At 43.3% G+C, this 115343-nt stretch carries 108 protein-coding genes and 1 other annotated feature (1 of these 109 running past the window's edge); of the genes, 73 read left to right on the forward strand and 35 right to left on the reverse strand.

Going from position 1 to position 115343, the window contains the following annotated elements:
* Positions 1 to 412: 412 nt before the first annotated feature.
* Positions 413 to 1153, forward strand: coding sequence for an alpha/beta hydrolase (locus ACIQXR_RS17165; protein WP_402874653.1), 741 nt, complete (start codon positions 413 to 415; stop codon positions 1151 to 1153).
* A gap of 66 nt (positions 1154 to 1219) precedes the next feature.
* On the opposite strand, the gene ACIQXR_RS17170 is transcribed toward ACIQXR_RS17165, so the two are convergent.
* The 4 genes from ACIQXR_RS17170 to ACIQXR_RS17185 form a co-directional block, all read right to left on the reverse strand.
* Positions 1220 to 1921, reverse strand: a complete 702-nt coding sequence (locus ACIQXR_RS17170) for a DUF421 domain-containing protein (protein ID WP_402874656.1) — start codon at positions 1919 to 1921, stop codon at positions 1220 to 1222.
* Positions 1922 to 2025: 104 nt separating this feature from the next.
* Entirely contained in the window at positions 2026 to 2178 is a 153-nt protein-coding gene (locus ACIQXR_RS17175) for an anti-repressor SinI family protein (protein ID WP_402874659.1), read from the reverse strand.
* Positions 2179 to 2548: 370 nt separating this feature from the next.
* Positions 2549 to 3688, reverse strand: a complete 1140-nt coding sequence (locus ACIQXR_RS17180; protein WP_402874662.1) for a CAP domain-containing protein — start codon at positions 3686 to 3688, stop codon at positions 2549 to 2551.
* A gap of 40 nt (positions 3689 to 3728) precedes the next feature.
* Positions 3729 to 4025 carry a hypothetical protein gene (locus ACIQXR_RS17185; protein ID WP_402874664.1) on the reverse strand — a complete coding sequence of 99 codons (297 nt, stop codon included), beginning with the start codon at positions 4023 to 4025 and terminating at the stop codon, positions 3729 to 3731.
* A gap of 268 nt (positions 4026 to 4293) precedes the next feature.
* Between ACIQXR_RS17185 and ACIQXR_RS17190 the strand changes: the two genes are divergently transcribed.
* Positions 4294 to 5136 (forward strand): aldo/keto reductase, encoded by an 843-nt coding sequence (locus tag ACIQXR_RS17190; RefSeq protein WP_402874666.1) that lies wholly within the window; start codon positions 4294 to 4296, stop codon positions 5134 to 5136.
* A gap of 46 nt (positions 5137 to 5182) precedes the next feature.
* On the opposite strand, the gene ACIQXR_RS17195 is transcribed toward ACIQXR_RS17190, so the two are convergent.
* Positions 5183 to 5623 carry a MarR family winged helix-turn-helix transcriptional regulator gene (locus ACIQXR_RS17195; RefSeq protein WP_402874668.1) on the reverse strand — a complete coding sequence of 147 codons (441 nt, stop codon included), beginning with the start codon at positions 5621 to 5623 and terminating at the stop codon, positions 5183 to 5185.
* A 188-nt stretch (positions 5624 to 5811) separates the two neighbouring features.
* Here ACIQXR_RS17195 and ACIQXR_RS17200 point away from each other — a divergent pair, with 188 nt between their 5' ends.
* The 9 genes from ACIQXR_RS17200 (at position 5812) to ACIQXR_RS17240 (ending at position 15097) form a co-directional block, all read left to right on the forward strand.
* Complete coding sequence (locus ACIQXR_RS17200) at positions 5812 to 6840, forward strand: NADH:flavin oxidoreductase/NADH oxidase (RefSeq protein ID WP_402874671.1); 1029 nt, start codon at positions 5812 to 5814, stop codon at positions 6838 to 6840.
* Positions 6841 to 6976: 136 nt separating this feature from the next.
* Positions 6977 to 7675, forward strand: coding sequence for a CPBP family intramembrane glutamic endopeptidase (locus ACIQXR_RS17205; RefSeq protein ID WP_402874673.1), 699 nt, complete (start codon positions 6977 to 6979; stop codon positions 7673 to 7675).
* Positions 7676 to 7927: 252 nt separating this feature from the next.
* Positions 7928 to 10438 (forward strand): PEP/pyruvate-binding domain-containing protein, encoded by a 2511-nt coding sequence (locus ACIQXR_RS17210; RefSeq protein WP_402874676.1) that lies wholly within the window; start codon positions 7928 to 7930, stop codon positions 10436 to 10438.
* 36 nt (positions 10439 to 10474) lie between these two features.
* Positions 10475 to 11797 (forward strand): MFS transporter, encoded by a 1323-nt coding sequence (locus ACIQXR_RS17215; protein WP_402874679.1) that lies wholly within the window; start codon positions 10475 to 10477, stop codon positions 11795 to 11797.
* Positions 11798 to 12151: 354 nt separating this feature from the next.
* Positions 12152 to 12463 (forward strand): rhodanese-like domain-containing protein, encoded by a 312-nt coding sequence (locus tag ACIQXR_RS17220; protein WP_402874682.1) that lies wholly within the window; start codon positions 12152 to 12154, stop codon positions 12461 to 12463.
* A gap of 240 nt (positions 12464 to 12703) precedes the next feature.
* The gene (locus tag ACIQXR_RS17225; protein WP_402874685.1) at positions 12704 to 13771 is read left to right on the forward strand and encodes a tartrate dehydrogenase; all 1068 of its coding nucleotides are present in this window, start codon (positions 12704 to 12706) and stop codon (positions 13769 to 13771) included.
* Positions 13772 to 13848: 77 nt separating this feature from the next.
* Positions 13849 to 14034, forward strand: coding sequence for a sporulation protein Cse60 (locus tag ACIQXR_RS17230; RefSeq protein ID WP_402874688.1), 186 nt, complete (start codon positions 13849 to 13851; stop codon positions 14032 to 14034).
* Positions 14035 to 14177: 143 nt separating this feature from the next.
* The gene (locus ACIQXR_RS17235; protein ID WP_402874691.1) at positions 14178 to 14738 is read left to right on the forward strand and encodes an MEDS domain-containing protein; all 561 of its coding nucleotides are present in this window, start codon (positions 14178 to 14180) and stop codon (positions 14736 to 14738) included.
* Between the two features lie 20 nt (positions 14739 to 14758).
* Entirely contained in the window at positions 14759 to 15097 is a 339-nt protein-coding gene (locus tag ACIQXR_RS17240; protein ID WP_402874693.1) for an MGMT family protein, read from the forward strand.
* A 159-nt stretch (positions 15098 to 15256) separates the two neighbouring features.
* Here the strand turns inward: ACIQXR_RS17240 and ACIQXR_RS17245 are convergent, their stop codons facing one another.
* Positions 15257 to 16522: a BaiN/RdsA family NAD(P)/FAD-dependent oxidoreductase gene (locus ACIQXR_RS17245; protein ID WP_402874696.1), complete on the reverse strand. Its 1266-nt coding sequence runs from the start codon at positions 16520 to 16522 to the stop codon at positions 15257 to 15259.
* 205 nt (positions 16523 to 16727) lie between these two features.
* On the opposite strand from ACIQXR_RS17245, the gene ACIQXR_RS17250 reads away from it, so the two are divergent.
* Together ACIQXR_RS17250 and ACIQXR_RS17255 are read left to right on the forward strand one after the other, a co-directional pair.
* Entirely contained in the window at positions 16728 to 18329 is a 1602-nt protein-coding gene (locus tag ACIQXR_RS17250) for a putative polysaccharide biosynthesis protein (RefSeq protein WP_402874699.1), read from the forward strand.
* 124 nt (positions 18330 to 18453) lie between these two features.
* The gene (locus ACIQXR_RS17255; RefSeq protein WP_402874702.1) at positions 18454 to 19176 is read left to right on the forward strand and encodes a pseudouridine synthase; all 723 of its coding nucleotides are present in this window, start codon (positions 18454 to 18456) and stop codon (positions 19174 to 19176) included.
* An 81-nt stretch (positions 19177 to 19257) separates the two neighbouring features.
* On the opposite strand, the gene ACIQXR_RS17260 is transcribed toward ACIQXR_RS17255, so the two are convergent.
* Entirely contained in the window at positions 19258 to 19479 is a 222-nt protein-coding gene (locus ACIQXR_RS17260) for a DeoR family transcriptional regulator (RefSeq protein WP_402874705.1), read from the reverse strand.
* 522 nt (positions 19480 to 20001) lie between these two features.
* Between ACIQXR_RS17260 and ACIQXR_RS17265 the strand changes: the two genes are divergently transcribed.
* The gene (locus ACIQXR_RS17265; protein WP_402874708.1) at positions 20002 to 20352 is read left to right on the forward strand and encodes a hypothetical protein; all 351 of its coding nucleotides are present in this window, start codon (positions 20002 to 20004) and stop codon (positions 20350 to 20352) included.
* A gap of 58 nt (positions 20353 to 20410) precedes the next feature.
* Here ACIQXR_RS17265 and guaC read toward each other — a convergent pair whose 3' ends face one another.
* A complete protein-coding gene (guaC, locus tag ACIQXR_RS17270) occupies positions 20411 to 21394 on the reverse strand; it encodes a GMP reductase (protein WP_402874711.1) in 984 nt (327 codons plus the stop codon).
* A gap of 321 nt (positions 21395 to 21715) precedes the next feature.
* On the opposite strand from guaC, the gene ACIQXR_RS17275 reads away from it, so the two are divergent.
* Positions 21716 to 22768, forward strand: coding sequence for an NAD(P)/FAD-dependent oxidoreductase (locus ACIQXR_RS17275; protein ID WP_402874714.1), 1053 nt, complete (start codon positions 21716 to 21718; stop codon positions 22766 to 22768).
* A 51-nt stretch (positions 22769 to 22819) separates the two neighbouring features.
* On the opposite strand, the gene ACIQXR_RS17280 is transcribed toward ACIQXR_RS17275, so the two are convergent.
* The 4 genes from ACIQXR_RS17280 to ACIQXR_RS17295 all read right to left on the reverse strand — a co-directional run bounded on the left by ACIQXR_RS17280 (position 22820) and on the right by ACIQXR_RS17295 (position 27309).
* Positions 22820 to 24766: an FtsX-like permease family protein gene (locus ACIQXR_RS17280; protein ID WP_402874716.1), complete on the reverse strand. Its 1947-nt coding sequence runs from the start codon at positions 24764 to 24766 to the stop codon at positions 22820 to 22822.
* Positions 24756 to 25517 carry an ABC transporter ATP-binding protein gene (locus ACIQXR_RS17285; protein ID WP_402874719.1) on the reverse strand — a complete coding sequence of 254 codons (762 nt, stop codon included), beginning with the start codon at positions 25515 to 25517 and terminating at the stop codon, positions 24756 to 24758. The genes ACIQXR_RS17280 and ACIQXR_RS17285 overlap by 11 nt, the downstream gene beginning before the upstream one ends.
* Before the next feature lie 101 nt (positions 25518 to 25618).
* Positions 25619 to 26623, reverse strand: coding sequence for a sensor histidine kinase (locus tag ACIQXR_RS17290; protein ID WP_402874721.1), 1005 nt, complete (start codon positions 26621 to 26623; stop codon positions 25619 to 25621).
* Positions 26620 to 27309, reverse strand: coding sequence for a response regulator transcription factor (locus ACIQXR_RS17295; RefSeq protein WP_402874724.1), 690 nt, complete (start codon positions 27307 to 27309; stop codon positions 26620 to 26622). Before ACIQXR_RS17295 ends, ACIQXR_RS17290 begins: the two co-directional genes overlap by 4 nt.
* Positions 27310 to 27744: 435 nt before the next feature.
* Between ACIQXR_RS17295 and codB the strand changes: the two genes are divergently transcribed.
* Positions 27745 to 29004 (forward strand): cytosine permease, encoded by a 1260-nt coding sequence (gene codB / locus ACIQXR_RS17300; protein WP_402874726.1) that lies wholly within the window; start codon positions 27745 to 27747, stop codon positions 29002 to 29004.
* Positions 28994 to 30274: a cytosine deaminase gene (locus tag ACIQXR_RS17305; RefSeq protein ID WP_402874730.1), complete on the forward strand. Its 1281-nt coding sequence runs from the start codon at positions 28994 to 28996 to the stop codon at positions 30272 to 30274. The genes codB and ACIQXR_RS17305 overlap by 11 nt, the downstream gene beginning before the upstream one ends.
* 178 nt (positions 30275 to 30452) lie before the next feature.
* Here ACIQXR_RS17305 and bcaP read toward each other — a convergent pair whose 3' ends face one another.
* Both bcaP and ACIQXR_RS17315 read right to left on the reverse strand, forming a co-directional pair.
* A complete protein-coding gene (gene bcaP / locus ACIQXR_RS17310; RefSeq protein WP_402874732.1) occupies positions 30453 to 31841 on the reverse strand; it encodes a branched-chain amino acid transporter BcaP in 1389 nt (462 codons plus the stop codon).
* Between the two features lie 268 nt (positions 31842 to 32109).
* Positions 32110 to 33513, reverse strand: a complete 1404-nt coding sequence (locus ACIQXR_RS17315; RefSeq protein WP_402957822.1) for a tetratricopeptide repeat protein — start codon at positions 33511 to 33513, stop codon at positions 32110 to 32112.
* Between the two features lie 238 nt (positions 33514 to 33751).
* Between ACIQXR_RS17315 and ACIQXR_RS17320 the strand changes: the two genes are divergently transcribed.
* The 5 genes from ACIQXR_RS17320 (at position 33752) to ACIQXR_RS17340 (ending at position 36837) form a co-directional block, all read left to right on the forward strand.
* Positions 33752 to 33943, forward strand: a complete 192-nt coding sequence (locus ACIQXR_RS17320; RefSeq protein WP_402874739.1) for a hypothetical protein — start codon at positions 33752 to 33754, stop codon at positions 33941 to 33943.
* A gap of 236 nt (positions 33944 to 34179) precedes the next feature.
* The gene (locus tag ACIQXR_RS17325; protein ID WP_402874741.1) at positions 34180 to 34506 is read left to right on the forward strand and encodes a hypothetical protein; all 327 of its coding nucleotides are present in this window, start codon (positions 34180 to 34182) and stop codon (positions 34504 to 34506) included.
* A gap of 196 nt (positions 34507 to 34702) precedes the next feature.
* Positions 34703 to 35308 carry a hypothetical protein gene (locus ACIQXR_RS17330; RefSeq protein WP_402986693.1) on the forward strand — a complete coding sequence of 202 codons (606 nt, stop codon included), beginning with the start codon at positions 34703 to 34705 and terminating at the stop codon, positions 35306 to 35308.
* A 114-nt stretch (positions 35309 to 35422) separates the two neighbouring features.
* A complete protein-coding gene (locus tag ACIQXR_RS17335; RefSeq protein ID WP_403080498.1) occupies positions 35423 to 35755 on the forward strand; it encodes a zinc ribbon domain-containing protein YjdM in 333 nt (110 codons plus the stop codon).
* 116 nt (positions 35756 to 35871) lie between these two features.
* Positions 35872 to 36837 carry a nucleoside hydrolase gene (locus ACIQXR_RS17340; RefSeq protein ID WP_402957819.1) on the forward strand — a complete coding sequence of 322 codons (966 nt, stop codon included), beginning with the start codon at positions 35872 to 35874 and terminating at the stop codon, positions 36835 to 36837.
* A gap of 76 nt (positions 36838 to 36913) precedes the next feature.
* On the opposite strand, the gene ACIQXR_RS17345 is transcribed toward ACIQXR_RS17340, so the two are convergent.
* Both ACIQXR_RS17345 and ACIQXR_RS17350 read right to left on the reverse strand, forming a co-directional pair.
* Positions 36914 to 37417, reverse strand: coding sequence for a DinB family protein (locus ACIQXR_RS17345; RefSeq protein ID WP_403080500.1), 504 nt, complete (start codon positions 37415 to 37417; stop codon positions 36914 to 36916).
* A gap of 209 nt (positions 37418 to 37626) precedes the next feature.
* On the reverse strand, positions 37627 to 39093 hold the full coding sequence (locus tag ACIQXR_RS17350) for an NAD(P)-binding domain-containing protein (protein WP_403080501.1): 1467 nt from the start codon (positions 39091 to 39093) through the stop codon (positions 37627 to 37629).
* A 301-nt stretch (positions 39094 to 39394) separates the two neighbouring features.
* Here ACIQXR_RS17350 and ACIQXR_RS17355 point away from each other — a divergent pair, with 301 nt between their 5' ends.
* From ACIQXR_RS17355 to ACIQXR_RS17370, 4 genes are all read left to right on the forward strand, one after another.
* Positions 39395 to 40459, forward strand: coding sequence for an ABC transporter ATP-binding protein (locus ACIQXR_RS17355; protein WP_403080503.1), 1065 nt, complete (start codon positions 39395 to 39397; stop codon positions 40457 to 40459).
* 294 nt (positions 40460 to 40753) lie between these two features.
* Complete coding sequence (locus tag ACIQXR_RS17360) at positions 40754 to 42277, forward strand: phytoene desaturase family protein (protein ID WP_402957813.1); 1524 nt, start codon at positions 40754 to 40756, stop codon at positions 42275 to 42277.
* Positions 42277 to 43737, forward strand: coding sequence for a phytoene desaturase family protein (locus tag ACIQXR_RS17365; RefSeq protein WP_403080504.1), 1461 nt, complete (start codon positions 42277 to 42279; stop codon positions 43735 to 43737). Before ACIQXR_RS17360 ends, ACIQXR_RS17365 begins: the two co-directional genes overlap by 1 nt.
* Positions 43730 to 44563, forward strand: coding sequence for a phytoene/squalene synthase family protein (locus ACIQXR_RS17370; protein WP_402874761.1), 834 nt, complete (start codon positions 43730 to 43732; stop codon positions 44561 to 44563). The genes ACIQXR_RS17365 and ACIQXR_RS17370 overlap by 8 nt, the downstream gene beginning before the upstream one ends.
* A 383-nt stretch (positions 44564 to 44946) precedes the next feature.
* Here the strand turns inward: ACIQXR_RS17370 and ACIQXR_RS17375 are convergent, their stop codons facing one another.
* Genes ACIQXR_RS17375 through ACIQXR_RS17390 form a run of 4 tightly spaced genes read right to left on the reverse strand, consistent with a single transcriptional unit; the run spans position 44947 to position 48950 of the window.
* Entirely contained in the window at positions 44947 to 46422 is a 1476-nt protein-coding gene (locus ACIQXR_RS17375; protein WP_403080506.1) for a phytoene desaturase family protein, read from the reverse strand.
* Positions 46419 to 47522 carry a glycosyltransferase family 2 protein gene (locus ACIQXR_RS17380; protein WP_402874769.1) on the reverse strand — a complete coding sequence of 368 codons (1104 nt, stop codon included), beginning with the start codon at positions 47520 to 47522 and terminating at the stop codon, positions 46419 to 46421. Before ACIQXR_RS17380 ends, ACIQXR_RS17375 begins: the two co-directional genes overlap by 4 nt.
* 13 nt (positions 47523 to 47535) lie before the next feature.
* The gene (locus ACIQXR_RS17385) at positions 47536 to 48198 is read right to left on the reverse strand and encodes a lysophospholipid acyltransferase family protein (protein ID WP_402874772.1); all 663 of its coding nucleotides are present in this window, start codon (positions 48196 to 48198) and stop codon (positions 47536 to 47538) included.
* Complete coding sequence (locus tag ACIQXR_RS17390; protein WP_402874774.1) at positions 48195 to 48950, reverse strand: carotenoid biosynthesis protein; 756 nt, start codon at positions 48948 to 48950, stop codon at positions 48195 to 48197. Before ACIQXR_RS17390 ends, ACIQXR_RS17385 begins: the two co-directional genes overlap by 4 nt.
* Positions 48951 to 49224: 274 nt before the next feature.
* On the opposite strand from ACIQXR_RS17390, the gene ACIQXR_RS17395 reads away from it, so the two are divergent.
* Positions 49225 to 49662: a ferritin-like domain-containing protein gene (locus ACIQXR_RS17395; protein WP_402874776.1), complete on the forward strand. Its 438-nt coding sequence runs from the start codon at positions 49225 to 49227 to the stop codon at positions 49660 to 49662.
* Positions 49663 to 49699: 37 nt separating this feature from the next.
* Here ACIQXR_RS17395 and ACIQXR_RS17400 read toward each other — a convergent pair whose 3' ends face one another.
* Positions 49700 to 50590 carry a DMT family transporter gene (locus tag ACIQXR_RS17400; protein ID WP_402874778.1) on the reverse strand — a complete coding sequence of 297 codons (891 nt, stop codon included), beginning with the start codon at positions 50588 to 50590 and terminating at the stop codon, positions 49700 to 49702.
* A gap of 151 nt (positions 50591 to 50741) precedes the next feature.
* Here ACIQXR_RS17400 and ACIQXR_RS17405 point away from each other — a divergent pair, with 151 nt between their 5' ends.
* From ACIQXR_RS17405 to lepB, 6 genes are all read left to right on the forward strand, one after another.
* Complete coding sequence (locus tag ACIQXR_RS17405; protein WP_402874780.1) at positions 50742 to 51191, forward strand: RrF2 family transcriptional regulator; 450 nt, start codon at positions 50742 to 50744, stop codon at positions 51189 to 51191.
* Between the two features lie 75 nt (positions 51192 to 51266).
* On the forward strand, positions 51267 to 51971 hold the full coding sequence (locus ACIQXR_RS17410) for a DsbA family oxidoreductase (protein WP_402874783.1): 705 nt from the start codon (positions 51267 to 51269) through the stop codon (positions 51969 to 51971).
* A 158-nt stretch (positions 51972 to 52129) separates the two neighbouring features.
* A complete protein-coding gene (locus ACIQXR_RS17415; RefSeq protein ID WP_402874786.1) occupies positions 52130 to 52933 on the forward strand; it encodes a uroporphyrinogen-III synthase in 804 nt (267 codons plus the stop codon).
* 79 nt (positions 52934 to 53012) lie between these two features.
* Positions 53013 to 53189 (forward strand): DUF4083 domain-containing protein, encoded by a 177-nt coding sequence (locus tag ACIQXR_RS17420; RefSeq protein WP_402874789.1) that lies wholly within the window; start codon positions 53013 to 53015, stop codon positions 53187 to 53189.
* Positions 53190 to 53278: 89 nt separating this feature from the next.
* Complete coding sequence (locus ACIQXR_RS17425) at positions 53279 to 53701, forward strand: DUF4064 domain-containing protein (protein WP_402874792.1); 423 nt, start codon at positions 53279 to 53281, stop codon at positions 53699 to 53701.
* A 268-nt stretch (positions 53702 to 53969) separates the two neighbouring features.
* The gene (lepB, locus tag ACIQXR_RS17430; protein WP_402874795.1) at positions 53970 to 54554 is read left to right on the forward strand and encodes a signal peptidase I; all 585 of its coding nucleotides are present in this window, start codon (positions 53970 to 53972) and stop codon (positions 54552 to 54554) included.
* A gap of 34 nt (positions 54555 to 54588) precedes the next feature.
* Here lepB and ACIQXR_RS17435 read toward each other — a convergent pair whose 3' ends face one another.
* Complete coding sequence (locus ACIQXR_RS17435) at positions 54589 to 55263, reverse strand: VOC family protein (RefSeq protein WP_402874799.1); 675 nt, start codon at positions 55261 to 55263, stop codon at positions 54589 to 54591.
* A 219-nt stretch (positions 55264 to 55482) separates the two neighbouring features.
* On the opposite strand from ACIQXR_RS17435, the gene ACIQXR_RS17440 reads away from it, so the two are divergent.
* The 7 genes from ACIQXR_RS17440 to ACIQXR_RS17470 all read left to right on the forward strand — a co-directional run bounded on the left by ACIQXR_RS17440 (position 55483) and on the right by ACIQXR_RS17470 (position 63398).
* Positions 55483 to 55968, forward strand: coding sequence for a DedA family protein (locus ACIQXR_RS17440; RefSeq protein WP_402874802.1), 486 nt, complete (start codon positions 55483 to 55485; stop codon positions 55966 to 55968).
* A gap of 229 nt (positions 55969 to 56197) precedes the next feature.
* Positions 56198 to 57610, forward strand: a complete 1413-nt coding sequence (gene pepV / locus ACIQXR_RS17445; RefSeq protein WP_402874805.1) for a dipeptidase PepV — start codon at positions 56198 to 56200, stop codon at positions 57608 to 57610.
* A 22-nt stretch (positions 57611 to 57632) separates the two neighbouring features.
* On the forward strand, positions 57633 to 58487 hold the full coding sequence (dat, locus tag ACIQXR_RS17450; protein WP_402874807.1) for a D-amino-acid transaminase: 855 nt from the start codon (positions 57633 to 57635) through the stop codon (positions 58485 to 58487).
* A gap of 209 nt (positions 58488 to 58696) precedes the next feature.
* Complete coding sequence (locus tag ACIQXR_RS17455; RefSeq protein WP_402874810.1) at positions 58697 to 59929, forward strand: Nramp family divalent metal transporter; 1233 nt, start codon at positions 58697 to 58699, stop codon at positions 59927 to 59929.
* Between the two features lie 263 nt (positions 59930 to 60192).
* Positions 60193 to 60747: an RNA 2',3'-cyclic phosphodiesterase gene (thpR, locus tag ACIQXR_RS17460; protein WP_402874813.1), complete on the forward strand. Its 555-nt coding sequence runs from the start codon at positions 60193 to 60195 to the stop codon at positions 60745 to 60747.
* Positions 60748 to 60771: 24 nt separating this feature from the next.
* The gene (locus tag ACIQXR_RS17465; protein WP_402874816.1) at positions 60772 to 61758 is read left to right on the forward strand and encodes an NERD domain-containing protein; all 987 of its coding nucleotides are present in this window, start codon (positions 60772 to 60774) and stop codon (positions 61756 to 61758) included.
* 857 nt (positions 61759 to 62615) lie between these two features.
* A complete protein-coding gene (locus tag ACIQXR_RS17470; RefSeq protein ID WP_402874818.1) occupies positions 62616 to 63398 on the forward strand; it encodes a phosphotransferase in 783 nt (260 codons plus the stop codon).
* On the opposite strand, the gene ACIQXR_RS17475 is transcribed toward ACIQXR_RS17470, so the two are convergent.
* Positions 63395 to 63673, reverse strand: coding sequence for a YtzH-like family protein (locus ACIQXR_RS17475; RefSeq protein WP_402874821.1), 279 nt, complete (start codon positions 63671 to 63673; stop codon positions 63395 to 63397). The genes ACIQXR_RS17470 and ACIQXR_RS17475 overlap by 4 nt on opposite strands.
* 246 nt (positions 63674 to 63919) lie before the next feature.
* Here ACIQXR_RS17475 and trmB point away from each other — a divergent pair, with 246 nt between their 5' ends.
* Positions 63920 to 64558 carry a tRNA (guanosine(46)-N7)-methyltransferase TrmB gene (gene trmB / locus ACIQXR_RS17480; RefSeq protein ID WP_402874824.1) on the forward strand — a complete coding sequence of 213 codons (639 nt, stop codon included), beginning with the start codon at positions 63920 to 63922 and terminating at the stop codon, positions 64556 to 64558.
* 51 nt (positions 64559 to 64609) lie between these two features.
* Here the strand turns inward: trmB and ACIQXR_RS17485 are convergent, their stop codons facing one another.
* On the reverse strand, positions 64610 to 66724 hold the full coding sequence (locus ACIQXR_RS17485) for a sigma 54-interacting transcriptional regulator (protein WP_402874827.1): 2115 nt from the start codon (positions 66722 to 66724) through the stop codon (positions 64610 to 64612).
* A gap of 296 nt (positions 66725 to 67020) precedes the next feature.
* Between ACIQXR_RS17485 and ACIQXR_RS17490 the strand changes: the two genes are divergently transcribed.
* From ACIQXR_RS17490 to ACIQXR_RS17545, 12 genes are all read left to right on the forward strand, one after another.
* The gene (locus ACIQXR_RS17490; RefSeq protein ID WP_402874830.1) at positions 67021 to 67809 is read left to right on the forward strand and encodes an enoyl-CoA hydratase/isomerase family protein; all 789 of its coding nucleotides are present in this window, start codon (positions 67021 to 67023) and stop codon (positions 67807 to 67809) included.
* 22 nt (positions 67810 to 67831) lie between these two features.
* Positions 67832 to 68041, forward strand: a complete 210-nt coding sequence (locus tag ACIQXR_RS17495; RefSeq protein ID WP_402874831.1) for an acetyl-CoA carboxylase biotin carboxyl carrier protein subunit — start codon at positions 67832 to 67834, stop codon at positions 68039 to 68041.
* Positions 68042 to 68064: 23 nt separating this feature from the next.
* Positions 68065 to 69453 carry an acyclic terpene utilization AtuA family protein gene (locus ACIQXR_RS17500; RefSeq protein ID WP_402874832.1) on the forward strand — a complete coding sequence of 463 codons (1389 nt, stop codon included), beginning with the start codon at positions 68065 to 68067 and terminating at the stop codon, positions 69451 to 69453.
* Entirely contained in the window at positions 69434 to 69787 is a 354-nt protein-coding gene (locus tag ACIQXR_RS17505; protein WP_402874835.1) for an AtuA-related protein, read from the forward strand. Before ACIQXR_RS17500 ends, ACIQXR_RS17505 begins: the two co-directional genes overlap by 20 nt.
* Before the next feature lie 4 nt (positions 69788 to 69791).
* Positions 69792 to 70967, forward strand: a complete 1176-nt coding sequence (locus tag ACIQXR_RS17510) for an acyl-CoA dehydrogenase family protein (protein WP_402874838.1) — start codon at positions 69792 to 69794, stop codon at positions 70965 to 70967.
* A complete protein-coding gene (locus ACIQXR_RS17515; RefSeq protein ID WP_402874840.1) occupies positions 70964 to 72121 on the forward strand; it encodes an acyl-CoA dehydrogenase family protein in 1158 nt (385 codons plus the stop codon). Before ACIQXR_RS17510 ends, ACIQXR_RS17515 begins: the two co-directional genes overlap by 4 nt.
* A gap of 55 nt (positions 72122 to 72176) precedes the next feature.
* Complete coding sequence (gene menE / locus ACIQXR_RS17520; protein ID WP_402874842.1) at positions 72177 to 73712, forward strand: o-succinylbenzoate--CoA ligase; 1536 nt, start codon at positions 72177 to 72179, stop codon at positions 73710 to 73712.
* 2 nt (positions 73713 to 73714) lie between these two features.
* A complete protein-coding gene (locus tag ACIQXR_RS17525) occupies positions 73715 to 74164 on the forward strand; it encodes a MaoC/PaaZ C-terminal domain-containing protein (RefSeq protein WP_402874844.1) in 450 nt (149 codons plus the stop codon).
* Positions 74158 to 74949, forward strand: a complete 792-nt coding sequence (locus ACIQXR_RS17530) for an enoyl-CoA hydratase/isomerase family protein (protein WP_402874968.1) — start codon at positions 74158 to 74160, stop codon at positions 74947 to 74949. Before ACIQXR_RS17525 ends, ACIQXR_RS17530 begins: the two co-directional genes overlap by 7 nt.
* Positions 74950 to 75008: 59 nt before the next feature.
* Positions 75009 to 76586 (forward strand): acyl-CoA carboxylase subunit beta, encoded by a 1578-nt coding sequence (locus ACIQXR_RS17535; RefSeq protein WP_402874847.1) that lies wholly within the window; start codon positions 75009 to 75011, stop codon positions 76584 to 76586.
* 67 nt (positions 76587 to 76653) lie between these two features.
* Complete coding sequence (locus tag ACIQXR_RS17540; protein ID WP_402874850.1) at positions 76654 to 78210, forward strand: AMP-binding protein; 1557 nt, start codon at positions 76654 to 76656, stop codon at positions 78208 to 78210.
* A gap of 103 nt (positions 78211 to 78313) precedes the next feature.
* Positions 78314 to 79159 carry a YtnP family quorum-quenching lactonase gene (locus ACIQXR_RS17545; RefSeq protein WP_402874853.1) on the forward strand — a complete coding sequence of 282 codons (846 nt, stop codon included), beginning with the start codon at positions 78314 to 78316 and terminating at the stop codon, positions 79157 to 79159.
* Between the two features lie 43 nt (positions 79160 to 79202).
* Here the strand turns inward: ACIQXR_RS17545 and ACIQXR_RS17550 are convergent, their stop codons facing one another.
* The gene (locus ACIQXR_RS17550; RefSeq protein WP_402874856.1) at positions 79203 to 79520 is read right to left on the reverse strand and encodes a PepSY domain-containing protein; all 318 of its coding nucleotides are present in this window, start codon (positions 79518 to 79520) and stop codon (positions 79203 to 79205) included.
* Between the two features lie 178 nt (positions 79521 to 79698).
* Here ACIQXR_RS17550 and ACIQXR_RS17555 point away from each other — a divergent pair, with 178 nt between their 5' ends.
* The 3 genes from ACIQXR_RS17555 to ACIQXR_RS17565 all read left to right on the forward strand — a co-directional run bounded on the left by ACIQXR_RS17555 (position 79699) and on the right by ACIQXR_RS17565 (position 82299).
* Positions 79699 to 80772: a M42 family metallopeptidase gene (locus tag ACIQXR_RS17555; RefSeq protein ID WP_402874859.1), complete on the forward strand. Its 1074-nt coding sequence runs from the start codon at positions 79699 to 79701 to the stop codon at positions 80770 to 80772.
* 68 nt (positions 80773 to 80840) lie between these two features.
* Positions 80841 to 81350, forward strand: a complete 510-nt coding sequence (locus ACIQXR_RS17560; protein ID WP_402874861.1) for a DUF84 family protein — start codon at positions 80841 to 80843, stop codon at positions 81348 to 81350.
* An 85-nt stretch (positions 81351 to 81435) separates the two neighbouring features.
* Complete coding sequence (locus ACIQXR_RS17565; protein ID WP_402874864.1) at positions 81436 to 82299, forward strand: AraC family transcriptional regulator; 864 nt, start codon at positions 81436 to 81438, stop codon at positions 82297 to 82299.
* An 86-nt stretch (positions 82300 to 82385) separates the two neighbouring features.
* Here the strand turns inward: ACIQXR_RS17565 and ACIQXR_RS17570 are convergent, their stop codons facing one another.
* Positions 82386 to 82835: a YtoQ family protein gene (locus ACIQXR_RS17570; RefSeq protein WP_402874867.1), complete on the reverse strand. Its 450-nt coding sequence runs from the start codon at positions 82833 to 82835 to the stop codon at positions 82386 to 82388.
* Between the two features lie 129 nt (positions 82836 to 82964).
* Between ACIQXR_RS17570 and ACIQXR_RS17575 the strand changes: the two genes are divergently transcribed.
* From ACIQXR_RS17575 to murC, 5 genes are all read left to right on the forward strand, one after another.
* Positions 82965 to 83474 carry a hypothetical protein gene (locus tag ACIQXR_RS17575; protein ID WP_402874870.1) on the forward strand — a complete coding sequence of 170 codons (510 nt, stop codon included), beginning with the start codon at positions 82965 to 82967 and terminating at the stop codon, positions 83472 to 83474.
* A 139-nt stretch (positions 83475 to 83613) separates the two neighbouring features.
* Entirely contained in the window at positions 83614 to 83925 is a 312-nt protein-coding gene (locus ACIQXR_RS17580) for a thioredoxin family protein (RefSeq protein ID WP_402874874.1), read from the forward strand.
* 56 nt (positions 83926 to 83981) lie between these two features.
* Complete coding sequence (locus ACIQXR_RS17585) at positions 83982 to 84782, forward strand: DUF1444 domain-containing protein (protein ID WP_402874971.1); 801 nt, start codon at positions 83982 to 83984, stop codon at positions 84780 to 84782.
* Between the two features lie 380 nt (positions 84783 to 85162).
* Entirely contained in the window at positions 85163 to 87982 is a 2820-nt protein-coding gene (locus ACIQXR_RS17590; protein WP_402874877.1) for a DNA translocase FtsK, read from the forward strand.
* A gap of 280 nt (positions 87983 to 88262) precedes the next feature.
* Positions 88263 to 89567 (forward strand): UDP-N-acetylmuramate--L-alanine ligase, encoded by a 1305-nt coding sequence (gene murC, locus ACIQXR_RS17595; protein WP_402874880.1) that lies wholly within the window; start codon positions 88263 to 88265, stop codon positions 89565 to 89567.
* 69 nt (positions 89568 to 89636) lie between these two features.
* On the opposite strand, the gene ACIQXR_RS17600 is transcribed toward murC, so the two are convergent.
* Positions 89637 to 90749 (reverse strand): aminopeptidase, encoded by a 1113-nt coding sequence (locus ACIQXR_RS17600; protein WP_402874883.1) that lies wholly within the window; start codon positions 90747 to 90749, stop codon positions 89637 to 89639.
* A gap of 224 nt (positions 90750 to 90973) precedes the next feature.
* On the opposite strand from ACIQXR_RS17600, the gene ACIQXR_RS17605 reads away from it, so the two are divergent.
* The 3 genes from ACIQXR_RS17605 to ytxJ all read left to right on the forward strand — a co-directional run bounded on the left by ACIQXR_RS17605 (position 90974) and on the right by ytxJ (position 92556).
* Entirely contained in the window at positions 90974 to 91483 is a 510-nt protein-coding gene (locus tag ACIQXR_RS17605) for a DUF948 domain-containing protein (RefSeq protein ID WP_402874888.1), read from the forward strand.
* Positions 91484 to 91530: 47 nt separating this feature from the next.
* A complete protein-coding gene (locus tag ACIQXR_RS17610; RefSeq protein WP_402874890.1) occupies positions 91531 to 92112 on the forward strand; it encodes a YtxH domain-containing protein in 582 nt (193 codons plus the stop codon).
* Positions 92113 to 92229: 117 nt separating this feature from the next.
* Positions 92230 to 92556, forward strand: coding sequence for a bacillithiol system redox-active protein YtxJ (ytxJ, locus tag ACIQXR_RS17615; protein WP_402874895.1), 327 nt, complete (start codon positions 92230 to 92232; stop codon positions 92554 to 92556).
* A 69-nt stretch (positions 92557 to 92625) separates the two neighbouring features.
* Here the strand turns inward: ytxJ and ACIQXR_RS17620 are convergent, their stop codons facing one another.
* Positions 92626 to 94767, reverse strand: coding sequence for a cell division protein FtsA (locus tag ACIQXR_RS17620; protein WP_402874898.1), 2142 nt, complete (start codon positions 94765 to 94767; stop codon positions 92626 to 92628).
* Between the two features lie 244 nt (positions 94768 to 95011).
* Here ACIQXR_RS17620 and ACIQXR_RS17625 point away from each other — a divergent pair, with 244 nt between their 5' ends.
* On the forward strand, positions 95012 to 96088 hold the full coding sequence (locus tag ACIQXR_RS17625; RefSeq protein ID WP_402874901.1) for a bifunctional 3-deoxy-7-phosphoheptulonate synthase/chorismate mutase: 1077 nt from the start codon (positions 95012 to 95014) through the stop codon (positions 96086 to 96088).
* A gap of 342 nt (positions 96089 to 96430) precedes the next feature.
* The gene (ccpA, locus tag ACIQXR_RS17630) at positions 96431 to 97432 is read left to right on the forward strand and encodes a catabolite control protein A (protein WP_402874904.1); all 1002 of its coding nucleotides are present in this window, start codon (positions 96431 to 96433) and stop codon (positions 97430 to 97432) included.
* Positions 97433 to 97524: 92 nt separating this feature from the next.
* Here ccpA and ACIQXR_RS17635 read toward each other — a convergent pair whose 3' ends face one another.
* Genes ACIQXR_RS17635 through ACIQXR_RS17645 form a run of 3 tightly spaced genes read right to left on the reverse strand, consistent with a single transcriptional unit; the run spans position 97525 to position 100007 of the window.
* On the reverse strand, positions 97525 to 98703 hold the full coding sequence (locus tag ACIQXR_RS17635; protein WP_402874974.1) for an acetoin utilization protein AcuC: 1179 nt from the start codon (positions 98701 to 98703) through the stop codon (positions 97525 to 97527).
* Positions 98696 to 99346 (reverse strand): acetoin utilization AcuB family protein, encoded by a 651-nt coding sequence (locus ACIQXR_RS17640; protein ID WP_402874907.1) that lies wholly within the window; start codon positions 99344 to 99346, stop codon positions 98696 to 98698. Before ACIQXR_RS17640 ends, ACIQXR_RS17635 begins: the two co-directional genes overlap by 8 nt.
* Positions 99347 to 99374: 28 nt before the next feature.
* A complete protein-coding gene (locus ACIQXR_RS17645; RefSeq protein WP_402874910.1) occupies positions 99375 to 100007 on the reverse strand; it encodes a GNAT family N-acetyltransferase in 633 nt (210 codons plus the stop codon).
* A 322-nt stretch (positions 100008 to 100329) separates the two neighbouring features.
* Here ACIQXR_RS17645 and acsA point away from each other — a divergent pair, with 322 nt between their 5' ends.
* Positions 100330 to 102048, forward strand: a complete 1719-nt coding sequence (acsA, locus tag ACIQXR_RS17650; protein ID WP_402874913.1) for an acetate--CoA ligase — start codon at positions 100330 to 100332, stop codon at positions 102046 to 102048.
* 88 nt (positions 102049 to 102136) lie between these two features.
* Here the strand turns inward: acsA and ACIQXR_RS17655 are convergent, their stop codons facing one another.
* Complete coding sequence (locus ACIQXR_RS17655) at positions 102137 to 105025, reverse strand: transglycosylase domain-containing protein (protein WP_402874916.1); 2889 nt, start codon at positions 105023 to 105025, stop codon at positions 102137 to 102139.
* 140 nt (positions 105026 to 105165) lie between these two features.
* Positions 105166 to 105384: a binding site (T-box leader), on the forward strand.
* Between the two features lie 72 nt (positions 105385 to 105456).
* Here ACIQXR_RS17655 and tyrS point away from each other — a divergent pair.
* On the forward strand, positions 105457 to 106713 hold the full coding sequence (gene tyrS, locus ACIQXR_RS17660; RefSeq protein ID WP_402874919.1) for a tyrosine--tRNA ligase: 1257 nt from the start codon (positions 105457 to 105459) through the stop codon (positions 106711 to 106713).
* A gap of 93 nt (positions 106714 to 106806) precedes the next feature.
* On the opposite strand, the gene rpsD is transcribed toward tyrS, so the two are convergent.
* A complete protein-coding gene (gene rpsD, locus ACIQXR_RS17665; protein WP_402874922.1) occupies positions 106807 to 107409 on the reverse strand; it encodes a 30S ribosomal protein S4 in 603 nt (200 codons plus the stop codon).
* Positions 107410 to 107890: 481 nt separating this feature from the next.
* Between rpsD and ACIQXR_RS17670 the strand changes: the two genes are divergently transcribed.
* Positions 107891 to 109765 carry a sensor domain-containing diguanylate cyclase gene (locus ACIQXR_RS17670; protein WP_402874925.1) on the forward strand — a complete coding sequence of 625 codons (1875 nt, stop codon included), beginning with the start codon at positions 107891 to 107893 and terminating at the stop codon, positions 109763 to 109765.
* 43 nt (positions 109766 to 109808) lie between these two features.
* Here the strand turns inward: ACIQXR_RS17670 and ACIQXR_RS17675 are convergent, their stop codons facing one another.
* Positions 109809 to 110288, reverse strand: a complete 480-nt coding sequence (locus ACIQXR_RS17675; RefSeq protein ID WP_402874928.1) for a GAF domain-containing protein — start codon at positions 110286 to 110288, stop codon at positions 109809 to 109811.
* 151 nt (positions 110289 to 110439) lie between these two features.
* Here ACIQXR_RS17675 and refZ point away from each other — a divergent pair, with 151 nt between their 5' ends.
* Positions 110440 to 111096 (forward strand): forespore capture DNA-binding protein RefZ, encoded by a 657-nt coding sequence (refZ, locus tag ACIQXR_RS17680; RefSeq protein WP_402874931.1) that lies wholly within the window; start codon positions 110440 to 110442, stop codon positions 111094 to 111096.
* Here refZ and hisJ read toward each other — a convergent pair.
* Positions 111089 to 111901: a histidinol-phosphatase HisJ gene (hisJ, locus tag ACIQXR_RS17685; protein WP_402874934.1), complete on the reverse strand. Its 813-nt coding sequence runs from the start codon at positions 111899 to 111901 to the stop codon at positions 111089 to 111091. The genes refZ and hisJ overlap by 8 nt on opposite strands.
* Before the next feature lie 168 nt (positions 111902 to 112069).
* Between hisJ and ezrA the strand changes: the two genes are divergently transcribed.
* The 3 genes from ezrA to thiI form a co-directional block, all read left to right on the forward strand.
* Positions 112070 to 113773, forward strand: a complete 1704-nt coding sequence (ezrA, locus tag ACIQXR_RS17690) for a septation ring formation regulator EzrA (protein ID WP_402874937.1) — start codon at positions 112070 to 112072, stop codon at positions 113771 to 113773.
* Between the two features lie 320 nt (positions 113774 to 114093).
* Complete coding sequence (locus ACIQXR_RS17695) at positions 114094 to 115242, forward strand: cysteine desulfurase family protein (protein ID WP_402874940.1); 1149 nt, start codon at positions 114094 to 114096, stop codon at positions 115240 to 115242.
* Positions 115239 to 115343 carry the 5' end (the start) of a tRNA uracil 4-sulfurtransferase ThiI gene (thiI, locus tag ACIQXR_RS17700; RefSeq protein ID WP_402874942.1) on the forward strand. The gene runs 1107 nt beyond the window's last position, so 105 of the gene's 1212 nt are visible here — the first part of the coding sequence; the start codon lies at positions 115239 to 115241; the stop codon falls past the right edge of the window. Before ACIQXR_RS17695 ends, thiI begins: the two co-directional genes overlap by 4 nt.

Here is a 115343-nt window from a genome sequence, read left to right on the forward strand (position 1 = left end):
TCAGTAAATTATTATAGAAATAGAAAAACAGGTGGAGAAAAACAACTCGTTTTTCTCCACCTGTTTTATTTTAGGGACTTATTAGACAGCCCCTTCTTTTTTTATAGAAAATTAGATGCCTGTCCTATTCGAATCACTGCGAAGAGTCAAACAAGGTTATCGATAATAAGATTACGTACCTTTTTATTAACAGGATGTACCTCGAAATATAAGGTACACCATTGCTAAACTAAAAAAAGGAAAATTTAGATTGCTTAATAAAACCAGTCATAGTAAAATGTCCTTCGGGCCGCATCACTTGTCCTAAGTAAGGCATAGGTACTATAATCGGGGTAATGATGATTATTTTAAATAGTTAATGATTTTATCAGAAATTTCAATATATACAACTTGAGGAAAAGGAGCAGATAGTATGAAAGTCATTGCACCTGAGTCATTCACATACAAAGGTGGAGATAGAGCAGTCCTCTTACTTCACGGATTTACTGGAAGCACAGCAGATATGAAGAAGTTGGGTCGTTATCTCAATGACCGCGACTATACCTGCCACGCACCTCTATATAAAGGTCATGGATTGCCAGCTGAGGAACTCATCCATACAGGTCCAAAGGAATGGTGGAAAAACGTAGTGGATGGGTACCGTTTCCTTAAAGAAGAAGGGTACGAGGATATCGCCGTTGTCGGGATTTCCCTCGGTGGGGTCTTTTCTTTAAAAGTGGGAACGGAATTTCCTGTGAAAGGGGTCGTTTCCATGTGTGCCCCGATGCAAGGGAGAGACGTGAGTCGATTACATAATCGTATGATCAGTTATGCCAGGGCCTACAAAAAATTCGAAGGCAAAGACGCAGACCAAATCGATGCAGAAATAAAACGGTTAGAAAAAGAGCCTATGCACTCGTTGAAAGATGTTTTGCATGTCATAGAAGATACAAGCGAAAACTTAGATTTGATTACGGCACCGACTCTTGTTCAACAGGGCCGGTTGGACGATTCCGACTATACGGAAAGTGCACCCATGATCTTCAATGATGTCGATACGCAACATAGGCAATTGATATGGTATGAGCAATCAGGGCATATCATCACATTGGGGAAAGAGCGGGAGCAAGTTTATGAAGATGTGCATCGTTTTTTAAATAACTTGATTTGGTAAAGTGGGAAGGCCGCCAGTTAAATTTGGTGGCCTTTTCTTAAATTAAAATCTTCTGTCTGATGAAATTCAGCTGTATAAGAACACTTTCACGTTCCCGTTAGTATCGATAGTTGCCAATAAAATATCGGCTATGTCCGCATTGTACATGGTTACTTTCCTTTTCAGCCATCCTTCATCCTTACCCACTCGGTTTAATTCGTGAAAATCAATCTTTCCCTCCTTAATAATGGTTATAGGAAAAGAAAATGGCTTTGTGGTCAACTTTATATCACCAGGGGTCACTGATTGGTATTGGGGAAGTAAGAAGAACGAAATAGTCCCATCAGGTTCCCAAAATGCCAAAGCAACTTTTTGAATTTCTTCAATTTTTGCCTTTCTTAATTCGGATAAAATAATATCGATAGAAATTCGTGCTTTGACTAAGTTTTTATGGATGACTTGTCCGTTTTCTATAAGAGGCAAAGGAGGGCTTTCAAAAAAATTCCGGAGTCTGCCCCAATGAAGACTCACAAATACACTGATTATATATAAAATAACTAGTACGACAGACGTGATCATCGGTCCCTTTAAGCCTAACTGTTCATCAGATAATGGGTGGGCAAGAATATTTCCAATGATCAGTGCCATTAAAAAATCAATCAACCTTAACTGAGAAATGGCCCGGCGCCCCATCAATTTAACCGCAAAGAGTAAAAAAAAGAATGATATGATGGCTCTCAAAATCCACTGAAGGGTAGTAAGTGTTTCTTGGCTGTAGAAAAAATCCATCTAAGCTCACGTCCTTGGTTTTTGTTATCTAAGAATTAGTATGAGCGTTTGAATGATTTAGATGTAAAAATGAAAAAAAAGTGGACTCCTGGAAGTCCACTTTTTTAACGAATTTTTTGGGCAGGCTCGTCACTTGAGTTCTTCTCGATGAATTTCTTGACCTGTTCTATCGTTAGGCCAATTCTTTTGGCTTCCAATATAAGTGCCAGCCATATTTTGTCGAGTTGCTCCTGTTTCAATCTGTTCCCGGATTCCATGATCACCCTCCCAATCTACCTCTTGGATTTTTTATTCACTCAGAACAGCGCTAGTTAGAGAGTAAAATGACTTCTTGGGTTTTGGTGCTGTTCGTATTTTTAATTTCTTCTATGTGACTTTCCGGATGGTTTTTGTCAGGGCGCCCTATTCATAGGCTTTTCGAAAATGGGGTCTTTGTTCGTGAGTGTGATTACTCATTTTCTTATGTAGTGATGTGGCTGCTATCCTGATTATTTTCCATGTTATTACTCTTATGTATTATCTTACAGTGATAAAGTAGGAGTCAAGTTAAAATACAGAATTAACAGAATATTAAAGAAAATAAAAAAAGCCGATCAGGCTTTTCCTGATTACGGCATGTAAAGTGGCTTATCTTTTTAAATAGTTTTCTGTGTAATAGGGCTTTTCATCTTCCTCAAACGCGACGCCCACTCCGAGTGAAGAAAAGTCTTTTTGTAATTTATTTTCCCTGTGACCGATGGAATTCATTAAGCCTTCGTGGGCGAAGATACTGCTGTTCTGACCAGCGGCAAGGTTCTCCCCGGCCATGCGGAAAGTGATTTTGTCACTTTCCATCCGATCGAAGGGAGATTCCCCATCAAGATTAGTATGGTTAAAGTATTGGTTGACGGCCATGTCTTTACTGTGATCTTGGGCTGTCAATTTCACTTGCTTATCCCATGACAGGACGGAAAGATCATGATTGACCCTTGAGGCATTGGTCAAGTCGAATAATTGATATTCAAAGCCCTTTTTAAGCTCCGGGCTGGAGGGGGCAAAATAGGTGCTTTTTTGCTGTTCAAGACCTGCACTGATGATTTGGATCGATGTGACTGTATTATCCTCGTGTTTATCATAAAAAATCGTGACGAAGCTGTTATCCATCTTGAACGTATCATATTCTCCATTGCTTTGAATCTGGTAATATACATTTCCTTTAAGCAGTTTTGTTATCGGTTTCCCTAATTTTTCCGTCACCGTTTCTTTGGGTGTACTTCGTTTGATTCCTTGCTTGGATGAAATCAAATCCTGGTTTGTATAGAGACCGACGACTCTATTCTTGCTGTCGTAGGCCACCATGAAGAAATTTTGATAATTTTCATGATAGGCAAACCACTCTACTCCATATTCGTTCAGGGAATGGCGTTTGGCCTCACCTGCCTGCTTTTCGACGGATTCCTTTGTGTCGCCAAGCTCGATATTACGGACCGAAAAGGAGGATTCAGCAGGGGCCTTCAAGTCAGGTTTATCCACCTTTTTCGTTTCGGTTTGTTCCTCATCTCTTGCTTGATCGACTGTATCCGTCAATTTGCCGATCAACTGGTTGACTCCGGTATTCAGTTTTTCAATGGCATTTGATACTTCAGGTTTGGTTAAGAGGGAGCGAACATCCGTAGCAAAAGATCCGATTCCCGCCTTTAATCCCGACTCCTGAATGTCTTTTCCATACCCATACCAAAATCCGCCGAGAAGAAGAAAGAGAATCAATAGATTAATCACACTCCGCACATCGTTCACCCCAACTCACATATAATTACGTTCCCAATGATTAGCTCATAAACTGTAATAGGGGAGGTAAAGATAACAATATGATGGAGAATAAGAAAAGGACCTGGGTAACCCTTTTTGGCAGCTTTTCTTTTTTCCCTTTGTACCACCCACTGAATTGTAACTTGTTTCTATATAAAACAAACAATAATATAAGTATGGCCACAGAACCGAAGTAGCTATACTGATTATAATCTATTCCGAAACTCTGATACACATTCTCTAACAGAACGGAACACAATGCCCCGATAATACCGAATAATAAAAGAATCCGGATTAACTCAAATAGTACTCTCATGTTTTCCTCCTATTAATCATTTCCTAATGTTCCCCCGCTGTATATAGTTTTCTACGCGGGACATAAGGGTTCCTTCCTTTGTCAATCTTCAGTTTCTCGCTCAACACACTTTCTTTCAAGCACAGTAAATCACCATACGCCTTATCCTTTAAAGTACATTACTGTATTTTACTACTAAAATATATCATAATGGATGGTGGGGTGGACGATGCCTCAAAAGCAGTAGACATTTCTTATAGTGGATAATAAAAATTGGAGGTTTCTGATTATGGTCAATAGTTTACAAGCAACAACAACATTACATAATGGCGTCGAGATGCCTTGGTTCGGTTTAGGTGTATTTAAAGTGGAGGAAGGTCCAGAGTTAGTGAATGCAGTCAAAGTAGCCATTAAACACGGGTATCGTAGCATTGATACTGCAGCCATTTATGCGAATGAAGAGGGAGTAGGGCAAGGAATCCGCGAAGGTCTAGAGGTAGCGGGCATTGCAAGGGAGGATTTGTTTGTAACGTCAAAAGTTTGGAATTCCGAACTAGGCTATGAATCGACACTCGCTGCTTACGAAACTAGCTTAAAGAAGCTAGGTTTGGATTATCTTGATCTTTACTTGATTCATTGGCCAGTCGAAGGGAAATATAAAGAAGCTTGGAGAGCAATGGAGACTCTTTATAAAGAAGGAAAGGTAAAAGCGATCGGGGTAAGTAATTTCCAAATCCACCATCTGAAGGATTTATTGAATGAGGCAGAAGTGAAGCCAATGGTCAATCAAGTTGAATGTCATCCGCGCTTAACTCAAAGGGACGTGCTGGCATTTTGCCGACAAGAAGGCATTCAATTGGAAGCTTGGTCTCCATTAATGCAAGGTGAATTATTAGATAATAAGGACCTTCAAGAGATTGCATCCAAGTATGGAAAATCCGTGGCCCAGGTCATCTTACGTTGGGATTTACAAAATGGAATCGTGACGATTCCAAAGTCGACAAAAGAGCATCGAATCGTGGAGAACTCCTCGGTATTTGATTTTGAACTAACGGAAGAAGATATGGCGCGAATGAATGAAATGAATCAGAATCATCGGGTCGGACCAGATCCTGACAACTTCGATTTTTAAGGAAAGGCAGAGATAGACGAGCTTGCAGTCTATCTCTTTTTTCCATTCAATCGTCCTTACTCGATGATTGACCATTCATGAAAAAAGCAAGGGCTGTACCCATGTCACTGTTGGATAATGATGTGTTAAGCGTTTCGTTAACCGTTTCCAACATTTCGCGAAGGCGCTGCTCCCCCTTATCCGTGATGAGGGCACATACGCCACGTCGGTCATCTTCATATCCGAGCCGTTTTATTACCCCGCAACTTTTGTTTTCCATCCTGACGGAAAGCCTGGACATGGCACTTTGGCTTAACCCGACAAGCCGCTGCAATTCTAAAAGCCTCAATTTTTTTTCAGGTGCCTGAGATAAGTACAATAAAACGTAAAACTCATTCAAAGGCATTTGGTGCTTTTCCTGCAAGGCTCTATCAAGGTCATTGGAGAGCTCGGCATGTATATGTGTAAAGGATAACCAAGTATTTATAAGGGATTGTTCATGGGACATATCTTTTTGCCTCCCTCTGTTTACCTATTTTACATGTACCATTCGTTAAATTAAATGTACCAATAGGATGGATCAATGACAATAGCCGATTTGAGCATCGGTCGATTTGAATTAGTTGACACTACTTTTTGTGCATGATATAAATGCATGTGCATGCATTATAATACTTTGAGAAGGAGTTAGATACTATGAAAGATTTATTTTCCCCTTATTCTATAAAAAATCTCGATCTTAAAAATAGAGTCGTCATGCCACCTATGTGTCAGTATTCAGTCATGGCTGAAGATGGCGTACCGACAAGCTGGCACCAACATCATTATGTAAGCAGAGCGATTGGCGGCACAGGTTTGATCATCGTGGAAATGACCGATGTGGAACCGGATGGCCGGATTTCCAATCGCGACCTTGGTCTATGGTCTGACGATCAAGTTGGGGCTTTCACTAAGATTGTCGATGAAGTGCATCAATATGGAGCAAAAATCGGCATCCAAATCGCCCATGCAGGACGCAAAGCCGAAGATGCAGAGACACCTGTTGCCCCATCGGCGATTGCCTTTGATGAAACGTATAATACGCCGAGAGCCTTGGAAACGGAAGAAGTGAAGGGAATGGTCGAGAAGTTCCGTCTATCTGTCAGAAGAGCGGTACAAGCTGGATTCGACGTCATTGAGTTGCATGGTGCACATGGCTATTTAATTCACCAATTCACCTCTCCACTTACGAATAAGCGGGAAGACGAATACGGGAAAGACCTGACCAAGTTCGGAGTGGAAGTCATTAAAGCGGCGAAAAGTGAAATGCCTGCCGATATGCCTTTGATCATGCGCATCTCTGCTAAAGAGTATGTGGATGGAGGATATGGAATTGAAGAGAGCATCGAGTTTTCGAAAGTCTTTAAAGAAGCGGGAGTGGATATGTTCCATGTCAGCTCCGGTGGAGAAGGACCGATTGGCGCTGATGGAAGACCGGGCACGCATGCCAATTATCAAACGCCATTAGCGAGAGAAATCAAAAAAGCGCTGGACGTCCCAGTAATTGCTGTAGGCCGATTGGAAGACCCGATCCTTGCCAACTCGATCATTGGTAACGAAGAAGCCGACTTGGTGGCAGTGGGAAGAGGGATGCTCCGTCATCCTTACTGGACATTAGAGGCTTCTAAAACGCTGAATAAACAGATTGAACTTCCAAAGCAATATCAACGAGCATTCAAACATTAAAAGTATGGACCGGTGGCCGCAGCATTTGCTTGCGGTCATTTTTTTGTATGACGCCAAAATTGGTCATTTTTGTAGAAAGTGCTTGCAGGTAACGTTACGTAACCTTTTAAACTGAAGATAACGTTTAGAGGGGGGAATGGTCTTGCATACATATTTTGAAAGTAGAGCATGGTCCTGGAGGGAACTTGTTTCCATCCTTGTACTTGTTTTAGTCCTGGTACCGTTTTTTATCGAGTTTTTATTGGCGAATTTCTTATTGGAATTATTTCAAGACGATTTATATTCCGGAACATTGGTCGGTTTCATCATGTCAATCATCTTTATGCTGGCCGTCTATTCACTTGCTTTACATCCGAAACGCCTAAGATGGAATGAAGTGGGGTTACGTAAGTTTCAGAGAAGCTATTGGAGGAATATCATCGGCTGGTCATTTGTATTGATTGTGGTCAGCATCCTGATTCTCATCGTAATGGATATAGTGGGGATCGGCTATGAAAATAGCAAAACGGAAAGTGTTCAGGCCCATTTGACCCCCATCCATTTCGTTCTCGGTTTCGTGTCGGCGGCAATCATTTCACCTATTTACGAAGAAATCTTATATCGGGGTTTTTTTTATAGGTGGCTAAGGAGTAAATACGGCTTGAAGGCTGGATTATTTCTCAGTTCCTTCATCTTCATGATCGTTCATATTCCAAACTATAATGTCTTGCCGGTCACTTTTATATCCGGTCTCCTCTTTGCTTGGACTTATGAAAAAACCAAATCAGTCGTTCCCGGCATGATCATCCACGGCACATTCAATGCCATTGCCCTGATCCTTACCGCATTTGGTTGAGAAATGGTAAAAAGAAGTGCTGTGCTCACAAGTGGTTGGAAAAATAAAGAGACTTTCAATGGAAGTCCCTATTTTTTATTTTGATTACATTTTACCAATTGTTGTGATTTGGCAAATTTTCATGTGAAATGTAAAGCATTTTCCTTTATTGTTAAAAATGGATTCAAAACCAATGCATGGGTTTTCCTACCTGTTCATTGGTTTTGTTCGTGTCGTTATTTATGGGTTATGGATGAAAGGGGAAAAGCGTACATGTTTACAGCTAGATTCAATCATGCAACCGAGTGTAATGAAATGGTAGGAGGAAAAGCGCTAAATCTAATCAAAATGTCGAAATTGGGCATGCCTGTACCTGATGGATTCGTCATCACAAGTGAGGCCTTTTCACACTTCCTCGAAAAGAATCAATTAGATATAAAGAGTGAATCCATCCAAACGGAGGTTATGGATGCGGGCATCCCGGATGATTTAGTAAGGGACGTATTGAATGATTTCTGGGAATTGAGGAAACATTATCCTGCCGTGGCTGTTCGTTCTTCTTCTGGTGCGGAAGATTTGGAAGGGGCCTCCTTTGCGGGTCAATATGAAACCTATTTGAATGTAAAAACGGAAGAGGATTTCTTAGGTAAAGTAAAATCATGCTGGGCATCTTGCTTTGAGAACAGGGTACAGCAATATACCGAGAATATTTTTGAAGGGTCAGATAGCATTTCAATGGGGATTGTCGTTCAAGGTCAAATCTATTCAGATATTTCAGGGGTGATTTTCAGTCAAGATCCTGTTACATATAACCCGGAGTGTATCTTGATCAATGCCAGTTATGGATTGGGTGAGGCCGTCGTATCGGGCTTGGTCACACCGGATACCTATTTGGTCAGTCGAGATGGTACGAAAATGGAAAGAACCAAGGGCAGTAAAGAAATGAAAATCATTTCCGACTCCTCTGGAACAATGGAAGTGGCGACGGACCGGACTGAACGGAATACCTATTGCTTATCAGATAAGCTGATTCATACATTAATAGAAATGACCTTGAAAGTGGAAAACTATTATAACCATCCTGTAGATTTGGAGTTCGGCATTCATGACCAACAAGTCTACCTTTTACAAGCAAGGCCGATTACGACTGAAGTAAAGAAAAAGGAATCCGTGCCAGAAGCCAGGAAAGGTTACCTGTTGGAACGGAAAGACGAGGATGAATTCTGGTTTTTGCTTGATACGTTTTTCCCGAATCCAATCTCGCCATTGTTCACTTCCATCGTCACCCAGCCTTTTTATGAAGGCATGGCCATGGCCGTTGATGCATTGAAGGAACCTACGGGGTATACCAATATGAAAGCTCAGAACGGATACTATTATGGGAAACAGACTTTCTTTGAAACCGACCCAAACCAATTGTTAGCAGAACAAGAGAAACTAATGGAGGAAATGTATCCGCGAATGAGGGATCGGATGTATGAAATCATCTATGATAAATTGATTCCCATCTATCGGTATTTAGATGGGGAAAGGGCTCAAGCATTTACGGTCGACAAAGTGAAAAAGGGATTAGTAGAGTTAGAGGCCTTTTATAAGGATGTGTATTTCTGGCACTTCATGATTGTCTTCCCGAGCAATCATATCAACAGGAAATTGGAGAGCATTTATCAAAAGGCAACGGGAGATGCACCTTTACATGAACTCTATCAATCTTTGGCTGGCGTCATGAATAAGTCACTGGAATCCGACCATTTGCTTTGGGAGTTATCATTGAAAGTAAAAGCGGAACCTTCTTTGATGAAGGTGTTCGTGGAATCGGAAGAAGGAAGCCTGTTGCAGAACCTCAACACCGTCGGCAGGGGCAAGGACTTTCTGAACCGTGTAGAGAGCTTCGTCAGCGTGTACGGATACCGTTCCACCAAGTCACATGATTTTATAGAAGATACATGGATTGAGAACCATGAGCATGTGTTACAAATCATCAAGAACTTAATACTGAATGATCATGATTTTGACAAAGAATTCGAGTCGGCTGTCACGGCCAGAAAACAGATGTATCAAAAGATCATCAACGGAATCAAGGATCCCAACGATCTGGAAGCATTTGAAGAACAGTATAAATTGGCTTTGGATGCGGCTGTTATCACGGATGATCATCACTTTTATATCGATGCCATGTTTGACGCGAAGGCCCGGTTATATTTATTGAAAGTGAGTGAGCTTCTAGTGCAGCAGCAAGTGCTGGACGATAAGGAAGATATCTGGTTTGTATATAAAGATGAAATCCTCGCTGCACTGGATGAACCTCACTCCTTGATGGAAGTCGTGAAGGAACGAAAGAAACAATATGAGATTCAAGGTAAAATAAAAGCTCCTTCTTATTTTGGGAAACCGTCGGAAGAAGAGCGGAACTTCGTGGAAATGGTATTCGGCTCACTCGAAGAAGATAAGGAGAATACGGGGAATGTGATGAAAGGCATCGCGGCTTCCGGAGGTATTAGCGAAGGCCGGGTCCGAGTGATCTCCAGTATGCAGGAAGCATCCAAGTTTCAAAAGGGGGATATATTGGTCTGTAAAAACACGACTCCCGTCTGGACGACTTTCTTCCAGGATGCAGAAGCGATCGTTACGGATACAGGGGGCATGCTATCTCATTCCGCAATTATTGCAAGGGAGTATCAGATTCCCGCCGTTTTAGGAACGAAAGTGGGAACGGAACGATTACATGATGGGGATTGGGTCATTGTCGACGGCAATACAGGAACCGTTACGATGATTGGCTAATTACCCTTTTGGATAGAGAATGTAAGAGGTGAAAGTATGAGTAAACAAAAAGAATTCCTGATGATAGCACTAACATTGATGGGGGCGTTCCTCGTGCCCATCAATTCAACGATGATATCCATTGCGCTCGGTTCCATATCGGGATTTTATGGATTGGATATACATAGTACGACCTGGGTGGTTACGATTTATCTGATTGTCATGGCCGTCACTCAGCCGATTGCCGGAAAATTGGGTGATATTTATGGAAACCGCAAGATCTATATAGTCGGTGCAGCCCTATTTCTTGTGGCTTCCATAGGATGCGCACTGGCTCCAAATATGATCATGCTTGTCGTCTTTCGATCTCTTCAAGCGATCGGTGGAGGATTGCTGATACCGAATGTGGTCGCCTTGATTCGACATACGGTGTCACGTGAACGTTTATCTAGCGTCATGGGACTATTCGGGATGGGGATGGGTCTGGGCGCAGCTGTCGGTCCTCTCGTAGGATCGTTGTTAATCGCGGTACTTAGTTGGAAAGCGATCTTTTGGGTCAATGTCCCCTTTTTAGTCGGTGCCCTTGCTGGCGGTATGTTCCTCATACCTAAGCTTGAGAAAAAGTCATCCAATAAACCGTTGGACGTACTCGGTTCCATCTATTTGGCCATATCAATAACCTTATTAATATCGTTGACGCATACAAACTCGACAAGGGTGTCTATCATTCTTGCAATCGTGAGCCTTTTATTCATTGTGCTATTCGTGAAGCGCGAGCGTTCCGTTCCGTCGCCGATCATCGATTTCCAATTGTTTAAGAGTCCTATCTTTGCGAATGCCAACATATCGGTCTTGCTAAACAATTTCATCATGTATGCAATCTTGCTTGTCATGCCGTTGATCATGACGACAAAAATGAACATGTCAACATCCATGAGCGGAATCATGCTATCCCTGTTCTCGATTTCCATGGCACTCAGCAATATGATGGGTGGGCAACTAAACCGAAAATTCGTATCGGCAAAAGTCATCTTCTTTTCTTTCGCCGTAACGGTGGTAACGAATTTCTTATTATTTTTCGTGATTTCCTCCCAGTCTTTTATCTACTTGGCCATTACACTCGTGTTAAATGGGTTGGCTATAGGGTTGGGACTGACTAGTATGCAGGTTGCCTCGCTTGAAGCGGTGGATGAGTCAGTCTCCGGTTCTGCTTCAGGCATCTTCTCGACGTTCCGATATTTCGGAAGCATCGCCTCTTCCACGCTCATAGGGATTGTTGCGAGTTATTCCATCCTATTTGGCATTCTAATGATAGCAGCCTTGGTAGGTGCACTTTTGGCCAGGATGGTGTACAGGAATAAAGCAGTAAGTACGGTATAAAGATCATGTGTTACGGACTTCCACATTTTCCAATTACCTGTATGATTAAGGTTGAAACCTTTATATCAATGAAGGGGGAGTCCGTATCGTTTTGAATAAAAAAAGTATATGGTATTAGCTGGTGTTTTAATATTTTTCTTGATATGTCGATGCTTTTTGCCCGTACATATTTTACACATCGAGAATTCATGGAGGCTGCCAATAAGTGTTATGATAATAATGGTATGCCAGAGGTAGAGAGAAATACTTTTTCGAATGATTGGTCTGTTATATGCCATCCATAATAGTCATGTTTTCCTGAAAGTTTTGTTATAATATACAAGACAAATTAAACGATAACTTGGGGTGCTTATAATGGAACAAATTAAAATTTTTACACCAGAAGAAATTGAAGCAAAGGTTGAGGCAGGAGAAGCGATTGAGCTTGTCGATGTCCGTGAAGACGAAGAAGTGCAAGAAGGCATGATCGAAGGAGCGAAGCACATTCGTATGAATGATATCCCTGCCAACCTTGACTACTTCGATAAGGATAAAGAATATATCTTCATCTGTCGTTCAGGACGCCGCAGTGAGAATGTATGCCATTACCTTCAGGAGCAAGGCTATAAAGTGGCAAACATGGATGGCGGAATGATGCATTGGACAGGGGAAGTCATCGTTAAGTGATGGGGTTTTTCAAGAAGCCTTGTTACTTTTGCAAACGGAAGACGAAAGACGTCACGACCTATCTGAACGAAGATCGAAAAAAGATACATGTTTGTGCACAGTGTAAGGGGTATGCGGAAAGACGTGCATATTTCCGAGCTAAATGAGTGGGGCCCTTCTTTCGGAGGGCTCTTTTTTCTGGGGATATGTTAAAATAAGGATGTTTAAGTCAGAATATATAGACAAAGGGGAATCTGTCAAGTGCATGTACATAAAGTAGCGGTCATCTCGGGAGATGGAATTGGTCCTGAAGTAATTGATGAAGGTATAAAAGTATTGAATAAAGTAGCTGAATTAGCGGGCGACTTTTCGTTTGAATTCACCTATTTTCCATGGGGGTGCGAATATTATCTGGAGCATGGGAAGATGCTTCCTGATGATGGGCTGGAACGGTTGAAGGAATTCGAGGCCGTCTATCTTGGGGCAGTCGGTTATCCTGGTGTTCCAGATCATATTTCCTTACGGGAACTGTTATTGAAAATAAGGAAGCAATTCGATCAATACGTGAATGTCCGTCCCATTAAGTTGCTGAAGGGTGCGCCTTGTCCATTGAAGGATGTGACCCACGACCAAATCGATATGGTGGTCATCCGCGAAAACAGCGAGGGAGAATATGCCGGTGCAGGGGATTGGCTATTTAAAGGAAAGCCAGAGGAAGTGGTGTTACAGACAGGTGTCTTTTCCCGTAAAGGTACGGAACGGATTATCCGTTACGCCTATGAATTGGCACGGAAGTCGGGAAGAACGCTAACGAGCATCAGTAAAGCGAATGCCTTGAATTATTCGATGGTTTTTTGGGATGAGGTGTTCGAGGAAATTGGACAGGAATATCCGGAAGTGGAAACGCATTCTTACCTGGTTGATGCGGCGAGCATGTTCTTTGTCAAACAGCCTGAAAGGTTTCAAATCGTCGTCACCTCCAATTTGTTCGGTGACATCATCACCGATTTAGGAGCCGCCATTGCTGGAGGGATGGGGCTGGCTGCCGGGGCCAATTTAAATCCTGAACGAGCGTATCCGTCCATGTTCGAACCCATCCATGGTTCTGCACCGGATATAGCGCAGCGAGGCATCGCCAATCCGCTTGCCGCCATTTGGTCTGCGAGCCAGATGCTTGATTTCTTCGGTCATGAAGATTGGGGCAAGAAGGTACTGGGTGTCATTGAACAAGTGATGGTCGATAAAAAGGTGCTCACTCCTGATATGGGAGGAAATAGTTCTACTGAAGAAGTCGGCAATGAAGCGGTGGCTTTACTATCGGATTTATAAGTAACACGTATAATCCATGAATAAAATGGGCACCCTGCTCAATAACCATCAAACGTTAAAAAGGCAGGGGAAAGCCAATGATTCAAGTGAAGTTGTTTGATTATGAGCATGAAAAGGATTTGGAAGAGGAGATGAATGACTTTCTCGTCGATATCCGTGATAGTCAAATCGTCGATATTAAATACAATGTCGCCACGACCGGTGAAGAGGAACATGAACAGATTTATTGTTTTAGTGCGATGATCATTTATAAAAAAAGGTGAAATCCGACCCATATGACTTGGTGTCGGTTTTTTTTACATGTAAAAAACAGGCCATACTGTTCAAGGAATTTGTCTTCTGTGAAGAGAATAGGTAAAGTTAGACGTAATACAGTGTGATGGTGTATTAAAAGGGGAGATCCATTTTGGATAACAATATGAAGCAACTCATGAAAGAACTAAAGAAATCAAACGGAGGCCATGTGTTCTACTGTTTCGATGAACTGGAGACTTATATTCATAACGAAACCCTATTCATTATTTCCGGTGTTGAACAGGGAAACGATATACTGGTCGTCGAAAATGATCGGATCTTTCCTTTCGTATATAAGAAATTACAAGGACAATTAAATGACGAACAGCTGAAGAAAGTGCACCATATCAATAATTTTGATTTTTACTGCTTTGAAGGAGACTTTCATCCTAACACGATGGTCGAGTATTTTTTAAGGAATGTGGAGGGATACATGGCGAATGATGTTTCCCTGCAAACCTGGGGCCACGTTGAATGGGGGGGAAGTGAGGAAGTCGTGTTCGAGAGCATTAGCGAATATGAAAAGGGCGTCAATCAAATCATTGCAAAAAAGGGCATGGTTTCTGTTTGTGCCTATGATGAATGTAGGCTGACCCCGACACTGAAATCCATGTTAATGAAGCACCATGGCGTGTTCATGACGGATGAAACGTGCACAATCATAGCTAACTAAACCAGGCAGAGGTGAGATAGTTGGAGCGCTTTACTGAAGAGGTAATCGGTATCATACAACATATTCCCCCTGGGGAAGTCATGACGTATGGGCAAATCGGCCAACTGGCTGGACACCCGCGCGGTGCAAGGCAAGTCGTCCGCATTCTTCATTCAAGCAGCAAGAAATATAACCTTCCTTGGCATCGGGTGATCAATGCGAAGGGTGAAATTGGCTTGAAACAGGAAGGGCTGGCTTCCCAACAAATCTTCTTACTAGAGAGTGAAGGAATCCACATCACGGAACATGGCAAGGTCGACCTTGAGGTGTACCGCCATCACCCTGAGGAAGCCGAGGGATGGAATATGGATCGTGGTTGAAAAAACGCAAATCGTGGTTGAATTAAGGGTAGGCGTGGTCGAATAAATCGGCGTTGTGGTTGAATAATGGCCATTTGTGGTTGAATTCCTATCAAGGACAAATCATAGCTACACAAAAGAGGCTGATCCCGTAACGAACGGGATCAGCCTCTTTACATTCTATGAACGAGCATATAATGCAGCATTCATGCCGGCAAGTCGACCGGTCACTAATGCAGAAGTGATGTTATAGCCACCCGTGTATCCGTGGATGTCCAAAATCTCGCCACAGAAATACAGCCCGTCCATTAGTTTGGAGGCCATTTCCTTAGGTTGGATTTCTTTGACGGATACACCGCCACCCGTTACGAAGGCCTTTTCAATCGACTGGGTTCCATGGACACCGAATTGGAAGTCCTTACATAGTTCGGCGAAGCGGCGGATTTTTTCATTGGAGATCGTCGCACCTTGTTCTTGAAGGTCGATTCCGCTCCGTTCCAGCAAGAAGTGGAGATACCGTTCCGGTACAAGTCCTTTTAACGTGTTTTTAATTGCCTTTTTCGGTTCGGACTTGATTTCCTTTGCGATATCTTGGAAGACTTCTTCTTTGTTCCGATCCGGAAGGGCATCGATTTTCATCGTCACTTCAGCGAGGTTCCACTTTTTCATTGCCTTGACGACGAATTGGCTGCACCGAAGAACGGCTGGTCCGGATACTCCAAAGTGCGTAAAGAGCATGTCCATTTTATGCGTAATCAACGTTTTGCCTTTTGGGTTCAGTACGCTTAATGAAACATCTCGAAGTGCGAGCCCTTGTAGCGTCTTTTCTTTAATGAATGTTTCATTACTTAGGACCGGGACTTCCGTCGGGAACAGCTCGGTGATTGTATGTCCGGCCTTACGTGCCCAAGCATAGCCGTCACCGGTTGAGCCTGTTTGCGGGACTGATTTCCCCCCGACGGCAATCACGACCGCATCCGTTTCGAAGATTTGACCATCTTTCAAGCGAACGCCGCTCGTTTTCCCATTATCATAGAGAACCTCAGCGACAGGGGAATTCTTATAGATCTTCACCTTCAAATCGGCCAGGCGCGTCAATAGGGCATCGACAACGCTTTGTGCTTTATCGTTGACCGGGAACATCCTTCCATGATCTTCTTCCTTTAGGGCCACGCCTAACTTTTCGAAGAACTGTATGATGTCTTCATTGTTGAATTCAGAAAACGCACTATATAAAAATCGCCCGTTTCCAGGGATATGCTGAATGATTTCATCGATGGAGAGCCTGTTCGTCACGTTGCAGCGCCCGCCACCTGATATCGCTAGTTTCCTGCCTAATTTCTCGCCTTTATCCACTAATAATACGTGGGCACCTTTTTCGCCAGCTGCAATGGCTGCCATCAATCCGGAAGGGCCACCGCCAATTACTATTACATCATATTTCAAAATGATCACGCCTTTATTTTTTTCAGTCTCTTCATTATATAGCAAGACCCTGTCAGAATGCGAACTACAATAAAAAGGAATGATTTGTTTGTATAAAATCCGTGAAAACGATAAACTTGAGTGTAGTTTTCTATAGAAAAAATCCTTTATTATGTTAAGATAAAGAGCGTGTGAAACGTAACTGAAAGAGGCAGGAAGGGATAAAATGTCGTCTAAGTTTTTAAAAGGGGCTTTTATATTAACCCTGGGAGCGATTATTTCCAAGGTTCTTGGTTTATTTTACGTCATCCCATTTGAACATATGGTTGGAAATAAAGGGGCCACACTCTATCAATATGGATATGTTCCCTATACGATATTCATTAGTTTCGCCACGGCTGGCATGCCGCTTGCCGTTTCTAAATTTATATCGAAGTATAATGCGCTCGAGGAATATGCAGTGGGGGAGAAGCTATTCAAATCGAGCTTGAAGTTAATGATGATCACCGGGTTCCTCGCCTTTGTGGTGCTTTTTACAATGGCACCGGTTTTCACTACCATGCTTGGCGTCGATAAGGATAGCGTGAGTGATATCACCTCTGTCATACGGGCGATCAGCTTCGCTTTGATCCTCGTGCCGTTCATGAGCATCATCCGCGGGTACTTCCAAGGGCATGAAGCCATGGAGCCAACGGCGATTTCGCAGGTCGTCGAACAAATCGTCCGAATCGTATTTCTACTGGCCGGTGTGTATATTGTCCTGCATGTCCTTGACGGTGAATTGGTGAGAGCCATCCAGATCGCAACATTTGCGGCGACTGTCGGAGCACTCGGCGGTTTAGTCGTTTTGTTTTGGTATTGGAAGAAACAAAAACCGTATTTGGACAGCTTGAAGGAGAGAGACCGGGGGACGATGTCCATCTCTTTGATCCAGATTTATAAAGAGATTTTCTTATCATCGATTCCATTCATCTTTGTCGGGATCGCGATGCCTCTGTTCCAATTCGCGGACTTGATGACCTTCAACAGGGCAATGTCTTCGATTGGCTTACTGCATGTGGCCGAGGAGGCACTAGGGGTTCTCAACGTATATGCCCAAAAGCTTGTCGTGATTCCGATGACACTTGCTACCGGATTTTCGATGGCGTTATTGCCAACGGTGACGAAAGCTTTTGTAAGCGAGGATCAAACCGAGTTCACCCGCCAGCTTGATCAGGCTTTTCAAATCTTATTATTCATAACCATTCCGGCGGTCGTTGGGATGTCGGTGCTTGCTGATCCGATTTATAGTGCCTTTTACAGTCATGATTTGCTTGGGATTAGTGTGCTTAAGGCTTATGCGCCCGTGTCGGTTCTATTTGCGCTCTTTTCGATTTCTGCTGCTGTATTACAAGGTATCAATCAGCAAAAATACACGGTGCTCAGTTTGCTAGTCGGATTTTTGGTGAAGTTGAGCTTGAACATTCCGATGATCAAATTATTTGAAACGGAAGGTTCCGTATATGCGACGGCACTGGGCTATCTGGCCGCAGTCCTATTGAATTTGTACGTCATCTCCTACTTTACGGGCTATCGTTACAGCCTTACGATAAGAAGGACCGTCTTGATGGCGACTTTTTCCGCGATAATGGGACTTGCCGTTTGGGGTCTGCACAGCTTGTTATCCCTTTGGTTAACTTCTGAAGGCCGATTCCAGGCAATCTTGATTTCCGCCGTATGTGCGATTTTTGGGGCACTGATCTACGCGGCGCTCTCCTTGAAGAGCAAACTTGCCCATCGCCTATTCGGTACGAGAATTGATAGGTTGAAGAAGAAGTTGGGATTATAAAAAGATTGTGTTTTAAATGTAAGAAAAAGGGTAATGTTATATTATCCCCTGATTTAAATATATTGGCCTTGCCTGTCATGAAAATGGGCAAGGCTTTTTACTGAAAAGGCTTTAGGAGGAAACAATGAGAATTGATAAGATTTTATCCAATATTGGGTACGGAAGCAGGAAAGAAGTGAAGAAGCTCCTGAAGTCCGGAGCCGTGAAGGTCAACGACCGGATATTGAAGGACGCGAAGGAACAGGTGGACCCTGATGTTGAAATCGTAACAGTTCATGACGAACGGGTTGAATATAGAGAATTCATTTACCTAATGATGAATAAGCCTCCGGGCGTATTGTCGGCAACGGAAGACAAACACCAAGAGACGGTCATCGACATCCTTGAGCCGGAGGACGCGGTCTTTGAACCATTCCCGGTCGGCAGATTGGATAAAGATACAGAGGGGCTATTGTTGATCACGAATGACGGCAAGCTTGCACACCAGCTGCTATCCCCGAAGAAACATGTGCCGAAAACATATTTTGCGGTCATTGATGGTGAAGTCACGGAACGGGATATTGAAGCATTCCGTAACGGTGTCACCCTGGACGATGGGTATGAAACGAAACCAGGCGAATTGAACATTTTAAAATCGGGCCTGACTTCTGATATCGAGTTGACGATAATGGAAGGGAAGTTCCATCAAGTGAAGCGGATGTTTGAATCTGTCGGAAAGAAAGTCGTATATCTGAAGCGTCTTTCGATGGGAAGCCTGCAACTAGACGAGGATCTTGAACTTGGGGAATACCGGGAGTTAACGGCAGAAGAACTTGAACAGCTGAAGGCAGGTCAGCCTGCTGAATAAATAACAAAAAATGAGGCGGACTAGTAGTCCGCCTCAAATTACTTTTTACATATCGATTTTGTTCGGGTGGTCATTCTTTTTTTAAGATGACATCTTCACTTTTTTGCTTGTTGTTGTCCAAACACCACGGCTTGGGCTTTGAACAAGGTCATTGTACTCTAGGACATTTAAATCGCGTTGCACTGTTCGAGGAGTGATGCCAAATTCTTCTACAAGCTCTTGAGTAGAAACCGTACCGTTGTTACTAATGAACATATAAACGGATTTAATACGGGTTAACATGCGATTTGTTGAAGGTTTCAAACAAAATCACTCCTATTCTTTTCATTGTTATTCTGAACAAATGAAAACAACCGATATGTCGGACAGCATTTCAGCTGCCACTATGTACGTACTATACCCACCCTTTAACTCCTCGGAAACATTAAGAAAAAACAAGATGCCATATGCTTTATTTTACCCCTATACATATCTAAATTCCATACCAAATTTTAGAATTAACTAAATATTACATCTATTATATAGTTTTTTTAACCAAAATATTCATTTAAATTCAAAAATAAATGAATTTCAGGGTAGAATGAAAGCATGCCTTTATTTTGTCAAAAATTCCAAGGAATATTCATGGGTAAGGGAAAAATTCACTCCACTTCTAAACGATCATGTCCTTTTGTGAAGATAACCTTTCATCGGCAACCAACATATACTATGATATTTACAGTACCATTATCATAGAGTATGAGATGAACTTGATGGTTTGTAAGGAAGTACACTTCAAGATGATTCTTTTAGAATTGAAATATAACCATATACGAGGTAGAGCATATGAACGAAAGATTAATGGAGTTTCTATTGCGGGACGAAGTGTCCAGACTTACGGGCATGAAGCGGCAAGTATATGAATTTATCGTGTATGAAGAAGATTACCTGGCTTCAAAAGCGGAAACGGTCGATCAATTTATGAGATTATTAGTAAAGCATTCTCCGCCGCGACTCGCGGCCCGACATTTTAACATGCCTTATGAAGAAATCATTCGGTTCATGTGTGAGATCGAAGAAGAGCTGAATGCCCGGTTAGAAGAAAGATGTAAAAAAGTGAAATGGATGGATTTTACGGAAAAGAGCCAGCGAACGCTTGATGATCATGATAAGAAGTTGTATCTATTTGTGAATTGAATAAGAAAAACGGTGCAACGCCTTAACGCTGCACCGTTTTTTGTATGGGGTTGAATGATCAATAAACTTTATCACCATTAAAAATTGAATTTTTCACGATGACATAATCTACAGTTCGAATCGCTTCTAATTTCGTTCCACCAGCATAAGAAATGGAGGATTGAAGATCTTGTTCCATTTCTTTTAATGTGTCTTTTAACGCACCTTTGTGCTCGACAAACATTTTCTTGCCTTCTACATTCTTCTTTTCACCTTTTTGAAACTCTGAAGCTGAACCAAAGTACTCTTTATAGATCTTTCCATCTTTCTCAACTATTTCGCCTGGAGATTCATCATGGCCAGCGAATAATGAACCAATCATCACCATAGTGGCACCAAATCTAATAGATTTCGCTATATCCCCATGTGTACGAATGCCACCGTCCGCAATAATCGGTTTACTTGCGGCCTTTGCACATAGACGCACGGCTGCTAACTGCCAGCCACCCGTACCAAATCCTGTCTTGATCTTCGTGATGCAAACCTTACCTGGTCCAATTCCAACTTTTGTTGCATCCGCCCCGGCATGTTCCAATTCTCTTACGGCTTCTGGAGTACCGACGTTACCTGCAATTACGAAACTATCAGGTAAGTGATGTTTGATATGTTGGATCATATTGATTACAGCATTGGAATGGCCATGCGCGATATCTATCGTAATGTAGTCCGGTACAATACGCTCTTCAGCCAATTCTTGTATGAACCCATATTCTTCTTCTTTGACTCCGACACTGATGGAAGCGATACACTCACACGCATGCATATCTTGAATAAAAGCTTTGCGCTTTTCTGGTTCAAAACGATGCATGATATAGAAGTACCCATTCTTAGCCAAGGATGTAGCGACTTTCTCATCTATAATGGTCTGCATATTCGCAGGTACCACAGGTAACTTGAAGGTATGTTTGCCTAACTTTACAGTAGTATCACATTCTGAACGACTATTAACTATACATTTAGCGGGAATTAATTGAATATCTTCGTAATCAAACACATTTTCCATTGTTTACACCTCTATATACGAATGTTGTAATATTTTTTTATGAAATTGTTCGCCCATTGGTAATTTACATCATTTTCATCATTAAGTCAAAGCTTTTATTTTTAAATAAATCAAAAAATTATAAAAAGAAGCGGTTCTGCATCCTATGAATCTCCTTATCACGTACAATCTGAGCCAAAGTGCAACAGGTGTAAGCGGCGACCCAAGTAAAAAAGAGAAAAGAACTTTAGTAGAAAAATTTGTAAAAAAGAAGAAAAGAGTGTACATTTAATTTATGAGAATGAGAATCAATTACAATTGGTTTCCGAGGAGTGGTCATGAGTGAAACAGTACGATGTCTATGATGTAACCGTAATTGGGGGAGGGCCTGCTGGCCTTTATTCCGCTTTTTATAGTGGGTTAAGAGAAATGAAGACAAAGATCATTGAATATCAGCCACAATTAGGTGGGAAGATCCATGTATATCCTGAGAAGATGATTTGGGATGTTGGGGGACAGACACCTATTACGGGAGCTAAGTTAATTGATCAACTTGTGGAACAGGGATTAACCTTTAATCCAACGGTAGTATTGAATGAAAAGGTGGAGTCGATCAAGCGGGATGAAGAGGGGATGTTTGTCTTGCTTACGTCTTCCGGCGGCCTGCACTATTCGAAAACGATCATCGTGGCCGTCGGTGGCGGGATATTGAATCCACAAAAGCTGGAAATCGATGGGGCAGAGCGTTATGAAGTGTCCAATCTGAATTACACGGTAAAGTCCTTAGAACGATTCAAGGATAAAACGGTAATCATTTCAGGTGGTGGAAATTCTGCTATCGATTGGGCGAATGAATTGGAGCCTATCGCCAAAAAGGTCTATGTGGCCTATAGAAAAAGTTCGTTGGTGGGTCATGAATCACAGATAAGCCAATTGATGAAAAGTTCTGCAGAATGCCTGTTCAATACGTCCATTACAAAACTGGTCGCTTGTACCAATCATGAAGTCATTGAACGTGTAGAACTAACGAGTCATGAAACAGGGGAGGTTTCCCATTTATCAATCGATGAAGTGATCATCAACCATGGGTATGAGCGTGATGCCTCGCTCCTGGAAAACAGTGAAGTGAAGGTGGATATGGCCGATCATTATTATATTGCAGGCAATGCAACCAGTGAATCCTCAGTAGAAGGGATGTATGCCGCAGGGGATATTCTTCAGTATGATGGGAAAGTGAACTTAATAGCGGGTACCTTCCAGGATGCCGCAAATGCAGTCAATCAAGCGAAACAGTTCATCCAGCCTGATGCGCACAAGGTGGGAATGGTTTCTTCACATAATGAAATATTCAAAAGACGTAATAGGGAAATCGTTCAACAGATGATGACGCGATAATACATGCAGAAAGCTCCAGTCCCCTTATGGGCTGGAGCTTTTTGCGTGTATTTAAAGGGATTCCTTAATCACCTTTTTGTAATGGAAAACGGAAAGGATACCGAAGATCGAGTACAGTATCGTATAGAGGACCATGACAATGATCATGGGTGTCCAGACTTCCGTACCAAAGAAGAACCAGCCGGATTTAACGGCAAAATAGCTATGGAATAACCCAACGACTAGAGGAATCCCAAAGTTGAAGACCTGTTTGGCCTGAATCCCTTTTAACAAATCACCTTGTGTGAACCCAAGTTTTCGTAAAATGGTATAGTTCGCTTTTTCATTTTCGCTCTCATCCATCTGTTTGAAATAAAGGATGCACCCTGATGTGATCAAGAACGTTAATCCTAAAAAGCCGACGATGAACATCGTAAGACCCATGTTTATTTTTATACTTTGCAGTTCTTGGTATTGTGAACCACTATATTCTTTATCCTGGAAGGAAATCGTATCGAAAATCTCATTCGCCTTTTCGATATCACCCTTATTCTTTAAGTCAATCCCATAATAAACGGGAGAATCCAGTTGGAGTTCAGGGTCCAAATCCTTTTTCAGACGGTCAAAAACTGCTTGATCCACAATGGCTACTGGCATTCCGCCATTCGTTAAATAATAGGGAAGGATGGAGTCATCTTCTGGCCCTAAATAGTTTTGGGGAATGCTCATGTTTTTTCCCTTCAATTCGATTTTCCCGGAATCTTTAAGAGATGTTAAACTCTGTAGCGTTGGACTATACCCGCTGAAGATGGTCTCTTTCGGTGTGACATCGATCCTCTTCACCGACCGATCACTGACAATGGCAAGATTCATGATATTCGGGTCAAAGCCCGCTTCTTCTATGGTGCTATCCAGTATATCTTTTATATTGACCTTTGCCCGAATGACCTCTATCTTATTTTCGTTATATCCGATTGATTTTGCTGCCAATGCCTCTTTTAACTTGTTTGAATCCTCGCCATTGGACAGGGAAAAGTCATTAGGTACATAGGCTGTGGCCATTTTCTCCGATGAGTAATAGGAGATATAGGTCAAGGATAATAATCCGATTGCAAGAGCGGAAACGGTCGTGATGATGGTCAGTAAAACGGAATTGGATTTCATCCGGAACATGATGGATGAAAGCGACAGCACTTCATTGATATTCAGGTATCCATTCTTCCTCTTGCGGACAATATTAAAGAGGAAAGACACCGATCCCTTATAAAATAGGTAGGTTCCGATGATGACGGACCCCAGAATGAATAGCATGGCTATTAAAAGGGAATTCGCCTGAGAGAAAGAACCATCAAATAACTTCGTTGAAACATAATAGCCAGCAATGATAAGAATGATTCCAGCTATCCCAAGGATCATTTCAAAAATCGAAACCCTCTTCACTTTTCCTTCCGTGTTCGAAGTCACCCTAAAAAGTGATAAGATGGTCTGTCTTTTGATGAAACCAAAGTTCATCAACATGATGAATAGATAGATGATACTGAATACGATAAGTGTCTGAATGAATGGTTGCATGGTAAAGTGAAGGGCGGCGATCGCCTGGACTCCCGTAAGCTTGAATAATATCATGATGATCAATTTTGAAGCCGCAAACCCTACGAATATCCCCAGGAATACGGAACAGAAATACAGGATTAAATTTTCGACGCTCAGGATGCGGAAAATCCTGTTTTTGGTCATGCCTATTAATTGAAATAAGCCAATTTCCTTGCTGCGACGTTTAATGAAAATGCTATTGGCATATAAAAGAAAGATGGAAACGATGGCAATCAACAGGACGGAGGCTGCTTGAATGGCAGCTCCCCCTTTAATCCCCCCGCTTACTTGATCCATTGACGGATCGTATTGCAAGGTAACAAAAGCATAATAAAGGGAGGCGCTGAAGACCAAAGCGAAAACGTATAGATAATAATTCTTCAGGTTCTTTTTCAGACTGCGAAAGATGAGTTGATTAATGCTCATTATGCACCCCTCCTAGTACACCTTGTGTTTTCATGATATCTCTGAAGAAGGATTGTCTCGTTTCTTCCCCTTTATTCAATTGAGAATAGATCTGTCCATCTTTGATGAAGATGACGCGGCTACAGTAACTGGCTGCCACTGAGTCATGCGTAACCATGATGATGGTGGCATTACGCTTTTTGTTCAATTCGCTCATCTTGTTCAATAAATCGGAAGCGGCTTTTGAATCAAGGGCGCCTGTCGGCTCATCGGCAAAAATGATGCTTGGTTCATGGATGAAGGCCCGTGCCGCAGAGGTACGCTGTTTTTGGCCGCCGGAAATTTCATTCGGATATTTGTCCTTGATTTCATATATGCCAAGTTCATTTGCGAGTGTTTCGAACTTTTGCTCGGCTTCTTTTTTCGGCGTTTTGGTGATCGATAATGGTAATAGAATATTTTCCTTGACCGTCAGAGTGTCCAATAAGTTATAATCCTGGAAGATGAATCCTAGGTGATTCTTACGAAATTCAGCCAGCTTCTTTTCTTTCATGCCGGAAATTTCTTTTCCTTCGATGATGATGGTTCCATTACTGATCTTATCAATCGAGGAAAGGACATTCAGAAGCGTGGTTTTTCCTGAACCGGACGCTCCCATGATACTGACGAATTCCCCTTCGTGTATGTTGATATCCAAGCCTTTCAAGACTTCTTGTTTATTGAATTTATTGCCGTAGCTTTTATGGATCTTTTTCGCTTCTAGTATATTCATTCCAATACACTCCCTTTATTTCGATATCTTCATTATAAAAGCCTTTCCCTTTCTTTTCCTTCGATTGGCCGAACAAAGAACAAAAGCATGTGACATCTTTGTCACATGCTAAGGAATTTAACGAATTGATTTTTTTGCGGGAAAGTCAGGATGAAAGTGGTCCCAATTCCGGGAGTGGACCGGACGGTTATATCGATGAATAAGGAATCCGCCACTTTCTTGGTTAAGTATAACCCCATTCCCGTCGCCCCGTGGTCTTGATGATTGGTCGTTGATGTGAATCCTTTATCAAAAATGCGGGGAAGGTCCCTTGGGTCGATGCCGCGGCCAGCATCCTTCACTTCAAGGATCGTTTGTCCATTGGATTCGTGGCTCTGTATCAAAATATCGGATCCTTCACTATATTTGATGCTATTGTTCAATAGTTGCCGAATAATGAATGCGACCCATTTACTATCGCTTAAGCACTCGGCTTTTTCCAATTGGATATCGAATCCAATCCCTTTTTGCATGCACCAAGATTGTAACGTCTTAATCTCGTCGAAAATAATCCCTTCCAAATCGGTGTTACCGATATATAGATCATTTTCCATGAAGGGTAGCCTCCGTTGATGCAACTGTTGATCAAGCAAAAGGTGGATGCGGAGCCATTCATACGTCATATGGGATTTGAGTTCTTCATCTTGTATGCGATCAATCATTAAACGTAGGGCCGTCAAAGGCGTCTTCACTTCATGAATCCAAGATAATAGTTCGTCCTTTTCCTGCTCCAATGTCCTTTGTCCGTATGAAGCCGTCCGTTTCAGGTATTCGATTTGATTGCTGATGCTACGTTCGATGATCTCTTCAAAAGGGCTTCCCGGTTCCGCTAATTGGCTTACATCCAAATTATCTTCCCGTTCCACTAAACTTCGATAGAATTTCGTTTCCTTGTGGTAGCGGACCACCAAAAAGATGATGAACATGATGAATGATAAAAAGACCATGTAGAGAATGGGGGATAAAGGAATGGCCGAATCAAGATAGGCGACGAATATGATGAATAAGTGAAAGAGGATGTAGAAAGTAATCCAGCTAAACCTTTCCCATATGAATTTCTTAATCATACATGATCCTCTTCGACCGCGATGTAACCTTGTCCCACTTTTGTTTCGATATACTGTCCCAACCCCACCTCATCGAGCCTTTTCCTCAATCGATTTACATTGACCGTCAAGGTATTATCGCTGATAAAGCGCTTATCATTCCATAAACTATTGATTAAATCATCGCGGCTCACTATTTTATTCTTCTGCTCAATCAGCCTTTTTAGGATGAACACTTCATTCTTTGTCAGCTCGATTGTTCCTGTCTCGGTTACAACTGTATTCTTCTCATAATCCAAGGTGGCGCCGCACCAGGTTTTTAGTTCGATCTTTTCTGTATTGTAATTATAGACACGACGAAGCGTCGCTTGTATCTTGGCAATCAGTACATCAAAATGAAAGGGTTTCTGGATGAAATCATCTGCCCCAAACTGCATGGACATCACGATGTCGGTCGGGTGATCGCGTGAAGATAAAAAGAGAATGGGTACGTTCGAGTGGGTGCGAATCATCCTGCACCAATGGAACCCGTCGAATTTTGGCAATTGGATATCGATGAGGACCAAGTCGGGTTTAATGGCAGTGAATTCCTGCATCACCTTACTGAAATCGTTGATTCCATATACATCATAGGACCATTGTGCCAATCTATCTTTAATCTCATTGAATAATGTTGTATCATCTTCAATTAACAATAGTTTAAACAAGTAAGGGTCACCACGCTTTTCATCAATTTAATGAAAGTATATAGTAAATTCATTTAAGGTTCTAGAGGAGAAAGAGATTTAGGGTGGGATCTAGTTACAAAAGGTGACATCCATTTCCTGAAAAAAACACCCATGTTTGAATTTCATCTGAGTCTCTGTATGTAGTCCTTTTTGGTTTGTAAAGGAATCGCATAGAAAATTAGTATTGACTTACCGTCTCTTTTTTGGAATAATGTTAATAATCAAATATTGGTATCTTTAATTCAGTCCCGTGAGGCTGACAAGGACAACGGATTTTTATGATGTGGGAGGCGTCCATGCATTTTTTGCCTGGCTACTACTACTCGTCATAATGCAGAAGAGGTTTATTGTCGGTTGATGACAATAGACCTCTTTTTTCTTTGTGGGTATCAGTTTAAAAATGGAGGAAACGTTATGGGAAAAGTAGATGCAGAGTTTTCATGGCAAGCTGTACCGCAAGGAAATCGTAATAACTTTTGGAAGATTCTATCCATTATGCTGGGGTTCACTTTCTTCTCGGCAAGCATGTGGTCGGGGGGGGAATTGGGAACGGGATTAACATTGGTTCAATTCCTTCTCATCGTATTGGCGGGCAATTGTGTACTGGGCTTGTATACGGGGGCGTTGGCCCATATTGCCGCGAAGACCGGCCTTTCTACACATCTGCTTGCAAAGTATGCCTTTGGTGATAAAGGCTCTTATGTGCCCTCCTTATTGCTGGGGTTAACGCAAGTAGGTTGGTTTGGAGTGGGGGTAGCGATGTTCGCGGTTCCGGTTGAAAAGGCAACAGGGATTAATATCTATCTATTGATTATAAGTTTTGGAGTGATGATGACGATATCTGCCATCTATGGTATTAAGGCACTCGTGCTGTTAGGGTTCGTTGCTGTGCCGGCCATTGCCATTCTGGGTAGCTACTCGGTATTTGAGGCAACCGAAACAATCGGTGGGTTTCAGGGGTTATTAGATTATCAGCCTACTGAAATGATGGGAGTGGGCGCTGCCTTAACCATCTGCATTGGTTCATTCATCAGCGGGGGTACCTTGACGCCAGACTTTGCCCGCTTTGCCAAGACGACCCGGTCAGCCGTTGTCGCAACGGTGATTGCCTTTTTTCTAGGCAATTCACTTATGTTCATATTCGGGGCGATTGGGGCAATGACGTACGGTGTTTCGGATATTTCTGAAGTCATGTTCTTGCAAGAGCTGATTTTGCCGGCAATCATTGTATTGGGACTGAATATTTGGACAACGAATGATAATGCGCTATACGCTTCGGGATTGGGATTTGCCAATGTTACGAAAATTTCCAAGAAGAAACTTGTCGTGGTTAATGGAATCATCGGCACATTGCTAGCAATGTGGCTGTATACTAATTTCGTCGGTTTTTTGAATGTACTAGGAGCAGCAGTCCCGTCCATTGGGGCCATCATTTTAGCAGACTACTTTATCGTGAAACGTAGAAAATATGGAAAATTCGAAGAGTTGTCTTTCAAAAAGGTCAATTGGTTATCCATGATTGCTTGGGCAGGAGGCGTCGCTTTGGCCCAGTTCGCACCTGGCATCGTGCCAATTAATGCTCTAATCGGGACCATCATCCTGTATGTTGCCTTGATGAAATATGTACCTATCAACAAAATACTAAGAAGAGGTGTACAGTCAGATGCTTATTAAACATGCTAAATTAAGAGGAAAAGAAGGTCTTTGGAATATTGTCGTCAGAGAAGGAATGATAGAATCGGTTACGCAGAGCCTTAATGAGAACGTTGAGAATGAGTTGAATCAGCCGATTTATGATGTGGAGGGGTCACTTGTTCTCCCTCCCTTTATTGAACCGCATATCCACCTTGACACGACGTTGACGGCAGGAGAGCCAGAGTGGAACCAAAGTGGGACGTTATTTGAAGGAATCCAGCGGTGGTCCCAACGAAAAGAGTCTTTGACGAATGAAGATGTGAAAACCAGGGCGAAAACGGCTTTAAAATGGCAAATCGCTCAAGGAATCCAGCATGTCCGTACACATATCGATGTGACCGATCCGGAACTTACGGCACTAAAAGCCATGCTCGAAGTAAAAGAAGAAATGTCGGATTTCGTTGATTTGCAGTTAGTGGCTTTTCCACAGGAAGGAATTCTCTCTTATCCGAATGGAACGGGATTACTGGAAGAAGCGCTAAAAATGGGGGCCGATGTTGTAGGGGGCATCCCCCACTTTGAGTTCACTCGCGAATATGGCGTGGAATCGATGAAGATTGCGTTTGATTTAGCGGAAAAATACGATCGCCTCGTGGATATACATTGTGATGAAATCGATGACGAGCAATCACGTTTTGTCGAAGTCGTCGCTAAAGAAGCTTACGAGAGGGGACTAGGTACACGAACGACAGCCAGCCATACGACGGCAATGGGTTCGTATAATGATGCCTATACCTATAAGTTGTTTCGCTTATTGAAGCTTTCGTCCATTAACTTCGTATCCAATCCATTGGTGAATATTCATCTTCAAGGAAGATTCGATACATATCCGAAACGAAGAGGCTTAACACGTGTCAAAGAATTACAGGAGGCAGGACTAAACGTATGCTTTGGTCACGATGACATATTCGACCCATGGTATCCACTAGGAACGGGAAACATGCTGCAAGTGCTGCATATGGGCATTCATGCTTCTCAACTAATGGGTTACGAGCAAATCGTCAATTCCATCGATTTAATTACCGCCAATAGTGCAAAAACCTTGCAAATCGAGGACCACTATGGAATCGAGGCGGGAAAACCTGCCAACTTCATTGTTTTAGCGGCAGAAAATGAATACGAAGCAGTCCGTAAACAGGCCATGGTACGCTATTCCTTCAGAAACGGGAACGTGATAGCCGAAACAAAGCCAAGGGAAACGACCATTAATCTGGGACAAGGTACAGAGAACATTACTTTCAATAAATGATGGAAAAGCTAGGCACACAGGGTGTCTAGTTTTTTTGCGCTTGTAGGCGCTATTCGTAAATTGGTAGAAATTCCATCAATTGCCGTGTGCGAAAGTGCGTAGTTGATTGGTCATGTATGATTCCAAAAATAAATGGCTGCTGCAGATGTGAACGTCCACACTGCAACAGCCATATTTGTTATTTGTTCAAAATACTGTGCTTTTTACCGTAAGTAAAGTAAATGATTATACCGATGATCATCCAAATAAGGCACGCAATCCAGGTGTGTGCGGATAGTTGGGTCATCAGGAATATGCATAAAATAAATGAAATGACTGGAATGGCTGGGAAGAAAGGTACCTTAAATCCATCATTCGGAATGTCTTTGTTTTTGCGTAAGTAAATGACGCCGATTGATACAACAGTGAAGGCTAAAAGAGTTCCCATGTTTACAAGCTCTGTTAACTTATCCAATGGGACGAAGCCTGCACATAAGGCAATGAGAGTCGCAAAAATCCATGTGTTTTTTACTGGTGTTTTACGTTTCGGATGAACTTCGCATAATAATTTTGGTAGTAAGCCGTCACGACCGAATGCGAATACTAGGCGAGTACCACCGTAAAGCATAACAAGGATTACGGTCATCATCCCAACGACGGCACCTATGGAGATAATACCGGCCACCCAATCTTGGTTAACCACTTTCATGGCAAAGCTTACAGGGTCACTTACATTTAACTGTGTGTAAGAAACCATACCCGTCAATACAAGGGATACAGCAACATACAATAAGGTACAGATAAAGAGCGAACCAATAATACCGATTGGCATGTTACGCTGTGGATTTTTAACTTCTTCGGCTGCAGATGATACTGCATCGAAGCCAAGATAGGCGAAAAATACTAAGGCCGCGGCACTTAGAACCCCGCTTGTACCAAATGGGGTGAATGGCTTCCAGTTTGTCGGTTCAACGTAGAATGCGCCGACTATAATAAATAGTAAAATAACGGCCACTTTCACACATACCATAATCGTATTGAATTTTGTCGATTCTTTAATGCCTAATGTCAACAAGGCGGCAATAAGGAAAATGATCAATATAGCTGGCAGGTTAATGTATGTGCCGTTGGCCGGATCAAATGAACCGGATATTTCGTGAGGAAGCAAAATATTAAACCCGGCAAGTAGCGAGCTAAAATAGGATGACCAGCCTGTAGCAACGGCAGCAACAGCTAAGCCGTATTCAAGTAATAGGGACCAGCCGACTAGCCAAGCAATGATCTCCCCAAAGACAATGTAGGAGTATGTGTATGCACTCCCTGTAACTGGAACGGATGAAGAAAATTCAGAGTAGCACATTGCGGCAAATGCACAAACAAAGGCGGCAATGATAAAAGAGAACACAATCCCAGGTCCTGCATGCTGGGCTGCAACGGTACCTGGAAGGATGAAAATTCCTGTACCCACAATGGCACCGACACCGAGTAGGATTAAATCAAACGCTCCTAGTGTCTTTTGTAATTGTACTTTTCCATGATTTTGTAAAAGTTGATTCACGGATTTTTTTCGAAATAAGTTCGTTTTCATTTTAAACACTCAATTCTTTTTTTGAATATCATAAAGATTCTAAACATTAACGGATTAAATGTCAAATAGATTTGTCGATATAGTGCATTTTTTGTCGAATTATGTGTACGTTTTATAAATCTTCAAAGCCTCACATGGATAGTATTCCATATTTCGGATCAATTAAGCGAGCCATATGAAATGAGCTTTATTTCTTAAATAAACTCTTAAACCGTATAAAAAAGGATTAGAAGGGTGAGTTCTAATCCTTTTTATATTTCATTGCACGTTATTTCATTTGATCTAATATTTGATGGTAAGCAAAGGCCTCTTTAACCATCCCTTTGTTTTGATACATTTTGGACAGCTGCGATACGGGAGCGGGGTCATCCGGGTACAATTCCATCTCCCATGAGAAACATTCGATGGCTTCATCGTATTGCTTAAACTCTGCATAATATTGTCCGAGTTCCATCATTTGATCGGGATCATCCAGCAAGGTCATCATCTTGTTTATTTTCCGGAACACCGGAGAATGGGGAGCTGATTTTTGGATGGGCAGCAGCTTTTCATGTACCTCTTTAAGATCATAGGTCTCAAGCAATTTACCAATAAGTTGTAGTAACCTTTGTTCGGATTGCTTCTCGCCATCTTCTAGGACGAGCTGTTGAATCATAACCATGAAGGTATCTATATGGGTGGCAATAAACGTCGGATCTAAATGTTCCCATAATGTATGCAAGATCTCCTCATAGGTATCCGGTAGGGCATTAAGGAAATTCATTAAATAGAGAGCGGCTGTTTCATAGTGTTCCTCCTGAAGCATCTCTTCAATCATGGATTTGGTTTGTGGTAGCACCTGAAATGGGTTGATGTGTAAATAGTCTAAGGTTACGATCCACTTTTCCATGGATACGAATTGCAAGGCCATCGTGGTATATGCTTCAATGGAAGTCACCTTCGAATACTTTTCGACTTTCTCCATCCAGAATAAGAGAAGGGTCAAGAAAGAGTCCTGTTTCCTCAATAAACCTTCTAACATTTTTCCTTCATCAGGTTGTAAGCGATATTTGAAGCAATGCCATTCAACAAAAAGCGAATCTTTCTCCTGGATGGTAGATAGTGACGAGGATGTGTAAAATTCCATATAGGAATGAAACTCCAATGAGTTTTTAATCTCTCTCGCAGAATTCAGGTCGGGAGCGAAGTTTGCCAAGATCTTAATGATTTGAAAGGCCTGCATGAAGTTGCCGTTTCTTCTATAGTGGTAAAAGATTTTGTATATGACATTGCTCAGTTGTTTCTTTGTGAAAAATGAGTCGAGCGTCGTAGCGATGTAGGCTACTTCCTGGAGGGAATATTGATTTTGAAGTTGGGAGAAAAGCTTATTCTTATTTGGAATAGTGGCGGTTTGGCTGGGGATTATTGCGGAGAGGAACGGATGGTCTGAGTGTAAGACGATACCCATTTTCCGTATGTTATCGATAAATGAATGTTTCTCTATCTTTTCTACCTTTTCACCATATACAAGATTATTCTTATAGTAAATGAGATAATAATTTTCATTTAATGATGATTCTACTTCAATCATCGTACATCGTGAGAATACGACGACTTGCATCACTTTCCCTTGTGAGAGTTTCTTTTTTTCTTTGATGGAAATTTCAACTGGCATAATAAGTTCATTATTCATATGTAACACAGCCCCTTTTGATCGTATGCGAATTCATGTGATTTTTATTATCCATTATAACATAGCATTTACTGGATTTTCTTTTAGAAAAGCCACTACGATTGAACTTTGTGATGTTATCAATAGTATGAAACTACTTTTCCCTTTTGAGAAAACTTTAGTGTTGCTGGTGAAAAAATGCGTAAATGGTATACTTGATGGGTGAGTTTTTAGCACCTGAAAGGAAGTAACGATAATAATGAAGTACTTCAAGACGCAAATGAAACAGCTAATGAAAGAACACTCGGAACTACAAACGCAACTGAAAGTGTTGATGAAAGAACACAATTTAGAGAAGAATTTTGCCCTTAAGGCTTTATATCATGCAGAGGTTGCTGATGGCGGAAAGTACCAGAAGGCCTATCAAGCCCTTGATTCTCCTAGGGACTGATATTCAATGAAATTGAGAAAAATGTGAGATTTAGCATAGTTATAGAATATCTCCCGTACTAATAAACGACTTATGTATCGTTTGTTTTCTTATAGGGAGTTTTTTTATGCCCATAAAGCGGGGACATATTTGTTCTGCTGGGGAACTCCTATCTAAGATAAAGGGTTAAACCCATCCATAAATTGATTAGGAGGTGAATATAATAAACGACTCGGAGGTGAAAGGGAGGCTCAGGCATGATTATATGGAGAGGACTAGGTTTTTTAGTTTTTGTCATTATGGTGCCATTGGTGTTCTTATTCGGTTGGATCTTGGAGATGACGGTTGACCGGTCGCTGCCCGAAGATACTTCATTAATCATCGGTTTATTCGTGGCCGGGATCATCGTCTGGTTTTTGGGTAGAAAACTAAATGGTGGTTCTGAAAAGGTTCTTGTCGATCAAGAAACAGGAACGGCCTATAAAATGGGAACCCGACATAGTCTATTCTTCATTCCGATGCAATTTTGGGGACCGATCTTTATAACGATCGGAGTGATTCTTACCATTAAACTATTCATCTGATCAATCATCATCGAGCCTATGGTATAAAGCAGTACAGTTGACACTGTGCTGCTTTTTTTTACGGAAGGGATGACGAACCAGCTCCCTGTTCCATATGGAAAAGTACCTATTCTGAAAGATAATGCATAATTATTCAGTCAATGATATAATGTGTAAGATTTTGTGAATTTTAGTTGATAAAGGAGTAGGGAAACGCATGAAGAAGATTTTATACACGGCACTATTGACCATGCTGGCCATCGTTTTGGGGGCATGTACCGGTAATCAAACAAATACCATCTCGGTGGCGGATTTGACGGATAGGGAAGAGGATATTCTTTCCCTGACCACGAGTGACGCATTCTTATTCGATTTCAATATCGATGATACATATCAAGAAGTTTCTTTTTGGATTGAAAAATATGAATCTGGTAAATTGGTTGGTAAAAAGATCAATGATGCTACTGCTCCGGTTTACGGAAATGGTTCATTGATGTTCGCCAGAACCCAAAATCCGGACAATGAGAACCAGTTTACCTTCATGACTGGAATAAAAACGGAGGGTGATGATGAAAGTGATCATTCGAGTTTTAGCAGTTTAGTGACAGAGCAGAGGGATCTTGAAAAGGCTTCGATTACAACGGGAAAAATATCAGAAACCCTTCCCATAAAGGATGAAATGGTGCTAGCGAGTATTTGTTATACACTTGATGAGGAAGGTGCAACTTCCCTATCCAGTGATTTTTATGAAGATCCAAAAAGCAATATGGATGAGTTAAAGGATTTCGATGTGGTGTATTTACTTAAAGGTGAATTTAAATAAGGCCAAAATGCCAAAGAAGGGAACCATATGTGCATGGTTCCCTTCTCCAATGCCTATTGCCTGGAAGATGCTGTTATATTAGAATGAGCAATGTTGAATGGAGGAATGAAAATAATGTCCGATTTACCTAATTGTCCAACCTGTCATTCAGAATATACATACGAAGATGGAAGCCTCTATGTTTGCCCGGTGTGTGCACATGAGTGGTGCATAGAATCAGAAACGGAAGAGACCAAGACCATTAAAGATGCCAACGGCAATGTCTTGAACGATGGTGACTCCGTAACGGTCATCAAGGACCTTAAAGTCAAGGGAAGTTCATCCGTCTTGAAAATGGGGACAAAAGTGAAAAGTATCCGATTGGTGGAAGGCGATCATGACATCGATTGCAAAATAGATGGTTTTGGTGCGATGAAGTTAAAATCCCAATTTGTAAAAAAGGTATAAAGCAGGTTCACATACGTCTTTTTTCTAAGGTTGCCCAAAAGATAAAGCAGCATCACAAAGGTGATGAGCCCCTTGATGGGAGAAGTATGTGAACTATTAAAAAGGTGGTTTCTTATATGAGTAAAATGCCCGTCATCATCGATACAGATCCTGGAATTGATGATGCCATGATGCTGACACTTGCCTTTGCAAGTGAGGCGATAGACGTGCGTTTAGTCACAACTTGTTCAGGGAATATTTCTCAGGATAAAACGAATTACAATGCACGGACCTTCCTCAGCTACATTGGTGCGGACGTGGAAATAGCCAGGGGACTGGAGCACCCGATATTCCGTGAGCTAGAAGTAGCTGAGGATGTTCATGGTGAAAGTGGTTTTGCGAATGTTGTGTTTCCGGAGCCGACATTGCCGGTCAGTGAGCGTCCAGCCATATTCGCGATGCTAGAGACCATTATGGCGAGTGAGGAAAAAGTGACAATCGTTGCTACAGGCCCGTTGACGAATGTGGCAGCTCTTTTGTTGGCACACCCTGAAGTAAAACCGAAAATCAAGTGTGTTTCCTGGATGGGAGGTGCGGCAGTCGGCGGCAATATGTCACCGACCGCTGAGTTTAATGCGTATGTCGACCCGCATGCAGCCGAAATCGTTCTCCGTTCAGGTGTTCCTATCGTAATGAGCGGATTGGATGTAACGCATAAAGCCTATGTAACGTTGGAAGAAGCCCATCTCATTTTGGATATGGGGACGGACTTTTCGGATAAAGTGTACCAAATGCTAACATTCTACCTGAATGTTGCGGAACAAACGCCATTTAACGAAGACCATTTTGCAGAAGTGTTACGTTTTCACGACCTTTGTGCCATGATGTATGTAATAAAGCCAGAGCTTTTCATGGGACAGGACTATTATGTGCAAGTTGAATTGGAAGGTCGTTTAACGGCAGGGACAACCGTCGTGGATTATGCAAGGCGCAGTGGCAAAACGCCAAATGTCCATGTGCTGCACGGTGTCGACCGGGAAGGTTTTGTCTCCGAATTCATGAATGCCATAGAGTTTGTTGGAGAAAGAATAAGAGTGAACTAATAAGGAAAACCGCACCGGATGATGAGGGGCGGTTTTTTTATTTGATGGCCTGGATGTTTTTAGGATACTATCGGGGTTACCCGAATTGGAGTTTCATGCTTTTTATTTGTTCAATATGCCGTTGCTCATGTAAGGATAATAATTTGATCCATTGATCTAAAGAAAGATGGCCGAATAGTGGATGCTTTGCTTTTTTTCTACGAAAAATGCTCCGATCTTCCTGTTCAAAAATTACATTCAATAAATGGTTCCTTGATTCAAACAGCCGATCCAGTAACTTTGGTAATTCCAAACGCTCTTGAGAAGGTACCACCATCTTAGGGGCTTTGAATTTTTTTGTCAGATCCGAAGTTAAGTAGATGTCTTTTTGGATGATCTGTTTATAGTCCCTGTCTTTTAAACCACGGACAATGGCCTGGGTAAAAACAGTTTCAGAAAGGAATAGATGATGACAAATTTGGGCGATACTCCAGCTTTCAGGTGAAGCCTTGTAATCCATCATGGGACTGTTCAATCCTGAAATTTCCTCGATTAATTGATTCCTTGTTTCAAATAATAGACTAATCTCTAGAAAACCCATGAGAACCTCCTGTGTTCAGATGATGTAAGGAAAGTAAATGGAATGTAAGCGTTACCTTCATTGTACAACAGGGTGGGAATCTAGTGTTGAAAGAAATGAATAATGGATGAAATGCCTTTGGCTTTTTCTCCAGGATGATAAAAGGCTTGCTGCCTTAGATGTGCCAGCAAGCCATTTATTTGAGAATATTAGGTGGGCTATCCAAATCGTCAACTGGGTATCGAGTGTATGAACGATTGGGGTGTGGAGTCCGTCCTTTGTTCTTTTCTTGGCCATTCTTCGGTGAATTCTACTTGGTCATAGTCAAAGAATGTTGTGAGGATGTCTGTTCGATTGTCGGTGAAGAGCTGTTCAGCTACCGCCGCTACGAGTTTTGGTATGCTGAACTTCAATCCCGAAAGTGCTGAAGCTGAAATGCCGCAACTGATCAAGGCGGAATAGTTAAAGGCGAAAATTCCGTGCAGTCGCCCTTTTCCTTTATCATCACGGCTTTGGAAAGCAAAGCCGGGGCTTAAGTAAGGATGTGCATCAATCGTAGGATTAGCCAGATTTTCCGGGGCGTGATAGCGGTCGCTCCAGCGGACAATGTGCTTTTCCACAAGCCGTAATTCAGGCCGTAAAGAAGGATCCGTGACAAGGCCGGTACTGATGATCAAGAAATCAAAAGTGAATGTTCCCTTAGGCGTTGTCACGACAGCTTGATCATTTACGTTCTTTACTTGAAGCCATGGGGAGCCCAGGTGCATGTCGAATCCGGGCCATGAGGAGGCACGTTGAAACATATCTGTGGTCGGTGGTTGATTATGCTTAAAGAAATGGCTCATCACGGCATACTTATCAGCATCCGGTAGGGTATGGAAACGCTCGATTATGCCGGAAGCCTCCATATGCCGGATCGGATTGATGCGGGGAATCTCTTTGCGCCTGATGAAGACATGGGCTTTTGCGACGCCTTCAGAGAGGGCGAAATGGGCATTATCAAAAGCAGAGGCTCCGCCGCCCAAAATAGCGACCCTTTTCCCTTTGAGGGTGGAAAAGTCAATCGGTTCCGAGGTATGTGCATAGAGGTGGCGAGGCAAGTTCTCTGTTATCATGGGTGGAATATGCCATTCGCCCCCACCTTGAATCCCGGTGGCTAAAATGACCTTGCGAGCAAGCAGTAGGGGCGTGTGGGCTCCTTGGCCTTCGATATGCAATTTATGGATTCCTTCTTCGGTAGGCTCGACCAGCTTTAATTTCACCTTATTGATGACAGGGAGGTTGAGGACTTCCCGATACCACTGAAGATAATTCATCCATTCCTGTCGGGGTATCTTATCCATCGCTTCCCAGCTTTCTTGACCGAATTGCGCTTCCCACCATGCGCGGAAAGTCAAGGAAGGGATGCCAAGATCGATGGTCGTCAAATGCTTGGGTGTCCGCAATGTCACCATGCGAGCATAGGTGCTCCAGGGCCCTTCCAACCCTTCGCCATTTTCATCGATGACAAGGATGTTGGATATTTTCTCACGGAAAAGTCCAAAAGCCGTACCTAACCCACTTTGTCCGCCCCCGACAATGATTGCATCATAGATATGTCCTGCCGGTTGCTTGGATGGATCCACCCGATCGTTGCTACCGATCGAAAGGTAGGACAAATCAGTTCTAACCTGTTTGGTTAATGTTTCTATGCTCATGATCAATTCATTCCTTTCATGGACGATTTTATCAATATATGTTTTGTTAAGTAACTTTTCATGTAAGTTTATATAACATACTATTAGATTATCATGGATTCACCGGAAATTCTTTAGATTAATTGTCTGAAATTTCTTTTTATTATTGGTCACAATCACTAATCGAATAAGTGGTTAGTGTAAAATGGGGTTTTTTTACATGTGTTTCATTAAAAAAGTCCATACTACTACATAGTCGGATGGCTGTTACGTTAGGAATGATAGTTTAATTTCGGGTAACGATAAAAAAGGAGAAGAGCTAATGGCTTTACTTGCTTTGCAAGAGATAGCGGTAGCATATAACAAACAAAGGGTTTTAAAAGATCTCACACTTGAAGTTGAAGAAGGACAGCTGGTTTCCCTACTGGGTCCAAGTGGATGTGGGAAGACAACGACATTGCGTTTAATTGCGGGGCTTGTACAAGCTAGTGAAGGGAAGATTCTATATAACGAGAAAGATTATACGAAAGTCCCTGTTACGAAGCGGAATGTTGGCTTTGTGTTTCAGAACTATGTCTTATTTCCGCATATGACGATCTTTCATAATATTGCATTCGGACTGAGGCTTAGGAAATGTTCCAAGATGGAGATAGAAAAACGTGTCATGGATGTGCTGGAAATCGTAAATATGTCAGGGTTTGAAATGAGGTATCCGCATGAGCTTTCCGGTGGACAAAAGCAACGCATTGCGATTGCAAGGGCCATCGTCATCGAACCGGATATCCTTTTATTTGACGAACCATTGAGTAACCTCGATGCAAACTTACGGGTGAACATGAGGACGGAAATACGGCGGATTCAACAAAAGTTAGGGATTACCACGGTGTACGTATCTCATGATCAGGAAGAATGTTTAGCGATATCCGATCAGGTGGCGATCATGAATCAAGGTGCCATCGAGCAGTTTAATAGTCCGGCGGCGATTTACAATTATCCTCGAACCAAATTTGTCGCAGACTTTATCGGGTATAAGAATTTCATTTCCTTCGATGAGCGGCATGATGACGGAGACCATATCGTACTGATTAAATCAGGGTACGTATTTGTTCTCCAAAAGGATGCGCATATGTCTAACTTGACTGGGAAAACAAGTACAATCAGGCCGGATGCTTTAATGATGCAAGCAAAAAGTCCTTCGGGAAATCTGCAACATAATTGTTTACCGGGAAGAATTAAGGTTCGTACATATCTAGGAAGAAGTTATCAATATAGTGTGGGGACACCATTCGGGGATTTTATCGTGAATGGGGAGATGACAGAACCATATCATGTAGGTCAAGAAATCGTTCTGGTCTTTCCGGAAAACCAGATGGTGCTGGTTGATTAGAGTGGGAGGGTGTCGTGAGGCAGAGACGTTGGTGAGTCAACGTTTCTGTCTTTTTCATTTTCATATATAAAAGCGTTTAACATTTGTACAGCTAATGATAGTCCGGGTATTCGATGGGAAAAGGGATGAAAAAGCTAATTTCATAGAAAAATAATCTTGAAAAGTGCCTTTATACCAGCATTCCGAAGCGTTTTTTATCCAGAGGACCTTCTCGGTTAAATAAAAATTGTAGTATTTGATATATAACCATTGTATAATGTTTGTATAATATTTGTGCAGAGTGGAGGTATCCGAATGAAAAAGCGTATGGCGATTGTGGGGGCAGGTCCAGGAGGGCTCGCTGCAGCCATGATTCTAGCAAGTAAAGGTTATCAGGTTAACGTATATGAAAAGCAATCCTATATCGGTGGTCGAAATGCCGAAGTGAGGTTGGGAGATTATAAGTTTGATATGGGACCGACATTTTTATCGATGGTTCATATCGTCGAAGAATTATTTACGGCCGCTGGGAGAAATTTGCATGCCTATTTGAACGCAGTGGAACTCAATCCAATGTATGAACTGATTTTTGAGAATCGGAAACTGCTCATGACCCGTGATACAGAGCAGATGAAACGGCAAATCGAGTCGGTGTATCCAGGCAATGGCGAGGGATATGAAAGGTTCTTGAAGGAAACGGCAAAGAAAATGGAGGCCCTCTCACCCATTTTGCAATCCAAGATGGATCGGTTCATGCACTATTTTCAGCCGAAAGTTCTTCGTGCGCTTCCTGAACTTGAATTGAATAAGACGTTATATGATGTCTTGTCCCGTTATTTTACCGTGGATGAATTGAAGCTCGCGTTCACGTTTCAGTCTAAATATTTAGGCATGTCACCGTGGGAATGTCCAGGTGCCTTTTCAATCCTTTCTTATATGGAACATGCTTATGGTGTCTTCCATCCGATTGGCGGCGTGAACGAGTTATCTAAATCGATGGCGAAGGTCGTTCGTGAGCATGGTGGGAAAATCCATACGAATAGCGGGGTGAAAAGCCTTTGGATTGAGGGGAAAACGGTGAAAGGCGTTGACCTTGAAAACGGAGAAAGGGTGGAGGCGGATGAAGTCATCATCAATGGTGATTTTGCCCACGTCATGACCCACTTGGTCAGTAAAGGCCAGTTAAAGAAATATACACCTGAAAAGTTGGCGAAGAAGAAATATTCTTGTTCCACATTCATGTTATATCTAGGGTTGAATAAGAAGTTCGACTTGCCGCATCATACCATTGTTTTCTCGAAAGATTATCAAAAGAATGTGGAGGAAATAACGAACTTGAAGATCCTTTCTGAAGATTCTTCGATCTATATTCAAAATGCGAGTGTCACCGATCCAACGTTAGCTCCCGAAGGAAAGTCCACCCTGTATATCTTGGCACCTGTGCCGAATAATTTTAGCGGGATTGACTGGGAAGAAGAGCAAGAAGCATTCCGGGCACTCATTTTAAAGACGGTCGAAGAGAAGACGGGATTCAAAAACCTGGAGCAGTATATTGAAGTTGAAAAAATGATCACGCCCCGTAATTGGGAAGAAGACAAATTGGTCTATAAAGGGGCGACCTTCAACCTTGGGCATCAGCTTTCACAAATGATGGTATTTAGACCGCATAACCAATTCGAAGAGCTCAAGCATTGCTGGCTCGTTGGTGGTGGAACGCATCCTGGAAGCGGGCTCCCGACCATCCTGGAATCTGCACGCATTACGGCGAATGGCATATTGGAACAGGATAAGCGGGACATCATTCCTGTATCACCGCTTCCCGTCGTGGAGGGATTTTGATGAAGACAGCGATTATTGGTGGCGGTGTCGGAGGGTTGATGGGTGCCTTGTTTTTATCGAAGCAGGGGATCGATGTAACGATTTATGAAAAAGAGGCGCAGCTTGGAGGGAGGCTGAATTTTGTCGAAAGAGATGGTTTTCGGATTGACCAAGGTCCGACCATCGTCCTGTTACCTGAGATGTTTCAACAACTTTTAGATGAAGCGGGCATCGACCGGAAAATCTATGAACTCCTCCTATGTGATCCCCTCTATTCAATCCAATTTCCCGATGGAGTGTCATTCACGAAATATCCGGACTTTGAGCGGCAAGTGGAGGAATTCAGAAGGGTCTTTCCTTCAGAAGTAGAGGGTTTCAAGCGTTTTATGAAAGAGGGAAGCTATCGACTTGAGTTGGGGGAAAAATCATTCTTGGAAGAATCCTTTGTGAATCCCAAAGATTTTTGGACACCAAGCAAGCTCAAAACATTGATGAAGCTAAAACCCTATCAATCGGTACAGAAATTGATGTCTCAATACTTTAAAGATGAAAGGCTACAATCGGTCTATGCACTTCAATCTTTATATGTTGGCGGTAATCCCTTTCAAGTTCCCGCGATGTACTCGTTAGTTTCATTCGCTGAGCATGAGCAGGGAGTCCACTATCTAAAAGGTGGGTACGCAAGCCTCATCCCCGTCCTTGAAAACGAACTGAAACGACGCAATGTGACAATACACCTGAATAGCAGGGTGGAGAATATCCCTACGGAACACCAGAAAGTAACCGGGGTTGAGACGAAGGGTGGATTCATCCCTTATGATTCTGTCGTGTTTAACGGGGATTTCCCAAATATCAAGCATGTATTGGGACGAAAAGAGAAAAGGACATTCACCCCATCTTCAGGCTGCCTTCTCCTGTATTTCGGTTTAAATCGCATATACAAAGAAGCGAATGTGCATCAGTATTTCATGGGGGATAATTTTTCTGAGCATATGAAAGATGTATTCTACAGGAAAAAGCTTCCGGTGAATCCTTCCATATATGCCTTTCATCCATCCATCATCGATGATAGCCTGGCCCCGGCCGGTAAAGGTGTGATGTACACGCTGGTTCCAGTACCGTCCGAGTCGGATATTGATTGGTCCAACGAAACGGAATGGATAAATGGAATAATCAACCGTATGGAGAAATCATCTTTCCCAGGATTGCGCGAAGCCATTGAATGGATGGAAATACGGACACCGACGGATGCCGAGAAATTTGGCTTGTATCGAGGCGGAAGCTTCGGTGTCGCACCAACCTTATTGCAATCTGGCGTCTTCCGGCCGCAGGTGAAACCGTATCCTATTGATAATCTGTACGCAGTGGGAGCATCGGTTCATCCAGGCGGCGGCATTCCGCTTGTTATGCAAGGAGCAAAATTACTTGCGGATCAAATCCAGCGTGATCAAGCCCTGAAAGGAGTGAGTGTCCATGTATGATGTGAAAGAGGCGTACCGGAATTGCGAAAAGGTGATTGCCCACCATTCCAAAACCTTTTATAAAGCCTTTTCCATTCTGCCGAGGGATGAGCGACAAGCGGTATACGCCGTTTATGCTTTCTGCCGGACGGTCGATGACATTGTCGATGAGGGGGAGAACCCTGCAACTGAACTTGCCGTTTTCACGAGTGAGTTCGAGCATTTCCTAAGTGGGGTATACGATGCATCCAACCCCATGTGGGTGGCTCTTCATGATGTGTTTCGACGCTATGAGATGGATGAACAGCATTTCCGTGAAATGATCAAAGGCCAGGAAATGGATATCACGATCAATCGCTATGAGACGGTGAATCAACTCTTGAACTATTGTTATCATGTAGCGAGTACAGTGGGTCTGATGCTCCTGCCGATCCTTGCACCGAAGAAAGTGGCTGCTTTAAAGGACGGCGCCATTGCATTGGGTTTGGCCATGCAGGTGACCAATATACTGCGTGACATAGGAGAGGATTTGGGTCGTGATCGAATTTATTTGCCTCATGATGTGATGAAGGCCCATGGTTTGACGGAAAAGTCGCTATGGTCTGGAAAGGTGGATGTCCCTTTTGTGGAAGTGTGGGAGCATCTAGCGAAAGAGGCTGAAGGGTTTTACCAAGAAGCTTTTCAAACCTTGAATGAATATCCAATCTATTCAAGGATACCAGTCAAAAGTGCCGCCTATTTATACCGTGAGATTTTAACGGCCGTCCGTTCGAAGAAGTATCATGTTTTTCATAAAAAGCATTTTGTGACCGATCAGATGAAGCAACGGATACTCGTCAATATGTAGAAAAACAGGTCACTTCCTGTGCGAAGTGACCTGTTTCAGTATGTAGACACACTCGGATAAAAATAGAGACTGTCTATATTATGGAGGGTGATTTTCACTCCAGGCACTCGCTTTCCGCGGGCGGTCCGTGAGCCTCCTCGGCTTACGCCTGTGGGGTCTCCCGAAGACACGCGTTTCCCGCAGGAGTCTCGCACCTTCCGTTTCAACTGATTTTGTTATATTGTTCCATTTTCATGGCTTGTACAATATGGAGGTTGATTTCCACTCCAGGCGCTCGCTTTCCTCGGGCGGTCCGTGAGCCTCCTCGGCCACGCCTGTGGGGTCTCCCGTAGACACGCTTTTCCCGCAGGAGTCTCGCACCTTCCGTTTCAATCGACTTTGTTTTATTGTCCCATTTTTATGATAGAGCGGGCTACATTTAGACCGCTAATCGTTACCATCGGTGAACCGCCGCCAGGGTGAGTGCTACCACCGACAAAGTACAGGTTTTTGATATCTTTACTGGTATTTTGTGGGCGCAGGAATGCGTCTTTTTTTCGGTTGGCAGAGACTCCGTATAAGGCCCCGCGATGGGCCCCGAATTGTGCGGCGATATCGGAAGGGGTTATGATTTTTTCTTCCACGATATGTTGAGTGAGATCGAGGCCATGGGAAGATAACGTTTCAAAGATCAATTTCTTATAGGCAACCGGTTCTATTTGCAATTTTCCATTCGGAGGCAGGGCGGGGGCATTAACCAGGATGAATAAGTTATCCCCTTTTGGCGAGCGGCCAGGATCCGTATGGGACGAATTGCAAATGTAGATGGTCGGCTTGGCACTGTATTTTTTGTTGACGAAGAGGTCATTGAACTCCTGTTGATAATCAGCGGAAAAATAAACGGTATGATGCTTCAATTGGGTAAAACGTTTGTTGATCCCGGCCAGTATAACGAATGCCGAAATGGAGGGGTCGATTTTATCCACCTTATCGTTTTTAAAAGAAGGACGGTCCTTTTCAGCAACTAGTTCAGGATAGGCTTTCAATAAATCGGCGTTCATGATCACATGGTCAGCCATCACCTTTTCCCCGTTTTGTAACTCGACTCCGGTTGCTTTATTGTCGGCCACGAGCATCTTCTTTACTTGCGATTCACTATGAAGGCTGACACCCATCTTCTTGGCAAGCGAAGCAAAGGCTTCCGCGATTTTCACATTGCCCCCTTTTACATAGTACACCCCTTCGACCATTTCCAAATAGGAAATCATCGCAAACGTGGCGGGTGCTTGGAATGGGGAAGAGCCGATGTATGTGGCATATCGATTATAGGCTTCGATGATGCGAGGATTGGAAAAGTAAGAACGGAAAAAGGAATCCAATGTTTGCAAGGGGCGTACGCGCATCATCGCCGCCCCCAATGAAGGCGAAGCATAATCACGCCATGAACGAAACGTTCTGGGGAGGAAATATCGTTCCGAGAGCTTGAATAACCTGGTGATTTCCTTAATGAAAGAATCGTAATGGCGAGCCCCGGCAGGATCAACTTTCTGAAGTTGAGAAAGGACGGTTTGCTGATTGCTGGAAAAGTCGAAATGGGTTCCATCCGGAAAGATGTTGCGTGTATGATTCTCCAGTTTGATCATCTCGAAATAATCATCGGCCCGTTCTCCTGTTTGTTCGATCACCTGTTTAAACACCGAAGGCATCGTGATGGTATTGGGACCGAAATCAAACGAGTAATCACCAAGTTGAATTGGCATCATTTTCCCGCCGAAATGACGATTCTTTTCGTAGAGTTCGACGTGGAATCCTGCATGTGCTAGGGTGATGGCCGACGATAGACCGCCGAGACCGCCCCCGATGATGATCACTTTTTTCATGAATAGTGCCGTCCTTTCCATTCATAAGATTGTCTGGACCATGATTTCCACATGGATGCATGCATGATGCCGATGAATGAAGCCGCGGATAACGGCATCAAAAATGATAGATACCCTCCTTGGTTCGTCACACGGTCCACAATGTAACGCTGGCATGTAATGAGGAGATATGGAATGAAACAAACCGGCTGGAACTCGATAAGCCCGTATGCAAGCAAGAGAAGGGGGCCTATGTAAAAGAAACTATAAAAAACCGTCAATAATACGACCAGAGGAAAAGAACGGCCTAGGCCATTGTAAATGTTTTTTAAAAACCCATCCCATACTTCCTGGTTCGTCTCATACATCCGGCAGGACACTTCATCGGTGATGTTCGCAAGCAGTACCTTAAATCCTTGCTCTTTCATCTTACGTGCAATATGGACATCCTCGACCAATGAGGATCGTACCGTCTCGTGGCCGCCCATCTTCATATAAGCCATTCGTTCAAATAGCATAAACCCTCCATGTGCAGCGGTCGTAGCTAGGATATTTGTCCGGTTGGCAAACATGATCGGCAAATGGAACAGGACGACAAAGTGTTGCATGGGGACAAGGAGCTTACTTAGAAAAGATGGGACTTCAAACGCGGAGAACCCAGTTAACAGGTGCGCCCGGCTTGTTTTCATTAGTGAGAGTGATTTTTCGAGACAATGGGGTTTCAAACGCACATCCGCATCGATAAAAAGGAAGTATGCCCCGTTCGCCTCTTGTTGCAGTTGATGACATGCATGGACCTTGCCTACCCATTGTTCAGGCAGCTTTTCCCCGGAAAGGATGCGAAACCGGCTGTCGCCTTCGGTTGCCTTTTCCAGGATGGAACAGGTTTGATCTGTGGACTGATCGTCCAACAAAATGAATTCAATGTTCGGATAGGTCAAAGCCTGTAAGCACCGGACCATGGATTCGGCATTCCGTTCTTCATTTCTCATGGGAACCATGATGGAAACGAGCGGTGTCTTGTCTAGGTTTGCTTCTTTAGGCAGCCTAGGCAGGGATAGCGCATTCAGCATCGTCCAGATGATGAAAATCGTTAAGCAGATGATGAAAGAAAATAACATGTAGCACACTCCCCTAAAGTAAAATCGAAAACTTGTTGAATTGTTTTGTTACGACAAGCTGCTTTAATTCATCCAATTGCTCGGTGCAAACTTGTTCCAGTCCAGCCGTTTTTTCGTTCCGTGACCTACCGGGTAAATCGTGATGATATAGAGGATTTCCTGCTTCTATGTACACTTCTGGCTTTTTCCTTTGGCCAAATGAATAATAAAAGCTAATCGGGACGACCGGTGTATGCGGACAGTGTTCCAATACATATGTAATGCCTGGTTGAAAGCCTAGCGGACGCATTTCTAAATGAAATTCATCTCCTTGTGGAAACATCCAGACACTCTTTCCACCTTCTAATAACTGTTGCGCATATTGGAGGGATTGCAGGATATCTTTTGGATGATTGCGGTTTATGGAAAAGGCTCCCAATCTTTTAAAATACGGATACTGCTTTAACCCTGATTCATGCATCATGATATAGAGGTCTCCAGGAAGGACGGTTCGGCTTAGATGAAAAAAGATGAGTCCGTCCCACCAAGAACTATGATTCGCGATATAAATTGCCGGCGTTGTTGGAAGGGTTCCTTTGGAATATAAATGGATTTGATCAAAGGACCGTCGTAATAAACGTTGATGATAAAGGGAAAACATGGAGTGGAATAGTCGGTTTTTATTGGCACGGATCATGTTGCTTCCCTCCTTCTTAAGGCGAGTAATAGGATGAAGCTGGCTAATAGAGCAGTGAGCGAGCTTGCTAGCCAAAGTTTTCCGAGTAGACCTAATAAGATGAACATCCCAATCATTAGCGCAAATAAAAGAACCATGCGTTTTTCCCATCTTATATTTTGATTTGTGTCTTTCTTCCATTTGAGAATGAACAAGAGAAACAAATGAAGGACAAAGGCGACCAGAAACCAGCCGACAAAATTACTAAAAGGGATCCCATAGTACACGCCTGTTTCTTCCCATAGCCAATATTGCTTCACTTTATAGGAAACCGGATCGATGATTAAATCGATGACCACCGCGATGCATCCTCCGACAATGGCATATAAGAGCCCGCCATGTGGAACGATTTTTTTTGCCAATACATGAGATGTTCCCATCACCATCAGCCATGCGAACCCAATCGCAATGGGGACTCCGAATAAATTGGGGGCGAATTTTTCTGTGTAGCCATATTGTCCGAACAAAATACTGTAGGCAGAGCCGAGGTATTCAATAAGAAAGGAAGACGAAAATATGACACTACTAATCAAGAGCCCGTACTGCCAATTAAACTTCTTGATGAAAAAGATCACCCCTAACAATCCGGCCAACACCAAAAACATGGCATTGGCCCATTCTAGCCACGGCGGTATCCAATCAAAGCTAAGAAGGATGATTCCGCAGGCATACCAAAAAAGGAATACTTTATATAAGACTTCATCCAATGTCATGTATATATGATACCCCCCTAAATGAATATATCTATACAAATATTGTACAATATATGTACAAATATTGAAAATGGTTTTTATTTAAAGGGAAGGCTCACGAATCGTACACATATTTAGCGAAGTATCTACTCATTTTTTACGCAACATAAAATAAACCGGCCTGCTGTCGGTAGGATCTGTAGGATTCAATGCGAGATAGGCATTCTGTATACTAGGCACGTGTTCCGTCACTTGTCATAAGATAAGGGTAAATGGAATGGGGAGGTCTTTTTAGATGTATGATTATATAGCGAATAACCAGGAAGAGAATCGCCAGCAGGACTTGATACACAAGTTAGAACAGGCGATTAATGGGGAGTATAGCGCCATCCAGTGTTACGAGAAACTAGCCAAGATGGCTCCTAACGAGACAGAGCGGAAGCAAATCCTTGAGATCAGGGAAGATGAGATGAAACATTTTCAGGTGTTTTCACAAATCTACATCAATCTGACAGGATACCAGCCAACGCCGAAAGTAACGGAAACATGCCCGGATTCATATAAAGCAGGCTTGGAGTTTGCCCTTATGGATGAACAGAAAACCGTGGATTTTTATTTGGAAACAGCAGATGGTGCAGCAGACCGGTCGGTAAGAAAGGCATTCCGCCGTGCTGCCGCAGATGAGCAAAACCATGCCGTGTGGTTTTTGTATTATATGGTGAAAAATAAATAGTGCGAGAGAAGAGCTCCGAAAGCGGTGCTCTTTCTATTTATGATAAGGGGGTCTTCTCGATTGGAGCAGGTGCCTTCGGTAAAAAGGTCAGTGAAACAATTCCACATAAAAGCAGTCCAACACCAAACCAATTCAACAAGCTCAGGCTCTCGCCGACAAGAAAAACTCCAAGAAGTGCCGCCACCAGTGGTTCCGCCAGTGACAGCGATACGGCAGTTGATGATGGGACGGATAGAAGGCCTTTGTTAAAAAGCAAGTAAGCCAAAGCTGTCGCAAAAAGGCCAAGGTGAAGGCTGATGGCCAACCCATTAGTGGTTATGATCCAGCTACTATCAAAGATGAATAGCATAGGCGACAATAGCAAGGCGCTTAAAGTAAAGATGACCGCAGCCGTTGCTTCTGGAGGCTGTTTGCCCAGAATTTTCTTGCTTACGAGTGTATACACGCTAAAGGACGCCCCGGCACCAAGTGCAAGTAGGATACCGATTGGGTCAATTGGTCCTTGCCCTTCATTGGCAAACAGAAGTAAGCATCCCGCAATCGATAAACCTGTCGCCAACCACCAAATCATGGAAGGTTGTTTTTTTTCAATCACCCATTCAAGGAAACCGGCAATGATCGGAGCGCTGCTCAGTGTAATGATGGTACCAATGGCGATTCCGGTGAGGCTGACACCCATGAAAAAAAGCGGTTGATAACAAGCCATGCCTAGCGTGGCCAAGAGTGTTTCCTTTACTGGCCAATTATGGACCGTTACTTTCCTTTGCAAGAAAGCGATAAGTACGAGAACAATTCCTCCGAAAGCGAGGCGGACCGCACCAATTACAAAGGGATGGGCGCCATCCGGGGCGAATGATTGGGCGGTACCCGTCGTTCCCCACAGCATGGCACCCATGATGATGAACAGATACCCAGACTTATCCCTCATTTACTCTCTCCTATTAGTATAGATTCATTATTCTGATAATTTTACCATACTATTTGAGCTAAAATCGAAGAGAAAGGCCATTTGTTCGGGAGATAGGAACATAGTATACTAGTCTCACAGTAGTTCATAGAAGATATAGGAGGAAATAGTGATGTCATCAAGTACTAAAAATAATCAAATCGGTCCCGCTCGGTTTGCCGTTGCTATTCACTCTCTGGTTTGGCTGGCGCAAAGTGGGAAGCTGCTGACGAGTTCCGTGATTGCATCAAAGGTCCATTCACATGCTACGTTTTTACGGAGGGTGATGGCCCAGCTTGCGGTAGCTGGAATCGTCGAGACCAAGGAAGGGCGTGAAGGTGGATATAGTCTTCATGTACCCGCCGATATCCTGACCTTGGCAGATGTATATCTGGCAGTGCGACCGGAATGTCTTGATTTCCTGGATACGAGTGAATGCGGGGAAGTCGGGAAACAGCTTGATCATGCTTTGGAAGAAATCATGAATGAGGCAGAACAGGAAACCCTGAAGCTCTTGAAAGGGTACACGCTAGAACAGTTCATGGACAAAATTGATTTTTCCGAAAGTGGGTACCTAGGCTAATATCCTTGCAGAAGGATATTCTGCCCTATATAATGTGCTTAAAGTAATTGCATTTAATTCAAGGAGGGTCTTAACATGAAGGTGGAAATTTGGTCGGATTATCAATGTCCGTTTTGTTATATTGGAAAGCGTCGTTTCGAGGATGCGTTGAATCAATTTGAAAATAAGGATCAGGTCGAGGTTGAATTCCGTAGTTTTGAGTTGAATCCGGAAGCGGAACGGGATATCAATATGAGCCAAAGTGAGATGTTGGCGAAGAAATACGGCATGTCACAGGCTCAGGTGGAAGCCAACAGCCAAAATATGACCCAACAAGCTGCAGAGTTGGGGCTTGACTATCATTTAGACAAAGTCGTCTTGACGAATTCCTTTGATGCTCACCGCTTGATGCATTTTGCCGAATCAAAAGGAAAAGGGAAAGAAATGAATGAACGTCTGTTCAAAGCATACTTCACGGAAGGCAAGCATATCGGCGACCATGCCACATTGGCGGATTTGGCAGAAGAAGTCGGTCTTGATCAGTCTGAAGTGGAAAAGATGTTAGCGGGCACAGCCTTCACGGCGGAAGTAAGGGGCAACGAACAAGAAGGAAGTTTGCTTGGGATTACGGGAGTTCCATTCTATGTGATCAACCGAAAGTACGGCGTCTCAGGAGCTCAGCCTGCCGAAGCGTTTTTAGATACATTGAGGAAGGTATGGGCAGAGGAAAACCCGTTGCAAATGGTGAATGAAACAGGGGATGCTTGCACGGATGGTTCTTGTAGCGTACCGGAAAAGTAAACGCTACGAATGGAGACTTGGACATGTTCTGAGTCTCTTTTTTTATGTAAAGGATCCCGGGGATACGGAAAGAAGCTTCTTTTTTATAGTTTCATAGACTGAAAATTTGTATAATGGGGATAAGACTATAGATGAAGCATACATATGGAGGGTCATGAATGAGTAAGCTTAACGGCAGGACAGTTGCTCTTTTGGGAGCAAGGAAAATGGAAGAACTCAGTAAAATCGTTGATAATCTAGGGGGCGTCCCGCTTGTCCGGTCAGCACAAGGCACGGTATATCTGGATGATTCCCATCTGGAGGAGGATGTTACCCGTTTAATAGAAGGAGAGTTCGATTGGATCATTCTTACGACGGGAGTGGGCACGGAACTCTTATATAATACCGCTGTAAGAATGGAAGCGGGGGACCGTTTTATAGAAGCTTTGCAAAAAATGAAGATTGCCGTTCGTGGGTATAAAACGAAAAACCTGCTTAAGAAGCTTGGCCTGGAGCCTGACGTCCGTGATGATGATGGCAGTACGGCAGGATTGGTTCGCAATCTTGATGGACATTTGCTCGGCGGTGTGAAAGTCGCCTTGCAACTGCATGGAGATCCGGCACCGCTTTTGATGAACTGGTTGGATGAACAAAAAGTCGAACATAAAGAGATATTGCCCTATGAACATATTGCCCCGGAAACCGAAACGATGCATCTCTTAATTGGGGAAATCCTCGATGGGAAAATAGATGCCGTTGTGTTCACGAGTGCGCCCCAGCCTCGAAATTTGATGAGATTTGCCCGTGAACTAGGTGTGGAAAAACGCTTAATTGACCGCTTTGCAACGGATGTCGTGGCCCTGGCTGTCGGTAAAGTGACGGCGCAAGTCATCATCGAGGCAGGGATTGACCGGGTCATCTATCCAGAAGATCAACGGATGGGCAGTGCGATGGTCGAGCTGGTGAAGTTTTATACGAGTTAAATGAAATCTATCGTAAAGCGTTAGTCTTCTAATCTTTCATTCAGTAAGCCGCCGATTGATGACAGGGGGGAAGCCTTATATGGAATGGACTATTGGTGATGTATTGTGGCAATTATTTTTCCTGGGACTTCTTGTATTACTGGTTGTGATGATCGTGAAAATCATTCGTTTTTTTCAAAAACATACGAAAGGCGTTTCCAGCGTGGAAAAGAAGACGAAAGAACTTGAGGGACGCATCGATAAAGACAAAAAGTGAAGAGGACCCGGTTATATTACATACAATCTTTACTTCCTTCCTAAATGGGGTAGAGTATCTAAGTAACTTTTTCTTGGGGGGAAGTATATATGAAACGTACCGGTGAATTTGTGTTAAGCATTATTGGAGTATCGATCGCAACCATTTCCTTACTTGTGGGAATCATTACGGCTGTCTACACCAGCACGGTCGACCTAACGGAACTGGTTGAATATTCATTAGGTTCCGACGTGGAGATGGCGGCTTCCGAAATGGAGATGACACTCCAACTGTTCCACGTACTATTGTGGGGAGGAATTGTATCGTTGGCGTTTGCTCTGCTAGGTGGACTGATTGCCATCATTCTCTTGAAAAAAGGCAGAGTGAAAGCGGCCGGTATTGTATTCATCATTATCGGCATTCTTACTATATTCCATATATGGCCACTGATCTTCTTCATCGTGCCGGGAATTATGTGCCTAGTAAGGAAAGAAAGAATTCAAAATGAAGAGATTGAATATAACCAGTATTAAATATCATTCTCCATGTCTAGTTGCTTACATCAAATGAAGGGGCGCATTCGATTTACCTATCGAATGCGCTTCTTGCTAGGTTACATAAAAGTCCCAAGCTGAACGGAGGAATCGAACCAATTGTTCCTTTGTCTGTTTATTATCTGTTGCCTCATTCTACCATCTGAAAGGATAATTCAACCGCTATAACGAATAATTCAATAATATGCCAAAGTTAGGGGAAAATGTGGGCATTTGTATGAAGTGATTATGTTCTTACTGTGATATAATGACTAGACTAAAACACAAGAGAGAGGGACTTCGATTGGAAAAAAGCAAAGAGGTTTTTTCGTGGGTTAAAGCGATTGGGATTGCGGTCGTATTGGCTTTTCTGATTCGAACATATATATTTGCCCCTATAGTCGTGGATGGGGAATCTATGATGCCGACTTTACAAGATCATGAAAGAATTGTGCTCACTAAGTTTGGCACGAGTATTGGTAGCATCGACCGATTTGATATCGTCGTCTTCCATGCAACGGAAGATAAAGATTACATAAAACGGGTGATTGGCCTCCCGGGTGATCATATTGAATATAAGGATGACACGCTTTATATTAATGGCAAGAAATATGATGAACCCTATTTAGATGAATATAAAGAAGAAATGGGCGGGGAGCCATTGACTGGTTCTTTCAAGCTTGAGGAAGTGTCAGGCAGCATGACCGTACCGGATGACCACCTGTTCGTGATGGGGGACAACCGCCAGAATAGTCTGGACAGCCGTGAAATCGGACCCGTTTCCGTAGAGGAAATAGTCGGTAAGGCGAATTTGGTATATTGGCCCATCAAGGAATTTAAAATCGTGAAATAAAGGAACGGACTCGACTATCGAGTCCGTTCTTTCGTTATGCTTTAGAAATCCGCGTTTCGCCTGCACCATCTTGGATGATGCGTGTTTTGAAATCGACTTCTATCATGAGAGGATGGATTTCGGCATATTGCTCTGAAAAAATCCACCGTCGTCCTGGTTTGCCCAACAATAGAAATGCCCCGTCGCTACCCATGAATGTAAGACCATCGGGATTCAAGGATTCGCCATCCCGGATTGGGATATTCCTGTTGATCAGCTGTTGGCCAATCCCCTCGATATCCCGAGTCGTCAGATTGATCTCCCCGATGCTTAATAAAGAGTTCATTGAAAAAGGCTCATTGCTCTCGGGTGCGATGGAATGCCTTGCAATGAACTCGACAACATTATGGCTAGGGTCGGTGAAATAAAGCGAATGGGCATGGATATGGCTGAAGTACACTTCATCAACCCCCTCTTCCCTATTTAAAGGAGTGCGTGCGGTGATCCATTTCTTCGCCTCCTTGAATTGATTGGAAGGGATGTTGAAGGCCAAATGATAGAATGGCTTGCTACCGCTTTTGGCTTCAGTGAAAATCAATTCACTTGCCCCTATCTTTATCGAAAAGCTATTAGGTGTCTCCCTGAGTAATTTGGCGCCAAGCCGGTTCAGATAAAAAGCTTTTGTTTTTGCTAGAGAATTTGAAGCGAGGTTTACTTTGTTGATCAGCATAACTTCACACCCCTTTTCCTTATTTCTTCCATTATAAAATAATTCGGCTGGATAAGCGCCAAAAGGAAATTTATCTGCAAATTTTGAAGTTTTTTTTAGAAAAACCACTCATTTGGGTTAAATTGGGTTATTCTATAAGGTAGAAGTAATCACGTTAACCAGACCCGTACCGAAATTGGATTACTTCTTACATAGGGTGTCTGAGATGGAGTACGAAGAATGGACATGGTAAAAGAGTTAATTTCAAACTATGGTTATTTTGCGATATATGGACTTTTAGCATTAGGGATCATCGGGTTGCCTGTTCCCGATGAGTTCATGATGACGTTTGTCGGCTATTTGGCTTCTATTTCTGTTTTGAATGTACAAGGTGCATTCTTTGTCAGCTTTCTAGGTTCGGTTTCGGGGATGTTGGTCAGTTATTTCATCGGGAAAAAAATTGGCAAGCCTTTCCTAAGGAAACATGGAAGGTGGATTCGGATGACTCCGACACGGTTGGAGAGTCTTGAGAGATGGTTTAATAAATACGGACCGTGGACCCTTATCATCGCCTATTTCATTCCGGGAATCCGCCATTTTGCCAGTTATTTTTCTGGAATGAATGGAATGGGTAAACGCAAATATTGTATCTTTGCTGGTGTAGGGGCATTCAGTTGGTGCTTGGTGTTTACTGCTGTTGGCTATTTCATTGGTGTTTTGACTTAAAGGATAATGGGCCTTGCCTGGCAACAAAGACTGGTTCCTTTATATATGATGGAGATCCGTTCTGTTCGTGGAAGCGGGTCTATTTTTTATGAGTGGATTGTGATTGAATCATGTGCCTGTTTTATGAGCGTCAAATTACGGGAATAAGAAAGAATGGTCTCAACACTTGGCGATAAATATAGAAATAGTGATAAAATGAGAAATATATGAAAAAGGGAGTTGTCATGATTTGAGTGAATTGAATTGGCGCGAAGAAGTAGAAAAAAGAAAAATGGACCTTTTGGTCGATACACAGAACCTATTGAAGATAAAGAGTGTATTGGATGAAAGCCAAGCAACAGAAGAGGCTCCATTTGGCAAAGGAGTCAAGGAAGCATTGGATTATATGCTCCAGTTAGCGGAAAAAGACGGATTTACCGTGAAAAATGTCGATAATGTTGCCGGGCATATTGAAATGGGCGAGGGTGAGGAGTTAATCGGGATTTTATGTCATGTCGATGTAGTTCCTGAAGGAGATGGCTGGAGCTCAGATCCATTTGGCGCCGAGATACGCAACGGACGGATCTATGCGCGTGGGGCAATCGACGATAAAGGGCCGACGATGGCGGCTTATCATGCCATGAAACTTGTCCGGGAGCTTGGCAAGCCATTGAACAAGCGTGTTCGAATGATCATTGGTACGGATGAGGAATCAGATTGGCGTTGTGTCGATCGTTATTTCGAAGTGGAGGAAATGCCGACGATGGGCTTTGCCCCGGATGCAGATTTCCCTATCATCAGTGCGGAAAAAGGAATCTGGGATTATTCCATCATTCAGCCAGCGGATGCAGGTCCCGGAACGAATTCAGAAGTGAATGTTTTGGAATTTTCTTCAGGCCGAAGAACGAATATGGTACCCGACTTCGCAACGGCCATTGTGGAAGCGGCCAACCCTGCTGAAATCGTTGCAGGCTACCAGAACTATTTACAAAGATATTCGCTGAAAGGACAGGCTGTGCCACAAAAAAATCAAGTCCTACTTGAACTGAATGGCGTTTCAGCCCATGCGATGGAACCGAAAAATGGAGTCAATGCGGGTCTGCATTTAGCTGTGTTCTTGGCGGACTTATCACTAGATCCCCATGCAAAATCCTATTTCACTTTCATCAAGGATTATCTATTTGAAGATTCCCGTGGCACTAAGTTGGGTGTCGCCTATACGGATGAACAAACAGGTGAATTGACGATCAATGCCGGCACATTCAATTATTCGAAACAAGGCGATAGCTCCATCGGATTCAGTATGCGTTACCCGGTCACATATGAATGGGAAAAGCAAAAAGAAGCGTTAGAACAAAAGCTTTCCACATATAATCTACGTGTGGAATCCAATTCGCTTTCGACTCCTCACTATGTGAACAGTGATAGCTTCTTGATCAAGACGCTCCAAGAAGTGTATGAAGCGGAAACGGGTGAACAAGCGGAGCTCCTTTCCATCGGTGGCGGAACATATGCCCGCTCATTAAAGGAAGGCGTCGCATTCGGCCCTCTATTCCCAGGTAGTGAGGATATCGCGCACCAAAAGGATGAGTATATCGATATAGAAGATATGCTGAAGGCAACGGCCATTTATGCCCGTGCCATTCATGAACTAGCCAAATAAGAGGGTAAGAAGGAGTAAGGACATGGGGAAGATCATTTATAACGGTGAATTGAAAGACCGGTCTGCCATCCAGATAGATGTCGAGGATCGAGGATACCAGTTCGGCGATGGTGTTTATGAAGTCATCCGTGTTTATAACGGAAAACTATTTGCAGCTGACATGCATCTAAACCGACTCATGGACAGCGCGAAACTGATTCAACTGAAGGTTCCTTTTACGGTGGCAGAGATCAAGGAAAGGACAAAAGAACTGATTACTGCAGAGAATCTGGAATATGGTATTGTCTACATGCAATTGACGAGAGGCACTTCGCCCCGTAATCACGCATTTCCAATAGGTGAAGTAGACCCTGTTTTTGTCGCTTATACCAAGGACATGCCATATACAGGAAGTAAGCCTGGGGTCAAAGCTGTCACGGTTGAGGATATCCGTTGGTTACGTTGCAACATCAAGAGCTTGAATTTGCTAGGTAATATATTGGCTAAGCAGCAAGCCGTTGAAGCAGGCTGTGACGAAGCGATCCAACATCGGGATGGAACGGTTACGGAGGGAAGTTCATCCAATGTGGCGATCATCGTGAAGGGTACGCTGAAGACGCACCCGGCAACGAATCTGATCCTGAATGGGATTACCCGCCAGATCCTACTTAAGCTGTGCAACGATAAGGGCATTTCTTATGTTGAAGAACCTTTCACCCTCTCGGACATGATGGATGCGGATGAAGTCCTGTATACAAGCACAGGCGTTGAAATCACGCCAATCACCGCAATCGATGGGCAATTGATTGGGGATGGAAAGGCCGGAAGCATCACACTCCAACTACAAAAGTTATTTACACAGGAAATCGAGCGACAATGTGGTAGTTTAACTGAATAGATTCCCAATCCCCCTGTCTGAATGGAGGCAGGGGGATTTCTATGTGTACATTTTTCGAAACGCAACATGCTTATGAACCCGATCCCTATACGGTCCGTTTTTAGTAAGCATCCATTTTGACATTTTCAAACTACAGGCATATACTTTTTCATATCAAAAGTTTACCTTGCGCAACTTTTTAAGCCGCGTATAAAAAGGAGTTGGAGTGCATGTCTTCTTTACATGGAGATACGAGAGGCTTTAAAAAGCTGCTCCCCTTTTTAGGGCCAGCTTTTATAGCCGCCGTTGCTTACATTGATCCAGGGAATTACGCAACGAACATTGCCGCGGGTTCAAAATATGGCTATACGTTATTATGGGTTATTCTTGCGTCCAATTTAATGGCGGTCTTGATACAGTCCTTGTCTGCAAAATTAGGAATAGCAACAGGGAAAAACCTTCCTGAACTATGCCGTGAGACATTTTCCAAAAAGTCTTCGTTCTTTTTATGGATTCAAGCCGAAATCGTCATAATGGCGACGGATTTAGCCGAGTTTATCGGAGCGGCACTCGGGATTTATTTACTGTTCGATCTTCCGCTTATCACTTCCGCGCTTATTGCGGCAATCGGGTCATTTGCCATTTTAGAGTTTCAGCGCAGAGGATACCGTACATTCGAAGCGTTGATCACAGGGATGATATTCGTGGTGGTGCTTGCTTTTGGCGCTCAAGTTTTTTATGCGAAACCGGACACCTCAGCACTCCTTATGGGTCTTCTCACACCCAAGTTCGAAGGAGTCGATAGCATCTTGCTATCAGCTGGGATGCTTGGGGCGACTGTCATGCCACATGCGATATACTTACATTCTTCTCTGACGCAAAAACGAATCATTGGGAAGGACGAAATGGAACGGAAACGGATTTTTCGTTTTGAGTTTATTGATATCGCCATTGCCATGCTCATAGCGGGTGCCATCAATGCTGCCATGCTAGTGGTTTCGGCTGCATTGTTTCATAAAAGTGGGGTGCTTGTAGAAGATTTGGATGTGGCCTATGACCAATTTGCCTTGATGCTAGGGCCATCTGTTGCCATGTTTTTTGGAATCGGCTTATTGTTTGCCGGTCTATCAAGCTCGTCCGTCGGTATGCTCACAGGGGATGTCGTCATGCAGGGGTTCATAAAAAAACATATCCCCATCTATTTGAGAAGGCTGATCACGACGATTCCTCCATTAGTGATCATTTTGATGGGAGTGAATCCGTCCAAAGCACTCGTAATGAGTCAAGTCGTACTATCGTTTGGGATTGCATTTGCGCTCATTCCGCTCATACGGTTTACAAGTGATAAGAAAATCATGGGCAATCTAGTCAATCACAAAGTGACGTCGGGCTGTGCCTGGATCATCGCTGTCCTCATTATCGGACTGAACCTGTTTTTGCTATATGAGACGCTACTTGGGTAATGCCATTAAAATCGGATAAAGCAAAGGGGAGGACCAGCTGATGGTCCTTCTCTTTTGCTTTCCTTTCCTAAGGAAGGTGTAAGAAGCGGGGGTAGCCTAATGTAAGAGCGATGGATATACGAATTGTTGTAGTCATAAGGTGGCATGAATAACGGGGGAAAGGGGAGACTGAGAAGGGCTCCGCGTTTGATGCTACTAGGGAAGTTTTTGCGTGGGAATTATGGTAAAATTATATAGAAAACGGGAAGGGATGTTAGTGTCCGATGAATACTCATTTTTTCTTTGCTTTAGTACTGCCAGATGATATTAAGCATCATTTACATAACCAGACAAATGAAGTGAAATCGGAGTTTCCATTTAAGAAATGGTTACATCCAGCCGATTATCATATTACGATGGCATTTCTGGGAAATGCCGAAGATACAATGAAAGAAGAAGCGCTGGAAAAAATAAAACGTGCACTCGCCAATGAACAGTCGTTTGAGCTCGAGGTAGAGGGGATCGATGTTTTTGGTAAAAAAGAGAGCCCGCGTATTTTGTGGGCAGGCGTCAAACAGGAAGAAAGGCTGACTTCCATCCAAAAGAAAATCTATGCATCATGCGTAGAGGCAGGTTTTGAATTGGACAAAAAACCTTTCAAACCGCATATTACTCTGGCCAGGAAATTCGAGGGTGAGACCCCTTTTTCCATCAATGAGGCCCGTCAGCTGGCAAATCCGGAAGCGAAAGCATTTCAAGCTTCCCAAATAGCCCTTTATCAGACACATCTTGGGGCATCCCCTTCATACGAACCAGTATATACAATAAACCTTCAATAATAGAGGAAGATGGGTGGTGGTCGAATGGCACAGCTCATAAAAATACAGGATTACATTTCCCGGTATGAGCAGGATATTTATCGATATCCGTCACAATTTGCAAAGTTAAAAAAACAACAGTGGGATAAACTGCAGGCCGCCTATCACGCAGGTGAGCTAGAACAGCTGTACAGCCAACCAGATGAAGAACAAACCCTGTTCAAAGGCACGACGACGGAGGAAGAGCCAAAGGGGCTCTTCCGTAAAGTAAAAGGATTGTTCCAAAGGTCGGACGGTCAAGAGAAAGAGGCCGAAGAAATTCATATACCGAACCCCGTGATCAATCATAATGTCTTTTCGTTAAGGGTTCCTGCAAATCCAGCAAACTTGGATGAACTTAAGCAGAATTTCTTAAACCAGTTACTTCGTTTCCAGATGAAATGGGGCAGCTCGACGCTTCGTGAAAGGTCTTATGTGGACCAATCATTCTTTCTAGAAGAAAAACTCCGCTTTTTCCTGCAGCGTTTTCCTGATACATTTCTTGTTTTATATAAACCTATCTTTCTATTGAAAAATGCTCCGATCGAAGTCGATGTCATTTTGCTTACGCCGGTGGATGTCTGGTGCATCACCTTTCTCGAAGCGGAAGAGGATGCAGCCTTTATTGGATCGAGCGATCGGTTTTGGCTACGGCGGCATCATAAGTATCCGGACAAAAAAGTTCTCAATCCTTTCTTGGCCGTTAACCGGATGGGAAGTATTGTTTCCCAGTTATTTGAACTGTATGAAGTGAATCTACCGATAAAAAAAGTGGTCCTTTCGCGGAATGGCTATATGGATTACCCGGAGACTCCATACGACATTGATTTATTGGATAAGCGGACTTTTCCGGAATGGTTTGACAGGATGCGGTCGATATCTTCCCCGCTTAAGGCGCAGCAGCTAAAAGGGGCACAGGCTCTCTTGGATTATTGCCAAACGACTTCAAGCCTACGTCCGGAATGGGATGCCGATCAACAACAGGATTCATAATCGTTGGAGGGGATGGTCTGCTACACGAAGTCATAAACGGAGCGGATTCATTCCCTTATGCAACCACTGGCCCCCCATTCCAGGTGGTTCGGAAAGGACTATGTAAGAGGTGTTCAGAAACGGCTAATCGAATGAATCGCTTTCTTATTTTTTTGTATGATGTCTGCAATCACCTATGGAGTGAACCGTTCCCCCCTTAAATAAATGGTTGAATTTTATAAAAACGGGTAAATTAATTTATCTATTCATTTTATCGAAAAATTATTTTTACATACCTTCAAGGGCCTAAGGACTGATGGGGAAAGAGCTCCCTTGAGCTACGAGCTACGTACAGTCGATGATATCTCCATCTTTATAAAGCATGGATTGTGCTTCCTGAACGCATGATGGAAAGGTGTAAATGAAGAACATGGACTCTATTTCCGGTAAAGTGAGAGCCGTTTAGAATTTTCGATCCGCCGAAGGTCAGACAGATGGAGAAAATATCGGGATGAATGAGGTAGAAGTAGGGGTCCTGAAGGAGAAATTTCGGGTCATGTTCAAGGGTAGTCAATGCTTATCCTTTTCGAAATGATTCCTTTGTACTTGTTTTATGGGTATAATCGTTTTATAGTACTTGACGAAGAAACCATATTTCAACTAAAATTTAATTTATGGCTATTGTTAGATTGCTCAATAGCTATTTTTTATTTTCTTATCATAATGATGTTTTATTGCGGGATTAGTTCCGATGCACGTATACATGCAGCTACGCCAACAGGCGGGTTCTTTAATAAACATTAGGTAGTGGTATTACATACACTAGGTGAACGTACTTACATTTGTATGATTAAGCGAGGAAATCGAAGGTGAGCCAGTTGGAACATTTAATAGGTCAGGAGTGGGATATATCCCCTGCTGGAGGAGCTACGGGAGAAGCGTTCATTGCCGAGAAAGATGGGCAAAAGCTGTTCCTGAAACGAAATTCATCGCCATTTTTAGCTGTTCTTTCGGCCGAGGGCATTGTTCCAAAGTTAGTGTGGACAAAACGCCTCGCAAATGGGGATGTGATTACGGCCCAGCATTGGATGGAAGGTAGGGAGCTAACTCAAGCAGAAATGGCCAAAGAGAGGGTTGCCAAACTGCTTCAGAAAATACATCAATCCGACCCTTTATTAAGCATGCTTAAAAGGCTTGGTAAAAGTCCTTTACGGCCTGAAAGTATACTTACAGACATAGAAAACGGTTTATCTTTAGAGGTAAATAACCTAATGATCATCAAGCAGGCCATTCAATTTCTAGAGAATAACCTACTGTTGATTGAATGCGATGAGAATGTCGTGTGCCATTGCGACGTGAACCATAATAATTGGCTTATGACCGAAACCGACGGATTGTTTTTAATTGATTGGGATGCTCCGGTCATTGGTGATCCAGCCATCGATCTTGGCATGCTATTGTATTCTTATGTGCCACGCGGCGAATGGGAACAATGGTTAGCCCGTTACGGTAAAAAGCTGGATGCGGGATTGGAAATGAGGATGAAATGGCACACAGTTTCCCAACTCGTGCTTTCCATCCAGTGGCATCATAGTAGAGAGCGGTACGAGGAAAGAAATGATTTACTGATGAAACTAGAATCCCTATTAATGGACGGTTAATTAAATTGATTGATGTCATCGATCCATTGGGACAAATCGTCCTGATGGGAATTGATATGTGCCTCTGAATCCGAGGCTCCGATGCCTGTCTGGCTATATTCGTAAATTTCTTTTAGTATCGTTTTTACATTTTGATCGATATCGGCATTGACCATCAATGATTTGACAAGCCTTTCAACTTGTTCATATTCGGCGACGGAACCGCAGCAGTCCGTGTTTTGGTTGTATAAAATGTCTTTTAACAGATGTAATTGGTTTTCATGGGAAAGCGGCATAGTATCGCTCCTTTCTAATTATGAAATCAACTGGATCCCTAAAGATTTTTTTGCTGTTCTCTTGATTATGGTGTGTGTTGCAAAAAGTTTTATACATGATAATCGCAGAGACTGCCGCCTGGATGGCCGGCAGTTTTTTTGTTTAATGAGGGAATGAAGCAGTCCGATTACGAGAAAATGAACTTGCAGGAATCCATAATCTCGTGTTATGGTTTGAACGATTATATTATAAATAGGGGTGTCATCATGCGTTTAAGAAATAAACCTTGGGCTGAAGACCGTTTGAATGAATATCCGCAATATGTGATTCAGCAGCCAGTGAGCCATAAAGGTAAATGGCATGAAGTATTCGGTAACGATAATCCGTTATATATTGAAGTAGGTACGGGAAAAGGCCGTTTTATTACAGAAATGGCAAAAGCCCATCCTGATGTGAATTTCATTGGAATTGAAGTATATAGAAGTGTAATCGTTGCGGCACTGGATTTGCTGATTGAAGCGGATGTGCCAAACTTAAAGCTGTTGAACGTGGATGCAGCCAATTTAGCAGATTACTTTGCAAAAGGTGACGTGGACCGAGTTTATTTGAATTTTTCCGATCCATGGCCGAAATCGCGTCACGCGAAGCGCCGGTTAACGTATAAGACCTTCCTTGAAACGTATGAAAGCATTCTTCCGGATCAAGGGGAAATCCACTTTAAAACGGATAACCAAGGTCTGTTCGAGTCATCCTTGAAGAGCATTTCCGAGTATGGCATGCTGTTGAAATATGTGAGTCTTGATTTGCATAACAGTGATTTCGAAGGCAATATCATGACGGAATACGAAGAGAAGTTCTCAAGTAAAGGCAATGTGATCTACCGTTTAGAAGCAAAATACCGGTAACATGCAAAAAAACCAGGCGATGGGCGTCTGGTTTTTTTGTTTGGAGTAGCTTTATTGGAAAGTAGTGATCACTCCGTATCTTTTCAACTTTTGATAGATGTTCGACCGGCTGATGCCAAGTAATTGTGCAGCTTCTGTCTTATTTCCTTTTGTTTGCGCGAGAGCTTCAAGTAAAATTTCTTTTTCGGTATCTTCCATTTGTTTCTTTGGGAAAAGGGTCTTGGTTGGATAAGATGGGTTTAGTGTGTTTTGGTTTGGCTGCGGGGTAGTGGTTTCTAATTGGATATGGTAGTCGGTTATCCAGTTTTCTGAACAAAAGTGATAGGCACGTTCTAACACATTTTCAAGCTGGCGCACATTGCCTGGCCAATTATATTTTTGTAGCTTCTGAAAGGCATCCGTCGTTACACCGATGACGCCTTTAGGATTATAGCGCTGAAATTTTTGCATGAAATGCTCACATAAAATCGGTATGTCTTCCAGTCTTTTTCGGAGTGGAGGAATTTCGAGTTGAATGACATTGAGCCGGTAATAGAGGTCTTCCCGAAATTTCCCTTCTTTAATGAGCTGGAGGAGGTTCCGGTTGGTCGATGCGAGAATCCGAACATCGGATTTGCGTGTTTTAGTGCCGCCGACGCGCTCATACTCTTTTTCCTGTAATACGCGTAGAAGTTTTACCTGAAGGGATAGCGGCATTTCACCAATCTCGTCAAGCAAGAGAGTGCCACCTTCCGCAAGCTCGAATTTCCCGGGTTTCCCGCCTTTTAACGCTCCTGAAAAAGCTCCTTCATCATATCCGAAAAACTCAGACTCAAGCAGAGCTTCCGGGATTGCCGCACAATTAATTTTAATGAAACTGCCTTTCCGTCCTGATGCTAGGTTGATGCCATTGGCGAGCAATTCCTTTCCGGTTCCGCTTTCACCGACTATCAGGATGCTGGAAAATCCCTGGGCCGCAGTAAAAGCCTCCTGCTTCAAGCGCTGGAGGAGGGGACTGATGGTTACTAGTTGGGAAAATGTCGTGTTAAGTTGGGATACTCTGCTCAACTCCTGGCGGTAATGGTTGAGTTCATGTTCTAGCTTGTCCATATGCGCGAATAATTCCTTCCACGCATCAAGTTGTTTATAGATGATTTTAATGATGGTCCCGATGCTGCGCCCTTCTTTCTTCATTGTTTTCTTTGTCAATATCGCTTTATTCCTCTTAACATTTACATACATTCCTTGTGTTTCCTCACCCAGGCTTGCCATGGACCTGAAAATTTCCGGGGCAACTTTTCTCAATGGTTGGCCAATCACTTCAGCCAATGAGTCCACCTCGATCATATTCAAAAATCCTTGATTCGCTTTAGTAATCATTCCTGCAGAATCTGTGAGCAGGACAGCATCATAGGCAAGTTCCAATGCATTGTCGAGAGTTTGCTCGATTTTCTTCGTGGACTCCAATTCACTGGCAATCTTTTCATATTTGGTCACATCCTCTAGTACAATCATGGCGCCAATAATTTGATTCCATTCCTTAAGTGGCAAAACAGAATACATGAGAGTCGTATGATTGATATCGATTTTCATCGTCTCAAAGGCGGTTCCGGTTTTTAAGGCTTCCTTAACAGTGGGCAATATGGAAGGTATGACAGAAGAAATAGGCTTATCAAGAATCTGATCATTCTTTTGGTTTCCTAGGAGGTTTTGGGCAGCTTCATTTAATGAGTCGATTCTTTCGTCCATATTAACCGAAATGACACCCGAACTTAAATGATTCATTAATACCCTGAGCCGTTTGGCAAGGTGCTCCGACTCGGTAATCAGGCCCGTGACGATACTGGCCCTGGATAAGATGCCAGTGACCTCTTTCTTGCTATTCATGATGACGGAATGGGCAATATTTGAATGCAACAGCACTTCCTTCGCTTTGAAAACGCTATCATCTTCCAGGAAGCTGACAACGGGATTGATGATTGCCCGCTCAATTGAATCCTCTAATTGGGCATGCTGCAAGATTAAGCGTGTTATCGAATTCCTGGTTACGATTCCGGTGAATTCCCCATCCTTGAACACGCACGCAATATCTTGCCGTTGTTCTAGAAATAGTTCCAAAACTTTCTGGATGGTGGTCTCGGGAGTCAATCTTATGAAGTGGTGGGTCATGATATTTGTGACCTGCATAACATCCCTCTTCCTTTTAAAAGTTTCTCATACCTATGATTATACAAAATATTCCAATAAATACAATGTAATTAAATGTCCACTTTTAAAGACAGATGGTTTGAAAAAAACACAAATGTTCACTGAAGGAACGACATTCATGACGAGTAATCCGGAGGAGGAGGTTTGCCCCATTGATAAAAAAATGGTGGTGTAAGCAGATTCAGTCAAAAGTTCCATTTTAAAAAAGAAAAAAACGTAAAGTTGGCATGAGGCTTGCATTAATACTAAGTATCAAAATGGTGAGGTGAAAATTATTGAGCAATTATCAGACGATAACCTATGAAGAAACCGAGCAGGTAGCGTTAATCCGTTTAAACATGCCGGAAATGAGAAATCCCTTGTCGATGGAAATGTGTAAGGAACTGGTCCAGGCCATTCGCTTTGCGGATGACAAAGAGGATATCCGTTCCATTTTATTGACGGGTACCGGTAAAGCTTTTTCAGCTGGAGCGGATATTAGAGGATTTCAGGGGAATTTGACTAAGTCTGCACCCCAACTATATGAAGAGGGAATTGAAAGTACAGGGCTCTTTAAACTAGGTTCCACCGTCAAAACGCCCATTATCGCCGCAGTGAATGGAGCGGCCCTTGGAGGGGGAGCCGGGTTGGTTGCGATGAGCCATCTCGCAGTAGCCTCTGATAAAGCGAAAATCGGATTGACCGAACTGAAGCTGGGCATTGTTCCCTTTGTGATAATGCCGCTTGTAAGGCGCGCCGTTGGCGATCGTAAGCTGCTTGAAATGATGCTTACGGCAAATACCTATACGGCATTGGAGGCAAAGGATTTACAGCTGGTCCACAAAGTCGTCCCGCATGATCAATTGGAGGAAGAGGCGTGGAAGCTGGCAAAACAGGTGGCATCCTATAGTCCGCTTGCCGTACGGCTTAGTCTGGAGGCCTTCTATTTGACGGAACAGGTGGATTTGCCAAAATCAATGGATTTATTGTCGATGATGCGGATCGTGTCTTTTCAGAGTGAGGATTTGAAAGAAGGAGCCATGGCCTTTATAGAAAAACGGTCACCGGTTTGGACAGGAAGATAAAACGAAAAGGAGATGGATGAAGATGAAAGTAACGGCGCCGATGAGTGGGTCTGTTTGGAAAATCACAAGTGAGTCAGGGAAACAGGTGGAAGCGGGTGAAACGATCGTCATTTTGGAATCCATGAAAATGGAAATCCCGATCACTGCGGAAACGGGGGGAACCGTAAAGACCATTTCCGTTCAAGAAGGGGATTTCATCCAGGAACATGATGTTGTGGCTATTATCGAATGAAGGTTGAAAGGGGTGGAGCTAAAATGAAATCGGTTCGAGTCGGAGCGGCACAAGGCTTTTACGGAGATACGTTTAATGGGGCGCTCATGAATGTTCAATATGGGGATATAGATTACCTATCATTTGATTGTTTAGCTGAACTGACGATGGCCATTTTGGCAAAGGATAAACAAAAGCGGGAAGACACGGGCTATACGAAAGATATTGGCATCGCTATGAATATGCTGTTGCCTCTTGCAAAGGAGAAAGGGATCAAGATCTTGACGAATGCGGGTGGTATTAATCCAATCGGTGCACAAGAAGAAGTGCTGAGTATCGCTAGGGAGCTTGGCCTGAACGATTTAAAGGTCGCAGTCATTACGGGTGATAATATTTTGCCACATATCGATGAACTAATTGAGCTTGGAATGGACTTGGAGGATTTGGAAACAGGCCGGCCATTCACGAAAGAAGTTCAGCAAAAATTACTGTTTGCGAATGCATATATCGGCTCACAGCCACTTGTGGAGGCCTTAAGGCAAGGGGCGGATGTGGTCATTTCCGGAAGGTCAACGGATACCGCGCAGTTCCTCGCCCCTTTGATTTATGAATTCGGTTGGGAAAAGGATGATTGGAACAGGCTTGCAAGCGGCATTTTCATGGGTCATTTGTTAGAGTGTTCAGCACAATCGACTGGCGGTAATTTTAGTGGCAGGTGGCAGGACATCGAAAACTTTGAAAATATCGGTTACCCGATAGCCGAGATGTATGAAAACGGTGAATTCATCGTCACCAAGCCAAAGGATAGCGGTGGTCTCGTTTCCGTGGATACGGTCAAAGAGCAAATGCTGTATGAAATCCACGATCCATCCGCTTATATCACGCCAGACGTCGTGGTGGATATCACAGGCGTCACGCTAGAACAGGTCGGCAAGGATGAAGTGAAGGTGAAGGGAGTGAAGGGGAAGGAAAGCCCGAAAACGTTAAAAGCTGTAATGGGATTTGAAAACGGTTACATGGGTCAGGCACTCATTGGCTATTCGTGGCCCGATGCATTCGAAAAAGCGAAAAGTGCAGACCGAATCATCCGTAACCAGATAGAGCAGAGGGGACTTCCTTTCGACGAAATTCGCACTGATTTCGTCGGTTACAATTCGCTTCATGGCCCACTTGCTAAGTTACCGCAGGAGGATATTAATGAATTGTATGTGCGGATTGTTGTCAAAGCCCAGGATAAACGGGTGGCAGACGGTTTCCGCAGGTTGATTCCCCCGCTTGCCTTGAATGGTCCGCCGACATTGTCGGCAGTAGGCAATATCCCAACCAGACAGTTGCTTGGCATGTGGTCGACGCTGATTGATCGGGAATGGGTGGAAGCAAATATTTCGGTATCGATCAAGGAGGTTGAAGCGTATGCCAAAAGTGACTCTTAATCTCATCGCACATGCCCGCTCAGGAGATAAAGGCAATACAGTCAATATCGGTGTCTTTGCCAATAGTGAGGAACTGTATCCGTATCTTAAAGAACAAATGACGTCCCAGGCGGTGAAGGAGTTCTTTACAGAGCTTGTGAAAGGGGAAGTCATCCGTTATGAGATGCCAAATATCTCCGCCTTGAATTTCGTTTGCCATGAAGCATTGGGCGGCGGCGGATCGTCATCGCTTAGAATCGACAACTTGGGGAAATGTTTCGGTTCCAATATCTTGCGTTTCCCGATTGAAGTCCCGGAAGAATTGGCTAGCAAACTATTAAAGGTTGGGGTGTGAAGAAATGAGCTATGAACCATATTTTACTGACGAACATCACGAACTAAGGAAGACGGTTCGAAAGTTTGTTGAAAAAGAAATTACACCATACGTAGCAGAGTGGGAAAAGGACGGAATTTTTCCTCGTGACCTATTTAAAAGAATGGGGGATTTAGGGTACCTCGGTCTTCGTTATCCGGAAGAGGTCGGTGGTCAAGGTTGGGATTACTTTGCTGGCGTGGTTTTTGCCGAAGAAATGGCCCGCAGCGGCGTGGGTGGCTTTCCGATGGCGATTGCGGTCCAAACTGATATGGCGACACCGCCGATATTGGAATTCGGCACCGATGAACAGAAGGAAACCTATTTAAAACCCGCCATCCGAGGTGAAAAAATTGCGGCTATCGGGATTTCCGAGCCAAATCATGGTTCGGATGTCGCCTCGATTGAAACGCGGGCGCGCCGTGATGGGGACACATGGATCATCAACGGTGCAAAAACCTTCATTACGAATGGTACGCGCGCTGATTTCATCACGCTTGTCGTAAGGACGTCAGATGCACCTGGACATAAAGGGATTTCGATGATTCTAGTGGATTTGGACCTTCCCGGTGTAACCGTAGCAAAGAAGCTGGATAAACTCGGGATGCGTTCTTCGGATACAGCAGAGCTTGTATTTGAAGACGTACGTGTACCATATACGAACCTTCTGGGCGTCGAGGGGAAAGGTTTCATGCAGATTATGTGGGAACTACAGGGCGAACGGCTGATTGGAGCTGCGGGATCAGTAGGGATGGCCGATTATGCATATGAGCTGGCACGTGATTATGCAAGAACAAGAAAGCAATTTTATCAGGAAATCGCCAATTTCCAAGTGATCAGCCATTTATTGACAGAAATGAAGACGGAGATTGAGGTCGTGAAGGAGATGACCTATTCAACGGCATACCGCTTCGGTCGAGGCGAGATTCCGGCAAAGGAAATCTCCATGGCTAAATTGGCAGCGGCGAAAATGGCTCATTGGGTCGCCGATCGTGCCCTTCAGATTTTTGGCGGCAATGGCTATATGATGGAATATCCCATTCAACGGATCTGGAGAGACACCAGATTATATAGGATTGGCGGCGGAACCGATGAGATCATGAAAGAAATCATAGCAAAAACAATGGGCTTGGAAGAATACAAGGAGGTGGTCAGACGATGAGCCATTGGATTTTTACAGAAGAGCATAAGATCTTTCGGAAATCGGTACGCAAGTTCATTGAAAAGGAGGTCACCCCTTACGTTGAACAATATGAAGAAGCAGGGGAAACGCCTCGCGTCTTATTTGAACGAATGGCTGAACTCGGGTTTTTAGGGATTAAATATCCTGAAGAATATGGTGGACTCGGTTTGGATTTAGTGACAGAGATGGTGTTTTTGGAGGAACTGTCTAAATGCGGTGCGGGCGGGACTGGTGCGGCCATTGGTGCGCATATCGGGATTGCGACCACACCGATATGGCGTTTTGGGTCCCATGAACAAAAAGAAAAATATTTGGTCCCGGCAATCAAGGGAGAGAAGATTGCCGCACTCGGCATTACGGAGCCCGGTGCGGGAAGTGATGTATCATCCATTGCCACTAAAGCTGTGAGAGAAGGGGACCATTACATCTTGAATGGATCCAAAACCTTCATCACGAATGGAGTGAATGCGGATTTCATCATTGTCGCTGCGAAAACGGCTGACAGCCTGCCACATATGAGTCTGTCTTTATTCATTGTCGAGACGGCCTGGGAAGGTTTTTCCGTTGGCAAGAAGCTCGATAAATTAGGCTGGCGCAGTTCCGATACGGGTGAGCTGTATTTTGAAAATATGAAAATACCGGTCGAAAACATGATTGGTGAGGAAAATGAAGGGTTTAAGAAAATCATGGTCAATTTCCAGTGGGAGCGGTTGACGATGGCGTTCACGAGCGTGGCGCTTGCGGAGAAGGTGTTGGAAGAAACGGTTCAATATGCAAGGGATCGCAAGCAATTCGGAGATTCAATCCTGCAGTTTCAAGTACTGCGCCATAAGCTCGTCGATATGGCTGTCGATATTGAAAAGGCAAAGAACATTACGTACCGGGCCGTTGAACAGTACGGCAAGGGGGTCAACGTAACGACCGAAGCTACGATGGCGAAGGCGTATGCTGCTGAAATGGTGAATCGGGTCTGTGATGAGGCCCTTCAAATTCACGGTGGAAACGGATATATGATGGAATACCCGATACAGAGGTACTGGCGGGATGCCCGGCTTCAGCCAATTGGTGGGGGGACAACACAAATCATGCGCGAGATTTTATCGAAACGCTTGAAAATTACAGATGGGTTTTAACATAAGTCTCTATTAATAATGGCCCTTGGTATTTTTAAAAATGAGGTGGCTGGATATGAGTGCTAATGTAGGTTATTGGTTAACCCATCATAGTGAAAATATACCGAATAAAACAGCAATCGTTTATGGAAACCTGCGATTGACCTATATGCAGTTGAACAATCGGGTCAACCGTTTGTCACATGCCCTTTTGGATCAGGGTGTGAGGAAAGGCGACAGGGTCAATGTCCTGCTGTTAAACACAAATGAATTTTTGGAAACACTTTTCGCCTGTGCAAAAATCGGAGCGATATTCGTACCAATCAATATCCGCCTCAGTGCACCGGAAGTAGATTATATCGTTAAGGATTCGAGCAGTTCAGTCTTCATTTACGATGTGCGTCTCCAGTTCATCATAGAAGAGCTAAAGGAAAAGAACGAAACACACCTCCAATTCATTGAAGTGAATCCAGGAGGTGATCGTGAATCCTCTCCCTATGAAAAATTGATTGGTGAGTATCCATCCTCGGAGACTGGTTTTGAGCTGAATGCGGATGATTACTTGATGCTTATGTATACATCCGGAACGACAGGCAAGCCCAAAGGAGCGATTTTGACACATGGCAATACACTAGCGAACATCATGAATGGGCTTTACCTCTTGCCGGTGACAGCCGAGGACATTACATTGACGGTTGCCCCGTTGTTCCATATTGGTGGGCTCGGAATTTCCACAACACAAATGATGTATTTGGGCGGTACTGTCGTGCTGCTTGACTTGTTCACCCCTCAATCGACGCTAGAATGGATTGAAAAGGAGAAGGTTTCGACCGTGTTCATGGTCCCATCGATGTGGCAGTTGGTCATGCATGATTCAAGAATCGAGGATTATGATTTAAGCTCTCTCCGTTTGGCATGTTCTGGAGGGGCGCCATGCCCACTTCCGGTCATCGAATATTTCAAGGGTAAAGGCATTCCATTCATGGAAGGGTTCGGGATGACCGAGACGGCGCCTATCGTCAGTATATTGAAAGAGGAAGATACGATACGTAAAATCGGGTCGGTCGGAAAACCACCCATCCATGTCGGTGTCAAGATTGTTGATCCGACAGACAGGGAAGTGCCTATTGGCCAAGTGGGTGAACTAGCCATCAAGGGTCCAAACGTAACGGTCGGTTATTGGAATAAACCGGAAGCAACCAAGGAAGCACTTCGATCCGGCTGGTTTTATACTGGCGACCTCGCAAAAATCGATGATGAAGGCTACATCTATATTGTCGATCGGAAAAAAGACATGATAATTAGCGGCGGGGAAAACATTTATCCGATCGAAGTTGAACAAGTACTTGTCAGGATGCCAAATGTGAAGGAAGTTGCCGTCATTGGCATCCCTAATGAAAAATGGGGCGAAGTGATCAAGGCCTATATCGTCTTAAACAGCCCACGTCAGACAATTAAGTTAGACGATATCCGAGAGTATTGTGATGGCAGATTAGCACGATTCAAGATGCCAAAGGAAATAGAGCTATTGGATGAACTGCCGAGAAATGCGACAGGGAAAGTATTGAAACGTGCTCTATCTAAACCATACGAAACGGAAAAGAGGGTGTAAGGATGTTTAATAAATATTTTGATGAGTATGAAGTCGGAGAGGTCTGGACTTCGAAAGGCCGTACAATCACAGAAACGGATATCGTGAATTTTGCCGGGTTAAGCGGGGATTTTTACTCGCTTCACACAGATAAGGAGTATGCCGAAAAGTATTCGCCATTTGGACAGAGAATTGCCCATGGGATGCTGGTATGCTCGATTGCATCTGGCCTTTCTGCATTCGAACCTGGAAGGGTCGTCGCCTTTTACGGGATCGATAAATTACGTTTTACGAATCCGACCTTTATCGGGGACACGATCTCTGTAGAGATTTCCATTTTGGAATTAAAAGATCGGGACGATGGAATGGGCGTCATTACGGCGAAACAAAAGGTGAAAAAACAAAATGGAGATGTGGTGGGCGTTTCGACGATGAAAATCCTGATGGCGAAGAAACAGGAGGTTCTATCGTGATGAAAGAGATCGTTTCCTATGAAAAAGACAGGGGCATAGCGGTAGTTTATATTGATAACCCGCCGGTCAATGTGATTGGCGAAAATGTTGTCATTGGCTTAAACCAGGTATTCGATCGTTTAGCTGAAGATGACGAAGTTCGGGCCATTGTATTGTCAGGCAAAGGAGACAAGGCCTTTGTTGCCGGAGGGAACATAAAGGAATTCCCTAAATTGGTCGGCCAGGGTGTGGCATTCAATGAAGCCCGTGCCCGTGATATGCAAGAGCCATTTAATAAAATCGATAACATTGCAAAACCGGTCATAGCGGCCATTGATGGATTGGCCCTAGGAGGGGGATGCGAGTTGGCCCTCTGCTGTGATATCCGAATTGCAGAAGAACATTCCATCATTGGTCTCCCTGAAGTGAAGTTGGGTCTATTTCCGGGGGCTGGCGGGACACAGCGTCTACCAAGGCTGATCGGAGAAGGAAGGGCAAAAGAGCTAATTTTAACGGGAAGAGCCGTTACGGCGGAGGAAGCAGAACGAATCGGATTGGTGAATAAAGTGGTCCCGACCGGAAAGGGCTTGGCAGCGGCGATAGAGTTAGCTGAGGAAATAGCGGGCTATTCCTTCCAAGCGGTTTCAAGAATCAAGAAAACGATCGATGAAGGAATGAAAACGACGTTGGAAGAAGGTTTGCTGATTGAGGCAAAATACTTTGGCGAAGTGTTCCAGACAGAAGATGTTAAGACAGGTGTACAGGCCTTTATCGAGAAAAAACAGCCGGTGTTTATCCATAAATAAAATAGAGGGAAATTAGTTTAGTCAGAACGATAAATCTATTGAAAAGGGTGAGGACCGAGATGGATCAAGATCAAAAGGTTATTGAAAAGGGCAGTGAGAATTCAGAAAGATTGCAGAAGATTACGAGTGAGCTCGAGCGAATTCATAAAGGGGGATCTCCGAAGAATCATGAGAAAATCAAGACGCTTGGGAAAATGTTCGTCCGTGACCGCTTGAAGTTATATTTTGACAACGGAGAACCCACGTATGAAACGGGGACATTTGCCAACGCGACGAAAAAGGACCTGCCAGCTGATGGAGTCGTCACGGGAGCCGGTAAAATCAATGATAGACTCGTATATTTCACAGCAAGTGACTATACCGTCAAAGCGGGTTCGATTGGCCGCTATCATGGGGAAAAAATCCTGCGTATGCAAGAGGCCGCCATCAAAAGTAAACGCCCGATCGTCTATATGATCGATTCCTCAGGAGGCCGGATTGATGAAGGCGGTGGCTATCATTCCGATAAATATTCAGGCGGGAAGATTTTCTATAATCACAGCATCATGTCAGGAAGGATTCCGCAAATTGGAGTGATGTATGGGCCTTGCTTCGCTGGTACAGCATATATGCCGGTCTTCTGTGATTTCGTCGTCATGCTTGAAGGAAAAGCCGGCATGGCGATTGCTTCACCACGGATGGTACAGATGGCGACAGGTCAAAAAGTCGACATCGAACAACTAGGCGGGGCAAAAATGCATGCAGAAAAAAGTGGAAGCGTCGATTTTGTTGTCCAAACGGAAGAAGAGGCTGCCGAAGTCGTCAAAAAACTATTAAGCTACCTCCCGGATAGTTTCGAAGGCAAGCCACCTAGTGCACCTCCCGTCCCGCCGACTCGTGATCCACTGAATATTGATAATATCATTCCGAAAGAGCCGAACCAGCCCTATGATGTCCACGAACTAATCGAGAGCATTGTTGATGGTGAGAGCTTCCTTGAAGTGAAAAAAAGTTATGCGAAAGAGCTTGTAACAGGTTTTGCACGAATCGATGGACGCGTTGTCGGCATCATTGCCAATCAACCGACGGTCAAAGGAGGCGCCATCTTTCCTGATTCCTCCGATAAAGGGGCAAACTTCGTGTGGCTCTGCGATGCCTATGGGATTCCCTTGCTTTACTTGTGTGATACTCCTGGTTTCATGGTCGGTACACAGGTCGAGGAACAGGGCATTTTACGAAAAGGGAGGAATTTCATATACGCCACATCCGTGGCCAATGTTCCAAAGCTGTGCGTAATCGTACGTAAAGCCTATGGGGCGGGGATTTATGCAATGGCAGGTCCTGCATACGAACCGGATACGACCATTGCGCTTCCTTCGGCTGAGGTAGCAATCATGGGACCTGAAGCAGCCATTAACGCCGTTTATTATAATCAGTTGAGTCAAATTCCTGATCCAAAGCAAAAGGCTGAATTTGTCAAGGCACTGCGTGATCAATATCGTGAAAGCTATGATATTTATAAACTAGCAGGCGACATGCTTGTCGATGACTTGATTATCCCGGGGGACTTGCGAAAAGAACTCATTTCCCGTTATGAGGTGTTCGAGAATAAAGAGTTCCCGCTTCCAAATAAGAAGCATGGTACGATGTTGAGCTAACCCTATACAGACGAGGCAGAAGTAGAATGTCTCGTCTGTATCACTTTAAAACTAAGGAGGGAAAAGCATGAGTGAGATTACCGCGATGAACCGGCTGGCTGTTGGGGATATATTACGCAGGACAACAGGAAGGTTTCCGAACAAGGTGGCGGTCATAGAAGGTGATAAACAATGGAGTTATCGGGAGCTGAACGATGAGGTGAACCGCTTTGCCAACTATTTGCTTGATTCCGGCCTGGAAAAGGGAGATGCGGTCGCGACAATCTGCGGGAATTCCGTCTCATTCATTATCGTCTTTTTCGGCATCGCTAAGGCGGGTCTAGTGTGGGTGCCGCTTAATCCAGGCGTATCCTTTCATGAAAAGAGTTATATTCTTTCAGAGGTAGATTCGAAGTTAGTCATTGTCGATGAAATTTTTCTACAAGGAAAAAAGGAAGAATTGAAAAGTCTTTGTCCGGAACTGTTGATCATTGGGAAAAATGTCTCTCCAGTTGAACGCCTGGAGGAAGCGTATCGGCTCTCCAGTAAGCAAGAACCAGAGGTCCATATTGAAGATCGGGACTTGGCCCAAATTATGTTCACGAGCGGGACGACGGGCATGCCTAAAGGGGTGATGATTTCCCATCTATCGATTTATATCGCCAGCTTGTCCAATATTATTGGTTCCAGTATGAAGCGGGACGATATAGCCAGTGTCATCATGCCTCTCTTCCATTGTGCCCAGCATACCTTGGCCGTTTCCTTTTTCAATGTAGGTGCCACGCTGGTCATTTTGCCGGGATTTGAACCGGAATCCTTCATGAGAACGGTAGAGAAGGAAAAGGTAACTTGGATGTTCGGTCTTCCCATGATCTATAAAGCGATTCTCTATCATCCGAATTTTAAACATTATGATATAACCTCCTTACGCTTCTGCTTATATGCGATGGCTCCCATGGACCGGGTCACCCTTGAAAAAGGGATGAAGGAGATAGGGGCGGAATTCGCACTGGCTTCTGGACAAACGGAAGTGTATCCGGGAACTTGCATGTTCGAGCCGGAAGATCAACTAAGGAAGCATGGCCCTTACTGGGGTGGGACGGGAATCATCAATGACACCGCCATAATGGACGAAGAAGGGCGGACGTTGGAAAAAGGAGAAATCGGAGAAATTGTTCATAGGGGTCCGAATGTCATGATCGGCTATTTGAATAATCCGGAGGAGACGGAAAAAAGCAAGCGGTTCGGATGGCATCATACTGGCGACTTGGGCTATTTTGATGAAGACGGATTGCTCGTCTTTGTCGACAGGAAAAAAGATATCATTAAATCCGGTGGCGAAAATGTGGCTTCGATCCAGGTAGAGCAGATTCTAGCCTTGCACGAAAAGGTGCTCAATGCTGTGGTTATCGGTCTGCCGCATGAAAGGTGGATAGAAGCTGTGACCGCATTCGTCGTTCCCAAACCGAACGTTACCATTACGAAAGAAGAAATCATCACACATTGTAAAGAGAATCTAGGAACCTTCCAAGTTCCTAAGGAAGTCATCGTGGTCGATCAATTACCGATGACGTCAACCGGTAAGATTCAAAAGCATAAACTTCGGAATCACTATCAACATCTTTATATACCGGCTGGAAAGTAGGGGCACCTTTTAGGTGTCTTTTTTTTTTCTGGGAAAGAGTTACATGTTATCAATTTCAATAAATGGAAGCGGGTGTTAAACTGAAGGGTGAGGAGGGGATAAAATGGAAACTTTACAAATAGGGGAAATCAAATTAACATGGCTGAATGGTGGCGTGACCCACCTGGATGGTGGAGCGATGTTCGGTGTCGTACCGAAACCGCTGTGGTCCAAGAAATATCCGGTCAATGAAAATAACCAGATTGAATTGCGGACAGATCCGATACTCGTTCAAGTGAACGGATTAAATATGTTGATAGACTCCGGGATCGGGAATGGAAAGCTGAACGACAAACAGAAACGGAATTTTGGCGTGACGGACGAGTCCGGGCTCATTGAGGATTTAGGTCGGCTCGGGATCAAACCAAATGAAATCGATTACATTCTAATGACCCACCTGCATTTCGACCATGCCTGTGGATTGACTAAGCCTGAAGGAGATTCACTGATCCCGGTTTTCGAACGTGCCGAAATCATCACGACCCAAATCGAATGGGATGAAATGCAACAACCCAATATCCGCTCAAAAAGTACATACTGGAAGGAAAACTGGGAGGCGATTGCCCACCTTGTCCGTCCTTTTGAAGGAGAACGTGAAATCACGGAAGGCATTAAAATGATTCATACCGGCGGACATAGTGATGGACATGCCATCATCCTGGTTGAAGACGGTAAGGACAAGCTGATCCATTTAGCCGATATCATGCCAACGCACGCACATGCGAATGTCCTGTGGGTACTGGCTTATGACGACTACCCAATGACTTCGATCTCGGCAAAGGAAAAGTGGATGAAATATGGTCTGGAGAACGGGGCCTGGTACAGCTTTTATCATGATGCCCAGTATTGTGCCATCAAGTGGGATGAAACGGGTAAAGAGGTAAAGGATGAAGTGAAACGGAAACGGTAAGTCATAGAAAAAGGAGGCGATTTGGGTCGCCTCCTTTTTTTGTTCAATCATGTTGTGCATTCAATTCCAATATCGTCCCGGTAGTAGCATCTGCAATGAATTCAAATTGTTCGCGGTTACCATCGGTATTTCTAGTGATGCCGCCTTTATATACTTGGTAGTCCAAATCATTTTTTTGATAGGTTTCGGGTTTCATTAAAATCCAAGATCCATATATACTTCCATCTTTTCTGACTGTTTCCTTCACCTGCGCCAATACTTTGTCAGGAGAAGGCGTATTTGTTTGATTCAAAATTTGTTTTGTAGCATAGCCTGTAGCGAAGCCGGCTGCTGCCCCCAATAGAAACGTTTTCCAATTCATGAATTTCTCCTCCATTGCTTTTTATTACTCACTCTATCTAGTATACATAAGAAGTCTTTCTTTGACTAACGATTTGAAATTTTACCCATTTACTGATAAATTAAAACATGCTAGGTGGTAACTATCGTCTAAGTTAGGTAAAATAGATAGGAAATAAAAGTAGTTAAGGGGTAGAGATATGGATCAAGAGACTTTAACACTATTTAAAACATTGACGGAATTACCAGGGGCTTCAGGAAATGAGCATGCCGTGCGTAATTTTATGAGAAGTGAGCTTGAAAAATATTCAGATGAAATCGTTCAGGACCGCCTTGGAAGTATCTTTGGCGTAAAAAGAGGAAATGAAGAAGGCCCAACTGTAATGGTGGCTGGACATATGGACGAAGTGGGCTTCATGGTCACTTCTGTTACGGAAAATGGCATGATCCGCTTCCAAACACTTGGAGGTTGGTGGAGTCAGGTTCTTTTGGCACAACGAGTGGAAATTATTACGGACAACGGGCCGGTAATCGGGGTCATTGGTTCCATACCTCCGCATTTGCTTGATGAATCGCAGCGTTCGAAACCTATGGATATCAAGAATATGTTGATAGATATCGGTGCGGATGACCAGGAGGATGTGAAGCGGATCGGGGTTAAGCCTGGTCAGCAGATTGTTCCGATTTGCCCTTTCACGCCGATGGCCAACGAAAAGAAAATCCTTGCTAAAGCATGGGATAATCGCTATGGTTGCGGTCTTGCGATTGAACTATTGAAGGATTTGAAGGATGAAAAATTACAGAATATTTTATATTCGGGTGCGACGGTTCAGGAAGAAGTGGGATTACGGGGTGCCCAAACGGCTGCACATATGATCAAACCGGATATCTTCTTCGCCTTGGATGCAAGCCCGGCAAATGATATGTCCGGAAATAAAAGTGAATTTGGACAGCTGGGTAAAGGTGCATTATTGCGTATTTTAGACCGGACGATGGTCACACATCGCGGAATGAGGGAATTCATCCTCGATACGGCCGAATCTAATGATATTCCTTATCAATATTTTGTTTCTCAAGGCGGAACGGATGCAGGAAAGGTCCACATTGCCAATGATGGGATTCCGAGCGGCGTGATTGGGATTTGCTCACGTTACATTCATACCCATGCATCGATGATCCATATTGATGATTATGCGGCTGCCCGTGAATTGATTGGGAAGTTGGTCCGCGCTTGCGATAAAACGACATTTGAGACATTGAAGAATAACGGATGATAATGAAAGCTGAAATGGAGGGGACACCCTTCCATCAGCTTTTTTTGCATAGAGGGAAGGGCATACATATGAAAATTGTAGTAGGCAGTACAAACCCGGCGAAAGTGCAGGCCGTGATTAACATCTATAAAGAAGCAGAAGTCATCTCGCTACAGGTGGAAAGTGGGGTTTCGGAACAACCATTTTCAGATGAAGAGACCATGAACGGGGCTGTGAACCGGGCCAGAAATTGCTTGCTTGAAAAGGGGGCCGATATCGGAATCGGTCTCGAAGGTGGCGTGGTTAAAATGGAACGCGGCTTATTCGTATGCAACTGGGGGGCAATGGCCACGAAGGATGGCGATATCTTCATTGCCGGAGGCGCGAGAATTCCCCTCCCCGGAATGATTGCGGATCGCTTGGAAAACGGGGAAGAGCTCGGTCCGATTATGGACGATTTCACCAAGAAAGCGAATATCCGCAAGAAAGAAGGGGCTATCGGGGTATTTACGAATGAACGGATTACCCGTGCCGATATGTTCGGAAATATCATGGAAATGCTTGCGGGGCAGTATGAATATAAGAAAAACCATCAATAAAAGAGACTGTCAGAACAAAGCAGAAACAGACAGGATTTAGGATATCGGTGCTGATAATATAGAAAACAAGGGAGGGGAAAGCCATATGGGGTGGGTAGAATCCATTCAGAAGGCCCTTGACTATATAGAGGAGCATTTAATCGACGACTTGACCATCGAGAACATTTCTAGTCAGGCGAATGCATCAGCCTTTCATTTTCAGCGGACGTTCACCATCTTGACGGACATTTCCGTTGGAGAATACATCAGGCGCCGTAGATTGACATTGGCTGCCCAGGAACTTGTAAGCACCAATGGCAAGGTCATTGATGTAGCCTATAAATATGGCTATGACACTCCCGAGGCTTTTTCAAAAGCTTTTCGGCGGCAGCATGGAGTACCTCCTAGCGAAGCCCGAAAGTATATGGGAAAGCTGACATTCTATGAACGCCTGGTTATCCAGGTGCTTCTAAAAGGGGCGGAACCGATGAAGTATAATATCGTGGAAAGAGATTCTTTTCGAGTGGTCGGTATCAAGCGGGAGTTTTCACTAGAGAACGAAGAAAATCTGATAGGAATCCCGAAGCTTTGGGACGAAGTGAACTCGGATGGTACCAGCAATCGGTTAGGAAAATTGAATAACGGCCGAATTAAAGGGTTGCTAGGGATATGTGTCGATTCCCCTGAAGATGAGCGGAATTCAATCGATTATTGGGTGGCCACGGAGTATGACGGAAGCGTCCCAAATGATTATTCTGGCTTGACGATACCTGCATCCAAGTGGGTTGTGTTCGAGGTCAATGGACCGATGCCCGAGGCGATGCAAAAGGTTTGGAAACACATCTTTTCCGAATGGTTTCCGGCAAGCGGACATGAACATGCAGGAACACCGGAAATGGAAGTATACGTTGAAGATGATGCTTCAGCCACAGATTATTACTCCGAGATATGGATCCCTATTAAGAGATAAAGGATGGGCTTGTAGGCAAAGACTGTGTCCTACAAGCTTTTTTTATCCATGTAAAAAGCACTCCATAAGAGTGCCTTTAACTTCATTCATTTTCCATCTTCGAATATATAAGAAAGGACTTTTAAGGCTTGGTTCACCGATTCGACTGTGACGCTTGCTTTTTCAGATAATTCTTTTAGCGCGTGGTGATGGGATTCTGGGCGGATCAAGATAAGTGGTTTGCCAAGTGAGACCGCGGTGCTTGCATCCATGGCAGTATTCCACTGCTTATATTTCTCTCCAAATAGGGCAACGACAAGGTCAGCTTGCTTCATCAAAAGACCTGTACGCAAATTATTGATTTGAGAAGCTGCCATATCCTTTAAAACGGGGGTCGGCTGTTTCCCCAGAATATCTTCCCCGATATTATCGGAGCGTTCATGATTTTCCATTGGGCCGACAAATTCTAAAGGAAGCTTTAAAGCGGCCGCCTTCTCTTTTAATTCACTTCTCCAATTTGAATGGATTTCTCCAGCCAGGTAAACCGTTACTTTCATGATGATCCTCCTTATTATCTAATTTGCTTACATTGTATCATGTTTTAAGAAAATGGATGGATTTCATAAATTAGGATATAAGTAAAGACAAGAGGGTAACGGTAGATTGTTGAAAAGGAGGGGGAAGTCTTGAAGGTCCCACCCCAAAAAAAAATTCTGATCGTCTTTTTGATGAGCATCCTGGCAGTCGGTTGTTCAGGCATTGAAAGGCAGGTGGATAAGGCCGTGACAGCAACGGTTTCCGCTTTTCGGGATGAAGCGCCGCAACCGAATACAAAAGTGGGGCTTATAAAGGTGTATCTGCCTAAAAATTTCAAGATAGAAGAGGAACATGAGAATAACTTGATCCTGAAAAGTGGTCAACAGGCTTATATATTATTTGTCAATCCAAATGAAAACAGCGAAAGCTCGCAATTATTTTTGACGGCAAAGGAGCAGAAAACTCATTATTTGACACTGGAATCCTTTCAGAATGATGATAAGTTCGGTTTTATTTCCATCATGGAATTATCGGAAGAGAAATATGAGCTTTCCGTAGGAAGCGGCGGGGTCAAGCTCACAACCGAGACGGGGAAAGAGGATTTAAAGGATGAGGCGGAGAAAATGATGGAAATCGTTTCTTCCGTTCCACAGAGGTGAAAGAAGGTCCGGCGTACCCATACCGGACCTTTTGTGCTCTCTATTACAATCCGTATTGATGGTTGATTGAAGCGGAGTCTGGTATGATGGAATTATAAAATAACTAGATGGATTTCATAAGAGCTGGAGGAATAATAAGATGGAAAACTTACAAACTGTTGAACAATACGATGCATTAAAAAATGAAGGAAAACATATTTTCCTTTTCTCGGCAACATGGTGTGGCGATTGCCGAGTGATTGAACCAATCCTACCGGAAATAGAAGCGAAGTTCCCTGAATTCACGTTCATTCATGTAGATCGCGATAAATTCATCGATGTATGCGCTGCTAATGATGTTTTTGGAATTCCTAGCTTCATCGGATATGAAAACGGTAAAGAGCTAGGCAGATATGTGAGCAGGGACCGTAAAACACAAGAACAGATTGAAGAATTCATTTCATCATTATAATGAAAGGTCCCCTTCTTTAGGGGATTTTTCAATGGATAGGAGGGCCAGCCATGAAAATGGATAGCATAAAGCTGAAGAACATATTAAAAGAACGCTTAGCGGATGAAAATCGTACGTTCAAATTCGATAGCCAGAAGGACACGTTACGGATTGAAAATATAAAGACCGGTAAAGGCATCACGGTTGAACTTCCACCGGTGCTTGCAAATTACGAAAATATCCAAGAAAAAGCCATTGATGAAGTCATCTATTACGTAGATGAGGCACTGAATGTAATGGGGGAAGAACATAGCATGGAGGGCAAGGAGAAATTCATTTTTCCTGTGATTCGTTCGACTTCTTTTCCAATGGAGGCAGAAGAGGGCAATCCCTTCTTGTTCGACGACCATACGGCGGAGACACGTGTCTTTTATGCGTTGGATTTGGGCAAGACCTACCGTTTGATCGATGAGAAAATGCTCAAGCGTGAAGACTGGCAGGGAGATAGGATCCGGGAGATTGCCCGTTTCAACGTCCGCTCCCTCTCGACTAAATTGAAGTCGGATATCGTAGCGGGGAACACCTTTTATTTCTTGAATACAAATGATGGCTATGATGCGAGCCGGATTCTTAATGAATCATGGCTTCGTGAAATGAAGGAAAAGATATCGGGGACCATGGCAGTGGCCATTCCTCATCAAGATGTCATCATCATTGCCGATGTGCAAAATGATACTGGCTATGATGTACTCGCACAAATGGCGATGAGCTTTTTCGCCAGTGGCCACGTACCGATTACGGCGTTATCTTTCCTTTATGAGGAAGATGAGCTAGAGCCGGTCTTCATTATGGGTAAAAATAAAAAGCGTGAACAATAAGTAAGCGGATGGATGAATAATGATAGGGCTCCTGTCTCTTTGGATGGATTTCCAAACTCGGCAGGGGCTTATTTTGTTATACCCTAGGGAATATAATATTTTGTATTAAAACTTAATCTCATTGTAAACTCTGTTTAACAGAGGTGTTTTAATTAAATAGTAGACTATATAATTAGAACGTGTTTAAACTCATATGAAAAGGGGTTTAAATAGGTTAAGAGTTATGTGAAATTGGGATGATTCCTGCAGAAATTTGCAAAAAACTACATATATATCCCTATTAACCTTAATTTCTCTCGATATTTCAAAAAATACTGGTAGAATTAGTTACATAATTACAGATAGTAGAAAGAGTGATAGGTTTGAAGTGGCTAAATAAAATGAAAAAGTGGTTCCAAGCAGAGGAAATTATTGAGATTGAAGAAATAATAATAGATGAACCGATCGATAAAGAGACTTTAAAGAAGATGGACTTTTCTAAACTTCCCAAGACAAAGAAGGAAGAAATCGAAGCATACAATCAAACGGTGGCAAAAATGTCCCAAACGAAAGATCCGGATACGAAGATCTTGTTTCAATATCCAAAAGGGGAATTTAAATTCCCTCTGATACCTGATAAGGAACAACGTGTGAGAAAGCCTAGGGAAAAGAGAAGAGAGGAGCGGGAGCATAAACAGGATACGGAATCTTATGAATCCAAAAGGCCTAAGCAGAGTCCCGAGCAGAAACGGAAGAACGCTGAACGGATCGCTACTCAAAAGATCCTGCCATCCAATACCCCATTCCGACCGACGGAAATCCCCTCACCTGTTTATGGGTTTCGGCGACCGGAAAAAAAAGTGGTCAAATCGGTCGAATTTGAATTAGAGAGCAAATTTCCTGTTCTTAAAAAAGAAGAGCCTGAGGTTCCAACGATTATTCCGAACGAGGTAAAGGAAGAGGTTTATGAGGAATTGACCCGTGAACCTTCCGTTCTTGTACCAGAACAGATAGAGGAAAAAAAAGAAGAAGCCATTTCCGAGGTTCCTGCCTATATGCGCCGGAATGAGGATACGGACCCCAAGGCGGCGACAAGTGAACAGGAACCAGTTGCTTCAGAATTTCCGGTAGACCAAGAAGTTGAAGAGCAAGAAACGGAGCAAGTGGAATTTGGGCAGGAAGTGGCGGTCGGGATAATGGAAGCCGTTGAACCTACTGTCGTTCCAGCCGAAGAAGGTAAGCCTGAGGCCCCGGCATATATCGCCGAGGATCCTGTTGATCCCGAAGTCCTTGATCAGGGGACGGAACCGAAAACCGAGGAATCGCCTAAACGCCCGAAAAAGCATATCCCCTTTAATGTCATGATGTTAAAGCAGGATAAAGAAAAGGCTACATTCCTAAATCCTTTTAAAGCGGAAAAAAAAAGCCCTGAAATCGAAAGGGGAGTAGTGGCTGTTGAAACGAGACCCACTGAAAAGCCTGTAACATCATGGACTACGTTGGAAAGCGAACCCATTCCCGTTGCTACAGGAGTGCAGGTTGAGGAAGAAGCCATTCAAGAACGGATGGATACACCTGAACCACAAAGGGCTGAGGAAGTTCGGTATGAACCCGTAACTCCTTCGCTACCTGAGCACGAGAAACAATCGCATTTCGAGACGAACGAGGTTCCCATTTCTCCGGTTATTCCAGAAGCGGAAGTTGTTGAACATGAAGAAAAACGGGAGGTTGCTGTTCCAGAGCCTATGGAAGCAGCCCATCCCGTCAGTACGGGACTAGTCGATTCTGTAGAAGATGAGGAAAATCCGTATTATGTATTTCCAAAGATCGAGTTATTGACTCCTCCCACATATGCCGAACATGATGATGAGTGGCTCGAAGAACAGACCGTATTGCTGGACGAGACACTGAAAAACTTCAATGTCCGGGCAAAAGTCGTGAACGTGACGCAAGGTCCGGCGGTCACTCGTTTCGAGGTCCATCCTGAACCGGGTGTGAAAGTGAATAAAGTGACGAACCTCATGGATGATATCAAGTTAAGTCTGGCGGCTCAGGATATGCGAATGGAAGCTCCCATTCCAGGTAAGCATACCATCGGCATTGAAATTCCGAATCGGAAGAGCAAGCCTGTATTTTTGCGTGAGGTTTTGGAGAGTACTGAGTTTCAAGAGCATGAATCACCGCTCGCTGTTGCGCTGGGACTAGATATTTCAGGCCAGCCGATCATCACCGATTTAAGAAAGATGCCGCATGGCCTGATTGCGGGGCAAACGGGATCGGGAAAAAGCGTGTGCATCAATACGATGTTGGTTAGTTTACTGTATAAAGCAACGCCTCAGGAACTGAAATTGATGTTGATTGATCCAAAAATGGTTGAGCTTGCTCCATATAACCAAATTCCCCATTTGGTCAGTCCGGTCATCACTGATGTGAAAGCTGCCACTGCGGCCTTGAAATGGGCAGTGGAGGAAATGGAACGCCGCTATGAACTATTTGTCCATGCAGGAGTTAGGGATATCAGCCGTTTTAATGACCAGGCTGAAAAAGCCGGCCAATATTCCAATAAGCTGCCATATATCTTGGTAATCATTGACGAATTGGCCGATTTAATGATGATGTCCCCGGCAGATGTCGAGGAAGCGATTTGCCGCATCGCTCAAAAGGCCCGTGCTTGTGGCATTCACTTAATTGTGGCGACACAGCGTCCGTCCGTGGATGTTATCACTGGTTTAATCAAGGCGAATATCCCGACTCGAATCGCTTTTTCCGTTTCATCCCAAGTCGACTCGCGAACCATCATTGATAGCGGTGGGGCAGAGAAACTGTTAGGAAAAGGGGATATGTTGTTTGCGGAAAACGGTTCATCAAAAACGGTCCGTCTGCAAGGGACTTTTGTAAGCGATGAAGAAATCGATCAAGTGGTCAATCATGTGAAACTGGAACAGAAGCCAAAATATTTATTTGAACAAGAAGATTTGTTGAATCGTGCCCAAGTGACGGAAGAAGCGGACGAGTTATTCTTTGAGGCATGTGAATTCGTCGTTCATCAGCAGGCCGCTTCGGCTTCTAGTGTCCAAAGGCGTTTCCGAGTAGGATACAACCGTGCAGCTCGTCTGATAGAAATGATGGAACAGCAGGGCGTCGTTTCTGAATCGAGGGGAAGCAGGCCACGGGATGTACTGATTACCGAGGAAGAACTTGAATTTTTACACGTAAATTAAGAGAACCTATACTAGGGTTCTGTATATAATGTGAAGGGCGAGATATAAATTCTAAAGCGAATGGAATAGAAAAGCCAATGATTTGATAAAATGGCATCTCCCTGACATGGATGTATGAATAAAAAGGTGATATAATATATTTTTGTCGATGAATAAATAAAAAGTACGTATAAAAACCTAGGCGAAAAGTACAATTCGAGCAAGTTTTCGTAATGAAAAAACAAATAAACATGACGTCATATACTGTCATACAGATAGACGATTGGTGGAGGTTCGTTATATGACTGCTTACCATTTTGTGGGTATCAAAGGTTCGGGAATGAGTGCGCTTGCTCAAATATTGCATGATATGAATATTCAAGTGCAAGGTTCCGACTATGAAAAAGAATTCTTTACACAAATAGCGTTAGAAAAAGCTGGGATAAAAATCCTTCCTTTTAACGAGGAAAACATTCAGCCTGGAATGACCATCATTGCAGGTAATGCGTTCCCGGATACCCATCCGGAAATCGTGAAAGCAATGGAACTTGGTTTACCAGTGATACGTTATCACCGTTTTCTTGGTGATTTCATGAAGACCTTTACAAGTGTTGCCGTTACCGGGGCACATGGTAAAACGTCGACTACAGGCTTGCTGGCCCATGTCATGGGTGGTGCCAAACCAACATCCTATCTGATTGGGGATGGAACTGGAAAAGGAATCGTGGATTCTACTTACTTCGTATTTGAAGCATGTGAATACCGCCGTCACTTCCTTTCTTATTATCCTGACTATGCAATCATGACGAATATTGACTTCGATCATCCAGATTACTATGCAAATGTGGAAGACGTGTTCGAGGCATTCCAAACGATGGCCTTACAAGTCAATAAAGGGATCATTGCATGCGGGGACGACGAGCATTTACCGCATATTCAAGCAAAAGTACCGGTCATTTTTTACGGATTTGCGGAAGGAAACGATTTTCAAGCGAAAAATGTTTCCGTCACTCCGGAGGGAACGACATTCGATGTGAATGTGAGGAACACGTATTACGATACTTTCTCCATTCCGACTTTTGGCAAGCATAGTGTGTTGAACGCTTTAGGTGTCATTGCACTGTGTAAATATGAAAACCTGGATACGGAAGCCGTGAAGGCTCAGTTACTCACTTTTGAAGGCGTAAAACGCCGGTTCTCCGAAAAGGAAATGGAGAGTCAAATCATCATTGATGATTATGCCCATCATCCTACAGAGATTTCAGCAACCATTGACTCAGCGCGTCAAAAATATCCAGAGCGTGAAATAGTAGCGGTCTTCCAACCGCATACTTTCTCAAGAACGCAAGCATTCCTGGATGAGTTCGCCGACAGCCTGAATCTAGCCGATAAAGTATACTTATGTGAAATCTTTGGATCTGCCCGTGAACATCATGGAAAACTATCGATTGAAGATCTTCAGGAGAAAATTCCTGGTGCCGAGCTTATTACAGAAGAAACAACAACGCAATTACAAAAACATAAAAACAGTGTAGTCCTATTCATGGGTGCAGGGGATATTCAAAAATTCCAGGCTGCTTATGAGGAGTCGCTGCAAGTTAAATAAAAAATGACCAACCCATAAATGGGTTGGTCATTTTTTATGGAATCACAAGCATGATCTGCGTGAAGTAGGTCATTTTAAATTTTCTGGATTTAATGATTCAAGTTCAGGTAGAACAAAGCGTCCATCTTTTCGGATCAGCACATCGTCAAAGTAAATTTCCCCACCGCCGTATTCAGGGCGCTGGATATTGACTAAGTCCCAGTGAATACTCGAATGGTTGCCATTAAAGGCGTCATCATAACATTGTCCAGGGGTGAAGTGAAAACTTCCATCAATTTTCTCATCAAAGAGGATATCTTGCATCGGATGTAGAATATAAGGATTTACACCGATAGCAAATTCACCGACATAACGGGCGCCTTCATCTGTATCAAAGATTTTGTTGATGCGTTCAGTATCATTGGCCACCGCTTCAACAATTTTTCCATCCTTGAATGTTAACTTCACGTTTTCGAAAGTAAAGCCCTGATAAGGAGATGGAGTATTGTAAGAAATGACCCCATTAATCGAGTCCTTAACAGGTGCTGTGTACACCTCACCATCAGGAATGTTCAGTTCACCTGCACATTTGATGGCTTTAATGTCCTTGATGGAGAAAGATAAGTCTGTTCCGGGACCAGTTAAGCGGACTTTATCGGTCTTATCCATCAAATCAACAAGGCTATCCATGGCTACGCTCATTTTTCCATAATCGAGATTGCAGACTTCGAAATAGAAATCTTCGAAAGCTTCTATACTCATTTTGGCTAATTGAGCCATAGAATTCGTCGGGTAACGGAGCACGACCCATTTCGTTTTCGGAACGCGGATATTTCTATGTACTTTTCCGATCGTTTGACCATGAATCGCCATTTTGTCTGCGGGCACATCGGATTGCTCATTGATATTATCTCCGGCACGAAGCCCGATATATGCATCCATCTGGCTCATCACGTTCGCTTCGAATTCACCCATCATCTTGTATTGTTCTTCCTGTGCACCCATTAATAAGGCGCGATCCACTTGATGGTCCTTTAAGAGGACGAATGGGTACCCATCAGCTGCATACGCTTCTTTTACAAGGGCGTTGACCAGTTCGCGTTGCAATCCAAAGTTTTCTATCAAGAGTTTTTCACCCTTTTGGAGTTTCACTGAATAATTTATCAGATTATGTGCAAGTATCTCGATTCTAGGATCTTTCATGTAGAATACCTCCAATATTTAGTTTTATTATTCTATCATACCTGATTAGCTGTAGGAATTTCATCCATTGGTCCCAATTAGTCGAAATTTTTCGCTATCAATATTTCCAAAACAGGTATAGATAGGGTATATTCACAAATTAAATACGTTTATAATAACGGGGAAGGGGTAATTAATAACTAAACAGTTACTAAATATGTCGATTTTTTTTCGGAGGTGTTCCAATGGAGATCATATTATACGTAAGTGCTGCAGTGGCAGCAATCGCTTTCCTGGTCCTTGTTATCTTCTTAACAAAGGTACTCACATCACTACAAACTACCTTGGACAGCGTGGCCCGGACGCTGACGGGACTTGAAAGCCAAATGCAAGGCATAACGGTTGAAACTACCCAGCTACTACATAAAACAAACTCGTTAGCAGAAGACTTGCAACAGAAATCTGAAAATCTGAACACAGTGGTGGATGCAGTGAAAGATGTAGGGACTTCCATCTCTAGCTTCAATACATCCGTCCAAAAGGTTTCTAATAAAGTGCAGGCAGAAATCGATAACAACCAAGAACGAATTTCCCAAATTGTTCAATGGAGTAACGTGGCCATGGAAATCCGTGATAAATGGAAGGCCAGGAACAAGCAAACCGCTCCAACTGCATATGAACAGGCAGAGATAGAAAGAGAAGCACTTGAAACAGATAACCTACCTAAAAAAAGGTTTTTACGATCTAGATCTTAACACCAGGTAAATAAAAAAAATTCCCAATTTTGAAAGGAGAATGTTACATGACGCAAAAAGAATATCCTACAAGCGAATATCAAAAATCATACGAGGAAGCACGCGATTCCATCAATTCGAAGGACTTCATGATCGGCGCCTTGATCGGCGGAATGATCGGAGCGGCTACAGCTTTATTCATGGCTCCGAAAACAGGCAAGGAATTAAGAAATGATTTCAACGAACAAGCTAAGAGCCTTTCCGAGAAAACAGAGAAGCTAAGACAAACCGCGATGGAAAAAGGTACGGTTTTGGCTGATACCGCTAAAGAAAAAACAGGAACGGTTACTGAATTGGTTTCTAGTAAATCTTCAGATATCGTCAATAAAGTGAAGAACCTAAAAACGGGCAAAGAAGAAAATGGCGATGCAGCTAATGATACTACGAACTCAAGCAATAAGGATATTGATGTAACGGGAACTTCCGATTCGAAAATCGTATCCGTTGAAACCAATATGCCTGAAAGTAAAGACAATAAGTCAAAAAATACACAAGCCGACCCGACTAGCGGAAACAAAAATACGGCAAAGCTAAAATTAGATGAAGCAAAAAAAGCTTTTGATGAAACCGAAAATAAATTAAAAAAATAATGTATGCTTCAATCGCTCAATATTTGCGAAGGTATGCACAATAATTGTCAAAAAAGACGATGAAGTGGTACGATGACTTCATCGTCTTTTTTCTGAAATCGAAAGGGGTTAATACACATGACACTTACTAAAATCGAAACGGAACAACAATTCAATGAGCTCGTAACGGAAGATCTTTTTTTACTTTTTAAGCATAGTGTTACTTGCCCAGTCAGTGCGGAAGCTTTTGAGCACTATCAAAAGTTCATCGCTGAACACCCGGAGTTAAAGACGGCCTACTTGGCCGTGCAAGAAGCGCGTCCGCTTTCCAACCATGTGGCGGAAACTTTTGAAATCAAACATCAATCCCCCCAAGCCATCCTATTTAAAAATGGCACGCCTACATGGAATGAATCCCATTGGAGAATTACAGAAGATTCTCTAGGCAAAGCAATCTCTCAATAAATGATGAAAGGCAGGCGTGTTGTTGAATCAACATGCCTGCCTTTTTCATTTTATGAGACTGTTTCTATGTCAACTAGTGGTGGGCCAAAGAATTCTTAATTGGTCACCGGGGGCAAGTTCATCGTGAAAAGTAGTTTCCTGCTCATTTTTAATGAGAATGAATCGGCTATTCCCTGTGGTAGGCATAAAGATTTCAACATGACGGAAAAGGTCTTGAAAGATAAAAGGTTCCACCTTATGTTCGATCATACTCAGGTCATCATTTGGCTGGATGATGTCCGTATCTTTCAATCGCTCGTCACCGCGTCTGAATTCTGCCAGATTTTTAGACAGAATGACTTGTTTGCCTTCAAAAAAAACAGGGACGTTGTGGGTATGCTGGATTTGTAAAGCTTCCATCACCTCTAATAAAGTAGGAGGGGCTGGATTTACCACTTCTAATTCATCGCCATCTTCAAAGGAGTACGTCCGTTTTGTTGCCAGTCCATTTTTGCTGATTTTACCCGTCCACGAGGGAAGCTGAATGGACTTTCCGTTCAATTTAATAGATAACGGTTCAAGGCAAGCAAGAAGTTCGGATAAGTGAAGTTCTTTGATCAACTCATTAATCGTTACTGGTATCCTGCAAGTTATTTGATCATGATCCTCGATTAATTCATGGATGGAGGCAGCTTTGCCATTTCTGGTAATGGAGGCTTCGATGGTATACTCTGTACCGTTAAGGATCACGGTTTTTCTAGGGATATCATCCAATACATCGAGTATGCGCAAAATGGCCGGTTCACCGTCTTCCCCTTTTGAGGTTACGATGACGTCTTCATCCTTCACTTCATCATCTAAAGAAGCTTCCGTTCCGTTTAAGGTAATCACCGATTTCTTTCCATGGTTTCCGGGAAGGGTAAATTGATTTCCGTTGATCGTGACGATTTTGGCCATGCCGGGTTTTCCATATAAAGAACTCATCTTAATACCTGCTGTGAGCAGGCAATCCCCCACTGTTGTTCGTTTCATATCAAACAAGCGGATGGGGTGCCCGTCAACGGTGATGCTCATGTATTGAATCGGGTTTTTATCGGCAGCAATGGCAATCCCAATCGGTGTTACCAATTCAGGCCCTTTTTGGATTTCAGACGAAATGCCAAGGTTCTGGATCGCATCGACGCCCCGGATTGCCACACGGTTACTTGGCAAGTTTAGTTTTTCAGCTAAAAGCCGGCATAATTCCGGTGTTTGGCTTCCACCTCCGACAAGCATCACCGCTTTTGGTGAACACTCATTATTCAAGGAGAGAATTTCTAAACGGATGGCTTCAGCCAACCTATCGAGTGCAGGATGAATATGTTCGATGATATCACTCTTGGCAATCTCGGTGGAAAATCCAAGAATATCAGTGACCGTTATCGAATCTTGATCGAGCAATTCCCTTTTCGCCTTTTCTGCAAGAGGGAAGTCCAGGAGCAGGTAGTCACTTATGGCCTCGGTAATTTCATCCCCAGCGATTGGTACCATTCCATAAGCGATGACGGTCCCTGAATCGGTCAAGGCTATATCGGAAGTCCCCGCCCCTATATCGACCAAGGCGACGTTAAGGCGGCGCATGGAGGCCGGGATGAGGACATTGATGGCCGCAATCGGCTCAAGCGTAAGAGCCTGCATTTCCAATCCCGATCTTTTCAAGGCAGCTAAAAGGGATTCAACAACGACCTTGGGCAGGAAGGTGGCGATGATCTCAACTGACGCTTCTTCCCCGCTCTGATCGATCAGGCTTCCGATTTCCTGTCCATCGAGGCGATAGTATAAAACCGAATAACCAACACAATAATAAGTGGACCGGGAGTCTGATTGTTCTGCCACGGTCGCCTGGGCTTCCTGGACAGCACTGAATTCGAGGTGAAGGATATCCTCATGTGTCAGCATCGGTTTCCCAACTATATCGACAGACGTCTTCGCCCGTTCGGTTTTCAATGCCCTACCGGCTGCAGCGACAGAAACCTTTCTTAGGGGACCGTGAGTTTCCTCCAGTTTCCCCTTAATGTGAGAGATGACTTTAGCCACAGCTAGAACATCATGTATTTGACCGTCCAGCATGGCCCGCTCCGAATGCTCTTCTGATAGAATATCGATAATATTATAGCTTTCCTGTTCTTTTTCTAATATAATTCCTACAACGGAACGCGTTCCAATGTCCAAGGCAAACAGTTTTTCGTGCATCAGTGACACCTTCTTTTATGTAATATATTACTTTAGTACTTAAAAGCGTTTAATTAATAAAGAAAAAAGTAGTGACATTTACAAGAATTTCATTTATAATTGTTTTTAATTATACATGAATTATTATAAAATTTTCATAGCTTAAATTATCGATTGAAATGAGTGAAAATTCGAACAGGTAAAAAGTACGGGTTTTCCATCGTGAAATCGTTGATATTTTTAAAATCGAAGGGATGGATTTGGAATGAGCAATAGAGAGCTTGATGGATTGCGTAATCAATTGGATGATGTAAACCTTCAGTTATTGCAACTGATTAATCAACGGGCGGGACTAGTACAGGAAATCGGCCGCGTTAAAGAAAAACAGGGCGTAAACCGCTACGATCCAGTCCGTGAAAGAATCATGTTGGATCTTATTGAAGCGAATCATCAAGGTCCTCTTGACCTAGGTTCGATTAAACATATCTTCAAGGAAATCTTTAAATTAGGCTTAGAACTTCAAAAAGATGATCAGAAGAAGACGCTTCTTGTTTCCAGAAAACAAAAACCGGAAGATACAATCATCGACATCAAAGGTGAACTTATCGGGAACGGGATTCCTAGTTTCGTATTCGGTCCATGTGCCGTGGAATCTTATGAACAAACGGCTGCAGTTGCTGAAGTCATCAAAGCAAAAGGCCTGAAGCTTATGCGTGGTGGTGCATTCAAACCGCGTACATCGCCATACGACTTCCAAGGACTTGGTTTAGAGGGATTACAGATCCTTAAGCGGGTTGCAGATGAATATGGTTTGGCAGTCATCAGTGAAATCGTAAGTGCAAATGATATGGAAGCAGCGGTTGAACATATCGATGTCATCCAAATCGGTGCACGTAACATGCAAAACTTCGATTTATTGAAAGCGGCAGGTGCCGTAAACAAACCAGTCCTTCTAAAACGTGGACTTGCAGCTACGATCGAAGAATTCATCCATGCAGCGGAATACATCATGTCGCAGGGTAATGGAAACATCATCCTTTGTGAACGTGGTATCCGTACGTACGAAAAAGCAACAAGAAATACGCTTGATATTTCTGCTGTTCCGATCTTGAAACAAGAAACGCATTTACCTGTCATGGTGGATGTAACCCATTCTACCGGACGTCGTGACCTTCTTCTTCCAACGGCTAAAGCAGCTCTTGCCATTGGTGCAGATGGAGTGATGGCGGAAGTTCATCCAGATCCTTCTGTTGCTTTATCTGATTCTGCACAGCAGATGGACTTCAAGCAATTTGATGATTTCTATAACGAAATTAAACGATTGAACTGGGTAACGGTTTAAGAAAGAATATTTGAAATATATGTACATTCGGCCCTTACCATCTTGGCAAGGGCTTTTTTTAATGGTAAAATACTTGTTTTTGCAGAAAAAGTCCTGAAAAAGACACTATTGGATTGCAGGAAGCATTCTACTATCGTATGATAAGTTAAAAGATGAGGACTGTTCTGAGTTAGAATCATACATAATGAAGATATCTATATAAGCTATGCTTATATAAAAATTAATAGAAAGACTTCCGTTAACCGATTAATTTTCCGTATAAGAAAAATACGTATAATAGAATCTTCTTTGAAATATTTGATGCTTTATTGGAAAAAATGAAACAAATGGAGGAATGTAATAATGAATAATATAACCATTTATGATGTGGCCCGCGAAGCAAATGTTTCGATGGCCACCGTTTCTCGCGTAGTAAACGGGAATCCGAATGTTAAACCTGCGACAAGGAAAAAAGTCGCAGATGTGATTAACCGGTTAGGGTATCGCCCTAATGCAGTGGCACGTGGGCTAGCCAGCAAGAAGACAACGACGGTAGGTGTCGTGATTCCGGATATCTCCAGCATCTTTTTTGCGGAGTTGGCACGTGGTATTGAAGATATAGCGTCCATGTATAAATACAATATCATTCTCAGCAGTTCTGATGAAAACATAGATAAGGAATTTCATTTATTGAATACGATGCTAGGTAAACAAGTAGATGGTATCGTATTCATGAGTGGAAACATCACGGACGAGCATGTCAAGGAGTTTAAGAACTCACCGGTTCCCATCGTATTGGCCGGTTCCGTCGAAGAAAGCGGGCAAGTGCCATCGGTCAATATTGATTATGAAGCGGCAGCGTTTGATGCCGTGATGTCCTTTGCCAAAAATGGCCACAAGCGAATAGGTTATGTGAGCGGGAATCTGTCCGCGCCTATTAATGAGAAGAAATTAACTGGTTACAAACAGGGATTGAAAGAAGCGGGGCTTTCTTTCGATGAAAGTTTACTGGTGGAAGGCGATTATACATATGATTCAGGAATTGAATCATTTGATAAGTTTCTTGAAGCCGAAGATCGGCCGACAGCAATCATAGTCGGAGCCGATGAAATGGCACTTGGCATCGTTCATGCCGCTCAGGATAAAGGGTTTAATGTACCAGGGGACTTTGAGGTAATCAGCTTCGACAATACACGGTTAACCTTGATGGTCCGCCCGCAGATCACGACCATCGTTCAGCCTTTATACGATATCGGGGCCGTATCCATGAGGTTGCTAACTAAATTGATGAATCAGGAATTGGTGGAGGGGCAAGAAAAAGTGATTCTGCCGCACCGCATCGAAAAACGTCAATCAACGAAATAATCCAGTATGAGAGTGTCCTTATGGGCACTCTCTTTTTCATAAGGTGAAACTTGTCTTGAAATGGAGACTGGAAACACTCTTTTTTTGGCCATTTAATCCTCCGTGCTGGTGGTCGTTTGTCTGTTAGAACGGATGGGGTAGAGCGCTTTTTCTAGCGTTTGGGCATTTTTCTCGGTAATGGCCGGCTTCCGGGGAATGGGTTCATAAATATCCTGTAGGTCATCCCACTCATCCGGAAGGGTCACAGGAGCCTCAGGCTGCCACGTGTCGATCCATTCCCTTGATAAGGGTCCAGATATATCATTATTGGTCATTTCGAGCCAGACCCTGGACCAGGCGCGTGGTACGACGCGCCAGATATCGTAGCCACCGCCACCGACGGCAATCCAGCGCCCCTCACAATACTTATGGGCCATTTCATGCGCTAATTTCGGGATTTCCCTATAAATCTTCATGGTAGCCGACAAGTGGGTGAGTGGGTCATAATAATGAGAATCAGCACCGTTTTGCGTCAAGATGACGTCTGGCTTAAAGAATTCAATCACTTCCTTGAATGCGGCTGTATAGCATTCGAGCCATGATTCATCTTCCGTGAATGCATCCACCGGGATGTTGAACGAATAGCCATAGCCTTTGCCCTGCCCCCGTTCATTGATATTGCCTGTACCGGGAAACAAATAGCGTCCCGTTTCATGGATGGAAAGGGTGCAGACTTCAGGGTCATCATAAAAGGACCACTGTACACCATCACCATGATGGGCATCCGTATCGACATAGAGGACGCGTGCACCATATTTTTTTTGTAAATATTTAATCGCGACCGAGCTATCATTATAAATGCAAAAGCCTGAAGCTTTGCCTCGAAAACCATGATGGAGCCCCCCGCCAAGGTTAAGGGCATGTAGGGACTGACCAGTCATCACGGCATCCACCGCCGTAAGGGTTCCGCCAACAAGCAGGGCACTTGCTTCGTGCATATTAGGAAAGATGGGGGTATCTTCTGTACCTAAACCATAGTTTCCCGCTTTTTCGGGAAGAAGCTTTCCCTGTCCAGCCAGCCTGACAGCGTTTACATAATGCTGGTCATGAACCAGTTGTAATTCCTCATCGGTCGCCATTCGCGGCTTGATGATCTGATCTTCACGGATGGCATGGTGTTTTTTTAGGAGGTCCAGCGTGAGCTGAAGCCGTTTTTGATTGAATGGGTGCTCGTCATTGAATTTGTAGGTCAGCAATTCATCGGAATAGACAAACAAGGATTGATCAGTCATGAGACGCACCTGGCAGGCAAGGCCATAAAACGGTATAGCCTTCTTTCTTTAAGTCTTCCACGACCATGAATGGATTCATGGTTTGTACCCGGACAACGAGAATCTTGTAATCGGATTCATCTTTTTCGGGATAGACAAGCGTACTCAGAATGTTCGCTTTGCGCAATTTGAAGATGGAGGTAATGTCGTGTAGCGTTCCCGCCGTATTGGGAATCCTGATTTCAATTTGGGAACCGGGCTGATTGACTCCCGTCAGTTCAACGAAAGAATGAAGCAAATCAGTTCCGGTTATGATGCCCACTAACCTTTTTTCCTTTAGGATGGGAAGACAGCTGATGTTATTTTCACAAAATACGGCACCAATCTCTTCTACAAAGTCCAGGGGATGTCCTGTGATGATATCGGTTTTCATGATGCTTCCCAGTGATTTTTCTAAATCCTTTTTGTATTCTTCGGTGCGGAAAATAGAAGGAGAAGCGTCTCGTATGTCACGGTCACTAACTAATCCGACGAGGTGAAAGCTTTCATCGACAATTGGAATATGGCGAATCCGTTTCTCTTTTAAGATTAAGACAGCACTATGAATGGTATCTGTTGGTGTTAAGGCAATGACATCTTCATTCATTATTTTTTCAACAATCATACGTAGTTCCTCCTCTTTACTCGCCTCTTTAATACATGAAACGATTCATGAATCGTAATTGGTCAAACTTTTCGATGGACTCCGGAGGCACTCTCTTTCCTATACGCGCCATCAGGCAGTTTGCTGGATGTGAACTGATTTCCGGGTCATCCGTTGCATAATAAACCAGCCCGCCAGCACTCATCATTTTTTCCATGACCTTTCGATAGTCCCAAACGTTCAATCCCGTCCCCCTCAAGTCCCAATGCCAATAATATTCAGTCGTGATGATAATGAAGTCCTCTACCGAATCATCCTCCGTAGACAGCTGAACTAAATTCTTTCCTACAGCGGCACCACGGTATTTGGGAATGACTTCAATTGCACCAAGCTCGATCAGGTCATCCATCTTAATTTCTGACCAGCGCTCCAATGGGTCGGGATATAGATAAGTCACATAACCAACGATGGTCCGTTCCTCGCGGGCTATAAAGATTCGGCCCTCAGGTAAATCGGCGATTTCAATCAATGCCTTATGCTGTTGTGCAGGAGGGCGAAAGGCGACCAAGTCTTCATGAAAATCGTATCCGGCCATCATTTCTCCGGTTAGCGGCCCTTCAATCAGAAGTGTTCCGCTTGATGTCTGGAGTTCTTTTTTGTAATAGGTCTTGCTATATTCCATTTCTTCACCACCCTAGTAAAATACCAATCTTGTATACTGATCATCCAAATAGCTGGAAACCTTACATAAATTATACATAAAAAACAAGTGACAAGATGATGAAAGCTCTCTCATTTTTGAACCTTTTGTTACAGTTGAGCCTGAAGAATGAAAGGATAAAGCCATTCCTAACTAACTATACCAAGATTTACCCTGAATGTTCAAAAATATCAAGAAATATTTTCCTTGAATTTATAAAAAGGTGAATATTTTAAAAATTGAGAAAAATAGTTTTTTATACTATAATAAGAGCTATAAAGCAAAAAGAAGGGGGATTATTTGTATGAATATGAAAGCGCTACCAGCAGTGCAGGGCAATTATAATTTAGTGAATTACGATGAGAAGTACAAGCATTTTGACTGGTCTGAAACGGAGAAGGAATTCTCCTGGTCCGAAACCGGAAAAGTGAACCTTGCTTATGAAGCCATTGACCGACATGCTGAGACATACAGAAAGAATAAAATCGCCCTTTATTTTAAAGATGAAAAAAGAAACGAGAAGTATACCTTTAAGGAAATGAAAGAATACACAAACCAAGCGGCCAATGTATTTCAGAACCTTGCTGAAGTGAAGAAGGGAGACCGCGTTTTCATTTTCATGCCACGGTCCCCGGAACTTTATTTTGCGTTGCTCGGTGCAATCAAAACGGGAGCTGTCGTCGGGCCACTATTCGAAGCCTTCATGGAGGGGGCGGTGCGGGATCGCCTTGAAGACAGTGAAGCGAGCGTATTGGTGACGACACCTGAATTGTTGCCTCGTGTACCGGTAGACGACCTGCCCCATTTAAAACATATTTTCTTAGTGGGGGAGAACATCCAGGAGGAAGGGAAATACCATAACTTCAATAAAAAAGTAAAAGAAGCCGACAAGCACTTTGACATTGAATGGGTGGATCGTGAAGATGGATTGATTCTTCACTACACATCCGGGTCAACGGGTAAGCCAAAAGGGGTGCTTCATGTACATAATGCGATGATCCAGCATTATCAAACGGCTAAATGGGTCCTCGATTTACAGGAGGATGACGTATATTGGTGCACAGCGGATCCCGGATGGGTGACAGGGACGTCCTATGGTATTTTCGGACCATGGCTAACCGGTACTTCAAATGTGGTCGTAGGTGGTCGTTTCAAGCCTGAGTCATGGTACAAGACGCTTGAGGAATTCGGGGTTTCGGTCTGGTATAGCGCACCGACTGCCTTCAGGATGTTGATGGGGGCAGGGGATGAGATCGTCAAACGTTTCGATTTGGGTTCACTTCGTCATGTCCTTAGTGTAGGGGAGCCGTTGAATCCTGAAGTGGTGCGTTGGGGAATGAAAGTATTTAATCGACGCATACATGATACGTGGTGGATGACGGAGACTGGCGCCCAGCTTATCTGTAATTACCCCTGCCTGGAAATCAAACCCGGTTCGATGGGTAAACCGATTCCAGGCGTGGAGGCGGCTATCGTGGATGATCAAGGAAACGTACTGCCTCCACATCGAATGGGGAACCTTGCTATTAAAAAAGGGTGGCCATCCATGATGAAGACGGTCTGGAATAATGAGTCGAAGTTTGAATCGTACTTCATGCCAGGTGACTGGTATGTATCAGGGGACTCTGCCTTCATGGATGAAGAGGGATTCTTCTGGTTTCAAGGTCGTGTCGATGACGTCATCATGACAGCTGGTGAAAGGGTCGGTCCGTTTGAGGTGGAAAGTAAGCTGCTTGAGCATCCGGCCGTTGCGGAAGCAGGGGTCATTGGAAAGCCGGATCCAGTCCGTGGCGAGATTATTAAAGCATTCATTGCTCTCCGTGATGGGTATGTTGCGAATGATGGATTAATAGATGAAATCCGGCAATTTGTGAAGCATGGGTTGGCGGCCCATGCAGCACCTCGTGAAATCGAGTTCCGTGATAAGCTTCCTAAGACCAGAAGCGGTAAAATCATGCGTCGTGTCCTGAAAGCTTGGGAACTGGATTTGCCGACTGGTGATTTATCATCCATGGAAGACTAAAAGTGCTACATTATCAATCAATCTACAAAAAAAGAGGCAACCGGAAACTTCCCGGTTGCCTCTTTTTCAGGTGGGAAGCAGGGGTGTTTCATTCCTCTTCTTCCGCTATATCCTTTTCGTCTTTATCAGTAATGTCGTGATCTTTATCTTTTGTATCTTCTTTTTTTTCGTCTTTTTCTTGATCGCTGGAATCAGTTTCCGTATCCTTCTTATTCACGAAGGTGCTCGACTTTTTAGCGACAGTCTGAACGCTTTGTGATGGAGCGGATTCTTTCCCGACAATGTCTACAGCGGTTACGTAATAAGAACCTCCATCAGCACCTGCCGTATAGACCAAATCTGAACCGGCACTGATGCTGGCGACTTTCTGTCCATTACGGTAAACGCGATAGCCAACCACATCTCCTTCAGGATGGAGACCCCAGGTAATGGTCGTATCAGTCACCGTGACGGAAAGGGGATCGGGCACTTTTCCATTATCGTTGAGCGTCGCACTTGTACCCGCGATATCTCCCCATTTCTCGCCACCTGGTATCAAGGCGCCGGGATCATCCACGTATTTTAATCCGATTTCATCAATGGACTTGGGATCCAACATAAACCCTCCACTTGTGAATTCACTTGGTGTTTCTGAAAGGGCAGCATAACGTCTGCTTCCGACTGAAACATATTGACCATCTATCAAACTAGCGTCGTCTTTAGCGGGGACTTGGTTTGAAATGAATAAGTCTGTCTTAACAAGCCCTGCTTTTTGACAGGAGTCTGATGGCAGAAGTCCTGTGGCTGCACAGAAGGAACGACTGACGATTCCCCCAGGCATTTCAAAGCGTTTGTCAGGATCCACCAGCTTCGAATCCACTTCATAGGCAGCATTCATTAAGTCGGCCCAATAATAGATATTACGGTTATTGTACTGGAGGCCATTGTATGTTCCTTGCAAAGATTTAGGTGTATCATAACCAATCCAAGTGCCGAACGTCACATTCGGGTTAGTGGCTACGAACCATGCATCCTTATAATCCTGTCCGGTCCCGGTCTTGCCAGCCCAGTCACTGGAGAAGGCAAGGCGGTTTTTGACGGAAGCGGCCGTACCGCTGTTTACGACATCCCTCATCATATCAAGTGTCAAGTAGGCAGCCTGTGGTGAGAAAACTTCAACTGGCTTCACTTTATGTTGGTAGATGACTTCGCCGTCTTTGGATTCGATTTTATCGATCATGTAGGCATCGATGAATTCACCCGAGTTGGCAAAAGTGGTATAGGCATTGACATTTTCTTCTACGGTTACGCCATTTGTCATTGCGCCCAAAGACAGGGATGGATTGCTGTAATCGGATTTGGATAGGCTTGTGAAGCCCATTTTTTCTAAATAGGAAACAGGATTCTGGTTAAGAATTTTCATATAAAATAGCGCGGTCGGGATATTATACGAGTTCTTTAGAGTCTCCCGGGCTGTCGCTATACCAGTAAGGCTTCCACCGCCGTAGTTCCTAGGCTTCCATAACCTTCCGCTTCCATCCGGTATGGAGACAGGGACATTGGACGTCACGCTTCCTGGTGAGATCTTCCCGAGATCGATGCCTGGGCCAAATACGAGAAGCGGCTTCATCGTCGATCCATTTGGGCGGAGTGCTGCGGTTGCATGGTTGGTCTGTTCCCGTTTAAAGTCCCGTCCGCCGACAAAACTGATGATTTTACCTGTCTTGTTTTCGATGAGGACGGCACCAGTCTCAACCGGTTCCTGAACGATTTTCGATTCTTTCGTATCGGGATCGATGATGGTTTGGTTTTTATCATATCCGAAGTTCGGGTAGTTTTTCGTCACTTTCTGCATTTTATTATAGATTTTCTTATTGATGGTCGAATAGATTTTATAGCCGTTTTGACGCAAGTTTCGATCTGCTAGCGCTAGGTATTGCTCGTGCAAATCATCATTTTTTAAATCTTTTTCTTCATATCCATCTTCTTTTGCAAGGTAGACTGATAGGATATCGATAGATCGTTTTTCAATTTCATAGGTAAGCCATGGATATTTCTCGGTAGGTAATGTTTTCTTGCCAATAAAGTCTTTTGTGATATCGTATGTTTTGGCTTTTTCGTATTGTTTCTTTGTTATGTATCCGTTGCTGTGCATCCTTTTCAATACGGTTTTCATCCGGTTGATGCCTGGTTCGAGATCATCCTTGATCTCTCCCTGTTGCGTATAGGGAGTATAGCCAAAAGGACTTTGTGGCAACCCGGCAATGAAAGCAGATTGTGCGAGATTCAAGTCTTTGGCGTCTTTACCAAAAATCCCTTCCGCTGCTGCTTGGACACCAGCAATGTTTCTGCCTGATGAATTTCTTCCCAAAGTGGAGACATTTAGGTAAGTCTCTAATATCTCTTCTTTTTCAAAGAACTTTTCCACCCGGAGTGCTAGTAAAATTTCTTTTGCTTTTCGTTCGAAGGAGACTTCGTTTGTCAACACTTGGTTCTTGATGAGTTGCTGTGTTAACGTGCTTCCCCCGGATTGGACGGCTGCGTTCGAAAATTCTTGATAAACCGCCCGGAGAATCGCTTTTGGTACAACGCCATCGTGTTCATAAAAGTACTCATCTTCCGTAGCGATGACGGCATTCTTCAGGTGATCGGAAACTTTATCGATGGACACTTCTTCACGCTCAAGATCGCTTGTGAGCTTGCCTAGATATACTTTATCTGCAAAATATATCTCAGAGGTCTCTTCATAATTATAAATATCCTTTTTTAAATCTTCTTTTGAGCGCACTGGCTCATCCTTGACGAGGGCAGCGAAATAGCCGGCTCCAACACCACCGGCGAATGAAAAGCCTAGAATTCCAACAATAATTACGATCAATGTCAAATTCCAAATCACTTGGTAGGAAACTCTGGCATTCCTTATTGTTTTTTCACTTTTGAAAAATCGGTTCACTTGTTTCCATGCCGATTGAATTCTATCTTTTTGATTATTATTCATCGTATCAACCCCCTGAAATCACATATATTATAGCATATAACACCTAGGTAAAAAGGAAACTTCTACATTTTTCTGGCTTCAGCTAGGGTGCTGTTGACAATGTACGGCAGGTATGATAAAAATTTAGTATTATCTTTATTGAATTAGCGATGATAGGACCCAGTAGTTAAGCTATCCCTGTTTTAGAGAGCCGGTGGTTGGTGAAAACCGGTACAAATAGTGAGATGAATTACTTCCTTGAGCATTTGTTGTGAACCTAAATTAGTAGCGACAAACGGGCGACGACCGTTATTCGTCTCGAGCGGAGGGCATATTTTGTCCTCAAGTTGGGTGGTACCGCGAATTTATTCGTCCCTTCATTTATATGAAGGGGCGTTTTTGTATGGTTTTTGCGGAAATTTTCAGGATATATATGAAGGAGGAAAAATGGAATGGAATTACTTAAGGATCTCGAGTGGCGGGGAATCATGTACCAACAAACGGATGAAGAAGGACTCAAGGATATTTTGGATAAAGAGAAGATTTCCCTATATTGCGGGGTGGATCCAACTGCAGATAGCATGCATATTGGGCATTTGCTTCCATTCTTAACATTGCGCCGGTTCCAAAAGCATGGACACCGTCCTGTTGTGCTTGTGGGCGGAGCGACTGGTCTCATCGGAGATCCAAGTGGTAAGAAAGAAGAAAGACAGCTGCAAACGTTGGAAAAGGTTCTTTATAATGCAGACTGCATTAAGGGACAGCTTTCCCAAATCTTCGAATTTGAAGGTGAAAATGGTGCAGTGATGGTTAATAACTATGACTGGATCGGCAAAATTGATATGGTGACGTTCCTGCGTGATTATGGAAAATATATCGGTGTGAATTACATGCTTGCCAAAGATACGGTTGCTTCTCGTTTGGAAACAGGAATTTCCTTTACTGAATTTGCGTACACAATTTTACAAGGCATTGATTTCAACCACTTGTACGACAATCATAACTGTAAGCTGCAAATTGGTGGAAGCGATCAGTGGGGGAATATCACCACAGGACTTGAAATGATCCGCAAGTCGCATGATGAAGAGACAAAAGCATACGGCATGACAATTCCACTTGTAACTAAAGCGGATGGCACGAAGTTTGGGAAAACGGAAGGCGGAGCAATCTGGTTGGATCCAGAAAAAACGACGCCTTATGAATTTTATCAATTCTGGATTAACACAGCGGATGCTGATGTCGTGAAATACTTGAAGTTCTTCACATTCTTGTCACGTGAAGTCATTGAGGACTTAGAGAAATCCATGGAAACCGAACCGCACTTACGTAAAGCACAAAAAGCTTTAGGAGAAGAAATGACACGGATGATCCATGGTCAAGAAGCTCTAGATCAAGCAATCAAAATCTCTGCTGCTTTATTCAGTGGTGACGTGAAGAATCTAAGTGCGGCCGAAATTAAAGTCGGGTTTAAAGATTTTCCAAGTTTTGAACGTGAAAGTGACGAAGATATTTCGTTAGTGGACTTAATTGTAGAAGCGAAGATTTCTCCATCTAAACGTCAAGCACGTGAAGATATCCAGAATGGAGCCATCTCCATCAACGGAGAAAAAGTCACTGATTTACAATATATAGTAAACGAAGAGGCTAAGATTGAAGGGGAATTCATCCTAATACGTCGTGGGAAAAAGAAATACACATTAGTGAAATAAGATAGAGAAAGCCGGCTGAATCCCAGCCGGCTTTTATTTGTATTGAATTCCAAGCATAAAAAAACCCCATCCAAGGATGAGGTTCCGAAGGTATTAACGAGAGTAGAACTCAACGATAAGAGCTTCGTTAATTTCAGCTGGCAATTCAGAACGTTCTGGTAAACGAGTGAATGTACCTTCTAATTTCTCAGCATCGAAAGTAAGGAAGTCAGGAACGAAGTTAGTCGCTTCAACTGATTCTTTGATGATTGAGAAGTTACGTGATTTTTCACGAACGCTGATTACTTGTCCAAGAGACACTTTGTAAGAAGGAATGTCTACGCGTTTTCCATCTACAGTGATGTGACCGTGGTTAACAAGTTGACGTGCTTGACGACGTGTACGAGCTAAACCAAGACGGTAGACAAGGTTATCAAGACGTGATTCAAGAAGAACCATGAAGTTTTCACCATGAACACCTTTGATTTTGCCAGCGCGGTCGAACATTGAACGGAATTGACGTTCAGTGATTCCGTACATGTGACGAAGTTTTTGTTTCTCTTGTAGTTGCATTCCGTATTCAGAAATTTTTCTACGTTGGTTAGGACCGTGTTGTCCTGGTGCGTAAGGACGTTTTTCTAATTCTTTACCAGTACCTGTTAGGGAAATCCCTAAACGACGGGATAGTTTCCAGCTTGGGCCAGTATAACGAGCCATAGGATGACTCCTCCTTCGAATGTTTTTATTTTGGTAAAATAAAAACCGTGTGTGAATGAACAATCATGACCATTTTGTTTTCATGTACCTTCGCCCTAGCAGCAGAGAGTTACGAGATACACCTCTGTATGGAGGAACAAAATGAGAACATAAAGGCTGTCACATAGGCTGCAATATTTTACACAAGGAATATTGTATAATACTCTGCCAAGTGAGTCAAGCGGAATCGGATGATAATTATGATTTAGGTAGAGAATGAAATTCAAAATCTTATAAAAAATACTAGAATAAGGGAGAAATTTCAGGGTAGAAGCGTTATAATAAAGTAATAACCTAAAATGAATATTGTCAATCGTTTCCATTATTTCAGGGAGATATGGTATAATCTTGATTACATGTAGTTCTTTTGGACTAATAATTTTTAAATATTTCGTATTTATAAGTTTGCTTAAAAATAGGCTGTGATATAGGGATGATGGAGATGAAGATTAAAACAGTGCAGTTATTGAATGAATTAAGGATACTTTTCTTTCAGCATATGAAAAGTTCGGAAGGGGACCTCCATTTCCAGAAGTTTTTAGAAGGTTTTTTAATAGAGACAAAAGAGCAACTTTATATGGAAGAGGTATCTTTCTTTAAATTTGATGAGTGGAAGCTACAATATTATAAAGAGGCTTCGACAGGCAGTGTTGAGGACTATATTATGAAGGCGCCCGCACAGGAACATATTGAGAAGGCAATGAACGAAAACAAGATTGACGAAGCATCGTTTGTATTTATGCCGAAGGATTTCCGAGATTTCCAAACGATCATTCCTCTTTGGGATCAGGGGAAGGTCAACGGATTGATAGCCCTGAAAGAACAGGGGATTTCTTTCAGGAGTCTGACAGAGGAGCAAGGGACTGATTTTGCAGGAGAATTCGCAACCATCTTGAAATCGGCTTTATCAATTTCCAAGATGTCAGTCGAGGAGAAACGGAATAAACGGTTGTTCAAGGTCACGGAAAAGTTCCATTCTTCGATGAATATGGATGCGGTCCTGGGAGAAATCATTTCGACCTTGCATACCGTGTATCCAACCTTTGATTATTTCCTGCTTCTCTCCCATGATAATGATAGTCATGAAAATCTACCGATTAAGGATCTAGAATATGATAGCGAGAATGTGGCGGCCCTGCAAGCTTATGTAACAGGCACCATACAATTCGATGATCACCCCTCTGACGATCATTCTATCTTATATGCACCTCTAAAAGGTAAACAGGGGGTATATGGGGTTTTGCAAGTCATTGCGCCTAACACGCTCATGTTTCCTGAAAGCGAAATCGAGTTCATTGCGTTATTGGCGAATACTGCCGGAAGTGCCCTGGAAAATGCCCAATTGTATCAGCAATCGAAACGTCTCGTATCGGATTTGCAGTTGATTAACGAAACATCTCACCATTTGAATTCCAATCTACGCTTAAGTGAGACGATGGAGTATATGAAACAGCAAATCATGAAGTCCTTTGACGCAGACCAGACAGGTTTTATCTTGCTTCTGCCAGGGGAAAACGTGAATTTATTGACAGGAAGCTCTGATTTTTTTGATTCAGAGGAATCGGAACTGTATGTATCATTCATGAAAGACAAGATTGATAAAGACAAGGAATCATTATTTATAGGGGACTTAAGCGTGAAATGCCCGGGTGTTGATGTGAGGTATCACTCCCTGATGGCTGTTCCGATGATGGAAAGCAACGATGTTAAGGGGTTTGCCTTAGTATTACACGAAGAACCCTATTTCTTTTCCTTTGAAATGTTCAAACTTTTGCAATCACTCATACATCATTCAAGTTTGGCCATGGCGAATTCCATGCTCCGTGAAGAATTGGAAAAGATGGTCATAACAGATCATCTGACTCGGCTATATTCAAGGAGTTATCTCGATGATAAGATGTCCCAGTCGATGGAAGTGGATGAAGAAGGGACATTCATCCTTATTGACATTGATAACTTTAAGAAAGTGAATGACACGTATGGGCACCAAGTTGGGGATGATATCCTCATCCAGGTTGCCAATCTCATTCAGCATAACATCCGTGATACAGATATAGGGGCTAGGTGGGGTGGCGAAGAAATGGCCATTTACCTCCCACGCATACCCTTGGAAACTGGCGTCAAGATTGCGGAACGTTTAAAAGATAAGGTTGGGGAGGAATCCAGTCCGAAAGTGACCATTTCCTGTGGCGTCTCTTACTGGGCAAAAGAGCAGTTCGATAACGTTAAGGAAGTATTCAAACGGGCGGATGAAGCGTTGTATATGGCGAAGAACTCCGGGAAAAATAGGGTGAATGTAAAGGAATGGCGACTTTAAAAGACGAAGGGGAGTGACATTGTCACTCCCCTTCGTCTTGTTTCTATAAATAGTTGCAAAGGATGTCCGTTATTTTCTCCAACCCTTGTTGATCGCTTTCATCAAATCGGTTTGTGATCGGGCTGTCGATATCAAGCACGCCAATTAGCTTGCCATCCTTCATGAGCGGGACGACTATTTCCGATCTCGTGGCAGCATCGCAGGCAATATGTCCCGGGAATTGATGGACGTCCTCAACCCTCATGGTTTTCCGCTCAGCTGCTGAGGTCCCACATACACCTTTGCCGATTGGAATGCGGACGCACGCTGGAAGGCCTTGGAAAGGACCTAAGACCAATTCGTCTTTTTCGAGTAAATAAAATCCAACCCAATTGATTTCGCCCAAGAATTGGTTGAGCAAGGCGGATGCATTACTTAAGTTGGCAATCATGTTCGGTTCATCTTCGATAAGGGCTATGAGCTGTTTTTGTACGAGCGCATAGTTTTCTTCTTTATTTCCTTGATACATTTCGACATTAAACAAAAGGATTCACCTGTCTTCCGCATTATATTACAGGACTTTCTTGACAAGCCACTGGATGTAGAGAAATTGTCGAGAACTTACTAAAGGAGTTGGCCGGTTTCATACAGAATTAATCCACAAGACTTGTCTCAAAGAAAGCGAGGGATTGCCGATGAATCGCCAGACGCCAACGAAACAAGCTATTGTGGAAGCTGCCCTGCATTTATTTCATTTAAAGGGCTACCATGCAACATCCATACGGGATATCGCCAATAAAGCAAAAGTGAATGCTGCCAATATTGCCTACTATTTCAAGAATAAGCAGGGACTGTTGGAGTTCTGCTTCATTTCCTATTTAGAAGAATACCTTCTAGTCCTTGAAAGGAATATGGAACAACTGGAGATTAAAGGTCCACAAGAGTGCCTAATGAATCTAGTGAAGGATATCCTCACGTTTCAGAGAAAGAATTTTTTGGCGGCCCGATTCATCTATGGGGAATCGTCACTTGATTCCAACTTGAACCGTGAAATTCATTCGACCTATTTTACAAAAGAAAAATCTTACTTTCAATATATTCTGGAACAAGGGATTAAAAGCAGGAACTTCCATTCGGTTTCCATCCCCATGTTCATGTTGCAGTTAAAAGGCCTATTAACAGCGCCGGTCCTTCATACCCATTATGCGATGGAAGTCCTGCATGTGTTCCCTCAGGAAGCCTATTATACGAATCTATATGCAGAGGAAGTCGGTCGGTTCCTGGAAGATACATTATTCATTTCGGAAGAGCTGCAACCCCTGCTAGCGGGAAGACCCGAAATGTTTACTTGAATGAGCCCTTGAATTCCGGAATGAGCGACTCGAAACCCTGTCCTAAATCCTTGGCTTGATGAGCATCGGAACCATAAACGAGCGGGATGCCGAGATCCATGGCCCGTCTGGCAAAGCGCTCCGGAGGATAAGGCTCACCACAAAGTGGTTTTACGAAACCAGCTCCGTTATAATCAAGTGAATACCCCTGTTCCTTGATCAAACCCAAAACTCGGTATACGCGGTCGTCAAAATTGTTTTCAGGCGGATATCGATGCTGGAATTTATGAACAAGGGTAATGTGCCCGATTCGTTTTGGTTTATAGATTCCTAGATCAGCACGAATTGATTTTTCTAAGGTATCGTAATATTTGGCATATACAGCATCGATGGATCCTAATTCGGTCGCAATCGAACGGAATGTAGCATCACTGAAATCGATGCAGTGCCAGTTCTGTTCCTGCTTGATGAAATGGACGGAAAGAATGCTGTCATCTAGGAATTCGCCGACTTCATTGAGGAATTCTTTTGTTTCCTTTTCGAATCCCTCTATAAAGTCAACCTCCAGGCCTCTTTTAATGAGGATTTTGTCTTTGTAATGCTCTTTTAATACATGAAGCTCTTGAAAGTAATCAAGAAGCAGGGTGGGATCCATTCCACTGTCTTTTTCAGGGGTCGGATCTTGAAAACCCGGTGGTAAAGGTGCATGTTCCGTGAACGTAATTTCCTTTAATCCGAGTTCAATTCCCCTTGTAATATAATCATCAAATGTATCCGCTGAACCGTGTGGGCAAAACGAAGTATGCACATGTCTATCAGATTTCATGTTCTTTCCCTCCCATATAAACGGTATTTGTAGCAATTTTCTACAAAAATTATATTTTTCTCGTCAAAAATTATTGCTAACATGGTATCATAAAAGCATTAAATTGAACATTTTTTACATTTATATATAAAAGAGCGTGGCTGTAAGGATTAGAACAGGGGGCTTACCATGGTATTCATATACATACTTGGAATAATAATCGTGTTATTTTTAATTTTCATAGTTTGGGGCTATTTTTACAAAAAGAAATACTTCAAGGAAATCGATCGTCTTGAATCCTGGAAGATCAGTATCTTGCATCGCCCCGTTTTAGAAGAACTATCCAAAGTCAAACAATTGAACATGACAGGTGAAACAGAAGAAATGTTCGAAAACTGGCGCGTGGAATGGGATGCCATCATTACGGATCATATGCCGAAAGTTGAAGAGCTCTTGTTCGATGCGGAGGAATTTGTCGATAAATTCCGTTTCAGCCGTTCGAAAGAGACACAGCGACAAATTACGTTAAAACTCGATGAAATTGAAGAAATGATCAAAAAAATCTTGTACGAATTGAATGAACTTGTTGGCAGTGAAGAAAAGAACCGAGTGGAAATTGAGGACATAAAAGAAACGTATCGCCAATTGAAAAAGACATTGCTTGCCCATCGTCATAATTATGGGAAAGCGGCGGATAAGCTTGAATCCTCCCTTGATGAGGTATTGCAGATCCTCCAGCAGTATGAGGAAGAAACGGTCAATGGGAACTATTTAAATGCGAGGGAACTTGTCCTTTCCATAAAGGAAAAGCTCACTGTCCTGGGTACGAAAATGGAAATGCTCCCTAAGTTATTGGTTGATAGCCAATCCGATTTACATTCGCATCTTAGTGAATTGAAAGACGGATATCAGGAGATGGCCGGTCAGGGTTATCTATTGAGCCATATCCAATTCGAACAGGAAATCTCCCGTTTGGAGAATGAACTGGACCTATATAAGACACAATTGGAAAATGCAGAAACGGAAGCGGTTGAAACGGGAATCAAGGATGTCAGGGAAAGCATTGAGGTGCTATACGACCTACTGGAGAAAGAAGTGCTTTCCAAACAGTACATCCTGAAGAATGATGAAGTGCTCCGGAATATGATAAATGACCTTGGAGAAGAAATCGATGAGCAAAAAACAGAAACCGTGCATGTTCAAGAAACGTATCATCTCACTGAAAATGAATTGGAAGCACAACGGAAGATGGAAAAGCAAATTGCCCAGATTTCCAAACGCTATCAATTGCTTGTCTTGAAAATTGAAGATAATGTAATGGCGAGCTCGCTGATCAGTGAAGAAATGCAAAGCCTTGCCAAACAGCTGAACGAATTGCAAGAAAGCCAAAAGGACTTCAGTATTAAATTACAGGATTTAAGAAAAGATGAAATGGATGCAAGGGACTCACTGGCCGATTTGAAACGGAAAATGATCGAAACCAGCCGATTGATTACCAAGAGCAACATTCCCGGTCTGCCTGAAGAGTATAAATTGGTGCTTCAGGATGCTAAGGAAAGCGTGAGTGACGTTCAAAGCAAACTGGAGGAAAAACCTCTTGATATGTCCGCTGTCTATATCTACCTAGAAAAAGCCGTTGAACAGGTCAACAAGGTTTATGATAAGGCACATGAACTCATTGAACATATGTATCTCGCAGAAAAAGTGATTCAATTCGGTAATCGGTACCGTAGCAGTCATGAGACGGTTGCTGAAAGCTTGAGACAAGCTGAAGCCAAATTCAGGAGCTATGAGTATCAAGCTGCATTGGAAACGGCTGCCACCGCGATTGAAAAGGTCGACCCAGGCAGCTTACGAAAAATCGGAGCGAATCTAGAAGAAGTTCTTTCCTGAAAACCCGCTATTGCGGGTTTTTTCGTGTGATCACAAAGTAGATGATAGCGAGGCTTGGTTGAAGGCCCTTCAGAACGTTTTTAAATCCCGAGAGGCTTATTTAATCCAGGATGTAATGTCATGCTCCATATAAGCCTCAGGATGGCTAAAAAGCGGAGGGAAAGGATGAAGCAAAGAAAAGATGGGGGTAACTTGTTTACCTAGGTGTTTCCATTCTCTTTCAATTTCAATTATGTTAAAATTAGAAGTTGCAAGTGCAACATATGAAACGGACTAAAGACGATTTACATCATAGATACAAGAACATGGAAGGTGAAACCATGATTTATTTTGATAATAGTGCAACAACAAAACCATATCCAGAAGTGATTGAGTCATTCATAAAGGTGTCTACTGATTATTTCGGTAACCCATCTTCCCTTCATGGGCTTGGAGTGCAGGCGGAAAAATTATTGTCTGCAGCTAGAAAGCAGATGGCTGAATTGCTAAAGGTGAAAAGCTCGGAAATTTATTTCACGTCCGGTGGGACGGAATCGAATAACCTGGCGATCAAAGGGGTGGCACAGGCGTACGCTAACCGGGGGAAACATATCATCACGACGGCCATTGAACATCCATCCGTCGGTGATGCATGCCACTCTTTGGAGGAACAGGGATTTGAATTGACCTACTTGCCTGTCGATGAGCAAGGTCGAATTTCACTCTCCGACCTTGAACTCGCATTACGGGAAGATACGATTTTAGTATCGATCATGCATGTGAATAACGAAGTGGGTTCCATTCAGCCCATTGCGGAGATCGGTAGCTTGCTGAAACGTTACCCAAAAGCGCTTTTCCATGTTGACCATGTACAGGGAGCCGGTAAGGTTGATTTGCCAATAAGGGAAAGTAATATAGACCTCTGTTCCATTTCTGGCCATAAAGTTCATGGGTTGAAGGGAACGGGCATCCTTTATATCCGCGATGGTGTCCGTATTCAATCCTTGTTCCATGGAGGCAATCAAGAGACGAAAATAAGAAGTGGCACAGAAAATGTGGCCGGCATTGTCGCTCTTTCCAAAGCTTTTCGCATTAGTATGAACAATCAACAGCTGTATCATGATAAGATGCAACAAATCCGGGATTATTTATACGAGGGCCTTATGAAAATGGATGGAGTCTTGGTAAACAGCCCATTAAATGGGGCTCTTCATATCCTGAATTTTTCCGTGCCCGGTCTTAAGTCGGAAGTATTGCTTCATGCTCTTGAAGCTGAGGGAATAGTTGTCTCGACTACAAGTGCCTGTTCTTCTAAAAAAAGGACGTCAAGCAAAACGGTGGAAGCGATGTTTCATGACTCCGTCCGTTCCGAGAGTGTGATTCGGATCAGCACCACTTATAGTAATCAATTGGAAGAAGCAGAGAAAGTCCTGGCAGCGATCCAGAAAATAGTCGCTAATTTAGAAAAAATAATGAGGGTTGCGAAATGAAATTTGATCATATAATTATCCGCTACGGCGAAATCTCCACGAAGAAAAGAAATCGCAAAGGCTTCGTGGACAAGATGAAGGCACATGTCCGCTGGAGTTTA

It is taken from the genome of Peribacillus sp. NPDC097224, assembly GCF_044761985.1.
Lineage (GTDB): Bacteria > Bacillota > Bacilli > Bacillales > DSM-1321 > Peribacillus.

Coding starts and splice junctions, on each gene's coding strand:
- ACIQXR_RS17285 (WP_402874719.1), bottom strand. CDS start 25,517: ATGAATATACTAGAAGCGAAAAAGATCCATAAAAGCTACGGCAATAAA.
- ACIQXR_RS17695 (WP_402874940.1), top strand. CDS start 114,094: ATGATTTATTTTGATAATAGTGCAACAACAAAACCATATCCAGAAGTG.
- ACIQXR_RS17340 (WP_402957819.1), top strand. CDS start 35,872: ATGAGTAAAATGCCCGTCATCATCGATACAGATCCTGGAATTGATGAT.
- ACIQXR_RS17165 (WP_402874653.1), top strand. CDS start 413: ATGAAAGTCATTGCACCTGAGTCATTCACATACAAAGGTGGAGATAGA.
- ezrA (WP_402874937.1), top strand. CDS start 112,070: ATGGTATTCATATACATACTTGGAATAATAATCGTGTTATTTTTAATT.
- ACIQXR_RS17555 (WP_402874859.1), top strand. CDS start 79,699: ATGGATCAAGAGACTTTAACACTATTTAAAACATTGACGGAATTACCA.
- ACIQXR_RS17600 (WP_402874883.1), bottom strand. CDS start 90,749: ATGAAAGATCCTAGAATCGAGATACTTGCACATAATCTGATAAATTAT.
- ACIQXR_RS17550 (WP_402874856.1), bottom strand. CDS start 79,520: ATGAATTGGAAAACGTTTCTATTGGGGGCAGCAGCCGGCTTCGCTACA.
- tyrS (WP_402874919.1), top strand. CDS start 105,457: ATGGAATTACTTAAGGATCTCGAGTGGCGGGGAATCATGTACCAACAA.
- ACIQXR_RS17510 (WP_402874838.1), top strand. CDS start 69,792: ATGAGCTATGAACCATATTTTACTGACGAACATCACGAACTAAGGAAG.
- ACIQXR_RS17370 (WP_402874761.1), top strand. CDS start 43,730: ATGTATGATGTGAAAGAGGCGTACCGGAATTGCGAAAAGGTGATTGCC.
- ACIQXR_RS17410 (WP_402874783.1), top strand. CDS start 51,267: ATGAAGGTGGAAATTTGGTCGGATTATCAATGTCCGTTTTGTTATATT.
- ACIQXR_RS17545 (WP_402874853.1), top strand. CDS start 78,314: ATGGAAACTTTACAAATAGGGGAAATCAAATTAACATGGCTGAATGGT.
- ACIQXR_RS17320 (WP_402874739.1), top strand. CDS start 33,752: ATGAAGTACTTCAAGACGCAAATGAAACAGCTAATGAAAGAACACTCG.
- ACIQXR_RS17280 (WP_402874716.1), bottom strand. CDS start 24,766: ATGAGCATTAATCAACTCATCTTTCGCAGTCTGAAAAAGAACCTGAAG.
- ACIQXR_RS17435 (WP_402874799.1), bottom strand. CDS start 55,263: ATGCTGATCAACAAAGTAAACCTCGCTTCAAATTCTCTAGCAAAAACA.
- ACIQXR_RS17415 (WP_402874786.1), top strand. CDS start 52,130: ATGAGTAAGCTTAACGGCAGGACAGTTGCTCTTTTGGGAGCAAGGAAA.
- ACIQXR_RS17590 (WP_402874877.1), top strand. CDS start 85,163: ATGAAAAAGTGGTTCCAAGCAGAGGAAATTATTGAGATTGAAGAAATA.
- ACIQXR_RS17305 (WP_402874730.1), top strand. CDS start 28,994: ATGCTTATTAAACATGCTAAATTAAGAGGAAAAGAAGGTCTTTGGAAT.
- ACIQXR_RS17355 (WP_403080503.1), top strand. CDS start 39,395: ATGGCTTTACTTGCTTTGCAAGAGATAGCGGTAGCATATAACAAACAA.
- ACIQXR_RS17395 (WP_402874776.1), top strand. CDS start 49,225: ATGTATGATTATATAGCGAATAACCAGGAAGAGAATCGCCAGCAGGAC.
- ACIQXR_RS17485 (WP_402874827.1), bottom strand. CDS start 66,724: ATGCAGGTCACAAATATCATGACCCACCACTTCATAAGATTGACTCCC.
- ytxJ (WP_402874895.1), top strand. CDS start 92,230: ATGACACTTACTAAAATCGAAACGGAACAACAATTCAATGAGCTCGTA.
- ACIQXR_RS17515 (WP_402874840.1), top strand. CDS start 70,964: ATGAGCCATTGGATTTTTACAGAAGAGCATAAGATCTTTCGGAAATCG.
- codB (WP_402874726.1), top strand. CDS start 27,745: ATGGGAAAAGTAGATGCAGAGTTTTCATGGCAAGCTGTACCGCAAGGA.
- trmB (WP_402874824.1), top strand. CDS start 63,920: ATGCGTTTAAGAAATAAACCTTGGGCTGAAGACCGTTTGAATGAATAT.
- acsA (WP_402874913.1), top strand. CDS start 100,330: ATGAATATGAAAGCGCTACCAGCAGTGCAGGGCAATTATAATTTAGTG.
- ACIQXR_RS17540 (WP_402874850.1), top strand. CDS start 76,654: ATGAGTGAGATTACCGCGATGAACCGGCTGGCTGTTGGGGATATATTA.
- ACIQXR_RS17505 (WP_402874835.1), top strand. CDS start 69,434: ATGCCAAAAGTGACTCTTAATCTCATCGCACATGCCCGCTCAGGAGAT.
- ACIQXR_RS17350 (WP_403080501.1), bottom strand. CDS start 39,093: ATGAGCATAGAAACATTAACCAAACAGGTTAGAACTGATTTGTCCTAC.
- hisJ (WP_402874934.1), bottom strand. CDS start 111,901: ATGAAATCTGATAGACATGTGCATACTTCGTTTTGCCCACACGGTTCA.
- ACIQXR_RS17390 (WP_402874774.1), bottom strand. CDS start 48,950: ATGACATTGGATGAAGTCTTATATAAAGTATTCCTTTTTTGGTATGCC.
- ACIQXR_RS17335 (WP_403080498.1), top strand. CDS start 35,423: ATGTCCGATTTACCTAATTGTCCAACCTGTCATTCAGAATATACATAC.
- ACIQXR_RS17475 (WP_402874821.1), bottom strand. CDS start 63,673: ATGCCGCTTTCCCATGAAAACCAATTACATCTGTTAAAAGACATTTTA.
- dat (WP_402874807.1), top strand. CDS start 57,633: ATGGGGAAGATCATTTATAACGGTGAATTGAAAGACCGGTCTGCCATC.
- refZ (WP_402874931.1), top strand. CDS start 110,440: ATGAATCGCCAGACGCCAACGAAACAAGCTATTGTGGAAGCTGCCCTG.
- ACIQXR_RS17185 (WP_402874664.1), bottom strand. CDS start 4,025: ATGAGAGTACTATTTGAGTTAATCCGGATTCTTTTATTATTCGGTATT.
- ACIQXR_RS17330 (WP_402986693.1), top strand. CDS start 34,703: ATGAAGAAGATTTTATACACGGCACTATTGACCATGCTGGCCATCGTT.
- menE (WP_402874842.1), top strand. CDS start 72,177: ATGAGTGCTAATGTAGGTTATTGGTTAACCCATCATAGTGAAAATATA.
- ACIQXR_RS17290 (WP_402874721.1), bottom strand. CDS start 26,623: ATGATTAAGAAATTCATATGGGAAAGGTTTAGCTGGATTACTTTCTAC.
- ACIQXR_RS17455 (WP_402874810.1), top strand. CDS start 58,697: ATGTCTTCTTTACATGGAGATACGAGAGGCTTTAAAAAGCTGCTCCCC.
- ACIQXR_RS17325 (WP_402874741.1), top strand. CDS start 34,180: ATGATTATATGGAGAGGACTAGGTTTTTTAGTTTTTGTCATTATGGTG.
- ACIQXR_RS17405 (WP_402874780.1), top strand. CDS start 50,742: ATGTCATCAAGTACTAAAAATAATCAAATCGGTCCCGCTCGGTTTGCC.
- lepB (WP_402874795.1), top strand. CDS start 53,970: ATGACTAGACTAAAACACAAGAGAGAGGGACTTCGATTGGAAAAAAGC.
- ACIQXR_RS17635 (WP_402874974.1), bottom strand. CDS start 98,703: ATGACTGATCAATCCTTGTTTGTCTATTCCGATGAATTGCTGACCTAC.
- ACIQXR_RS17200 (WP_402874671.1), top strand. CDS start 5,812: ATGAAAGATTTATTTTCCCCTTATTCTATAAAAAATCTCGATCTTAAA.
- ACIQXR_RS17230 (WP_402874688.1), top strand. CDS start 13,849: ATGATTCAAGTGAAGTTGTTTGATTATGAGCATGAAAAGGATTTGGAA.
- rpsD (WP_402874922.1), bottom strand. CDS start 107,409: ATGGCTCGTTATACTGGCCCAAGCTGGAAACTATCCCGTCGTTTAGGG.
- ACIQXR_RS17580 (WP_402874874.1), top strand. CDS start 83,614: ATGGAAAACTTACAAACTGTTGAACAATACGATGCATTAAAAAATGAA.
- ACIQXR_RS17175 (WP_402874659.1), bottom strand. CDS start 2,178: ATGGAATCCGGGAACAGATTGAAACAGGAGCAACTCGACAAAATATGG.
- ACIQXR_RS17420 (WP_402874789.1), top strand. CDS start 53,013: ATGGAATGGACTATTGGTGATGTATTGTGGCAATTATTTTTCCTGGGA.
- ACIQXR_RS17400 (WP_402874778.1), bottom strand. CDS start 50,590: ATGAGGGATAAGTCTGGGTATCTGTTCATCATCATGGGTGCCATGCTG.
- guaC (WP_402874711.1), bottom strand. CDS start 21,394: ATGGAAAATGTGTTTGATTACGAAGATATTCAATTAATTCCCGCTAAA.
- ACIQXR_RS17365 (WP_403080504.1), top strand. CDS start 42,277: ATGAAGACAGCGATTATTGGTGGCGGTGTCGGAGGGTTGATGGGTGCC.
- ACIQXR_RS17610 (WP_402874890.1), top strand. CDS start 91,531: ATGACGCAAAAAGAATATCCTACAAGCGAATATCAAAAATCATACGAG.
- ACIQXR_RS17205 (WP_402874673.1), top strand. CDS start 6,977: ATGGTCTTGCATACATATTTTGAAAGTAGAGCATGGTCCTGGAGGGAA.
- ACIQXR_RS17345 (WP_403080500.1), bottom strand. CDS start 37,417: ATGGGTTTTCTAGAGATTAGTCTATTATTTGAAACAAGGAATCAATTA.
- ACIQXR_RS17535 (WP_402874847.1), top strand. CDS start 75,009: ATGGATCAAGATCAAAAGGTTATTGAAAAGGGCAGTGAGAATTCAGAA.
- ACIQXR_RS17385 (WP_402874772.1), bottom strand. CDS start 48,198: ATGATCCGTGCCAATAAAAACCGACTATTCCACTCCATGTTTTCCCTT.
- ACIQXR_RS17220 (WP_402874682.1), top strand. CDS start 12,152: ATGGAACAAATTAAAATTTTTACACCAGAAGAAATTGAAGCAAAGGTT.
- ACIQXR_RS17440 (WP_402874802.1), top strand. CDS start 55,483: ATGGACATGGTAAAAGAGTTAATTTCAAACTATGGTTATTTTGCGATA.
- ccpA (WP_402874904.1), top strand. CDS start 96,431: ATGAATAATATAACCATTTATGATGTGGCCCGCGAAGCAAATGTTTCG.
- thpR (WP_402874813.1), top strand. CDS start 60,193: ATGAATACTCATTTTTTCTTTGCTTTAGTACTGCCAGATGATATTAAG.
- ACIQXR_RS17375 (WP_403080506.1), bottom strand. CDS start 46,422: ATGAAAAAAGTGATCATCATCGGGGGCGGTCTCGGCGGTCTATCGTCG.
- ACIQXR_RS17380 (WP_402874769.1), bottom strand. CDS start 47,522: ATGTTATTTTCTTTCATCATCTGCTTAACGATTTTCATCATCTGGACG.
- ACIQXR_RS17655 (WP_402874916.1), bottom strand. CDS start 105,025: ATGAATAATAATCAAAAAGATAGAATTCAATCGGCATGGAAACAAGTG.
- ACIQXR_RS17210 (WP_402874676.1), top strand. CDS start 7,928: ATGTTTACAGCTAGATTCAATCATGCAACCGAGTGTAATGAAATGGTA.
- ACIQXR_RS17605 (WP_402874888.1), top strand. CDS start 90,974: ATGGAGATCATATTATACGTAAGTGCTGCAGTGGCAGCAATCGCTTTC.
- ACIQXR_RS17500 (WP_402874832.1), top strand. CDS start 68,065: ATGAAATCGGTTCGAGTCGGAGCGGCACAAGGCTTTTACGGAGATACG.
- ACIQXR_RS17495 (WP_402874831.1), top strand. CDS start 67,832: ATGAAAGTAACGGCGCCGATGAGTGGGTCTGTTTGGAAAATCACAAGT.
- ACIQXR_RS17255 (WP_402874702.1), top strand. CDS start 18,454: ATGAGAATTGATAAGATTTTATCCAATATTGGGTACGGAAGCAGGAAA.
- ACIQXR_RS17250 (WP_402874699.1), top strand. CDS start 16,728: ATGTCGTCTAAGTTTTTAAAAGGGGCTTTTATATTAACCCTGGGAGCG.
- ACIQXR_RS17425 (WP_402874792.1), top strand. CDS start 53,279: ATGAAACGTACCGGTGAATTTGTGTTAAGCATTATTGGAGTATCGATC.
- ACIQXR_RS17620 (WP_402874898.1), bottom strand. CDS start 94,767: ATGCACGAAAAACTGTTTGCCTTGGACATTGGAACGCGTTCCGTTGTA.
- ACIQXR_RS17625 (WP_402874901.1), top strand. CDS start 95,012: ATGAGCAATAGAGAGCTTGATGGATTGCGTAATCAATTGGATGATGTA.
- ACIQXR_RS17360 (WP_402957813.1), top strand. CDS start 40,754: ATGAAAAAGCGTATGGCGATTGTGGGGGCAGGTCCAGGAGGGCTCGCT.
- murC (WP_402874880.1), top strand. CDS start 88,263: ATGACTGCTTACCATTTTGTGGGTATCAAAGGTTCGGGAATGAGTGCG.
- ACIQXR_RS17215 (WP_402874679.1), top strand. CDS start 10,475: ATGAGTAAACAAAAAGAATTCCTGATGATAGCACTAACATTGATGGGG.
- ACIQXR_RS17640 (WP_402874907.1), bottom strand. CDS start 99,346: ATGATTGTTGAAAAAATAATGAATGAAGATGTCATTGCCTTAACACCA.
- ACIQXR_RS17170 (WP_402874656.1), bottom strand. CDS start 1,921: ATGGATTTTTTCTACAGCCAAGAAACACTTACTACCCTTCAGTGGATT.
- ACIQXR_RS17645 (WP_402874910.1), bottom strand. CDS start 100,007: ATGGAATATAGCAAGACCTATTACAAAAAAGAACTCCAGACATCAAGC.
- ACIQXR_RS17265 (WP_402874708.1), top strand. CDS start 20,002: ATGAACGAAAGATTAATGGAGTTTCTATTGCGGGACGAAGTGTCCAGA.
- ACIQXR_RS17525 (WP_402874844.1), top strand. CDS start 73,715: ATGTTTAATAAATATTTTGATGAGTATGAAGTCGGAGAGGTCTGGACT.
- ACIQXR_RS17565 (WP_402874864.1), top strand. CDS start 81,436: ATGGGGTGGGTAGAATCCATTCAGAAGGCCCTTGACTATATAGAGGAG.
- ACIQXR_RS17670 (WP_402874925.1), top strand. CDS start 107,891: ATGAAGATTAAAACAGTGCAGTTATTGAATGAATTAAGGATACTTTTC.
- ACIQXR_RS17585 (WP_402874971.1), top strand. CDS start 83,982: ATGGATAGCATAAAGCTGAAGAACATATTAAAAGAACGCTTAGCGGAT.
- ACIQXR_RS17570 (WP_402874867.1), bottom strand. CDS start 82,835: ATGAAAGTAACGGTTTACCTGGCTGGAGAAATCCATTCAAATTGGAGA.
- bcaP (WP_402874732.1), bottom strand. CDS start 31,841: ATGAAAACGAACTTATTTCGAAAAAAATCCGTGAATCAACTTTTACAA.
- ACIQXR_RS17315 (WP_402957822.1), bottom strand. CDS start 33,513: ATGAATAATGAACTTATTATGCCAGTTGAAATTTCCATCAAAGAAAAA.
- ACIQXR_RS17560 (WP_402874861.1), top strand. CDS start 80,841: ATGAAAATTGTAGTAGGCAGTACAAACCCGGCGAAAGTGCAGGCCGTG.
- ACIQXR_RS17190 (WP_402874666.1), top strand. CDS start 4,294: ATGGTCAATAGTTTACAAGCAACAACAACATTACATAATGGCGTCGAG.
- ACIQXR_RS17195 (WP_402874668.1), bottom strand. CDS start 5,623: ATGTCCCATGAACAATCCCTTATAAATACTTGGTTATCCTTTACACAT.
- ACIQXR_RS17465 (WP_402874816.1), top strand. CDS start 60,772: ATGGCACAGCTCATAAAAATACAGGATTACATTTCCCGGTATGAGCAG.